The 115,343-nt window shown below is 44.7% G+C and carries 98 protein-coding genes, 3 tRNA genes, 1 pseudogene and 2 CRISPR repeat arrays (2 of these 104 only partly in view); of the genes and pseudogenes, 69 read left to right on the forward strand and 33 right to left on the reverse strand.

Annotated features, from left to right (window positions below):
- From DQN70_RS07530 to DQN70_RS07585, 12 genes are all read left to right on the forward strand, one after another.
- Positions 1 to 407 carry the final stretch of a phosphoribosylaminoimidazolesuccinocarboxamide synthase gene (locus tag DQN70_RS07530; RefSeq protein ID WP_023937636.1) on the forward strand. Its footprint begins 541 nt before the window's first position, so 407 of the gene's 948 nt are visible here — the last part of the coding sequence; the start codon falls outside the window, past its left edge; the stop codon is at positions 405 to 407.
- A gap of 111 nt (positions 408 to 518) precedes the next feature.
- Positions 519 to 1,241, forward strand: coding sequence for a bifunctional demethylmenaquinone methyltransferase/2-methoxy-6-polyprenyl-1,4-benzoquinol methylase UbiE (gene ubiE, locus DQN70_RS07535; protein WP_023937635.1), 723 nt, complete (start codon positions 519 to 521; stop codon positions 1,239 to 1,241).
- Positions 1,238 to 1,990 carry a shikimate dehydrogenase family protein gene (locus DQN70_RS07540; protein ID WP_023937634.1) on the forward strand — a complete coding sequence of 251 codons (753 nt, stop codon included), beginning with the start codon at positions 1,238 to 1,240 and terminating at the stop codon, positions 1,988 to 1,990. The genes ubiE and DQN70_RS07540 overlap by 4 nt, the downstream gene beginning before the upstream one ends.
- A 49-nt stretch (positions 1,991 to 2,039) precedes the next feature.
- Positions 2,040 to 2,951 (forward strand): TIGR01212 family radical SAM protein, encoded by a 912-nt coding sequence (locus DQN70_RS07545; protein WP_023940289.1) that lies wholly within the window; start codon positions 2,040 to 2,042, stop codon positions 2,949 to 2,951.
- A gap of 36 nt (positions 2,952 to 2,987) precedes the next feature.
- Positions 2,988 to 3,815, forward strand: coding sequence for a GIY-YIG nuclease family protein (locus tag DQN70_RS07550; RefSeq protein ID WP_023937632.1), 828 nt, complete (start codon positions 2,988 to 2,990; stop codon positions 3,813 to 3,815).
- 232 nt (positions 3,816 to 4,047) lie between these two features.
- Positions 4,048 to 5,190: a DNA polymerase III subunit beta gene (gene dnaN, locus DQN70_RS07555; RefSeq protein WP_023940286.1), complete on the forward strand. Its 1,143-nt coding sequence runs from the start codon at positions 4,048 to 4,050 to the stop codon at positions 5,188 to 5,190.
- Positions 5,187 to 5,957, forward strand: coding sequence for a 3'-5' exonuclease (locus DQN70_RS07560; protein WP_023937628.1), 771 nt, complete (start codon positions 5,187 to 5,189; stop codon positions 5,955 to 5,957). The genes dnaN and DQN70_RS07560 overlap by 4 nt, the downstream gene beginning before the upstream one ends.
- Positions 5,958 to 6,007: 50 nt before the next feature.
- A complete protein-coding gene (gene coaBC, locus DQN70_RS07565; protein WP_023937626.1) occupies positions 6,008 to 7,252 on the forward strand; it encodes a bifunctional phosphopantothenoylcysteine decarboxylase/phosphopantothenate--cysteine ligase CoaBC in 1,245 nt (414 codons plus the stop codon).
- A complete protein-coding gene (porD, locus tag DQN70_RS07570; RefSeq protein ID WP_023937624.1) occupies positions 7,249 to 8,163 on the forward strand; it encodes a type IX secretion system protein PorD in 915 nt (304 codons plus the stop codon). Before coaBC ends, porD begins: the two co-directional genes overlap by 4 nt.
- Positions 8,164 to 8,175: 12 nt before the next feature.
- Positions 8,176 to 9,858, forward strand: a complete 1,683-nt coding sequence (gene recN / locus DQN70_RS07575) for a DNA repair protein RecN (protein ID WP_023937622.1) — start codon at positions 8,176 to 8,178, stop codon at positions 9,856 to 9,858.
- A 17-nt stretch (positions 9,859 to 9,875) separates the two neighbouring features.
- Positions 9,876 to 10,616: a 23S rRNA (guanosine(2251)-2'-O)-methyltransferase RlmB gene (gene rlmB, locus DQN70_RS07580; RefSeq protein WP_023937620.1), complete on the forward strand. Its 741-nt coding sequence runs from the start codon at positions 9,876 to 9,878 to the stop codon at positions 10,614 to 10,616.
- Positions 10,617 to 10,664: 48 nt separating this feature from the next.
- Entirely contained in the window at positions 10,665 to 11,045 is a 381-nt protein-coding gene (locus DQN70_RS07585; RefSeq protein WP_023937619.1) for a RidA family protein, read from the forward strand.
- A gap of 59 nt (positions 11,046 to 11,104) precedes the next feature.
- On the opposite strand, the gene kdsA is transcribed toward DQN70_RS07585, so the two are convergent.
- Positions 11,105 to 11,962, reverse strand: coding sequence for a 3-deoxy-8-phosphooctulonate synthase (kdsA, locus tag DQN70_RS07590; RefSeq protein ID WP_078801697.1), 858 nt, complete (start codon positions 11,960 to 11,962; stop codon positions 11,105 to 11,107).
- A 496-nt stretch (positions 11,963 to 12,458) separates the two neighbouring features.
- Here kdsA and kal point away from each other — a divergent pair, with 496 nt between their 5' ends.
- The 15 genes from kal to DQN70_RS07665 all read left to right on the forward strand — a co-directional run bounded on the left by kal (position 12,459) and on the right by DQN70_RS07665 (position 26,692).
- Positions 12,459 to 12,851, forward strand: a complete 393-nt coding sequence (kal, locus tag DQN70_RS07595) for a 3-aminobutyryl-CoA ammonia lyase (RefSeq protein WP_036888699.1) — start codon at positions 12,459 to 12,461, stop codon at positions 12,849 to 12,851.
- A gap of 23 nt (positions 12,852 to 12,874) precedes the next feature.
- Positions 12,875 to 13,702 carry a 3-keto-5-aminohexanoate cleavage enzyme gene (gene kce / locus DQN70_RS07600; RefSeq protein ID WP_023937616.1) on the forward strand — a complete coding sequence of 276 codons (828 nt, stop codon included), beginning with the start codon at positions 12,875 to 12,877 and terminating at the stop codon, positions 13,700 to 13,702.
- 53 nt (positions 13,703 to 13,755) lie between these two features.
- Positions 13,756 to 14,796, forward strand: a complete 1,041-nt coding sequence (gene kdd / locus DQN70_RS07605; RefSeq protein ID WP_023937615.1) for an L-erythro-3,5-diaminohexanoate dehydrogenase — start codon at positions 13,756 to 13,758, stop codon at positions 14,794 to 14,796.
- A gap of 220 nt (positions 14,797 to 15,016) precedes the next feature.
- Entirely contained in the window at positions 15,017 to 16,255 is a 1,239-nt protein-coding gene (kamA, locus tag DQN70_RS07610) for a lysine 2,3-aminomutase (protein ID WP_023940281.1), read from the forward strand.
- 208 nt (positions 16,256 to 16,463) lie between these two features.
- On the forward strand, positions 16,464 to 18,314 hold the full coding sequence (locus DQN70_RS07615; RefSeq protein WP_036888846.1) for an AMP-dependent synthetase/ligase: 1,851 nt from the start codon (positions 16,464 to 16,466) through the stop codon (positions 18,312 to 18,314).
- Between the two features lie 186 nt (positions 18,315 to 18,500).
- On the forward strand, positions 18,501 to 19,175 hold the full coding sequence (locus tag DQN70_RS07620; RefSeq protein ID WP_023937608.1) for a phosphatidylserine decarboxylase family protein: 675 nt from the start codon (positions 18,501 to 18,503) through the stop codon (positions 19,173 to 19,175).
- A 34-nt stretch (positions 19,176 to 19,209) separates the two neighbouring features.
- Positions 19,210 to 19,983: a CDP-alcohol phosphatidyltransferase family protein gene (locus tag DQN70_RS07625; protein WP_023937606.1), complete on the forward strand. Its 774-nt coding sequence runs from the start codon at positions 19,210 to 19,212 to the stop codon at positions 19,981 to 19,983.
- A 10-nt stretch (positions 19,984 to 19,993) separates the two neighbouring features.
- Positions 19,994 to 20,257, forward strand: coding sequence for a DUF4834 family protein (locus DQN70_RS07630; RefSeq protein WP_036888695.1), 264 nt, complete (start codon positions 19,994 to 19,996; stop codon positions 20,255 to 20,257).
- Positions 20,258 to 20,429: 172 nt separating this feature from the next.
- Entirely contained in the window at positions 20,430 to 21,011 is a 582-nt protein-coding gene (locus tag DQN70_RS07635) for a M15 family metallopeptidase (RefSeq protein ID WP_052115635.1), read from the forward strand.
- A 101-nt stretch (positions 21,012 to 21,112) separates the two neighbouring features.
- The gene (locus DQN70_RS07640; protein ID WP_036888694.1) at positions 21,113 to 21,817 is read left to right on the forward strand and encodes a hypothetical protein; all 705 of its coding nucleotides are present in this window, start codon (positions 21,113 to 21,115) and stop codon (positions 21,815 to 21,817) included.
- 20 nt (positions 21,818 to 21,837) lie between these two features.
- Complete coding sequence (locus DQN70_RS07645; RefSeq protein WP_023940274.1) at positions 21,838 to 23,376, forward strand: YifB family Mg chelatase-like AAA ATPase; 1,539 nt, start codon at positions 21,838 to 21,840, stop codon at positions 23,374 to 23,376.
- Between the two features lie 790 nt (positions 23,377 to 24,166).
- Positions 24,167 to 24,667 carry an RNA polymerase sigma factor gene (locus DQN70_RS07650; protein WP_023937596.1) on the forward strand — a complete coding sequence of 167 codons (501 nt, stop codon included), beginning with the start codon at positions 24,167 to 24,169 and terminating at the stop codon, positions 24,665 to 24,667.
- A 20-nt stretch (positions 24,668 to 24,687) separates the two neighbouring features.
- Positions 24,688 to 25,194 (forward strand): hypothetical protein, encoded by a 507-nt coding sequence (locus DQN70_RS07655; protein ID WP_023937595.1) that lies wholly within the window; start codon positions 24,688 to 24,690, stop codon positions 25,192 to 25,194.
- 180 nt (positions 25,195 to 25,374) lie between these two features.
- The gene (locus DQN70_RS07660; RefSeq protein ID WP_143742817.1) at positions 25,375 to 25,734 is read left to right on the forward strand and encodes a hypothetical protein; all 360 of its coding nucleotides are present in this window, start codon (positions 25,375 to 25,377) and stop codon (positions 25,732 to 25,734) included.
- Positions 25,735 to 25,777: 43 nt separating this feature from the next.
- On the forward strand, positions 25,778 to 26,692 hold the full coding sequence (locus DQN70_RS07665; RefSeq protein WP_023940260.1) for an outer membrane beta-barrel protein: 915 nt from the start codon (positions 25,778 to 25,780) through the stop codon (positions 26,690 to 26,692).
- Positions 26,693 to 26,788: 96 nt separating this feature from the next.
- Here the strand turns inward: DQN70_RS07665 and mnmA are convergent, their stop codons facing one another.
- The 5 genes from mnmA to DQN70_RS07690 are packed head-to-tail and all read right to left on the reverse strand — an operon-like array spanning position 26,789 to position 31,766.
- Positions 26,789 to 27,952: a tRNA 2-thiouridine(34) synthase MnmA gene (mnmA, locus tag DQN70_RS07670; RefSeq protein WP_023937592.1), complete on the reverse strand. Its 1,164-nt coding sequence runs from the start codon at positions 27,950 to 27,952 to the stop codon at positions 26,789 to 26,791.
- A gap of 6 nt (positions 27,953 to 27,958) precedes the next feature.
- Positions 27,959 to 29,755 carry an arginine--tRNA ligase gene (gene argS / locus DQN70_RS07675; protein ID WP_394341831.1) on the reverse strand — a complete coding sequence of 599 codons (1,797 nt, stop codon included), beginning with the start codon at positions 29,753 to 29,755 and terminating at the stop codon, positions 27,959 to 27,961.
- Positions 29,756 to 29,769: 14 nt separating this feature from the next.
- The gene (locus DQN70_RS07680; RefSeq protein WP_036888690.1) at positions 29,770 to 30,327 is read right to left on the reverse strand and encodes an RsmD family RNA methyltransferase; all 558 of its coding nucleotides are present in this window, start codon (positions 30,325 to 30,327) and stop codon (positions 29,770 to 29,772) included.
- 3 nt (positions 30,328 to 30,330) lie between these two features.
- A complete protein-coding gene (locus tag DQN70_RS07685; RefSeq protein ID WP_023940256.1) occupies positions 30,331 to 31,128 on the reverse strand; it encodes a DUF3822 family protein in 798 nt (265 codons plus the stop codon).
- Positions 31,128 to 31,766: a hypothetical protein gene (locus tag DQN70_RS07690; RefSeq protein ID WP_023937588.1), complete on the reverse strand. Its 639-nt coding sequence runs from the start codon at positions 31,764 to 31,766 to the stop codon at positions 31,128 to 31,130. Before DQN70_RS07690 ends, DQN70_RS07685 begins: the two co-directional genes overlap by 1 nt.
- Before the next feature lie 94 nt (positions 31,767 to 31,860).
- On the opposite strand from DQN70_RS07690, the gene DQN70_RS07695 reads away from it, so the two are divergent.
- Together DQN70_RS07695 and DQN70_RS07700 are read left to right on the forward strand one after the other, a co-directional pair.
- A complete protein-coding gene (locus DQN70_RS07695) occupies positions 31,861 to 33,276 on the forward strand; it encodes an ATP-dependent DNA helicase (RefSeq protein ID WP_023940254.1) in 1,416 nt (471 codons plus the stop codon).
- Between the two features lie 153 nt (positions 33,277 to 33,429).
- A tRNA-Lys gene (locus DQN70_RS07700) sits at positions 33,430 to 33,502 on the forward strand.
- A 357-nt stretch (positions 33,503 to 33,859) separates the two neighbouring features.
- Here the strand turns inward: DQN70_RS07700 and ribD are convergent.
- Positions 33,860 to 34,888 carry a bifunctional diaminohydroxyphosphoribosylaminopyrimidine deaminase/5-amino-6-(5-phosphoribosylamino)uracil reductase RibD gene (ribD, locus tag DQN70_RS07705; RefSeq protein ID WP_023940252.1) on the reverse strand — a complete coding sequence of 343 codons (1,029 nt, stop codon included), beginning with the start codon at positions 34,886 to 34,888 and terminating at the stop codon, positions 33,860 to 33,862.
- A 20-nt stretch (positions 34,889 to 34,908) separates the two neighbouring features.
- Here ribD and prmC point away from each other — a divergent pair, with 20 nt between their 5' ends.
- The 4 genes from prmC (at position 34,909) to DQN70_RS07725 (ending at position 38,213) form a co-directional block, all read left to right on the forward strand.
- Complete coding sequence (gene prmC / locus DQN70_RS07710; protein WP_023937579.1) at positions 34,909 to 35,784, forward strand: peptide chain release factor N(5)-glutamine methyltransferase; 876 nt, start codon at positions 34,909 to 34,911, stop codon at positions 35,782 to 35,784.
- A gap of 22 nt (positions 35,785 to 35,806) precedes the next feature.
- Positions 35,807 to 36,319, forward strand: a complete 513-nt coding sequence (locus tag DQN70_RS07715) for a regulatory protein RecX (protein ID WP_023937577.1) — start codon at positions 35,807 to 35,809, stop codon at positions 36,317 to 36,319.
- Entirely contained in the window at positions 36,288 to 37,016 is a 729-nt protein-coding gene (locus DQN70_RS07720) for a ComF family protein (protein WP_036888683.1), read from the forward strand. Before DQN70_RS07715 ends, DQN70_RS07720 begins: the two co-directional genes overlap by 32 nt.
- 147 nt (positions 37,017 to 37,163) lie before the next feature.
- Complete coding sequence (locus tag DQN70_RS07725) at positions 37,164 to 38,213, forward strand: cation diffusion facilitator family transporter (RefSeq protein ID WP_231968817.1); 1,050 nt, start codon at positions 37,164 to 37,166, stop codon at positions 38,211 to 38,213.
- A gap of 166 nt (positions 38,214 to 38,379) precedes the next feature.
- Here the strand turns inward: DQN70_RS07725 and DQN70_RS07730 are convergent, their stop codons facing one another.
- Complete coding sequence (locus DQN70_RS07730) at positions 38,380 to 40,182, reverse strand: leucine-rich repeat domain-containing protein (RefSeq protein ID WP_023940248.1); 1,803 nt, start codon at positions 40,180 to 40,182, stop codon at positions 38,380 to 38,382.
- Positions 40,183 to 40,586: 404 nt separating this feature from the next.
- Here DQN70_RS07730 and DQN70_RS07735 point away from each other — a divergent pair, with 404 nt between their 5' ends.
- The gene (locus tag DQN70_RS07735; protein ID WP_023937567.1) at positions 40,587 to 41,672 is read left to right on the forward strand and encodes a glycosyltransferase family 2 protein; all 1,086 of its coding nucleotides are present in this window, start codon (positions 40,587 to 40,589) and stop codon (positions 41,670 to 41,672) included.
- 138 nt (positions 41,673 to 41,810) lie between these two features.
- Here DQN70_RS07735 and DQN70_RS09725 read toward each other — a convergent pair.
- A pseudogene (locus DQN70_RS09725) lies at positions 41,811 to 42,325 on the reverse strand (glycoside hydrolase family 108 protein).
- A gap of 1,096 nt (positions 42,326 to 43,421) precedes the next feature.
- Here DQN70_RS09725 and DQN70_RS07765 point away from each other — a divergent pair.
- The 8 genes from DQN70_RS07765 to DQN70_RS07805 all read left to right on the forward strand — a co-directional run bounded on the left by DQN70_RS07765 (position 43,422) and on the right by DQN70_RS07805 (position 56,740).
- Complete coding sequence (locus DQN70_RS07765) at positions 43,422 to 45,026, forward strand: CTP synthase (RefSeq protein ID WP_036888829.1); 1,605 nt, start codon at positions 43,422 to 43,424, stop codon at positions 45,024 to 45,026.
- 20 nt (positions 45,027 to 45,046) lie between these two features.
- Positions 45,047 to 46,936, forward strand: coding sequence for a membrane protein insertase YidC (gene yidC / locus DQN70_RS07770; RefSeq protein ID WP_023940239.1), 1,890 nt, complete (start codon positions 45,047 to 45,049; stop codon positions 46,934 to 46,936).
- Positions 46,937 to 47,016: 80 nt separating this feature from the next.
- Entirely contained in the window at positions 47,017 to 48,906 is a 1,890-nt protein-coding gene (locus DQN70_RS07775) for an amidophosphoribosyltransferase (RefSeq protein WP_036888828.1), read from the forward strand.
- A gap of 72 nt (positions 48,907 to 48,978) precedes the next feature.
- Positions 48,979 to 50,058 carry a glutamine-hydrolyzing carbamoyl-phosphate synthase small subunit gene (carA, locus tag DQN70_RS07780; RefSeq protein WP_023937559.1) on the forward strand — a complete coding sequence of 360 codons (1,080 nt, stop codon included), beginning with the start codon at positions 48,979 to 48,981 and terminating at the stop codon, positions 50,056 to 50,058.
- A 453-nt stretch (positions 50,059 to 50,511) separates the two neighbouring features.
- Complete coding sequence (gene carB / locus DQN70_RS07790; protein WP_023937557.1) at positions 50,512 to 53,739, forward strand: carbamoyl-phosphate synthase (glutamine-hydrolyzing) large subunit; 3,228 nt, start codon at positions 50,512 to 50,514, stop codon at positions 53,737 to 53,739.
- A gap of 27 nt (positions 53,740 to 53,766) precedes the next feature.
- On the forward strand, positions 53,767 to 55,263 hold the full coding sequence (locus DQN70_RS07795; RefSeq protein WP_023940238.1) for an IMP dehydrogenase: 1,497 nt from the start codon (positions 53,767 to 53,769) through the stop codon (positions 55,261 to 55,263).
- 11 nt (positions 55,264 to 55,274) lie between these two features.
- Positions 55,275 to 56,195, forward strand: a complete 921-nt coding sequence (miaA, locus tag DQN70_RS07800) for a tRNA (adenosine(37)-N6)-dimethylallyltransferase MiaA (protein WP_023937554.1) — start codon at positions 55,275 to 55,277, stop codon at positions 56,193 to 56,195.
- A gap of 473 nt (positions 56,196 to 56,668) precedes the next feature.
- Positions 56,669 to 56,740: transfer RNA gene (locus tag DQN70_RS07805), tRNA-Arg, on the forward strand.
- Between the two features lie 110 nt (positions 56,741 to 56,850).
- Here the strand turns inward: DQN70_RS07805 and DQN70_RS07810 are convergent.
- The 7 genes from DQN70_RS07810 to serC form a co-directional block, all read right to left on the reverse strand.
- On the reverse strand, positions 56,851 to 58,149 hold the full coding sequence (locus DQN70_RS07810; RefSeq protein WP_036888827.1) for a lytic transglycosylase domain-containing protein: 1,299 nt from the start codon (positions 58,147 to 58,149) through the stop codon (positions 56,851 to 56,853).
- A gap of 22 nt (positions 58,150 to 58,171) precedes the next feature.
- Positions 58,172 to 58,678, reverse strand: coding sequence for a DUF5683 domain-containing protein (locus DQN70_RS07815; protein ID WP_143742818.1), 507 nt, complete (start codon positions 58,676 to 58,678; stop codon positions 58,172 to 58,174).
- A 241-nt stretch (positions 58,679 to 58,919) separates the two neighbouring features.
- Entirely contained in the window at positions 58,920 to 59,804 is an 885-nt protein-coding gene (locus DQN70_RS07820) for a ParB/RepB/Spo0J family partition protein (RefSeq protein WP_023940236.1), read from the reverse strand.
- Positions 59,801 to 60,577, reverse strand: coding sequence for a ParA family protein (locus DQN70_RS07825; RefSeq protein WP_023937545.1), 777 nt, complete (start codon positions 60,575 to 60,577; stop codon positions 59,801 to 59,803). Before DQN70_RS07825 ends, DQN70_RS07820 begins: the two co-directional genes overlap by 4 nt.
- Positions 60,578 to 60,762: 185 nt before the next feature.
- Complete coding sequence (locus DQN70_RS07830; protein ID WP_023937834.1) at positions 60,763 to 62,010, reverse strand: DUF1015 domain-containing protein; 1,248 nt, start codon at positions 62,008 to 62,010, stop codon at positions 60,763 to 60,765.
- A gap of 27 nt (positions 62,011 to 62,037) precedes the next feature.
- Positions 62,038 to 62,958, reverse strand: coding sequence for an NAD(P)-dependent oxidoreductase (locus tag DQN70_RS07835; RefSeq protein ID WP_023940233.1), 921 nt, complete (start codon positions 62,956 to 62,958; stop codon positions 62,038 to 62,040).
- A 170-nt stretch (positions 62,959 to 63,128) separates the two neighbouring features.
- Positions 63,129 to 64,199 (reverse strand): 3-phosphoserine/phosphohydroxythreonine transaminase, encoded by a 1,071-nt coding sequence (gene serC, locus DQN70_RS07840; protein WP_023937830.1) that lies wholly within the window; start codon positions 64,197 to 64,199, stop codon positions 63,129 to 63,131.
- Positions 64,200 to 64,932: 733 nt separating this feature from the next.
- On the opposite strand from serC, the gene cas4 reads away from it, so the two are divergent.
- The 6 genes from cas4 to DQN70_RS07870 all read left to right on the forward strand — a co-directional run bounded on the left by cas4 (position 64,933) and on the right by DQN70_RS07870 (position 71,426).
- Positions 64,933 to 65,442 (forward strand): CRISPR-associated protein Cas4, encoded by a 510-nt coding sequence (cas4, locus tag DQN70_RS07845; RefSeq protein ID WP_042225885.1) that lies wholly within the window; start codon positions 64,933 to 64,935, stop codon positions 65,440 to 65,442.
- Positions 65,439 to 66,455, forward strand: a complete 1,017-nt coding sequence (cas1b, locus tag DQN70_RS07850) for a type I-B CRISPR-associated endonuclease Cas1b (protein ID WP_023937824.1) — start codon at positions 65,439 to 65,441, stop codon at positions 66,453 to 66,455. Before cas4 ends, cas1b begins: the two co-directional genes overlap by 4 nt.
- Positions 66,455 to 66,718, forward strand: a complete 264-nt coding sequence (gene cas2 / locus DQN70_RS07855) for a CRISPR-associated endonuclease Cas2 (protein WP_023940226.1) — start codon at positions 66,455 to 66,457, stop codon at positions 66,716 to 66,718. Before cas1b ends, cas2 begins: the two co-directional genes overlap by 1 nt.
- A gap of 223 nt (positions 66,719 to 66,941) precedes the next feature.
- Positions 66,942 to 69,348: direct repeats of the CRISPR family, unit length 30 nt; unit sequence CTCTCAATCGCACCATATTGGAATTGAAAC.
- Positions 69,349 to 69,371: 23 nt separating this feature from the next.
- Positions 69,372 to 70,232 carry a phage head morphogenesis protein gene (locus DQN70_RS07860; protein WP_262501304.1) on the forward strand — a complete coding sequence of 287 codons (861 nt, stop codon included), beginning with the start codon at positions 69,372 to 69,374 and terminating at the stop codon, positions 70,230 to 70,232.
- A 229-nt stretch (positions 70,233 to 70,461) separates the two neighbouring features.
- A complete protein-coding gene (locus tag DQN70_RS07865; RefSeq protein WP_023940208.1) occupies positions 70,462 to 70,986 on the forward strand; it encodes a phage virion morphogenesis protein in 525 nt (174 codons plus the stop codon).
- Between the two features lie 17 nt (positions 70,987 to 71,003).
- Positions 71,004 to 71,426, forward strand: a complete 423-nt coding sequence (locus DQN70_RS07870; RefSeq protein ID WP_023940206.1) for a hypothetical protein — start codon at positions 71,004 to 71,006, stop codon at positions 71,424 to 71,426.
- 74 nt (positions 71,427 to 71,500) lie between these two features.
- Here DQN70_RS07870 and DQN70_RS07875 read toward each other — a convergent pair whose 3' ends face one another.
- From DQN70_RS07875 to porV, 4 genes are all read right to left on the reverse strand, one after another.
- On the reverse strand, positions 71,501 to 71,743 hold the full coding sequence (locus DQN70_RS07875; protein WP_023940204.1) for a hypothetical protein: 243 nt from the start codon (positions 71,741 to 71,743) through the stop codon (positions 71,501 to 71,503).
- Positions 71,744 to 71,871: 128 nt separating this feature from the next.
- Positions 71,872 to 72,108 (reverse strand): hypothetical protein, encoded by a 237-nt coding sequence (locus DQN70_RS07880; RefSeq protein ID WP_023940202.1) that lies wholly within the window; start codon positions 72,106 to 72,108, stop codon positions 71,872 to 71,874.
- Between the two features lie 162 nt (positions 72,109 to 72,270).
- Positions 72,271 to 72,696: a CRISPR direct-repeat array (repeat unit 30 nt; unit sequence CTCTCAATCGCACCATATTGGAATTGAAAC).
- Between the two features lie 1,390 nt (positions 72,697 to 74,086).
- Positions 74,087 to 74,581, reverse strand: a complete 495-nt coding sequence (ispF, locus tag DQN70_RS07895; RefSeq protein ID WP_023940777.1) for a 2-C-methyl-D-erythritol 2,4-cyclodiphosphate synthase — start codon at positions 74,579 to 74,581, stop codon at positions 74,087 to 74,089.
- Positions 74,582 to 74,611: 30 nt separating this feature from the next.
- Entirely contained in the window at positions 74,612 to 75,772 is a 1,161-nt protein-coding gene (gene porV / locus DQN70_RS07900; protein ID WP_036888668.1) for a type IX secretion system outer membrane channel protein PorV, read from the reverse strand.
- A gap of 656 nt (positions 75,773 to 76,428) precedes the next feature.
- Between porV and glmS the strand changes: the two genes are divergently transcribed.
- From glmS to DQN70_RS07940, 8 genes are all read left to right on the forward strand, one after another.
- A complete protein-coding gene (glmS, locus tag DQN70_RS07905; protein WP_023937032.1) occupies positions 76,429 to 76,842 on the forward strand; it encodes a methylaspartate mutase subunit S in 414 nt (137 codons plus the stop codon).
- A gap of 19 nt (positions 76,843 to 76,861) precedes the next feature.
- Entirely contained in the window at positions 76,862 to 78,250 is a 1,389-nt protein-coding gene (gene glmL / locus DQN70_RS07910; protein WP_023937030.1) for a methylaspartate mutase accessory protein GlmL, read from the forward strand.
- Positions 78,251 to 78,275: 25 nt separating this feature from the next.
- Complete coding sequence (locus DQN70_RS07915; RefSeq protein WP_023937029.1) at positions 78,276 to 79,727, forward strand: methylaspartate mutase subunit E; 1,452 nt, start codon at positions 78,276 to 78,278, stop codon at positions 79,725 to 79,727.
- 43 nt (positions 79,728 to 79,770) lie between these two features.
- Entirely contained in the window at positions 79,771 to 81,015 is a 1,245-nt protein-coding gene (locus tag DQN70_RS07920) for a methylaspartate ammonia-lyase (protein ID WP_023937028.1), read from the forward strand.
- Positions 81,016 to 81,148: 133 nt separating this feature from the next.
- Positions 81,149 to 82,528, forward strand: coding sequence for an acyclic terpene utilization AtuA family protein (locus DQN70_RS07925; protein WP_023937027.1), 1,380 nt, complete (start codon positions 81,149 to 81,151; stop codon positions 82,526 to 82,528).
- 13 nt (positions 82,529 to 82,541) lie between these two features.
- The gene (locus DQN70_RS07930; RefSeq protein ID WP_023937026.1) at positions 82,542 to 82,862 is read left to right on the forward strand and encodes a DUF4387 domain-containing protein; all 321 of its coding nucleotides are present in this window, start codon (positions 82,542 to 82,544) and stop codon (positions 82,860 to 82,862) included.
- A gap of 100 nt (positions 82,863 to 82,962) precedes the next feature.
- Entirely contained in the window at positions 82,963 to 83,805 is an 843-nt protein-coding gene (locus DQN70_RS07935) for a fumarate hydratase (protein WP_042226064.1), read from the forward strand.
- Between the two features lie 12 nt (positions 83,806 to 83,817).
- Positions 83,818 to 84,378, forward strand: coding sequence for a Fe-S-containing hydro-lyase (locus DQN70_RS07940; RefSeq protein WP_023937024.1), 561 nt, complete (start codon positions 83,818 to 83,820; stop codon positions 84,376 to 84,378).
- 929 nt (positions 84,379 to 85,307) lie between these two features.
- Here the strand turns inward: DQN70_RS07940 and DQN70_RS07950 are convergent.
- Both DQN70_RS07950 and DQN70_RS07955 read right to left on the reverse strand, forming a co-directional pair.
- Entirely contained in the window at positions 85,308 to 86,057 is a 750-nt protein-coding gene (locus DQN70_RS07950) for a biotin--[acetyl-CoA-carboxylase] ligase (protein ID WP_023940787.1), read from the reverse strand.
- 2 nt (positions 86,058 to 86,059) lie between these two features.
- Complete coding sequence (locus DQN70_RS07955) at positions 86,060 to 86,446, reverse strand: MmcQ/YjbR family DNA-binding protein (protein ID WP_023940789.1); 387 nt, start codon at positions 86,444 to 86,446, stop codon at positions 86,060 to 86,062.
- 104 nt (positions 86,447 to 86,550) lie between these two features.
- Here DQN70_RS07955 and DQN70_RS07960 point away from each other — a divergent pair, with 104 nt between their 5' ends.
- From DQN70_RS07960 to DQN70_RS07970, 3 genes are all read left to right on the forward strand, one after another.
- A complete protein-coding gene (locus tag DQN70_RS07960) occupies positions 86,551 to 87,129 on the forward strand; it encodes a non-canonical purine NTP diphosphatase (RefSeq protein ID WP_023937015.1) in 579 nt (192 codons plus the stop codon).
- A complete protein-coding gene (gene porZ, locus DQN70_RS07965) occupies positions 87,126 to 89,453 on the forward strand; it encodes a type IX secretion system anionic LPS delivery protein PorZ (RefSeq protein WP_023937013.1) in 2,328 nt (775 codons plus the stop codon). Before DQN70_RS07960 ends, porZ begins: the two co-directional genes overlap by 4 nt.
- 62 nt (positions 89,454 to 89,515) lie before the next feature.
- Positions 89,516 to 90,919, forward strand: a complete 1,404-nt coding sequence (locus DQN70_RS07970; RefSeq protein ID WP_023940792.1) for a C1 family peptidase — start codon at positions 89,516 to 89,518, stop codon at positions 90,917 to 90,919.
- Positions 90,920 to 91,075: 156 nt separating this feature from the next.
- Here DQN70_RS07970 and lpxB read toward each other — a convergent pair whose 3' ends face one another.
- The 5 genes from lpxB to lpdA are packed head-to-tail and all read right to left on the reverse strand — an operon-like array spanning position 91,076 to position 96,481.
- Entirely contained in the window at positions 91,076 to 92,221 is a 1,146-nt protein-coding gene (gene lpxB, locus DQN70_RS07975) for a lipid-A-disaccharide synthase (protein WP_023940794.1), read from the reverse strand.
- Between the two features lie 14 nt (positions 92,222 to 92,235).
- Positions 92,236 to 93,012: a 5'/3'-nucleotidase SurE gene (surE, locus tag DQN70_RS07980; protein WP_023940796.1), complete on the reverse strand. Its 777-nt coding sequence runs from the start codon at positions 93,010 to 93,012 to the stop codon at positions 92,236 to 92,238.
- Positions 93,009 to 93,554 carry an FKBP-type peptidyl-prolyl cis-trans isomerase gene (locus tag DQN70_RS07985; protein WP_023937005.1) on the reverse strand — a complete coding sequence of 182 codons (546 nt, stop codon included), beginning with the start codon at positions 93,552 to 93,554 and terminating at the stop codon, positions 93,009 to 93,011. Before DQN70_RS07985 ends, surE begins: the two co-directional genes overlap by 4 nt.
- Positions 93,555 to 93,578: 24 nt before the next feature.
- Positions 93,579 to 95,129: a glycine--tRNA ligase gene (locus tag DQN70_RS07990; protein ID WP_023940798.1), complete on the reverse strand. Its 1,551-nt coding sequence runs from the start codon at positions 95,127 to 95,129 to the stop codon at positions 93,579 to 93,581.
- An 11-nt stretch (positions 95,130 to 95,140) separates the two neighbouring features.
- The gene (gene lpdA / locus DQN70_RS07995; RefSeq protein WP_023937001.1) at positions 95,141 to 96,481 is read right to left on the reverse strand and encodes a dihydrolipoyl dehydrogenase; all 1,341 of its coding nucleotides are present in this window, start codon (positions 96,479 to 96,481) and stop codon (positions 95,141 to 95,143) included.
- A gap of 584 nt (positions 96,482 to 97,065) precedes the next feature.
- Here lpdA and yedF point away from each other — a divergent pair.
- The 5 genes from yedF to nspC all read left to right on the forward strand — a co-directional run bounded on the left by yedF (position 97,066) and on the right by nspC (position 101,432).
- A complete protein-coding gene (gene yedF / locus DQN70_RS08000) occupies positions 97,066 to 97,686 on the forward strand; it encodes a sulfurtransferase-like selenium metabolism protein YedF (RefSeq protein ID WP_023940802.1) in 621 nt (206 codons plus the stop codon).
- Between the two features lie 20 nt (positions 97,687 to 97,706).
- Complete coding sequence (locus DQN70_RS08005; protein WP_023936995.1) at positions 97,707 to 98,855, forward strand: aminotransferase class V-fold PLP-dependent enzyme; 1,149 nt, start codon at positions 97,707 to 97,709, stop codon at positions 98,853 to 98,855.
- Positions 98,842 to 99,060 carry a putative Se/S carrier-like protein gene (locus DQN70_RS08010; protein WP_023940804.1) on the forward strand — a complete coding sequence of 73 codons (219 nt, stop codon included), beginning with the start codon at positions 98,842 to 98,844 and terminating at the stop codon, positions 99,058 to 99,060. The genes DQN70_RS08005 and DQN70_RS08010 overlap by 14 nt, the downstream gene beginning before the upstream one ends.
- Before the next feature lie 5 nt (positions 99,061 to 99,065).
- Positions 99,066 to 100,106, forward strand: coding sequence for a selenide, water dikinase SelD (gene selD / locus DQN70_RS08015; protein WP_023936991.1), 1,041 nt, complete (start codon positions 99,066 to 99,068; stop codon positions 100,104 to 100,106).
- A 156-nt stretch (positions 100,107 to 100,262) separates the two neighbouring features.
- Positions 100,263 to 101,432: a carboxynorspermidine decarboxylase gene (nspC, locus tag DQN70_RS08020; protein ID WP_023940808.1), complete on the forward strand. Its 1,170-nt coding sequence runs from the start codon at positions 100,263 to 100,265 to the stop codon at positions 101,430 to 101,432.
- A 28-nt stretch (positions 101,433 to 101,460) separates the two neighbouring features.
- Here nspC and DQN70_RS08025 read toward each other — a convergent pair whose 3' ends face one another.
- Together DQN70_RS08025 and DQN70_RS08030 are read right to left on the reverse strand one after the other, a co-directional pair.
- Positions 101,461 to 104,541, reverse strand: coding sequence for a PD-(D/E)XK nuclease family protein (locus tag DQN70_RS08025; RefSeq protein WP_023940810.1), 3,081 nt, complete (start codon positions 104,539 to 104,541; stop codon positions 101,461 to 101,463).
- Positions 104,542 to 104,543: 2 nt separating this feature from the next.
- Positions 104,544 to 105,410 (reverse strand): tetratricopeptide repeat protein, encoded by an 867-nt coding sequence (locus DQN70_RS08030; RefSeq protein WP_143742824.1) that lies wholly within the window; start codon positions 105,408 to 105,410, stop codon positions 104,544 to 104,546.
- 20 nt (positions 105,411 to 105,430) lie between these two features.
- Between DQN70_RS08030 and DQN70_RS08035 the strand changes: the two genes are divergently transcribed.
- The 3 genes from DQN70_RS08035 to folB all read left to right on the forward strand — a co-directional run bounded on the left by DQN70_RS08035 (position 105,431) and on the right by folB (position 107,783).
- Entirely contained in the window at positions 105,431 to 106,366 is a 936-nt protein-coding gene (locus tag DQN70_RS08035) for a mechanosensitive ion channel family protein (protein WP_023936985.1), read from the forward strand.
- Positions 106,367 to 106,449: 83 nt separating this feature from the next.
- Positions 106,450 to 107,397 carry a cation diffusion facilitator family transporter gene (locus tag DQN70_RS08040; RefSeq protein WP_023936984.1) on the forward strand — a complete coding sequence of 316 codons (948 nt, stop codon included), beginning with the start codon at positions 106,450 to 106,452 and terminating at the stop codon, positions 107,395 to 107,397.
- 8 nt (positions 107,398 to 107,405) lie between these two features.
- Positions 107,406 to 107,783 carry a dihydroneopterin aldolase gene (folB, locus tag DQN70_RS08045; RefSeq protein ID WP_023936983.1) on the forward strand — a complete coding sequence of 126 codons (378 nt, stop codon included), beginning with the start codon at positions 107,406 to 107,408 and terminating at the stop codon, positions 107,781 to 107,783.
- Between the two features lie 255 nt (positions 107,784 to 108,038).
- On the opposite strand, the gene DQN70_RS08050 is transcribed toward folB, so the two are convergent.
- The 4 genes from DQN70_RS08050 to DQN70_RS08065 all read right to left on the reverse strand — a co-directional run bounded on the left by DQN70_RS08050 (position 108,039) and on the right by DQN70_RS08065 (position 110,833).
- Positions 108,039 to 108,112, reverse strand: a tRNA-Arg gene (locus tag DQN70_RS08050).
- Positions 108,113 to 108,221: 109 nt separating this feature from the next.
- Positions 108,222 to 108,467: a hypothetical protein gene (locus DQN70_RS08055; protein ID WP_023940813.1), complete on the reverse strand. Its 246-nt coding sequence runs from the start codon at positions 108,465 to 108,467 to the stop codon at positions 108,222 to 108,224.
- 26 nt (positions 108,468 to 108,493) lie between these two features.
- Entirely contained in the window at positions 108,494 to 109,492 is a 999-nt protein-coding gene (locus DQN70_RS08060; protein WP_023936981.1) for an SPFH domain-containing protein, read from the reverse strand.
- Between the two features lie 36 nt (positions 109,493 to 109,528).
- Positions 109,529 to 110,833 carry a hypothetical protein gene (locus DQN70_RS08065; RefSeq protein WP_042120207.1) on the reverse strand — a complete coding sequence of 435 codons (1,305 nt, stop codon included), beginning with the start codon at positions 110,831 to 110,833 and terminating at the stop codon, positions 109,529 to 109,531.
- 1,018 nt (positions 110,834 to 111,851) lie between these two features.
- Between DQN70_RS08065 and DQN70_RS08070 the strand changes: the two genes are divergently transcribed.
- Together DQN70_RS08070 and DQN70_RS08075 are read left to right on the forward strand one after the other, a co-directional pair.
- Positions 111,852 to 114,353 carry an outer membrane beta-barrel family protein gene (locus DQN70_RS08070; protein WP_023940815.1) on the forward strand — a complete coding sequence of 834 codons (2,502 nt, stop codon included), beginning with the start codon at positions 111,852 to 111,854 and terminating at the stop codon, positions 114,351 to 114,353.
- Positions 114,354 to 114,435: 82 nt separating this feature from the next.
- Positions 114,436 to 115,343 carry the 5' portion of a M16 family metallopeptidase gene (locus DQN70_RS08075; RefSeq protein WP_023936974.1) on the forward strand. Its footprint extends 2,023 nt past the window's final position, so only the first 908 of its 2,931 coding nucleotides appear in the window; its start codon is at positions 114,436 to 114,438; its stop codon lies off the right edge, out of view.

Raw genomic sequence — 115,343 nt, forward strand, 5'->3', positions numbered from 1 at the left:
TCTTTGAGCGTGGGCAACGCATGGCAGCGGAGCGTGGTCTCATATTGGTAGACACCAAATACGAATTCGGAAAAAAAGACGGGAGAATATATCTCATAGACGAGATACATACACCTGACTCCAGCCGATATTTCTATGCCGATGGGTATGAAGAACGATTTGAAAAGGGAGAGGCTCAGAAACAACTCTCCAAAGAATTTGTAAGGCAATGGCTCATCGAAAACGGATTTGAGGGAAAAGCCGGACAAAAAATTCCAGAAATGACACCTGAATACTGCCGTTCCGTGTCAGACCGATACATAGAGCTGTACGAAAAAGTTACCGGAAAGACTTTTGAACGCTGCCCAAGCGAAAATATCACAGAGCGCATACACAGCAATATAGTGGAGGCTCTCAAGAACCTCTAAGAAAGTTTCACAGGACAATTCGATAGGTCCGGAGATATTATCTCCCATTCCTCTACCTCCGAATTGTCCTTTCTCTTTTTGTTTTACTCCTCCAACTCCTTAAAATCGCGTATGGTTACTCCCTACAACGACAAAGAAGAAAAAAGCGAGCAGGTACGCCGGATGTTCAATCATATAGCATCGGGATACGACCGTATCAACCACTTAATATCCTGGGGGATGGACAGATATTGGCGCAACAAAGCCATTGAATTGCTACAACCATACCATCCGGAGAGAATACTCGATATTGCGACCGGAACAGCCGACTTTGCCATCAACATAGCCACACAACTCCCCAACCTAAAACATATTGATGGGATAGATATTTCGGATGAAATGCTCCGAATAGCTGCCGAGAAAATACGGGTGGAAGGATTGGAACATTTGATTGAATTGAAGAAAGCAGATGCAACCGAACTCCCCTTCGAGGATAATGAATTCGATGCAGTCACAATAGCCTTCGGGCTACGAAATGTAGACCGGATAGATGTAGCATTGGCTGAAGCCTATCGAATTCTCAAACCCGGCGCACCCATGCTTATTTTAGAGCTATCGGAACCAACCAACGGTTTTTTGCGAGCCGGTTATAAATTTTATGCACATAAAATCCTCCCCTTATTGGGGCGGACTCTTTCTCTTGACAAGCAAGCGTACAAATATCTACCAGAGTCTATCGGAGCTGTTCCTCAACGCAAAGACTTGGTAAGCATAATGGAAAAGACAGGCTTTGTAGAGACTTTCTTTCGGTCTATTTCACCAGGAGTCGTTACCATATACTTAGGCATGAAATGACAGAGTATGGTCTCATAGGTTTTCCTCTGGAACATTCGGCTTCGGCATCCTATTTCAACGATAAATTTCATCGATTGGGTATAAAAGCCCATTATCGGCTATTCCCTCTACCAAACATATCGGAATTCCCATCGTTTTTGGCCTCTCATCCTTTCCTGTGTGGCCTTAATGTGACCAGTCCGCACAAAATAGCCGTAATCGACTACCTTGATGAGCTGGATCCTCTGGCTCATGATGTGGGAGCTGTCAATACAATACGGATAGAGCGCAGCACATCTTCGTACTCTCTCAAAGGATACAATACAGACGTCGTTGGTTTCCGGCAAAGCCTCATACCTCACCTCAAAAGGTTCGGGCATGGGGCAGCTCTCATTCTGGGAAATGGTGGAGCATCCAAAGCTGTCCGTAAAGCTCTGGATCAGCTACAAATAGAACACCTAACTCTCAGTCGTCATTGCTCCACAGAAAACATAGGTTTGCTTCCCTATCAAGACTTCGATTGGGAGAGACTTCAAGACTTCAGTATCGTGATCAATGCCACTCCTTTGGGGATGCCTCCTCATGAAGATGAATGTCCTCGGATAGACTATAGTAGGCTAAGCGACAGACATCTTTGCTACGATCTTATCTACAATCCTCCTAAGACTCTTTTTCTACAAAGAGCCGAAAGCCAAGGTGCTATGTATGTCAATGGGAGAGAAATGCTGGAAGCTCAGGCCGAGGCCGCCTATCATATCTGGTCCAGGTAACAGAAAATAATCGAAAGCAATCCTAAACTTCCATTTGTCAGTCTCAAGTATGCCAAGAAACAGTTACATAGACTTTGCCACTTTCCTTTCCCATTACTTTCCGGGCCAAAAAGTGCAAAAAATATCTGTCAATGCTTCCCAGAAATGCCCAACTAGAGATGGAAAATTGGGAAAAGGAGGCTGTACCTACTGCAATAACGCAAGTTTCAGTCCGGCCTACGCATCAGCAAACAAATCTATTAGCGAGCAGCTCTCTGAAGGGATCGCATTCTTCTCCCACAAATACCCCACAATGGTCTATCTGGCATACTTCCAGGCTTATACAGCGACCTATGGAGAGGAGCAAGATTTAATAAGTAAATATGAGGAGGCCGTGCACTATCCGGGGGTTGTGGGTTTGGTAATCGGCACCAGGCCGGACTGTATGTCCGACAGCCTGCTGAGCTATCTATCCGATCTGTCCAAACGGTGTTTCGTATTGATTGAATATGGAGTAGAATCGACCTTGGACAAAACATTGGCTCTCATACAACGTGGACATAATTTTGCCTGCAGTGCAGAAACAATTCACCGGACTCATCAAGCAGGCTTGCTCGTGGGAGCTCATCTGATATTAGGACTTCCCGATGAAACAAGGGAGGAAATGCTTTCTCATGCCGATCGGCTCTCAACTCTACCTATCGACACACTCAAATTGCACCAATTACAAATTATCAAAGGCAGCCTTATGGCGCATGACTATACCATTCATCCGGAGAAATACCATTTCATGACAGAGGATGAATATGTAGAACTATGTGTCGATTTTATACAACGCCTCAGACCGGATATTGTACTCGAACGCTTTGTCTCATCCTCTCCTCCTCAACTCATTTTGGCTCCACATTGGGGCAAAAAGAACTACCAGTTTGTAGAATTTATCCGTCGAAAACTCAATGAAAACAGGGGTCTCAACAATTGAAATAAAAACTCAAAACCAAATAGAATAGGAAATATTATGGGCAAGACTGTGACAACATTCTTAGTTGATGGAGATCCCAAGGGAACACAATATGCATTCGTCAGCAACAAGATTTGTCAGGTATTTGTAGTTCCTCGATCAAATCTATCTTACCTGAGCGAACAGCAGAAGTTACAAAAACCGGCTCTCTATATTCTCATTGGAGAGGACAACATGGAAAACCCACAGGCATATATAGGGGAAACAGAAAACTTCCGTGAGCGAGTAAGAGATCATGACAACAAAAAAGGATTCTGGCAGAAAGCTCTCATTTTCGTCTCCAAGGATGCTGACATGACTAAAGTCGATGTACAATATTTGGAGCATAGAGCTGTAGCAGAGGCCACTAAAGCGAACTCGTTCGAGCTAAAGGAAAACAAACAGATCCCCAAAGCACCTAACTTACCTGAATATCAACAAGATACAATGGATGAGTTTTTTGATGATGTCAAATTTCTTTCTTCATTCGTTGGGTGCAATATCTTTGAGACTCTTCAGCCCAGAGAGGAACACTTGTTTTATATCCGAGGAAAAGATTGTTGGGCGAAAGGGATCTATGGATCTTCCGGATTCACTGTATTGACAGACAGTTCTATCTCGAGGAAAACAGCCCCATCCTTCCAAAGGAAGGAGCTGAGAGAGAAAAAACTGAGAGAGAATGGTTTGGAAAAAGGAGATTCCTGCATCCTAACTTCAGACCTCACATTCTCCAGTCCAAGCTCTGCTGCATCTTTTTGCCTCGGCCGAAGTGCTAATGGTTGGGAACAGTGGAAAGATAAAGAAGGACGAACACTGGATGCCGTATACCGAAAGCAGCTGGAATAAAGGTTTGATTAAGAAAAGTCTTTTGAGAATCTTTTTGGCAGCTACTTTCGGACCTTATCGCATATCGGGCAAAGCTGTCTTACGAACTCCGAATTGCAGTGCCGCCTCAACTTTACAATCGCACTAAAGAGAGCTATTTTCCTCTGCAAAACAAGCTGTCTACAAGCTCCTCCCCCATTGTATGCTTATTTCTTATATTTGCTCATTGAAAGAATAACAAAAACACAATACAATGAAGTTTGAAGTTTCCAGCAGCAAGATGCAGCAACTCTTGCAGGCGGTTTCGCGTGTGATAACCCCACGGGTGAACATTCCAATACTGGAGTGTGTCCTCTTTGAACTCAAAGGCAACACTCTCCGACTGACAGGAGCAGATCCCGGCACCAGACTCGAAGGGGAATTGGAGGTCAACAACCTGACAGGGGAAGATGGTTCCTTCGCCATCTTGCAACGAGTACTACTTGACCCAATCAAGGAAATGCCTGAACAGCCGATAACTTTTGATGTGGATCTGAAAACTCTCAACGCCCAAATCAATTACAACAGTGGCCAATACACTTTTGTAGTAAAAGAGGCTGATACCTACCCTCGCCCTCTGGACGATGATGAGACCAAGCAAAGCCTGCACATCTCCGTGGGCAATCTGCTCAAGGGAATCAATGCGACCCTCTTTGCTACGAGCAATGATGACAGACGTCCCATCATGACGGGGGTGTACATGGATATTTTCCAAGATAAGATCGTCTTTGTAGGTTCAGATGGGAAAATGCTTGTTCGCCAGCAAAACTATGAAGTAAAGGCCACGGAAAAAATGGGTTTCTGCCTACCAAAAAAGGTTGCCACTCTTATCAGTCGTTCGCTACTGCAACACGAAGACAACGATGATATGATTGAAATGATTTATTCAGAAAAATTCATCCAACTACGTCTTCCATCATACACACTCTCAGGACGCTTATTGGAAGGACGATACCCAAACTATAATAGTGTCATTCCCACACAGTGGCCGTTAGAGGTGGTAGTAGACAGGCTCTTGCTCCTCTCTGCCGCCAAACGAGTATCGGTGTTCGCCAGCGAAAGTGCCAATATGCTACGCTTTGAGTTTTCTCCCGAGGGCATCAAACTATCTGCCAACGATTTCGATTTTTCTGTTTCAGCAGAGGAAATGGTCAAAGCAGACTGCCCAGCTGATATAGACCTCAAAATGGGTTTTGAGTCAACCGTTCTACAGGCAACTCTCCAAGCGATTAACAGCTCAGAAGTCAAACTCTGTCTCACAGATCAGGTGAGAGCTTGCGTGATCGTGCCGTGTGACAGTGAAGAAAGCATAGACCAAGCTAGCTTGATCCTTCCCATGAGACTGATAGGAGAATGAAATTAAATCTCAAAAAACCCATCGTTTTTTTCGACCTGGAAACGACGGGGGTAGATGTTTCGCGAGACAGGATAGTAGAGATCTCTCTACTCAAGATATCCCCTAATGGGGAGGAGTTCTGCCGTACACGCCGGATCAACCCCGAAATGCATATCCCGGAAGCATCCACTGCTTTGCATGGAATTAGCGATGAAGATGTCAAGGACTGTCCGACTTTTGGGCAGGTAGCCAAAAGCCTATTGGAAATCATTAAGGGTTGCGACATAGCCGGGTTCAATAGTAACCGCTTCGATGTTCCAATGCTTGTAGAGGAATTCCTACGTTGCGGTTTCAGTGAAGAATTTCACAACCGCCACTTTGTAGACGTGCAGACTATCTATCACAAATTGGAGCGTCGAACCCTCTCGGCTGCCTATAAATTCTATTGTGGCAAAGATCTGGAGAATGCTCATTCGGCAGAAGCAGACACAAGAGCGACCTACGAAGTACTTATGGCACAGCTGGATCGTTATCCAGAAGAATTGCAAAACGATATTCCGTTTTTGGCTGAATTTTCGGCACATAACCGAAATGTAGATTTCGCCGGTCGCATGGTGTACAACGATGCAGGAGAAGCAGTCATCAATTTCGGCAAGTACAAGGGATGTAAAGCAACCGAAGTCCTTGCCAAAGATCCCGGATACTATGGTTGGATCATGCAGTCCGATTTCCCTCTTGACACGAAAAATGCATTTACACGTATTCGTCTGGCAAGCAGTAACAACTGAAACCCGATAAACCACTCTTCCCCGTCACCCCATTTGCCATACTTACCCACATGACAGATCTCTCTTCTCTTGCCGGCAAACATATCATAGTAGGCATAACCGGCAGCATCGCTGCCTACAAATCCGTACAGCTCTGCCGGCTGCTCATAAAGGCCGGTGCTGAGGTGCAAGTTGTAATAACGCCATCGGGCAAGGAGTTTATCACACCCCTAACCCTCTCCACAATCACGTCCAAACCTGTCATAAGTGAGTTTTTCTCCCGCAAAGACGGCTCATGGCACAGCCATGTCGATTTAGGATTATGGGCCGATGCGATGTTAGTTGCCCCAGCTTCTGCTGCAACGATAGGAAAAATGGCAAATGGTGTAGCGGATAATATGCTTATCACGACCTATCTCTCCTGTAAGGCTCCCATATTCGTGGCCCCAGCCATGGATTTGGATATGTATAAGCATCCTTCTACCTGCGCCAACATAGAGCGACTCAAAAAATTTGGGAATAGGGTGATAGAAGCCAAGGAAGGAGAATTAGCCAGCCACTTGATTGGCAAGGGGCGCATGGAAGAACCAGAGATATTGGTTCAGGTGTTGGCTGAGTTTTTTGCCACACAATCGGACAATGCTCCGGCTCACCTACTACCCTATCGGAACAAACGAATCCTCATAACAGCCGGTCCCACACATGAAGCAATAGATCCGGTGCGCTTCATCGGAAACCACTCAACCGGTCGTATGGGGATCGCCTTGGCTGATACATTAGCTACGCAGGGAGCAGAGGTCAATCTTGTTTTAGGACCATCCGCCCTGCTACCATCCCACCACAGAGTCAATGTCCGGCACATCACCTCTGCAATAGAGATGCGGGACTGCTGTCTACAACTTTTCCCTTCGACGGACATTGCGATCATGACGGCAGCAGTGGCAGATTACAGACCGAAAGAGGTCGCTAAGCAAAAGATCAAAAGAGAAGACAAACAAAGTATGGAGATCAAATTGGTTGCCAATCCGGATATTGCTGCAACCCTCGGCGAACTCAAAAATCCTTCTCAACTGCTTGTTGGCTTTGCTCTCGAGACAGGAGAAGGAATAACTGAAGCCAAGAAAAAAATCCAAAACAAAAATCTGGATACTATTATCTTGAACAGTTTACAAGATAAGGGGGCCGGATTTGGAGGAGAAACGAATAAGGTAACGATCATAGATAGAGATGGCTCCATTCGATCATACCCTCTGAAGAGTAAAGAATCCGTAGCAAAAGATATTGCCGATTTCATTGCGTTAAAACTCAACCTATGAAAATATCCGTTTCAGGCTACTGGCTCTCCTTTATACTTTTCCTGCTCTTGCCTCTACAAGGGTTGTCACAGGAATTGAATGCTAAAGTCAGCATCAATACAGATGCTTTGGGGGGTAGTGTGGAGCGTAGTCAGTACGAAGAACTGGAGAGGAAACTCTCTGAATTGCTCAACAATACACGCTGGACACATGGCACTTTCTCCCCTGCAGAACGAATCGAGTGTAATTTCAGCTTAAATATCTTAACCCGAACAGACGAGACCAAATACACGGCCGACTTGTCCGTAACGGCCAGACGACCAGTTTTCAACGCATCGTATGTAAGCCCGCTTTTCGTATACCGAGACCGAGAACTAAACTTCCTCTATGATCCTTACACCCCGATAGAGTGGAATCCGGCTAACATAGAGAGTAATCTGCTTGCAACACTCATCTTCTACACCTATGCAATACTGACATACGACTTCGATAGTTTTGCTCCCTTAGGAGGAAATCCATACCGATCGGAAATGAGACAGTTGGTTGCTGCAGCCCAAACCAAGCAGGATTGGAATGGTTGGGATGCATTCAAAAGTGATAGAAATAGATATGCCTTGGCTGAAGCTCTTAATGATCCGGTACAAGAACCTGTACGAAAAGCCTGGTACATATTTCATCGCAAAGGTTTGGACGAAATGGTGGGGAATGCTAATCGAGGACGGAGCAACATTATTTCCACTATTGAGCTACTGGAAACAGTGCACAAGGAAAAACCGGTATCTCCCCTCTTGAACATCTTTGCGATGACAAAGCTCGAAGAGCTTGTCTCCATCCTCTCCAAGGCTTCTACTTCAGAAAAACAAGACTTGAGTAAACGCCTGCTCAAGCTCTTTCCTACAGAACAGAACAAGATAGATCGCCTAAAAAAATAACCCACCTCCACTATGTTGGCCTCGCTGCATATTACCAAATACGTCCTCATAGAAGAGCTACAGATAGACTTCTCGGAGGGTTTCTCTGTCATATCTGGCGAAACGGGAGCCGGCAAAAGTATTCTTTTGGGAGCTTTGTCTCTCCTTTTAGGCAAAAGAGCAGACTCCTCCGAAATTGCCCCCGGAGCAGACAAATGTGTGGTAGAAGGAGTATTTCAAAAACTATCAAAGCAAACAGAACAACTCCTACTCGGACAAGATCTGGATTTCGATCCCGAAGAATGCATCCTCAGGAGAGAAATATCCGTCAAGGGAAAGAGTCGGGCTTTCATCAACGACACCCCCGTTTCTCTTAGCACACTAAAGAGTGTTGCTGGCTCTCTGATTGACATACATTCGCAACACCAAAATCTTCTGTTGGGTGATCCCTTCTTTCAGCTTAGTTCTCTTGATGCCATAGCCGATATCGATTTGCTACTGGCACACTACCAAGAAAAGTATCGAACCTACATTGATCATCGGAAAACGCTTGAGGAGTTGCAAGCCACGATAGAAAGAGACACACAGGAGATCGACTTCTTGCGGTTTAGATACAGCGAGTTACAAGATGCCTCTCTCAAAGAAGGCGAGGAAAAGAAATTGGAAGAAGAACTTCGAACTCTCTCCCATGCCTCTGAAATAGCACAAGGGGTGGGAATAGCACTTTCGGCTCTTTCTGAAAATGACACTGCAGCCCTTTCTGCAATTCACTCTGCTATAGAATCCCTATCTCGCATCACAGCTTACTCTTCGACTTTTTCTTCCTACCGAGAACGATTGCAATCCTTGCGTATTGAATTGCAAGACATTGCCAATTCATTGTCACAAGAGGCAGAGCTTCTATCTACAGATCCCACGCGACTTGCACAGGTAGAGGACAGATGGGATTTGCTAAACACCCTCATGCACAAACACAAAGCCTCAACCATAGAGGGACTGCTTGACATTAGGGAAGAGCTGAAAAACAAACTGAATAGAATAGATCATTCGGAAGAAGATTTAAAGCAAGAACAAGAAGTCGTAGAGCGAATTTTATCGGAAACAAACAAATTGGCAGACGAACTCCATGGTAAACGTCTATCTGCTGCCGGTGTCTTTGAAAAAGAATTAAAGGGCAAACTGCCTCATCTTGGCATTCCTCAGGCAAAATTTGAAGTAGATATACGACCAGCCACCTTGTCCATACAGGGAAGAGATCGGGTTACTTTCCTCTTTTCGGCCAACGCACAGCAAAAACCTCAGGATGTATCCGAAGTCGCATCAGGGGGTGAAATTTCACGTTTAATGCTGATAATCAAATCAGTAATAGCAAAAAGGAGGGAACTTCCCTCTATCATTTTCGACGAAGTTGATACTGGGATCTCCGGTGATGTGGCAAGTCGCATGGCCGAAATGCTCAGACATATGGGACAGCATATGCAAGTGATCGCCATCACCCACCTACCTCAGATAGCAGCATACGGTAAAAATCACTATTTCGTCTACAAGCAGTCCGATGAGATAAGCTCAAAGACTTCTATCCGTCGCCTCAATAGAGAGGAGCGGATTCGGGAAATCGCTCGTATGCAAAGTGGAAACTTGTTTACTCAAATAGGATTAGCTGCAGCAGAAGAGCTGCTGCTCAATAGCACTGAAATAGGTATTCTACCGGATTAAAATCAAGACTCTGACATATGGCAAAAGACAAACTCGTATTCGGTATTCATCCTGTCCTCGAGGGATTATTGGCCGGAAATGAACTCGATCGAATATACATAAAGCGAGCTATGCGCAGCGAAGAAATCAACCGCATCAAAACTCTTGCTCACAAGCGCAGCATCCCCGTGCTCTCGGTGCCGGTAGAAAAACTCGATCGCATGACGAGCAAGAATCATCAGGGGATAGTGGCGATACTGTCGACAATAGAATACATGCCTCTATCAGAAGTGATCAGCATGAAATTTGAGCAAGGTCAATTACCTCTGATTTTGGTGTTGGATGGTATCACCGATGTGAGAAACTTCGGAGCTATAGCTCGTACAGCCGAATGTACTGGAGTTGATGCGATTGTAATACCAGCTCGAGGATCGGTATCTGTCAGTGGTGATGCAATCAAAGCATCAGCAGGGGCTCTTCATCGCATAACGGTCTGCCGAGAACCTTCTATTAGCCAAGCCCTTGACTTACTTCAATCCTCCGGTATACGCATAGTGACAGCGAGTGAAAAAGCCACATGCTCCTACACGGAAGAGAAACTTGAGTTACCGTTGGCAATTGTAATGGGAGCAGAAGATGTCGGTCCTTCCGAAGAAACGATCAAACGCTCTGACTCTATGATCAGCATTCCTCAAATTGGGGATATCGGTTCTCTCAATGTATCGGTAGCCGCCGGTGTCATCCTATATGAGGTCCTAAGACAACAATCAAAGTTCTAACTTACCAAGAGACTCCTCACGGAGTCTCGCAAATAAACAACAATTCCTATGAAAAAAGTAATCAGTACCCCCAATGCTCCAGCCGCCATCGGCCCCTATAGCCAAGCAGTATTAGTAAATAATATACTCTACGCTTCAGGACAACTTGGTTTGGATCCTCAAACCGGAGATTTCGTGGAGGGAGGAGTACCGGCTCAGACAGAGCAAGCCTTCAAAAACATTCGTGCTATCCTGTCCGAAGCAGGTATGGATATGAGCAACGTAGTGAAAACAACCTGCTTCCTTGCCGATATGGGAGATTTTACAGCAATGAACGAAGTTTATGCACGTCAGTTCGATGGAGCATTCCCTGCTCGCTCGGCCGTTGCAGTAAAAACTCTTCCCAAAAACGGTTTGGTAGAAATAGAAATTATCGCCATCAAGGACTAATACTGTCAGGAGATAGAAATCCCCCTATCTTTCCCAAGATCTACCTCCATCCGCCTGTTTCAAGCCTCTATCACGGCTTGACGCAGGCGGATAAGTTTTTCCAGCAAAGGTTTCATCATGTGTAGAGGAAGCATATTAGCTCCATCGCTAAGAGCCTTTGTCGGATCAGGATGAGTCTCAATGAAAATACCATCTGCCCCCACTGCTATCGCAGCCTTAGCTATTGTCTCTATTAGAGAAGGTAATCCTCCAGTCACACCGCTGCTTTGGTTAGGTTGCTGCAGAGAATGTGTCACATCCATCACGACCGGATAACCCAACCTACGCATCTGTGGAATTCCACGATAATCAACAATAAGGTCGGTATAACCAAAGCTATTTCCACGTTCGGTGAGTATGATCTTGGAATTGCCGGAGTCTTCGCACTTGGCTGCAGCAAAGGCCATTGCCTGCGGTGAAAGGAACTGACCTTTCTTAATGTTTACTATTTTCCCCGTCTGGGCAGCGGCTACAAGGAGATCCGTTTGGCGGCAAAGAAAAGCCGGTATTTGCAGTATATCAGCTACCTCTGCAGCCATATTGGCTTCGGAAGTTTCATGAATATCAGTCACTATTGGCAGACCCAATTGGGCCTTTACCTTAGATAAAATTTGTAGGGCAGCAACATCGCCTATTCCTCGAAAACTATCCAACCGAGAACGGTTTGCCTTGCGATACGAAGACTTGAAAATAAAAGGCACTCCCAAATGAGCTGTCAATTGAGACAAATAATCGGCTGTTTGCATTGTCGTTTGTTCATTTTCCACGGCACAGGGACCTGCCATCAAAAAGAAAGGTCCTTGTGGTAGATTATCTCTATCCTTTCGAGGAGAACTCAGGAGAGAAAAAAGCTCTTCAGAGTTACTGAGAGCCGTCATTCCGATTATAGCATTCATCGTTTGAAATTTTTTGTTTTGCCACAAAGTTAATGTGCAAACCCGAATCTATCTTCGCCTCAAGACTCTAAAAACTCGACTACCTTTCTTCTCACATCTACAATCAAGCTTATCCTTGGTCTAGAGCCATAACCAAATTAGTCAAGCGAGACTATTTGTAGCAGACCAATGAGAAAATCAGAAGTTAATCGCCCCAAGGAGAGGGGCTTTTCCACCCTTTTTGTGAAGTACAATCGGAGATTTCGTAGACCTAGCGATTTCACTTATTCGTTTTATCTTTGTGGGAGCGTTTGCCATCCCTCCCCTTTTCGGATGGCAATTGTGGGTGTGATTTTATAAAAAACAAAGCGATTATTGAGTGTTTCCTCTTAATTCCTGCTCCTAGTGACGTCTGGGAGGCCATTTCCTCTAATGAACCCATGACAGAGGGAGGTGAAAGAATTGAGATAGTTACCAAGTCAACAAATACATATTAAAGATGAACATGGAATCGATGATTAGACTGCGGATGTCTTCGCAGGATGCTCACTACGGTGGCAATTTGGTGGATGGTGCTCATATGCTCGCTCTTTTTGGAGACGTGGCAACAGAGTTATTGATTATGCATGATGGCGATGAGGGCCTGTTCTGTGCATACGACAACGTGGAGTTCTTAGCTCCGGTATATGCCGGTGACTATATCGAAGCAGTAGGTCGTATTACCTCTGTAGGCAATTCTTCACGTAAAATGGAATTTGAAGCCCGCAAAGTCATCAAGCCTCGTCCTGACATCTCTGACTCAGCTGCTGATGTATTGGCTGAACCAATCGTTGTTTGCCGGGCTTCCGGTACTTGTGTAGTACCCAAGAAATGCCAACGTATCGAGCACTAACAAAACCAAACACTTAATACAGTATGGAAAAACTAATTATCACCGCTGCCATCTGTGGAGCAGAGGTGACGAAGGAACAAAACCCTGCCGTACCCTATACGGTAGAGGAAATTGTGCGAGAGGCCAAATCCGCTTATGATGCCGGAGCTGCGGTAGTACATGTGCATGTACGCGAAGATGATGGGACTCCGACACAGAGTAGAGAGCGTTTCCGCGTCTGCTTGGATGCCATTCGCAAAGCTTGCCCGGATGTTATCCTGATTCCTTCCACCGGAGGAGCAGTAGGGATGACTGCTGAAGAACGTCTGCAACCGACAGAGTTGTTTCCGGAAATGGCAACATTGGACTGCGGTACCTGTAACTTCGGTGACGAAGTATTTGAAAATACAATGCCCATGATGCGTGCTTTCGGAAAACGCATGATCGAAAACAATATCAAGCCTGAGTATGAATGTTTCGAAATGGGACATCTCGACACCGTAGTACGTATGGCTTCTAAGGGAGAAGTACCAGGAGCTCCGATGCAATTCAATTTTGTACTAGGAGTCCCCGGCTGTACTCCAGCTACAGTAGAGAACCTTGTATGGCTTGTGAACAAAATACCGGCAGGATCAACTTGGACAGCTACTGGTATCGGTCGTCACGCCTTTACACTGGCAGCTCCGACAATTGTGATGGGTGGTCACGTGCGTGTAGGTTTCGAGGACAATCTGTACATATCGAAAGGCGTGCTTGCCAAATCCAATGGGGAATTGGTGGAAAAAGTAGTACGCTTGGCTAAAGAGTTGGGTCGCGAGGTCGCAACCCCCGCTGAAGCTCGAAAAATATTGGGTCTTAAACCTTTGGCATGACTCGGTAGATGTAAAAAGAAAAAATTGCAACTCAATTATTCCATAGATCAAAAATGAAAAAAGGAAACAAGTACGGTACACATCGTGTACTCGAACCAAAAGGCGTATTGCCTCAACCAGCAAATAAGATTGACAACAACATGGATGAGATCTACGACAACGAGATCCTCATCGATGTAAAAACACTCAATATCGACTCTGCCAGCTTTACTCAAATCGAAGAACAGGCCGGTGGCGACAAAGCCAAGATTGCCGAGATTATGCTGGACATCGTAGCTAAACAAGGCAAGCATCGTAATCCTGTAACTGGATCCGGAGGAATGCTACTGGGTGTGGTAGAAAAAATCGGTGATGCTCTCATTGGCAAAACAGACCTAAAAGTAGGAGACAAGATCGCTACTCTGGTTTCTCTCTCCTTGACCCCCCTACGTATTGATAAAATAAAGGACATACGTCCTGACATCGATCAAGTAGATATTGATGGCAAAGCAATCCTCTTTGAGAGTGGCATCTATGCCAAAATTCCTGAAGATTTGCCCGAAAACCTTGCTCTTTCTGCATTGGACGTAGCCGGAGCTCCTGCACAGACAGCCAAACTCGTAAAGCCTGGAGATACAGTGCTCGTGATCGGTGCCGGAGGAAAAAGTGGCATGCTCTGCTGCTATGAAGCTCAAAAGCGTGCTGGCGTTACCGGTAAGGTGATCGGTCTCTGCCATAGCGAACGCAGCACCAAGCGTCTGCAGGAACTGGGTTTTGCCGATGTTGTATTCTCTGCTGATGCTACCCAACCTGTACCTGTGATGGAGAAAATCTCTGAAATCACCAACGGAGAAATGTGTGACATCTGCATCAACAACGTGAACATTCCTGACACAGAGATGACCAGTATTCTTTGTACTAAGGATACCGGGCTCGTATACTTTTTCTCTATGGCTACGAGCTTTACCAAAGCTGCGCTTGGAGCCGAGGGTGTCGGTAGCGATGTGAAGATGCTTATCGGTAACGGTTACACTAAGGGACATGCAGAAATTACTCTGCAAGAACTTCGTGAGAGCGAAAAGCTGCGTAAAATATTTACTGACCTTTATGCTTGAGGCGTACCTCCAGTAAAGAAATTCAGAAAGAATATTTCAATCGAGAATTATGCTCAACTCTCTTTATATGAATAGCACGATGTATCCGACTGCAAGTCGGATACATCGTATGTTTGTGCAGAGAAGAGCCGGGCTCAAACGAAATATCTCGGCCGGGCTCTCACTGACTCTGCCTCCGGGATAACTCACTTGATTTATCATAAATAAAATCAACTTACTCATGACCGAAAGTAGAAAGCAGTACTATTTCCCCCACGTGTCAGAAGAAGACTGGAATGACTGGCACTGGCAAGTACGCAATCGTATAGAGACACTGGACGAACTGAAAAAGTATGTTTGTCTGACTCCTGAAGAAGAAGACGGTGTGCGTGAGTCCCTCAAGACTCTCCGCATGGCTATCACTCCATATTACCTCAGCCTCATCGACCCTGAAGATCCGCACGACCCTGTGCGAAAACAGGCCATTCCTACAGCACAAGAACTAATTCGCTCTGAGGCAGACCTTCTTGACCCCTTACATGAAGACGAAGACTCACCCGTACCAGGACTAACCCATCGTTACCCAGATAGAGTGCTCTTCTTGATCACGGACATGTGTTCGATGTACTGCCGTCACTGTACTCGCAGACGCTTTGCTGGACAAAAAGACGATGCTTCACCCACAGAACGCATAGATAAATGTATAGAGTACATCGCTCGCACTCCACAAGTGAGAGATGTCTTGCTCTCCGGTGGCGATGCATTGCTTGTGAGCGATAAAAGATTGGAGTACATCATTTCCAGACTTAGGGAAATTCCTCACGTAGAGATCATACGAATAGGTTCGCGTACTCCGGTGGTATTGCCTCAGCGTATCACCCCGGAATTGGTGCAAATGCTGTCTAAATACCACCCTATATGGCTCAACACGCACTTCAACCATCCCAACGAAGTTACTCCGGAGAGTAAAGCTGCCTGCGAAAGACTCGCCAACGCCGGTGTTCCATTGGGCAATCAGTCGGTGCTGCTTCGTGGCATCAATGACTGCACAACCGTAATGAAAAGGCTTGTTCACGAGCTGGTGAAAATACGTGTACGTCCCTACTACATTTATGTATGTGACCTTTCGCAAGGTATCGGACACTTCCGCACACCGGTGTCGAAAGGTATTGAGATCATTGAAAATCTCAGAGGACATACCTCCGGGTACGCAGTACCCACTTTTGTTGTAGATGCACCGGGAGGAGGAGGAAAGATCCCCGTAATGCCAAACTATGTTGTATCTCAAGGGCCACACAGAGTTGTACTGCGCAATTACGAAGGAGTGATCACCACCTACACTGAGCCAGAGGAGTACAAGGAAGAATGTCACTGCCCTGATTGTAAACAAAAGCAAAAAGAAGGGGTTGCAGCTTTACTTGCCGGTCAAAAATTGGCAATTGAACCCAAAGAACTTGCACGTCACGAACGAAACAAATAATCCCCTCTCTTTCCCTGAATGCAGGAGAAGAAAAGAAAACAGCCTCACAAGTCGATCAATACGATTTGTGAGGCATTTTCGTGAAAAGAACATCCAACCATCTACACACAGTATCTCTTTGCATCAATTCTTCATCGAAAAAAGAAACGGAGAAACGAATCCTCCAGCAAAGTGTTATCTTTATGCCCGATCGAAAAATAGCTTAACTATGGAGATATACCATTTAGCAGAACTACCCCTTCGCTTAGCTGAAAAAAATCCAACACGCACTGCCTTATTATATCACGATGCAGAATCTGATCAATGGCAAAAAGTGAATTGGCAAAAAATGAGTGATATGACACTCGGTGTTGCCAAAGCCTTAGCCGAAGTGGGAATAGAGGAACACGCCAGGGTTGGGATTTACTCCCAAAATATGCGTTACTACCTCTGGGCTGAGTTGGGTATCTTCATGATGCGTGCCATCAGTGTACCTCTTTATGCAACCTCCTCTCCAGAACAAATAGACTTTGTAGTGAGAGATGCTGGTATAGAACTCTTGTTTGTAGGCGAACAGTTTCAATACAACAACGCATTCAAAGTACAACAGTCTGGAGCCGGCATTCGTATGATTGTTATCTTCGACAGGAATGTGGCAAAGAATCCGGCAGACAGTAGCTCTTTGTACTTCGATGAATTTGTCAGACGAGGTGACTCGATGCCCAACGAAACAGTAGCTAAAGTACGCAGTGCCCAAGCTCTCGAATCGGACTTGGCGACAATTATATACACAAGTGGGACTACAGGCAATCCTAAGGGAGTGACAATAGCCCATTCGGCTATCATGTGGCAAGTTAGAGTACATCAAGAAATTTTCCCAACACTCGGACACAAGGATACGAGTATCAGCTTCCTTCCATTAAGCCATATATTCGAAAAGGCATGGACCTATTTCTGTCTCTCTATACAAGCCAGAGTCGCCATTCTTTCCGATCCCAAAAAGATACTTACAGCACTGCCTCAAATCCGACCAACACTGATGTGTAATGTTCCTCGTTTTTGGGAAAAGATTTATCAAGGAGTAAATGAGAAAATCGCTTCTTCACCAGTCATGATGCAGCGAATATTCCGGCACGCCATATTGATCGGGAAACGCTACAAGCTTGACTATACAACAAACCTCAAAAAGAAGCCACCAGTCCTTCTATCGTTGGCTTACCAATTCTACAGTCACACCCTCTACAAGCTGTTACGAACCAAAGTTGGACTGCAACGAATCCGTCTCTGCCCCACGGCCGGAGCACCTCTTTCATTGGAAGTAAATCGCTTTTTGCAGTCAGTAGGTTTCCCCATTATAGTGGGCTATGGCTTGAGTGAGAGTTGCGCCACCGTATCATGCTATCCAGAAAAAGGATTTGTTCTGGAATCCATTGGTGAGGTAATACCTGGCATGGATGTAAAAATAGACCCAGAAACAAGAGAAATACTTCTGAAAGGTCATGCCGTTACTAAAGGGTATTACAACAATCCAAAGGCTAATGCAGAAGCCTTTACAGAAGACGGTTGGTTTCGCACCGGGGATGCTGGAAGGCTGGAAGGTCGCACTCTCTTCTTCGAAGAACGTATCAAAGATCTATACAAAACAGCCAATGGAAAGTACATTGCACCACAAGCAATTGAAGGACTACTTGCTACTCACCCCATAGTAGAACAAGTCGCAATCATAGGAGACTGTTACAAATTTGTAAGTGCCCTCATTTACCCCAATTGGGATAAGTTGAGAGAAGAAGTGCGAAAGAGAGGAATGGAGGTAGATGGCAAGACTAATGCTGAACTTAAGGAGGAACATGAAGTGCAGCGTATTGTAATGTCTCACATAGAGAGTGTACAATCATCTCTGGCCCAATTTGAAAAAGTAAAACGAATTACCCTTCTTGAAGAACCATTCTCAATAGAACGGGGAGAATTGACCAACACGCTCAAGCTTAAGAGAAAAGTTGTGTTAGAACATTTTGCCAAAGAAATTGCGGCAATGTATGTAGATGCTCCCATTGTAGGACCAGATGGTCGCCCGTATTAGATTTGTATATGTAAGACAAAATCCTTTGTGATTTCTCTTACCTAATCAGGAGGGGCTTAGCAATGATTGCCAATAGGCTCCGGGTTAGCGATATATGTGGTATCGGACATCAGTAAAAAAGAAGTAATTTTGCGCTTGTATTAGGGTTTCAGATTTACCGAGTAACACGTGTTTGTGTACTGAATCATGAAAGTAAATAAGGAAGGAATTGGTCTGCTGTCAGCTCTCGGAGTCGTACTGTTGGCCATCAACATAAGTATGTACAGTTTCACTGGAGCGGGATGGCTCTTTGGGATCGTGCTTGTTTTTTGTGTATTGTTTTATCTACTGGTGCTGAACTTCTTCCGGCAACCTAAGCGAGTCTGCCCTTGTATTGCTGATCAGCATGCAATCATAGCTCCTGCAGATGGTCGCATCGTGGCCATAGAAGAAGTGGAAGAGGTAGAAATATTGGGAGAACGTCGTTTGCAGGTTTCCATATTCATGTCTGTTTTCAATGTGCATGCAAACTGGTTTCCTTGCCACGGCATCGTAGAGTACGTCTCTCACCACGAAGGTCGCTTTATGGCCGCCTATCTACCGAAAAGCAGTACTGAGAATGAACGTTCAAGTGTTGTAATCCGTACTCTTCATGGCAACTACCGCCTATTGGTACGGCAAATAGCTGGAGCATTGGCCAGACGTATTGTCACATATGGGGAACCAGGAGACAACTGCAATCCTGATCAACACTTAGGATTTATCAAATTCGGGTCTCGCGTAGACCTCTATCTGCCACTAGGCTCCCAAGTGAAGGTGCAAATGGATCAGCCAGTGGTAGGGAATCAGACTGTCATTGCTTATCTACCCCAAAATGCCTAATTAGATATTTCTTTGATATACATTTTCCGAGTTCATGAATATCATCAAGCATATCCCTAACAGCATTACTTGCTTAAATCTGCTATCAGGTTGTGCAGCCATCATAGCAGATTTGGTCTATGCCTCTCCCGGCTGGGCAGTGGTATTCATTGCACTAGCTGCTCTTTTTGATCTGCTGGACGGTATGGCAGCTCGGCTACTGCACGCAAGTTCTGCAATTGGAGCAGATTTGGACTCTCTGGCTGATGTGATTAGCTTCGGCTTAGCCCCTGCGGTACACGTCTTCGCGCACTTTTCGCTACACACAAGTGTGGATCTACAAGGCAAGGATCTAGGATTATTCGATATTGTGGCTCACCCCGCAATTGCTGTCGCATTAGCTTCTCCTGCTTTCTTGCTGGCTGTATTTGCAGCCATCAGGTTGGCTAAGTTCAACAATGACAAAAGGCAACACAGCTCTTTTATAGGGTTACCTGTACCAGCCAATGCCCTATTCTGGATTGGGTTTATTGCATTGGACAGCAATCAATATCACATCACCGCATTCCTTCCCGACCTAATGCCAGTCTTTCTTTATCTACTACTCATCCTTATGTCCTACCTAATGGTATCCAAAATACCAATGTTCTCATTCAAGGTTAAACATCTGAGATGGAAAGATAATGAGTATCGATACTCTCTCGTAATCATATCCCTTCTGCTGATCGGGATCCTTGGAATTGGAGGGCTTTCCCTTGCGATTATTTGCTATATCCTGCTCTCTTTGGCTTATCACAAGCTAAGCAAGAAAATGTCTTCTAACTGTTGATACCCTCAAAATGGAATTTCTTCTTGTTGCTATTGTCCTTTTTTTCCTCCTCTATCTACTGAGGCCCTTAATCTGGAGATGGCTCTCTGGGCGAGCCATAAAACATCTGAACAATATGTTTGGGCAACAACAAGCGCAACAAGAAAGGAAAGGAAAAAAACAGAGTGAAATGTCTGGATCTACGATTAAGAAGAAGGTAGATCTCAAAGAAATAGACAAAAAACGATTCGACAAAGGAGAAGGTGAGTATGTCGATTTCGAAGATGTCAAATAACCGAGACTCAATACAAGTCTCTTTCCATTTAAGAACTCTATTGACCGTACTTCTGGTACTATTGTTTTCTTTGTTCCCAGCTGTGCTGAGGGCGACCGAATCTCCTCAAAAAATTGCTAAAAAGGAGTCGGAGATCAGTATTGATGATAGCCTATCCATTCGGATGCAACAAATGGGCTTAATTGATGTCCAACAGCTAGATAGTAGGATATTAGTCGACTTAAAATATGCCAGCTGCGACAACTTTGCAAAAACCAATATGTATGGGTCAATAGGCAAAGCGTACCTTGAGCCTGGATTCGCACGACGAATTGCTAAAGCTCAAGCCCTACTTTCTCGATCAAAACCTGGATTTCACCTGCTCATCTACGATGCAGCTCGACCTCTTAGTGTCCAAAAGTATATGTACAGTCTGGTGGCAGACACTCCACTCAAGGTCTATGTGGCCAATGGTAAACGTGGAGGTCGGCACAACTATGGTGTAGCTGTAGATCTGACCATAGCCAACGCGCAAGGTCAGCCTATCGACATGGGTACCTCTTTTGATCACTTCGGAATAGAAGCCCATGTAGGACGGGAAGTTTTTCTAAGCAGGAAGGGGTTGATTTCAGCTGAAGCTGTCAGAAATAGGGCTCTACTCAAGCGAATAATGGAACAAGTAGGCTTACGCCCTTACAAAAGAGAATGGTGGCACTACGAAGAACGGATTTCAATGAAAGAAGTAAGAATGAGATATAGATTACTTGACTTCTAATCTTCCCAAATAGATTCCCCTCCAGATGCCTCCATCTACAAAAACAACTCAGCATAAAATCCATACAAGATCAATATCTTCCCGAATCAGAATCGTTTAGCATGATGAGAAAGACTTTATTGTCCTGGTGTTTGTCAGGCTTATTACTCTGTGTATTGCACATCTCTTGCCACCGTCACTCCAACTGTCTGCATCTCTCCATAGATCAACTCACTGATAGTTTGGTAGTTCTTCGTTGGCATGGGAATTCCACTACTCATACCGACAGTCTGTATGCCAAAGATGGCAAACTGGATTGGGAAACTAAACCTGATACTTCTATCTTTCGTTCTCTCGTAGTTTCCTATAACCACGGACGGCAATTTCGCCTATACAACTTCTATCCACAGACCTCTTGGCAAGAACAGACCATAACCAATGAAGCAGGTATCAATCATGATGTCCTTGAAATCGATTCCTTGGATCTGAGTGTACGGACATTAGGAGGACAATACATAAAAACAGACAGTTTGGCCCTAGAAATTCTTGTCAGTCTACCTGATCAGGTCTTTGACTCAATACAACTCAAACGGCTACAAGAAAAACAGGCTCTCTTGAAGAAACCAGATTATTTTCTCTCCTGTATCCTTACTCCCTCTGATAGTATTGCAAAAGCTTCGGTCAAAAAGTGGGCATTAGACAAAGGATCCGTTTGCTCCGACATTAAGGATCAAACAATGCGTATAATCCAACGTTTCGAGATCAGGCATTTACCGGCTTTAGTAAGTATCGACACCACAAATAAAGCTCGGCGTATATACTTGTAACAATCTATTTTCAGACTATTATGTTGATCAAAACCTATGCTGCTGCACTACAAAGTATACATGCTGCCACTGTCACAATAGAGGTTAATATTACCAGAGGATCATGGTTTCAACTCGTTGGGCTGCCTGATACAGCTGTGCGAGAGAGCCATGAGCGGATCAAAAGTGCAATAGAAACCTCCGGATACAGATTTACGGATGAAAATGTCATAGTCAACATGAGTCCGGCTGATCTTCGCAAAGAAGGAGCCGCCTACGATCTCCCTCTGGCAATAGGTATCCTTGCCGCTTCTGAGCAACTTCCCGGAGAAGGTTTATCACATATGATGTTGATGGGAGAATTAGGTTTGGATGGTACTCTCAAACCCATTAAAGGAGCTCTACCAATTGCCTTATTAGCACGTAAGGAGGGTTATCGATACCTGATTGTACCTCGAGCCAATGCACAAGAAGCAGCTGTTGTAAATAAGCTAAAAGTGTATGCAGCTGACAGCTTGAAAGACGTATGCCGTTTTGTCTCCGAAGGAGAAGGGCTGGAGTTAGTCGAAGTAGATACGAGAAAAGAATTCTACAAAGGACAAAGAAAATATGATATAGACTTCGCGGATGTTCGAGGACAAGCTCATGTAAAAAGAGCTCTGGAAGTCGCTGCAGCAGGCGGGCACAATGTACTTATGGTTGGCAGTCCTGGTAGTGGCAAGTCAATGATGGCCAAACGCATACCCAGTATACTCCCCCCTTTGAATTTGTCCGAGTCATTGGAGACAACGATGATCTACAGTGTATCAGGGAAATTGGAAGCCAACACTACACTAATGACTATGCGTCCGTTCAGAGCTCCGCACCATACTATTTCCCCTGTAGCACTCGTAGGTGGGGGGAGCAACCCGCAACCCGGAGAGATCAGTTTAGCACACAATGGGGTCCTTTTCCTCGATGAATTGGCAGAATATAATAGGGCCGTATTGGAAGTCATGCGCCAACCTTTGGAGGATCGTAATATCACCATTGCCAGAGCTAAATATACGGTGGAATACCCAGCCTCTTTCATGCTGGTCGCCGCAATGAATCCTTGCCCTTGTGGCTATTACAATCATCCCTCAAGAGAATGCTCCTGCTCGCCCCATGCTATCCAACGCTATTTGGGACGTATCTCAGGTCCATTGCTGGATAGGATCGATATACAAGTAGAAATCGTACCTGTGCCATTCGAAGAAATCTCCAATAACCAACCGGCAGAAACAAGTGAAAACATCCGAGATCGAGTATTAAATGCCCGCAAAAGACAAGAGGAACGTTTTGAGAAAATCCCCGACACTTATTGCAATGCCCAAATGAGTTCTTCTCAAGTACGCAAGTATGTTCAGCTAGACAGTGAAAGTCTACAGAAACTAAAGCTGGTAATGGAGCGCTTTGGTCTATCAGCCAGAGCCTATGATCGTATCTTACGAGTAGCCCGGACAATAGCCGACTTAGAAAATTCCAATGAAGTAAAATCTGCACATATTGCCGAGGCCATAGGATACAGAAATTTAGACCGTTCAAATTGGGGACAATAATTACACTTACTACTCACTCAACTCTCATCATCCTCTCTCTTTTTGAATTGATATAACCAAACACTTTTACTCTACCCATTATCCAATAGGTCAAAAGAAATCTTCTCATTGAAAAAGCCTTGTATAGCATTTGGATACTACGTACAAGGCTGGATATAAGTAAAATAGTTCTCTTATCTATTTACTCACCCCTTAAAGAGGCATTTAAGCAAGAAAGTATTGGCAAATGGTGCCTCGCTTATTATTTCGATAAGCACTCAATTCTCTCGATTACTCGGTATCTTTTTTGTCGATCGCTCGGCATCTTTTCCAGGAAGCATCTAATGAGCACATCGAAAGCAGCTAAGCTTTCTCCGAAAAGCAATAAAGCTTTCAGGTAAAAGCAGCTAAGCTTTCGGACAAAAGCAATTAAGCTTTCGGGCAAAAGCAATAAAGCTTTCTCAAAAAAGCAACTAAGCTTTCTCCGAAAAGCAATTAAGCTTTCGGGCAAAAGCAACTAAGCTTTCAGGCAAAAGCAACTAAGCTTTCAGGCAAAAGCAACTAAGCTTTCAGGCAAAAGCAACTAAGCTTTCGGCAAAAAGCAATAAAGCTTTTGATCGATTGCTCAATGGCTTTTGGAGTTTCTTTCGTCATGGACAGATCTTTCGTTATTGAAATAGGCTGATAGAGAATAGGTTACCTAAGAAAAAACAAGCCACACAACTCACGCTAAGGTAGAGTCTGAAGAGAATGCATCAAATAAAATCTTGAGAGATGATAGATTTGCGAGAAATAATCGTCTTATGAGTGTATGCAGAAGCAAGAATTCATAGACAAAGTGGTCTGTCTCTCCTCAAAACTGGAGCGTATAGCCCGGTCCATAGCTGGAGATGAAGACGAGGCCAAAGATCTGGTACAGGAGGTATTGCTTCGACTTTGGCTCAGCAAAGAAAGACTGGCACATTACAACAATATAGAAGCTTTGGCATCAGTCATGATCAAGAATAAAGCCATAGATAGCCTGCGTAAGCAACAGAGAATAAGCATCTGCGATGATATGTCAGACTTAGTAAGTCCAACTACAACAGAAACAGCTTTAGAACAAAATGAACTGGGGCAACAGCTTCGTCAGGCAATCGCAATGCTACCCAAACTGCAGCGAATGACCTTCTTTCTGAAAGAAGTACAAGGGTACGAAGCCGAAGAGATTGCCCAAATCATAGGATCTGGTGTAGAGACCGTCTACAACAATCTTTCCCGAGCCAGAAGGAAATTAAAGGAGAATTTATTGCGTGCAGGTGTAAACAATTAAAAGAAGATAAAGAAACTAGGATGCAAAAAAATATAGCTCATATCCAGTATTCGGAGATGCAACCCTTAATTGAGAAATATCTCGAGGGACGTACCAACAAGAAGGAAGAAGATCGATTGAGACTCTATTTCTCTTCTGATTCGGTAGATCCGAGGCATCAATATCTTAGTACTTTATTTACACTAGCTCCCACCTTGGTAGCTCAAGAAGTAGAAGCTACAGATCTGGCAGAATCTCTACCCTCTCCCCCCGAAAGTCGTAACTTGTTTTCTTTTAGAAGAATCGCCTCATGGACATCGGTGGCAGCGGTAGTAGCTTTCGCCCTTACATTAGGGATCACACAATATAAGAATCAACACTCTTTCAATGATTTTGGTCACAGTTATGTGATCGTAGCTGGAGAACACATAGACAACTCCATTTTGGCCGAACATATGGCTCTTGAAGCCCTTGACGCAACTCAAACCACTCAACATCAGGATATTGTGGACTTTCTTTTGCCTAACAAGCCAACCCAACCTAAATAAATCTATACAAGTACAATGCACACGATTCTTATAAAACCCTTATTCGACGGCTTATTGAGACATAAAAAGGCCGTGAATAGACAAGCCTTCTGCAGTTTGTTTCTTCTATTGACAGCTCTACTATTGGGGTCTGGACTCGCTTCTGCACAGCAAACGAGCCCACAAGCTTCTGAAGCAATAATGTGGAAATATCGTAAAAGCTCAAATGCCACTTTCGTACAAGTAGGAGAGACTGCTTTGAGCGAGTATGGAGCACGATATTGCCGCACATTGACTCTGCGTCCGGTGAAACTCTCACAACTGAAAAAGATTGAGAAGGCAGTTGCCACCGACAGAGAAGAAGCAAAAGTCGTGAAAGAAGTAATAGATAAGGGGCGATTGGTATCTGGCTACTATGAATACGAAATCGACCGCCAAGGCTTTAAGAGCTTTCTTATCTATGTCTTCCGTACAGATCAGTCTGTCTATCTCATCACCTTATCTGGCAAACAAGGAAGTGATGAATTGGCAGAGCAACTAAGATCTAGAGCCGAAGAATGAACTAAAGAAGACAAACCAAACACCAAAGAAAAATAATATCATCATGAAAACTAAACCAGTACTTTCATTGCTTTCCTTGAGCTTACTTCTGTCCGTCTCGGGTGTCTCGGCTGAAGCTCAATCTTCTGTCGATACGCTCCGGATGGGCAATCGTACTATTGTGGTCAAGGAGGACAAAAAAAATATCAACGTGCAAATGTTCTCGACAGATCCATCTGGAAAAAGTTTTGAGAACAAACAGATCTTCAAAGGAGTGTACCTGAACGGACGCAGTATGGAACAACACTATACCAGCTCCATACTGGGGACATTACGAATCTCTCTGGAAAAGCCGGTACGACATAAAAAAAGAAAAGAAAAACCTCGCTACATGAGCAAAGTTTTCTCGGCAGGAGGATTTGGTTTGGGAGCTGCCATCTTACTCGGAGACGGGAAAGAGCATTTGCTCAATGCCGCATCCTTGCGTTATACCATAGGTTTGGCTTCAATATCAATGCCTCTAAGCAAACACTGGGTATTCAAACCTGGGGCGAACATCGAGTTCAACTCAATCCACATGGACAAGGACTATGCCTACCATCAGCAACAAGATAAGACAGTCTTACTTCCTGCTCCTGAAGGAGAAAAATACAAAACTAGCCGCCTACATATCACCTATCTTACTTTCCCAATCATGATACGCTATCGTACCGGAGAATACCTGAATTTCGGTATTGATTTTGGTCCCGAACTAAAAATTCGCACAGCTTCCAGCTCCAAAGTTTGGCATAGAGGCCAGAACGGATACACCAAATTAGGATCAGACTTATTCCTAAACACGGTAGGCGTGGGTCTAAGAGCACAAGTTTCACACGGAAATATAGGCTTCTACGGCACCTATGATTTGACACCGACCTTCAGGAATGGGTATGGTCCCAGCAACAATATATTGTCAGTGGGAGCTTTCCTAAATCTATAAGAATAAAACTCCTTAATTTTCATAGCTTTCCGGCCAAGGGTTACTCGATTTGAGGGTAATTCTTGGCTTTTTTTGCAGGTCTACTTCCTATATCCCCTACCTGCCAGCCGTAATCATACCACTACCAAGACAGAGTCTGTGGTCCAAGTCATACACCACTCCGTATTGCCCGGGAGCTATGCCTTGCACAGGTTCATCGCTTTTAATGCGAAAGCCATGATCTCCCAAAGGGGATAGAGTCCCCCCGATAAACTCCGGTGTATGACGAATCTTAAAACTGATACACACTGGTGCCAACGAAGAAAAAATACCCTGTCTAAGTTGCTGTATAGAAAAATCCGGCCAGAGGTTTGCAGATCCGCTGATAAAATCGAACTGAGCCATATCAATCTCTCGCCCATACTGATCTGCTGGATCATATCCTCGACTCACCAAAATGATATTGCGCTTGGTATCCTTTTTTACGACAAACCAAGGGCCTCCACTCAGTCCCAACCCTTTACGCTGACCTATAGTATGAAACCAATAACCTCGGTGTGTGCCTATTGTCTTACCTGTCTCCCGATCAATAATACGCCCAGGTTTCTCTCCCAGATAGCGACGAATGAAATCATTGTAATTCACCTTCCCTAAAAAACAGATCCCTTGACTATCCCTTCGCTTGGCCGATGGAATGCGAGCTGCCTCAGCTATATCTCGTACTTCTGACTTCATCAAGTGGCCAATGGGAAAAAGTAGTTTGGAGACTTGGGCAAAGTTGATCTGAGCCAAAAAATCTGTTTGATCTTTAATGGGATCCTTAGCCGTGGAGAGATAGCAGCAATCATCTATATAGGTCGTGGTAGCATAGTGTCCGGTGGCAATATAATCAAAATGATGCCCCCATTTTTCCTCGAAACAACCAAATTTGATCAGTTTGTTGCACATGACGTCGGGGTTGGGGGTCAACCCTCTTTTGACTGTATCTATCGTATAGGAAACGACTTTCTCCCAGTACTCCTGATGCAGAGAAACAACATCCATAGGCAATCCATACTTGCGAGCAAGCAGAGTAGTTAGCTCAATATCCTCCTCCGCAGGACAATCGACAAAGCCATCTTCGTCCTGCATACCAATACGGATATAGAAGATATGGGGCTTGAAACCAGCCTCTACCAGTCGATGAACTACCACTGAGCTATCAACCCCTCCGCTGACCAAAGCAGCTACAGAGGGTACACGACCTTGGTGCCGTGCGAGTATTTCCTGCAAATCAGTCATAACTTCCTACATACGTTCTGGCATCTCAATACCAAGCAATCCCATTGCCTGCTTGAGGATAGAGGCAAATGAGCGACTTAACTCCAAGCGTAGGAAACGCAATTGAGAGTTTTCCTCCTTGAGTACCGGAGAGTCGTGATAGAACTGATTGTATTCTTTCACCAAATCGTAGCAATAATTCGCAATGAGAGCAGGGCTATAGTTCTTGGCTGCCTCAGACAAGACTTCTGGATATTCACTAAGCATTTGTATCAAACTCTCTTCCTTAGGCGAAAGAATAAGATCTGCAGGAAGGGGACCTTCTACAGCCAAGCCCTGTTCTTTGGCTTTGACTGTGAGTGAGCGGACACGTGCGTACGCATATTGGATAAACGAGGCTGTATTGCCGTTAAAGTCGATGCTTTCTTTAGGGTTAAAAGTCATATTCTTACGTGGGTCAACCTTGAGAATAAAATATTTCAAGGCCCCCAAACCAACACGACGTGCTACCTCGGTGGCTTCTTTGGGTTCCATCTCAGCCCCTTTGCCCATCTCTTGTGCAATAGAGGCTGCAGCTGCAACCATTTCATCCATAAGATCGTCAGCATCCACCACAGTACCCTCACGACTCTTCATCTTCCCTTCTGGAAGTTCTACCATACCATAGCTAAAATGCACTAGCCCCTTGCCAAAAGCAAAGCCCAATTTGTCCAGAAGGATACTCAAGACCTTGAAGTGATAGTCTTGTTCATTGCCCACCACATATATCATCTTGTCGATAGGGTAATCCGCAAAACGCATCTTGGCTGTACCTATATCCTGAGTCATGTAGACGGAGGTTCCATCTGCTCGCAACAAGATCTTTCGATCGAGACCATCACATGTGAGATCTGCCCAAACGGATCCATCAGGATCTTTCACAAAAAGATTCTCGGCCAAACCTCTCAATACTTCTTCTTTTCCTCGCAAGTAGGTATCACTCTCGTAATAAATCTTGTCGAAATCGACCCCTAATCTTTTATAAGTTTCATTGAAGCCCGTATACACCCAGTTGTTCATTTTCTCCCAAAGAGCTCTCACCTCGGTATTGCCAGCTTCCCACAAGCGCAACATTTGACGAGCCTCCTGCATCAGAGGGGATTCTACTTCGGCCTGTTCTTTGGTCAAACCTTGCTCCATCAATGTGGCAACCTCGGCCTTGTAATGCTTATCGAACAGCACATAGAAATCACCGACCAAATGATCCCCTTTGATACCGGAAGACTGCGGAGTACAACCCCCACCCCACTTCTGCCAAGCCAACATCGACTTACAAATATGTATGCCTCTATCATTCACTATATTGGTCTTAACAACGCGATAACCGGCTGCCTCAAGGATCCGAGATAAGCTATACCCAAGCAAGTTATTCCTTACATGACCCAGATGCAATGGTTTGTTTGTGTTGGGAGATGAGTATTCGATCATTACAAGAGGAGATTGGTCTGTAACCCGCTTATGACCGTATCTCTCCGAAGCTAAAATATCGGATAGGAGAGCTAACCAAAGTCGAGATGCAATAGTCAGATTTAGAAAGCCTTTCACCACCTCACAGGCAACAACTACATCCGAAGCATTCTTCAAAAGGTAACTGCCAATTTCTTCGGCTGTCAGCTGAGGATTCTTACGAGAAATCTTGAGAAGAGGGAAAGCAACCAAAGTGAGGTGACCAGTAAACTCTCGTCTTGTTTTTTGAAGCTGCAATAAATCAGCAGCCGGACGTACACCATAGAGAGCTTCTACGGCATCACTTATCTTGGAAATGAGAATATCATTGATCTTTATCATGGTTCGAATATTTAATCTGAAATAACTGAAGGAGAGAAGAAAGAAAAGTTGACTGATCCGTATTTACGATGAGCCGTAAACTGAGGCATTTCTCGAAAAGAATAGTTGCCAGGATGTTCTAAAACCAGCACCCCATCCGGCTTCAAGAGACCGGCCTCAAATATCTTGATCGGGATAGAAGGTAATTGCTCCAAAGCATAAGGAGGATCAGCAAATATCAAGTCGAAAACCTCTGAAAAGGATCGCTTAGAGATGTATCGCAAAGCATCACCCACAACCAATTTGAGTTGGTCCCGACAATTTAGTTTTTCGGCTACAGAAGCTATAAATCGGGCATGCTCTTTCCGTTCTTCAATCGCAACCACCCGATCTGCCCCACGAGAAATGAGTTCAAAAGCAATACTTCCCGTTCCGCTAAAAAGATCCAAAGCTGTTATACCCTCAAAATCAACGGTATTAGATAACACATTGAACAAATTCTCTTTGGCAAAATCAGTAGTCGGCCTAGCTTTAAATGTATTTGGCACATCAAACCGGCGATGTTTGTATAAACCCGAGATAATACGCATAAGTCAGCCCAAGTTAATCTTGCTGATAAACTTCTCCAATAATTGCTCCAAGCGGCAGGCTGTCGCCTGTAAAGCTTGCTCATCCGGATGAATGAACAATCGGTCCTCACTTTGACTGCAATTATAATTACGCCACAGCAACATCACATAATAAAGCAACTCTTCGGCCGATTCTGTCAAGCTCAAAGAGAGAGGGAATGAATTGGCAAAGATCAACTCTCCCTCTTCAAATAGAAGGCAGTCCAGAGCTGTCGGGCGCAAAATCATACTCAATAATTTTCGCCCATATTTGCGTGCCAAAAGTCCCTGTTCAGAGATAAAAGGAGAAAGAAAAGCCTCGGGCTCCACAACAAGCATGGAGCGACGAAGAAATTGCAATAGGGATTTATCGGCAGCAGAAACCAGCAATTTCTGCTTATCAGGGAGTTCACTGGTATACACTTCCCAATCCTCAGCCCTACCTACCGAATATTCATCAGCAATGGGCCGTAGCCACAGAGCAGCACTACCCTCCTGATAGAGGTCGGCCGGCACAAGGGTATAAACCAATGGCTCATACAAAACCCGAACTGAATGATAAGGATAGCTCAAGAAAGGATAACGAAAATACAGGTCCTCCACTGCCGATTTATAGCTTGGGAATCCTGACTGCAGAGAGTATTCATCGGAATAGACCAGCTCTCCGGTATCCCTGCTATATAACACAAAAGCGAGTCCACCCACTCTTAAGCGGATGGACACACTATATTGCTCTGCCGTCTCGGCTCTGAGCAGAGATGGGAAACGAGCAAGTAGGGACATTATTCCCAGTTACCCGTATTCTTGACTTCTTCGAGAGAACCTATAACCAATCCGGGAAAGCCTTTCACTCGCTCTTCCGAAGCGCGAATCTTCTGCTGGAGGATTACATGATCCATATCTCCCAAGTAATCTACAAACTTCACATAAGCTCTATATACAGGAACAGCGATTGTATCATTCCCTACTTCTTGATTGATACTACCGGTCTCAATAGTAATTTTCTTGTCCGAAGAACCCGGTACATCAAGCAAATTGTCAGGAGTAATGCCACTACCTACGAGCAACGTATCTATCACAGGTACCCAGACTGTATCACGGCGCAGCAGACCCTGCCGTGCAGCCTCACGCTCACTCAGACCTTTGTCTCGCATATCATCGGTGTACTCACCTTCGGCGTTGATATAGTAGATACGGCCTTCTTGGAAGAACCAACGCAAATGTGCAGCATCGGCATACTTTCCAAATATACCCTCATAAGCCTGTTGCAAAGTGGCAATACCCTTCAATTGCTTTTGGATAAGTACTTCACGCTCTTTCTGCTTCTTGTCAAATTGCACCGGGGTAAGGATGCTCATTACAGTGAGGTAAATCATTACCAAGGCTGCGATACCTACTAATACTTTGATCAGCTTGTTCATTGGTTATCTTTGATTGATTATTTCTGTCTATGGCTGGGGTAGCCCTATTCTTGAGATAAGACTAACTTAGCAACTGCAAATATATGATTTTAGTATGATAGCGCATTCTCTGTCCGAACAAATCGTTGGAAATATGCCTTTCACTCCCACGGTGTCGCAACTCTCCGCTATAGATATCTTTACTCACTTTCTTGCCGACCCATCTCCTTACTCGGTTTTCGTGCTTTCCGGCTATGCTGGTACGGGTAAGACAAGTTTGGTCTCCAGCATTGTACAGACCCTCTCTATATCCGGTATTGCTATTTGCTTAATGGCACCCACCGGTCGTGCGGCCAAGATCTTGAGCACAAGAGCAAAACGCGATGCTTATACGATTCATAGGATCATATACAAATCTTCTGCTGCCATGCTTGAGGAAGGAGGATCTTTCTCTCTAGTTAAAGAAGGGCGTTCCGGTAGCCTCTATGTGGTAGATGAAGCTTCCATGATAGGACAAGAAGGAAGTAACTCGGGGCTTTTTGGAAGTGGAGACTTATTGACTGATCTGCTGGCATACGTAATCGGAACTGATACAGCCAAACTGATTCTGGTGGGAGACACAGCACAGTTGCCTCCCGTTGGCTCCAATATATCACCGGCTCTTGACACAAACCTTCTGACAGATCTATACGGATTACACATCTACAGTGCCTCTCTCACCGATGTAATTCGGCAAAAGCAAGAGTCCGGGATCTTAGCCAATGCCACGTTACTGAGGGATCTACTAGATAATGGAGAACAAATACTGCTGCACAACTGCTATGCAGACACTCACTTCATCGGAGGAGCTGAGCTAATAGAGTCGATCGATTCGGCCTATCGGCGATACGGACGAGAAGACGTACTCGTTGTTTGTTATTCCAACAAACGAGCTTTAGCCTACAATCTGGGTATTCGTGCTCAGGTACTGGATCTTGAAGAAGAACTTGTGAGAGGAGATAGATTGGTTGTCGTGCGGAATAATTATGCATACGCTCAAAACCGAGACAAGACTGATTTTTTAGCGAATGGAGAAATCGTAGAAATCCGACGACTGGGGAAATATCACGAACTGTACGAAAAAAGATTTGTAGAAGCAGATATCTATCTGGAGGATAGAGACAGTGAACTGACTGTAATGCTACTACTCGATACCCTTGCTACCGAAAGTGCACATATGACACAGGGAGAGCGAGAAGCGTTCTACCAAAACGTCTTGGCCGACTATCAAGAAGAAGCCTCTGTGGTCAAATGCCGAGAGTTGGTACGCAAAAATCCTTACTGGCAAGCTCTTGAGGTGAAATATGCCTATGCACTCACCTGTCACAAAGCCCAAGGAGGACAATGGCCATGTATCTTTATTGATATGGGACTCGTAAGCTTAATGGAGAGAGACAACAGCCTGTTGCGCTGGCTATATACGGCATTGACAAGAGCTACACAAGAAGTTTTTTTCGTGAACACGCCGGAGTCTATGATTTCTCATTCTTAAAACACAATGACTTCTCCGAATCCCGTTTTTTCACTTGATACTGGAATGTGCAAAGTGCAAGATTTGCATATTCAAAATATTCACTTACCTTTGCACCGCTTGTGAGAGCAATATCGACCTGGGAAGGCACGTTATCTCACACGGCTTTTGGTTGAATCGCTAGCTCAGTAGGTAGAGCACATCCCTTTTAAGGATGGGGTCCTGGGTTCGAACCCCAGGCGGTTCACAGACAGAGTGAAGGGGCTTGTCGCCCCTTTTTTTGTTACTCAAATCCTCTCCCGACGCTATTACACAATCATTCCTCTTTTCTCTGCTCTCCTTTCTCTTTGGAGACTCGTCCAAATGAATCTATTTTGTGATGAGACAACAATCACTAATCACATCCTGAAACCTCTGCACAAGCTACAAAGAGACTGTTTCGGCAAACTTTGAGTCAAACCTGCAGAACCCCGTAATGACAAACATAGACAATGAACGGCAAAAGAAGTATGCCTTCGGGCATGCAACCAGACCCGAAGGCCAATTAACGACACAACAAGTATTGCTTTGTGCAATGATCTCTTTCTGAGAGAAGCGCACTACACTAAGGCAAATTCGGAGCTTTGATCCCTTCTTGACCGAGGTATTCCCTCCCTTTTTCTCTCTCAATTCGATCAAATAACCTTTCCTTAATAAATAGGTCAAGAACTTGGCGTCCTCCTTCTACCAAAAGGCTGTGAATGCCTCGCTCACATAACTGTCTCAAAATATCAGCCAGAGGTAAGTTTGAGTCTCCATACAGGATCAAGTCTACTCTATCTTTTTCAAGGGAAAGCAAATCCTGCTGATCTGCCTGAGCAGAGCAAATAGCTATGAGAGGCTTATGAGATGAAGTTGCCAGGCGAGACTGCTCCCTTAAAAAGCAGTCTATGGGGATACGAGCCGACCGAGACAATACGATAGCTTGTGGAGAAGGCCCCCACCAAAGACGGTTATTCAGTTTAGGATTATCCATCCTCAATGTATTCCCTCCTACCAAAATAGCATCATGCTGTGACCGCAACTTATGCACCATCCGTTGCCTCCACGGGCTACTGATTTGCAAGGCGGGTTCATCAGGTTGATAGCGCAACCGATCTATGTACCCATCAGCTGTCTCGGCCCACTTGAGAGTGATGTAAGGGCGCTGCTTGCATACAGCTGTTAGAAAAGCCCGATTGAGGCTCTCTGCTTCTTTTTGCATCAAACCAATCTCTACCTCGATCCCTGCCCGACGCAACTTTTCTATTCCTCGTCCGGAGACCTTTGGGAAAGGATCTTGCATGGCAATAATCACCCTCGGAATTCCCTGCTCAATAATCAAATCGGCACAAGGTGGAGTTTTTCCATAGTGCGAACATGGCTCCAGAGTAACATATAAAGTACTATGTGTCAAATCTTTTCCGGAAGCAGCACGAATTGCCAAAACCTCAGCATGCGGTTCTCCGGCTCGGTGATGGTACCCTTCACCTAATATCCGACCATCTCTCTCATCCACTACCACAGCTCCCACCATCGGATTGGGAGCAGTACAACTCTCAGCTAACCGAGCCAAATCCAGTGCTCGACGCATAAACTGCCGTTTTGTACTCATATTGCTACTTTTGTCTTTCGATGAATATTCGCACAGCTACTGATCTTTGTTACAATCGCCTTAGCATATTGTACGAGTCGGCCGAACTGACCGGACTTGTTCGCTTGTTATTGAGCGAAATATTAGGCTTGAGCTACACCGAAATGTTGCTCACCGACAAAGATAGAGTTTTGACCCTTGCCGAACATGAGCACCTGGTGACAGCTCTCCAACGCTTGGAAACCCATGAACCAATACAGTATGTTTTGGGTAAAGCCTATTTCCATGACTACGACTTCGAGGTAGCACCCGGAGTGCTCATCCCCCGGCCAGAGACGGAGTTACTCTGCGATGAAATTATTCGCAAAGAACACCGACAAACCGGGCTACGCATTCTGGATATCGGCTGTGGTAGCGGTTGCATTGCTATAACCTTAGCCAACAAGCTCCACAAAGCCGAAGTTTGGGGCTTAGAAATGTCTTCAGAAGCACTTATCATTGGTCAACGAAATGCAGGTCGATTGGTGGCGAACCAAAATATCCATCTACTTCAGGGAGACATCACCCAATCTCAACCCTCTCGGCAGCTTCTCGGTCTACAGTTCGACCTGATTGTGAGCAATCCTCCTTATATCCGTCCTGAAGAGTCTCAACATATGCGCCCCAATGTACTTCAATACGAACCACATCAAGCCCTATTTGCCCCCCCAAAAGATCCTTTGTACTTCTATCGCCATATAGCTCGGTTTTCTCAAAAACATTTGACAGCTCGAGGGAGAATATACTTGGAGGTAAACGAAGCTCTGGCACAAGAGGTAGCCCAACTAATGCAAGACGAGCTAAAACTTACAGCAGAAGTTCAGAGAGACTGGCGAGAAAAAGAGCGATTTGTATATGTAAACTGCATCAATTCTTAGTTAGCTCCGGTTCTCAACCACAATGAATCTCTACGAATCAACTCTAAAAAAACTGGCAAACTACTGCAGCAAAGCCGAACATTGCAGCTCCGAAATAAATCGCAAGCTTATGGCTACAACCTTGTCCCTCGAGGAGCAGCAAAGAATATTGAGCAAATTGAAAGATGAGGGATTTGTGGATGATCAGCGATATGCAGAATGCTTTTGCCGTGAAAAATACCGCTTCAACAACTGGGGACCAATTAAAATCGCACAAGCTCTCAGAGCAAAACAAATAAACAGTAGCATAATTGCCCAAGTTATAGCCGAGTTAGAAAGAGAGAGGACAAAGCAAAAAGCCAACGGAGAAAATAAATTGGTCAAGCTGCTGTATAAAAAACTCCAGTCCATACCGACCTCTCTCCCCACAGAAAAGCGATACGTGCGACTAATGCGTTGGGCGTTGAGCAAAGGATTCACATATGAAGAAACTGAGCAAATAGTAAGGAGAATAACCAAGACGAATGAAAGTGTTTTGGATGAATACCCGGAGTAAAATCAACACGACTTTCCACTGGCTGAAGAGTGCTGGGCATGCCTTTTCCGAACTGTTCTACCCCTCTGTCTGTGCTGTCTGTGGGCGCAAGCTCAGTTCTTCTGAGAGAGAAATATGTCCTCCTTGCTTTCTGGCACTTCCTCTGTGGTATACCTCTGAGGATTATCGCACAATTCGCATAGAGGGAAATGGCTACATAGTCTCTTTCCATGCGTTGTTTTCATTCAGCCAAGGCAATACAACCAGACAACTCATTCATTCGCTCAAATACAAAAAGCGTAGAAGGATCGGGCTTGAAATGGGACGAATTGCAGCCAGAAGATTTGGCTGGTCCAAGGAAAATATAGACCTCATCATCCCCGTTCCAATCAGTCCGGAACATAGAGCTATCCGAGGATACAACCAGTCGATGTCTATTGCATCGGGGATCAGCCAAGAGAGCGGCATACCAGCTACGGATCTGCTCATAAAGAGAAAAAGACATGGCCATAGCCAGACTTCTCGCTCCGCAGAGGAGCGTCAAGCAGCTATTTCAGATGCGTTCTATTGTGTCGAACCCGATCAATTACATTCAAAACGTGTTTTACTTGTAGACGATGTGCTTACAACAGGAGCTACTCTAAGTGAAGTTGCAGGTATATTGAGCAAAGCCGGCTGCTCTTATATTGAAGCTTTCACCATAGCCGTATCCCTGTAGGCCCTTAACCTTTTGTAGGTATTTTAGGGTCCCACAATGACATTCTTTACCTCAAAGTCCCTACCTTTGAGGTAGAGGCTTCGTAGTGTAGGGATTTTCTTTCCTCATTCTCCACACCGAAGCCAGCCAGTGATAGCTAAAATAAATATGAATCCTATGATAGATCATCACGAACACCATGAGCATTCTTGCTGCTCCGAGGGACACGAACAAAAGCATGAACATCACGAACACTCTTGCTGCTCTGCGGAGCACACCCATGAGCATTGTGAAAGCAAACACCACCACTCCCATCATCATGGGCATCACCATGGGCATCACCACCACCATGGAGAGGGTAACCTCTTGTTAGCCTTTGTTCTCAATCTTCTCTTTGCCATCATCGAACTAATAGGAGGCCTATGGACTAATTCTGTGGCCATCCTATCGGATGCCCTACATGATTTTGGGGATAGTATCTCCCTCGGTGTTGCCTGGAGACTGCAGCGTTTGTCTGAGAAAAAGCGGACGGCCTACTTTACTTACGGGTACAAACGCTTTTCTCTGTTGGGAGCTCTATTGATATCGGTTATTCTGCTTGTCGGGTCTTTCTTCGTTCTACATGCAGCAATAGAAAGGATTATCACCCCTACAGATCATGTTAATGAAACCGGGATGCTAATCCTGGCTATCCTCGGGTTAGTTATCAATGGCATTGCAGCTATTCGTTTGAGTAAAGGAGAAAGCTTGAATGAGAGAGCCGTAATGCTTCATATGCTGGAGGATGTATTGGGTTGGGCTGCCGTATTGGTGGTGAGTATCGTAATGCATTTCGTCTATCTGCCCATTCTGGACCCTCTACTCTCCATTGCCATTACGATATGGATATTATACAATGTCTATCGTAATCTGCGTTCTACACTCAGGGTACTGCTACAGGGCTCTCCGGAGGAGGTGGATATGAAAGCTCTGGAAAGCGAACTTACCGGCATCGATGGAGTTAGCTCTGTACACGACCTCCATGCTTGGACATTGGATGGTGAAAGGCATGTACTCACAGTCCATCTGGTATGTTCCAGCCAAGTCTCAACGTCGCATGTAGAGAGAGAATCAAAGCTCAAGGAGTCCGTCCGAGCATGTTGCAAACATTATGGAATAGATCATGCAACGATAGAGATAGACTACCCGGGCCACTCTTGTGGTTTGGAGAATTGCTAAATTCGAGTCAAACAAAAAGCTCAGAAAAAAAGAATTCTTGAACGAGGCTTCAGAAGAAAAGGGTGTGCCGAAGATGATTTCGGCACACCCTCTCTTCTTTGCGGATATTCCAAACAAAACTATTGCACACAATACAGCTCTTGCTGCAATGTTGAGCAATGCTCATCTACCTGATTTGGTGCTTAAGGCAGTTGATATTCTTCACTCCGTCAATACTGATCAAGTATTGACCCGGATTGCTTAGATACACAAAAGCATTGTCAGCACTCACTCTCTGCTTTGCCACACAAAGGCCGTTTATATCACAGACATACACCATATAGGATTTGCCTTCCAATCCACTAATCACAAATCCATCTGCTCGCTCAAATAGTGTAATAGAGACATTCTCCAGAGAGGAGATCGCCGTTTCTTTACATCCGCTGCCGTCACCTGCCACAGTCAGAACCCAGCCCTTATCTGTAGCGATAGAAGTTTTGCTCCCAGAAGCCGCATCCACAGCATTTTCCATCTGAGGATTCCCCGCATTGGTCTCATTTACTTCTCGGAGTGAGCGGTAGAGCTTATCGAGAGCACAGGCATCAAGCTGTGTAGCATTGATAGAGAGATAGGAAAGGTTCTTGGCTGCCTCCACGTTCAACTCCTTAATCGGGTTATTGGATAAATTCACGTTGAGCAGGGCAGGCAGTTTACTCAAATCAATAAGCTCTATAGCATTATTGTCCGCATTGAGAGCTGTTAGTTCTTCATGTTTACCAAAATCCAACTTTTTAATACCATTATTTGAGCAAGAGAGTGTTGCCAGGCCTTCAAGAGTCTTTATCTCCAAAACACTCAGTTTGCAGCCACTGCAATCCACCGAATAGAGAGTGGTCGGAAGATCTAGCTTGGTAAGTTCTTCATTCTGTGAGCAGTCGAGTTCCAATAGCTTTGGACAACCTTTCAGATCAAGTTCACTTAGCAAATTGACGAAACAAGTCAAATAGAGTAATTCGGAGTTATTCTTCAAACTGAGCCGAGAAATCTGATTATTGTTGCACTTGAGACTTTCCAACTTGCGATTGTTATCCGTATTCAATTCTCTAAGAGCACACCCTTCAGCCTCCAAGGATACAAGTTCCGGAGCGTTGGATATATCCAATTGGCTAAGCATAAAATTGTTGTCTACGGATAGAGCACGAAGCTTTGTACTATGAGTAAGATCAATCTGTTGCAGCCCTGCCATAGGGATCATGAGTGTATCGAGTTGGCTTTCTATGGGGAGTTTGAGTTCACTAATAGACTTCATACCCAGCCCCAGATGCAGGAAACGTAATTGACTCATCTTACTTAAGTCAAATTTGGATAGCTGAGTCTGTACTGCAATCAATCGTTCCAACTTATTGGCAGACTCTACGTTCATCTCTACCAAATGTCCATTGGACATGCAATTGAGATGGGTGAGTTCTGATTGCAAAGGCAGTTTAATTGATTTCAGTTTGTTGGATGGCACTATTAGACTGTCTATTTTGCTGTTCGCAGAGAGATCGATTGTACTAAGATTAGTATTCTCGATAATGACCAAACGCAACTCGGGATTTTGAGAGAAATCCACCTCTCCGATGCTTGTACGTCTCGTGATATACTCACGCAACGAAGGCATCTTATCTACACGTATGGCCATGACAGGTGCATTAGAGCACTCGATAATGGCCACCTTACCATAGATCTTCAACAGCTTTCCCTTGCTTTTACCCTTCAATAACGTACCACTCTTTTTCAGATCTAACACTTCCTGTTCGCTACCCCACTCGACAGTCATTTTTCCATCCTCAACGCCAAAAAGGCGAATGCCATAGTCAAAAGGCTTGTCGGATAGAAATTCCACTTCCAAAAAGGGATTCTCACCATCTCCTCCATCTTGTGCCCATATCGAAAAAGACAAGAAAAAGGCACAGATAAGTAGCAAATACCGATTGTTAATGTTCATAATGATTTTTATTTTTGGTGAATTATAAAAATATGCCAACACTTTTTTGCTCAAAAGTTCATACTGTCAAGTTCTATTACAGCTAAATTTAAGCAAATATTGTGATATACCCTTTCCTGTCGGCTCTCTCGCTTAGTAGGTATAGTACATATCCCCAAGAGATCGAAAAATCTTCCGAACAGAGCCCGCTACAAGGGACAACTGCTTTGCAGATTTATCGAAATATCAGCTTAGACCAGGCAAAATAGGTGTAGGGCAAGGCTTGAAGAAAGAGACCGATGTGAGTTTATTGAGCATAAACGGCTAAAGTTGGCAACATTTCCCTAATCATCGACCAAAAGCCATTGCATAGTCTCTACTGCATATACCTTATCTTTGCGAAGACCTCATTCGAGAACCTACATATGTTGCTATCCATTGTCATCGTAAACTACCGTGTGCCCCTGATGTTGGAGCAATGTCTGCATAGTGTAGACAAGGCTTTGACTAGATTAAATGCCGAAACAGAAGTTTTTGTAGTAGACAACGCCTCGGGAGATGGTTCACTGAACTTGAGTCGCAAAAATTTTCCCCACTTTCACTATCAAGAAAACAGTGAAAATCTGGGCTTTGCAAAGGCCAATAATCAAGCCATGAGATCGGCGCAAGGAAAATACATCCTGCTGCTCAACCCAGATACTGTGATAGGAGAGACTACTCTAATCGAAGTGATAGAAGCCATGGAGAAAGATCCTCGAATAGGAGGATTGGGAGTGAGAATGATAAATGCGCATGGGGATTTTTTACCCGAAAGCAAACGTGGATTTCCAACACCTTCGGCCTCTTTCTTCAAATTGAGCAAGCTCTACAAGATCAATCCAAGCTCAAAGAAAATGGGGCGTTACTATATGGGATGGTTACCCGACACTCAGGCTGCAGAAATTGAGGTTTTGGCAGGAGCCTTCATGTTAATGCGCAAAGAGGTCTTGGACAAAGTAGGGCTTTTGGACGAACGCTTCTTCATGTATGGCGAAGACATAGACCTCTCTCATCGTATCCGTTTGGGAGGATACAAATGCTACTACCTACCTGTGCCCATCCTCCACTATAAAGGAGAGAGTGCATCTGTCACAGATCTAAAGTATCTACAATCCTTTTACGGAGCGATGCAGCTTTTTTTCGACAAATACTACAGCCATATGAGCAGAGTCTCCCGTGGCTTTGTCTCACTGGCTATTTTTTTGCACACCTCTTTAGCCAAGATCATACGAATGTGTCGTCTCGCTGTGGGAAAGGGGGAAGAAAAAAAGAAGCCTCTTTGTGCCTATACAAGTTTTGACAGGAATAACATCGAGACATATTGTAGTAAATCGAACTTGGATCTACTGGTTGATACTACAGAAATCAGCTACGATGAACTTCTGGGGTATATGAAAAAATTGTCAGGTAGAGGACACACCTTCCACTTACAAAGAGGACGAGGTTCTTCCATCATATCTCCTTCTCGTTAGCAACTATTCCAGAGATATGATAGAAACACCTCACAACCACCTTTGTATTCCCAAGCTGTAGCCTCTTCAGAGAGACAAAGGAATGATCACGAAGAGACAACAAAGTGCCCATTCCCCCTCTCCCAATATGACACAAACTCAGAGTCCATTAATCCTGTTGAGCCATCCTTTTCGGAAAACCATCAAACGAGGATTACGAGCAATTATCCTATCGACAAACCGGACTCTCTCCAAAAGTAATTGATTGGCCAATTCTCTCTTATCCTCATCAATTAGCTTATTGAGTCTGGCAATGGTGACCGGGCCGACCTTCCCGTCAGGCGTTACCCCAATCAAACGCTGAGGAATTTTAATCCCATACAAACCACTGGCCCAGTCTCAATCGACCAGGATATTTGCGATACGCTGGTCTTTGATTTGATCAGCACGCCAACGATCCCAGTAAAGAGTTTTGAAAATATCATCCCAAGTACTTTCATCCATCTTTTTCAGCTGCTCGACCGTGGGTTTCGGATATTTTTTCAGTCTACAGTAATACTCGTAAGTTGCAAGTGTCACTCCCATATTCGTATGCCCCCGGGATCATTAGGATGATTCACATAGCCTCCTTCCCACTTAAGAATAAAAGGCTTCAGTTCTTTGTAATCTGCCATTTTCTTATTCCTTCCAAATAAAGTTCATAATTTTCTCCTCCCTCAATCTTTTGAATAACAGACACATCGTTATCCTCCCAAAAGGGTTCGGAGTAAGATTGCTTGTAGGCGAATATAGTTAATTCAACTCAAACATCCATCTAAATTCGTTTTACTATGTAAAATAAATAAGAAAGAAAACAACTGTGGAGTGTACACAGAAAAAGAGAGAAATCCTTCGGAAGAAACTACAAGCAAGAGCATTGCATAATTTGGAGAAGAAAATAATAGTGCAATAGATCGTAAACACAGTAATTAGGATCAGCAAGATCAAAAGGGTTATTCTGTATGCTTCGACATTTATCGAACCATAGAAAATGAGAGTCTCCACCAATACTCCCAAGACAATCCTCTCTTAATAGGCAACGCCAAAAAGTATATTTATATTTATCTATGTGTTTTTATGTTTTGTTTTTGAAGTATTTTTTGTACGCAGATCAAGAGCTGTTTGGGATGTATTTTCTCTCTTTTTTTGATCCTGATAGGAGACATTTTTTGCTAACACGGGAGAGAGCAAAAATTCTCTCCTGTGAGAGCAAACTTTTTCTCCCGTGTTAGCAAAATTTCTCACAGGAGAGAATTTTGACCCTCTCAGAATGCCCTATTCATCGGCATTCTGGGAGGTCACCATAAAGCCCACAAAAGGGGGTTGCGTCCACTTATTTTTGGAGACTCTTTTTCGTCTATTTTTCCGGTTTTTCCATGGGTATAAAATTTACAAAACACATCAGATTTGATAGAGAGAAACAAGGACTTTCAAGATTCTTATAAGCAGAATCCTTACTATCTTGTCTCCAATATTTGAGTTTGATTATCTGCTTTGATATACCTCTATCATATACACTTTCTACTCTGTAAAGCCTCCCAAAGACTTCTTTCACATCCCCTTTCTGAAACCTCCCACAACGGTCTCTCCATTATAGGGAGTATAGGTGTCGATCCGAGAGGAAATTCCTCTAAAAATCGGTGGATATTCATTACCTTTGCACCCAATCAGTGGATGTACAGTTCTCCTTTTGAATTTTCATCCAAACAGATAATCGAAAGAATAAAAGCCGTGGCAGAAACAAAGCACATATTCGTAACAGGTGGCGTCGTCTCGTCGCTTGGCAAAGGGATCATAGCTGCATCTTTGGGTAAACTGTTGCAATCCAGAGGATTTAAGGTGACTATCCAAAAATTCGATCCATACATCAATATCGATCCAGGAACCCTCAACCCTTACGAACACGGAGAGTGCTATGTAACTTGCGATGGGCATGAGGCGGATCTTGACTTGGGACACTATGAGAGATTTCTCAATGTCTCCATGACCCGCGCCAACAACATCACCACCGGTAGAATATATCAGAACGTTATCCGCAAGGAACGCAAAGGAGATTATTTGGGCAAAACAGTGCAAGTAGTGCCACATATTACGGATGAGATTAAACGCAACGTAAAACTTCTGGCACAAAAGCAACAAGTAGACTTTGTGATCACCGAGATCGGAGGCACAGTGGGGGACATCGAATCACTCCCCTTCTTGGAGAGTATGCGTCAGCTTAAATGGGAATTGGGCACAAATTGTCTTTGTGTACACTTGACCTATGTCCCTTTTATAGCTGCAGCAGGGGAAGTGAAGACCAAACCGACTCAGCACTCTGTAAAACAGCTGCAAGAGGTCGGTATCCAACCCGATATTCTGGTTTTACGAACAGAGCATGTGCTGGGGGAGGAAGTCCTGAAAAAAGTAGCTCTCTTCTGTAATGTATCGGAGGACTCCGTTGTTCAAAGTGTGGATGTTCCGACAATCTACGAAGTCCCCTTGATGCTGCAAAGACAGAAAATGGATGAGACCGTATTACGTAAAATGAAACTCAATGGAGGGACAACGTCGGACTTGAAACGCTGGAAAGACTTCTTGTCTTTGAGAAATGCGGCTACCAAGGTTGTCAATATTGCATTGGTTGGCAAGTATGTGGAATTGCAGGATGCCTATAAATCTATCGATGAAAGTCTTTTGCAGGCTGCCATATACAACAATCGCAAACTCAATTTGGTCTCTATACACAGCGAAAAAATCAACGATGATAATGCAGCTGAGTTGCTGCATGGCATGGATGGCGTACTCATTGCCCCGGGCTTCGGAGGAAGGGGCATCGAAGGGAAACTCTCCGCTCTCAAGTATACTCGCACCAACAAGATCCCAACTCTGGGGATTTGTCTGGGTATGCAATGTATGGTGATTGAGTTTGCCCACAATGTATTAGGCCTTACCGAAGCTCACAGCTCCGAGATGTCTCCCAACTGCAAGGACAAGGTAATTGACTTGATGGAGGAACAAAAGACGATTTCGGACTTAGGAGGCTCCATGAGACTGGGAGCTTATGACTGTGTCTTGCGTAAGGGATCCAAGATCGCTCAAGCTTATGGCAAGGATTTCATCAGTGAGCGTCATCGTCACCGCTTCGAGTTCAACAGCAAATACCGCAACCTCTTTGAGGAAAATGGAATGCCCTGTGTGGGGGAAAATCCGGAGACCAGTCTCGTAGAGGCAGTAGAGTTGGAAGATCATCCCTTTTATATAGGTGTGCAATTCCATCCGGAATACAATAGCACGGTGGTTAATCCCAATCCATTATTCCTGAGCTTCATAAAGGCAGCTATCAAAAGCAAATAAAAAACAAACAACCCCACTCGATGGATAAGAATACCCTTTGGGGAATGCTGCTGATCGGTGCTATCATCATCGGTTTCAGCATTCTGAACAAACCGGAAGAAACTTTCCCGGTAATAGACAACATTCCACAGAGCGATACCATTGCTCTTTCACAAAAAGCACAACAGACGCCAGCCACAACTCTGCCGATGGATAGCCTCTCGGCTGACTCCGTACTTCTGTCCTCCTCAACAATGCAAAAGTATGGAGTCCTATCCGGTGTTTCTGTTGGAGAATCTCGTCAGATAACTCTCAAAAATGAACTTTTGAGCATTGCCTTCGACACAAAGGGGGGATCCCCCGTACAGGCCGAACTGCTACAATATAAGGCACAGGAAGACAAACCTCTATACCTCTTTGCCAAGGAGGATATAAGAGTTAATCTTCCCCTTCTGACCATAGATAACAGATTGGTAAATACCGAGGATCTTTATTTCTCTGTGCTCAATGCCTCCGATACCAGTCTCACGATGCGTCTGCCAGTGGACAGTCTATCCCATATGGATATCACCTACACACTGCCTCGCAATGATTACAGATTGGGTATCTCTATCAGGGGAGAGGGGCTGAATAGGCTTCTGCCTGCAAATATGAGTTTCCAAGATCTTGAATGGACTCAAAAAATGCGCACCCAGGAGAAGTCATGGAAATTTGAAAACCAGTACACTTCCATATACTACAAGTACAGAGGAGGTGAAATGGAAAGTCTTTCGCCTACCAAAAATGAAGCCAAAGAAAATATCAAGGAGCCTATTCGATGGATTGCATTCAAGGATAAATACTTTAGTACAGTACTTATATCCGACAACGATGCTTTTGAGAACAATATATTTGAGATCAAAACATTTGCAGAGGACAGCGAATACACCAAGGAATGTAGTATGCGTACCTCGTTCCCCTTCAGTGTGAACGACAACTCTCAAGCAGAATTTACCCTCTTCCTTGGGCCTAATGACTACAACTTGCTGCGTGGCTACGATGCGGAACTCTCGGGAAACAAAGAGAGCTTGGAGTTGGATCAACTGGTATATTTGGGTGCGAGCGTATTCCGCTGGATCAACCAGTTCTTGATTATTCCGACTGTCAATTTCCTGAGTGGTTTTGTATCCAATTGGGGTATTATTATCCTTCTTCTCACAATCCTGATCAAACTTCTCTTGTCTCCTCTGACCTACAAAAGCTATATGTCTCAGGCCAAGATGAGAGTTCTAAAACCACAAGTGGAAGCCATCAATGCAAAATATCCGGGAAATGAACAAAGCATGATGCTCAAGCGAAATCAGGAAACGATGTCCCTCTACAGGGCTGCTGGAGCCAGCCCGATGAGCGGATGCTTGCCGATGCTACTCCAAATGCCTTTCCTCATCGCTTTATATATGTATTTCCCAACATCCATACTTCTCAGGGGGGAAAGTTTCTTATGGGCAAAAGACTTGTCTACCTACGACCCCATCCTGTCTTGGGATGTACACATACCGATTATCTCCACCTACTTTGGCAATCACATCAGTTTGTTTTGTTTGCTGTGGGCCATCACCAACGTCATCTACACCAAGTATACGATGAGCCAAAGCTCTACCGGTCAGGCTCAGATGCCAGGCTTTAAGTATATGCCCTACATCATGACTGTGATGTTCCTTGTATTCTTCAACAGCAATTCGTCCGGCCTATGCTACTACTACTTCATATCGACTCTCATCACGATATTGCAGTATATTTTCTTCCGATTCGGCATCAATGAAGAAAAGCTCTTGGCTAAGATGGAAGAAAACAAAAAGAGGCCACAGAAAAAAAGCAAATGGGTGGCTCGCATGGAACAACTCCAGAAGCAACAGCAAGAGCTTCAAAGACAACAACGAAAAAGGAAATAAGCCTCGACAAAACCGGGCTGCATCGAAACGCTTTTGTGCCGATGCAGCCCGGTATGCATAATGGCACAGATCATCATACAATGGAATCTCTCAAGCACGAATGCGGTGTAGCCATGATACGGCTACGGAAACCTCTGCCTTACTATCAAGAAAAGTACGGCTCTTGGCTCTATGGACTCAACAAGCTCTACCTCCTCATGGAAAAACAGCACAATAGAGGACAAGAAGGAGCGGGGCTGGCTGTGGTAAAACTACGTAGCAAACCGGGTGAAGAATACTTGTTCAGAGAACGGGCTGAGGGGAGCAATGCCATCACGGAAATATTTGACAGCGTGCATAAGCACTTTCGTGAGTTCGACAAGTCTTTGATGGAAGATGCCTGCTATGCCCAAGACTGCATCCCCTTTGCCGGGGAATGCTATATGGGGCATCTTCGCTACAGCACCACAGGTAAATCGGGCCTCACCTATGTACACCCCATGATCCGCAGATCCAACTGGAGGGCAAAATGCTTGGCTATTTGTGGGAACTTCAATTTGACAAATGTCAAAACCATATTTGACGAAATAACCTCCACAGGACAACACCCGAGGATCACAAGTGATACACATGTGTTACTGGAGCAATTGGGTCATCGTTTGGATCGAGAAGTAGAGAGATTGTTCCGCATCAGTAAAGACGAACATCACCACAGAGGTATGGAGATCACACATTTCATCGAGAAGAATATCGAGATGAAAAATGTTCTTTCCAGTGCAGCTCCTCTTTGGGACGGAGGGTATGTGATGTGCGGAATGACGGGCAGCGGAGAGCAATATGCCCTACGAGACCCCAGAGCAATACGCCCGGCTTTCTATTATATAGATGACGAAATCGTAGTTTTGGCCTCAGAACGACCTGTCATTCAAACCGTAATGAATGTGCAGACCGAAAACATTGTAGAGCTAAAGCCGGGAGAAGCCCTTCTGATCAATCAACAAGGCAACCCACGCATAGAGCAGATATTGCCAGCACTGGACAACAAGGCATGTTCTTTCGAGCGGATCTATTTTTCCAGAGGTAGCGACTCGAATATATACAAGGAGCGCAAAGCTCTCGGTCGAGCCCTGACCCCGGATATATTAACGGCTATCGGTTATGATTTGGATCACTCTGTCTTCTCGTTCATTCCTAATACAGCGGAAGTGGCCTATTATGGGATGTTGGAGGGGTTGACCGAATATCTTACTGAGGAAAAGATACAGAAGCTGCAAGCCTTGGAGACAAAAGACAAAGAAGCCATTCGAGCTATTATCGGCAGACAAATACGAACCGAGAAAGTCGCTATCAAGGACATCAAGCTACGAACCTTCATCACAGAAGGAAAATCAAGAGAAGATTTGGCTGCTCATGTCTACGACATCACCTACGGCAGCGTTACTCCATTTGTGGACAATCTGGTTGTGATAGATGACAGCATAGTGCGAGGGACAACGCTAAAGCAATCCATCCTGAAGATATTAGACAGGTTACATCCGAAGAAAATAGTTGTAGTATCCAGCTCTCCTCAAATTCGCTATCCGGACTATTATGGCATAGACATGAGGAAAATGAGCGAGTTTATCGCTTTCAAAGCGGCCGTAGCTCTCATTCAGGAGCGAAAGATGGAGAGTTTGCTCGGAAAAGCCTACCAAGAGGCTTTGGAGCTGCAAAAAAAGCCATTGGAAGAGTTCGTCCCGAATGTAGTCAAGTCTTTGTACAAACCGTTCTCTGCAAAAGAAATCTCAGACAAAATTGTTGATCTGCTACGTCCTTCAGAAGTACAGACTGAAATAGAAATCGTATACCAAAGTATCGAGGGCCTACACTCAGCAATCCCCGGGCATCCCGGGGACTGGTATTTCACCGGCGACTTTCCTACCCCCGGCGGAGCACATTTGGTAAACGAAGCATACATAAACTACTACGAAGAAAGTTTCCTCCGCAAGTAGGATATTTCCTCTCCTCTCCTCTTCTCCTCCCCCCAAAAAGCATAAAAAAACAAACCCACTCACAATACAGCAATGCAAGCAGTACGTAAAGCAAGCCTGATCTTACAAGACGGAAGTCGGTATGATGGTTACTCATTCGGCTACGAACAATCCACCTCAGGCGAGGTTGTATTCAACACGGCTATGAATGGCTACAATGAGAGTCTGACCGACCCAAGCTATAAAGGGCAAATAATGGTTATGACTTATCCTCTGGTCGGAAACTATGGTGTTCCCTCCAGAGAAAAGGATAGCTATGGACTCCCCTTGTACATGGAGAGTGACTGCATCCATATGAATGGGATTATCGTCTCGGACTATTCTCAAGAATACAGTCATTGGAATGCACAAGAAAGCCTATCCGACTACCTCAAAGAGGAGAAAGTTGTGGGGATCGCCGGGATAGACACAAGAGCTTTGGCCAAACATATCCGAGAGTATGGGACCATGAATGGCAAGATCATTTTCGATAATGAGAAAGAGGAAAGTATTCCCTTTGCAGAACCCTCTCGACAAAATTTGGTGGCAGAGGTATCAACAAAAGAAGTGATTACCTACGGACAGGGCAAAAAGCGCATCGTGCTTGTCGATTGTGGAGTAAAAGCAAACATCATACGCAAACTGATCACCTCGGAAACAACTGTTATAAGAGTTCCTTGGGATTATGATTTTCACCAGCTGGAATACGAAGGACTTTTTATAAGTAATGGACCCGGTAGTCCGGAAGTTTGTAATATTACTGTCGATAATATTCGCAAAGCCTACAAACAGGACAAACCTATTTGGGGTATTTGCATGGGACATCAACTAATGGCATTAGCTGCAGGAGGGAAGATATACAAGCTAAAGCATGGTCACCATAGCCATAATCAGCCCGTAAGACGCACAAGGAGCAACGAGTGCTTTATCACCAGCCAAAATCACAACTTTGCCGTAGACAGCTCTTCTCTCGGAACCGATTGGTATGAGCTCTACACAAACCTGAACGATGGATCGAATGAGGGAATTTCCCATAAAAGCAAGCCTTTCTTCTCCACTCAATTTCATCCCGAGGCTTGTGGGGGGCCGACAGATACGATGTTCATCTTTGACGAATTTCTGTGCTCTTTATAATTCTTACCTCATGATGAGATACTATCTAAAAGGGTACTCACCCAAAAGTAAAACGGTTATTCTCCTAAGAATTCTGATCATACTTCTTCCGGCCTGCGGGATAATTGGCTTGGGATCGAACATCCATTGGGATTCCATCGGTTTGAACCGGAACTTTTACCCTATTTGGATCAACTGTATCTTGCTACCATTTATATTTTCTTTCCATCGTTCCGAAATAATTATAGATGAAAAGCTGCAAACATATCGGTTTGCACATTTTTCATGGGGTACACGTTTCACCCAACCGTATGCATTAGATAAGTATCGAAATGTCGAAATCGTCAATGAGAAAAAAGGAGAGGTGAAACTAAATTTGAAAAACGGAAGCGCATCCTACTTCTATATGGATGCTCCTGAGGCATTTGCGGAAAAAGTAAACGGACTTTTACAGAAAAAACTTTAACAACGACCATGGTAGATAAAAGCAAAATAAAAAAAGTGCTTTTGCTCGGTAGCGGAGCTCTCAAGATAGGAGAAGCAGGAGAATTCGACTACTCCGGCTCACAAGCCCTCAAAGCTCTCAAAGAAGAGGGTATAGAAACGGTGCTTGTAAACCCGAACATCGCTACAGTACAGACTTCGGAAGGGGTAGCCGATCAAATCTATTTCTTGCCAGTCACCCCATTTTTTGTAGAGAAAGTAATAAGCAAAGAGAAACCGGATGGCATACTATTGGCATTCGGCGGACAAACGGCTCTCAATTGTGGTGTAGAACTCTACAAATCAGGCATTTTGGAGCGCTACAACGTTCAGGTATTAGGGACTCCCGTACAGGCCATCATTGACACAGAAGATAGGGAACTGTTTGTAGAAAAGCTCAACGAAATAGATGTCAAGACAATCCGTAGCGAAGCTGTGGAGAACATAGAGGATGCCCGCAGAGCAGCCCTTCGCTTGGGGTATCCTGTAATCATTCGTGCCGCTTACGCTTTGGGAGGATTAGGCAGCGGATTTTGCGATAATCAGGAAGAGCTTGACCAACTATGCGAAAAGGCCTTTAGCTTCAGCCCACAGGTATTGGTAGAAAAGAGCCTCAAGGGATGGAAGGAGATCGAATATGAAGTGGTGCGTGATGCCTATGACAACTGTATCACTGTCTGCAACATGGAAAACTTCGACCCTCTTGGTATTCATACCGGAGAGAGTATCGTGATCGCTCCTTCTCAAACACTCACCAACAGTGAATATCACAAACTGCGCGAGCTGTCTATCCGGATTATCAGACACATCGGGATCGTAGGTGAGTGCAATGTACAATATGCATTGGATCCGGAAAGCGAAGACTACAGAGTCATCGAAGTAAACGCTCGTCTCTCCCGCTCTTCAGCCTTGGCCTCCAAAGCTACGGGCTATCCACTGGCCTTTGTTGCAGCAAAATTGGGGTTGGGATATGGTCTTTTTGAGATAAAAAACAGCGTTACCCGCACCACTCCCGCCTTTTTTGAGCCTGCACTCGACTATGTCGTTTGCAAAATTCCTCGTTGGGACCTCGGCAAATTCCATGGAGTATCTCATCTGCTCGGTAGCAGCATGAAGTCTGTGGGTGAAGTAATGGCTATCGGACGCAACTTTGAGGAGGCTATCCAAAAAGGATTGCGCATGATTGGGCAGGGTATGCATGGATTTGTTGGAAACAAAGAACTTACCATTCCGGACATAGACCAAGCCCTAAGAGAACCCACCGACTCCCGAATCTTTGTCATTAGCAAGGCTTTCAGGCAGGGTTATTCTGTAGATAAAATACACGAACTGACAAAGATTGATTGCTGGTTTCTCCACAAATTGTACGGCATAGTCCAAACAGCAGAAGAGCTGGAATCTTCGAGCTGCTTAGAGGATGTATCCGATGACTTGATACGCAGAGCTAAACAAATGGGCTTCTCCGACTTTCAAATTGCAAGAGCAATCTACAAGAGCGAAGCTTCGGAGATGGAGCAAAAAACAAATGATGTACGGTGTCGACGCAAACAGTCGGGAATTCTGCCCGTTGTCAAACGTATCGACACATTAGCAGCCGAATTTCCTGCAGCAACAAATTATCTCTATCTCACCTACAATGGTACGACACACGATATTGAGTGCCAGCAGGATTTCAACTCTGTTGTAGTGCTTGGCTCCGGAGCCTACCGCATCGGTAGCTCTGTAGAGTTCGACTGGTGTGGGGTAAACGCTCTACAAACAATACGCAAAAATGGTTGGCGATCGGTGATGATTAACTACAATCCGGAAACGGTAAGTACGGACTACGATATTTCCGATCGGCTCTATTTTGACGAACTCACATTCGAGAGAGTAATGGATATTCTCGAATTGGAGAACCCACACGGAGTGATCGTCTCTACCGGAGGACAAATACCCAACACTCTGGCGATGCGCTTGGATGCTGAGCAAGTTCCCATTTTAGGAACAACAGCCCAAAGCATAGATAATGCAGAAGATCGGCACAAATTCTCGGCAATGCTGGATGGCCTGCACATAGACCAGCCTCGCTGGAAAGAGCTGAGCTCACTTGCCGATATAGACGAATTTATCAAAGAGGTAGGGTTCCCAGTTTTGGTACGCCCCAGCTATGTACTCTCCGGTGCAGCAATGAATGTCTGCTCCAATGAGGGAGAATTGCATCGCTTCTTGGAGCTTGCGGCTAATGTATCTAAGCAGCACCCGGTGGTAGTAAGCCAATTTATAGAAGGGGCCAAAGAAATAGAAATGGATGCTGTGGCCAAAAACGGAGAGATCATCGTGTATGCAATAAGCGAACATATAGAGTTCGCCGGAGTGCATTCTGGAGACGCTACAATCCAGTTCCCTGCACAAAAGTTGTATGTAGAAACCGTTAGGCGGATCAAACGTATCAGCAAACAAATTGCCACAGCACTGAAGATCAGTGGCCCATTCAATATCCAGTTCTTGGCCAAAGGAAATTCTATCAAGGTTATTGAATGTAATTTACGGGCTTCGCGTTCATTCCCCTTCGTGAGCAAAGTACTCAAAATCAACTTTATAGATCTGGCTACAAGAGTCATGTTGGGTCTCCCCGTGGAACGACCATCGAAGAATGAATTTGATCTCGACTATGTGGGAATCAAAGCTTCGCAGTTCTCTTTCACCAGATTGCAGAAGGCAGACCCAGTACTTGGTGTAGATATGACCTCTACCGGAGAAGTGGGCTGTATAGCCGATGATACGGATGAAGCAATATTAAAGTCTATGCTCTCTGTTGGCTACCGTCTGCCCCAGAAAAAGATTCTCCTCTCAACTGGAGGATACAAACAGAAAGTCGATTTGTTGGAGGCAACTCAGTTACTCATAGAGAAAGGATATGAGTTATACGCCACAGATGGTACCCATCGTTTTTTGGCAGAAAATAATATCCCTTCTACCAGAGTCTATTGGCCAAGCGAAGAAGGACAACCACAAGCACTTGACCTACTACACAAGAAAGAGATAGAGCTGGTGGTGAACATCAACAAAAATCTTACCGCCGGAGAACTAACCAATGGATACAAACTGAGGAGAGCTGCCATAGACCTAAATATCCCTCTCATCACAAATGCGCGTTTGGCTTCAGCCTTTATTCATGCTTTCTGCAAAATAGGATTGGACGATATACGCATCAAAAGCTGGAACGAATACAAATAAGAACCTCTTACCAACTATCCCTATCATATGGCTAAATTCATCAATGAGGTATCTCGGACCTTCGGCGAATACCTCTTTATACCAGGTCTTACGACAAGTGAATGCACTCCCGACAATATCTCTCTCGCAACTCCCTTGGTAAAATATGCCAAAGGACAAGAACCAAAAATCAAGCTCAATATCCCCTTCGTATCAGCCATTATGCAATCTGTGTCCAACGATACTTTGGCCATAGAATTAGCTCGGAATGGTGGTTTGTCCTTTATTTTCGGCTCACAGACGATCGAGTCTCAGTCAGAGATGGTGCGAAAAGTGAAGAAGTTCAAAGCCGGCTTTGTGACAAGCGATTCTAATCTGACTCCCCATGATACCTTAGCCGATGTGCTTCGGCTTGTGCAAAAAACCGGACACTCCACCATAGGGATTACTGCAGATGGAACACCCAATGGTAAGTTAATGGGAATAGTAACGAGTCGAGATTATCGCCTTAGTACAGACCCTCTCGACAAGAAGATCGAAGACTTCATGACTCCCTTTGAACGGCTCACTTACGGAAAATTAGGGATCTCGCTCAGTGAAGCTAATGACATCATATGGGAACACAAACTCAATACCCTACCCATCATAGATGAAGGAGGTCGACTGATTTACTTCGTTTTCCGAAAAGACTACGACAGTCACAAAGAAAATCCTCTGGAGCTATCCAACAAAGAAAACAAAACCTTATTGGTTGGGGCCGGTATCAATACTCGCGACTATCAAGAGAGAGTGCCTGCTCTGGTAGAAGCCGGAGTGGATATTGTGTGTATCGATTCCAGCGATGGCTATTCCGAATGGCAAAGAAATACTATCAAATGGGTAAAGGAACAGTATGGAGACCGCTTACCTATTGGAGCCGGTAATGTTGTAGATGGAGAGGGTTTCCGTTATTTGGTAGAAGCCGGGGCAGACTTTATCAAAGTTGGTATCGGTGGTGGTTCTATCTGTATCACCCGAGAACAGAAAGGAATAGGTCGTGGGCAAGCAACAGCAATCATCGAAGTTGCCAAAGAACGAAATCGCTACTACGAAGAAACCGGTATATATATTCCCATTTGTAGCGATGGTGGTATCGTGCATGATTATCATATGACCTTAGCTCTTGCCATGGGAGCAGATTTTCTGATGATGGGGCGTTATTTTGCTCGTTTCGATGAATCTCCCACAAAAAAAATGAAACTGGGAAATAACATTGTCAAAGAGTATTGGGGAGAAGGATCTTTCAGAGCTAGAAACTGGCAACGGTATGACAGTGGAGGACAAGAGAACCTCAAGTTTGAAGAAGGGGTAGATAGTTACGTCCCCTACGCAGGCAAAATGAAAGATAATTTGGCTACTACACTGGGAAAAATCAGAGCCACAATGTGTAGCTGTGGAACAACTACCTTAGCCGATTTGCAAGCCAATGCGAAAATAACACTCGTCTCCAGTACCAGCATCGTAGAGGGTGGAGCCCATGATGTGATATTAAAAGAAAGAGGTTAATAGAGCATCTGATGATCACCATACTCGGCCCGACAGCTTCAGGCAAAACTGCTTTAGCCTCCCGATTAGCACACCTTTTAGGAGCGGAGATTATTAGTGCAGACAGCAGGCAGGTATACCGAGGAATGGATCTGGGCACAGGCAAGGATTTAGCCGACTATGAGGTGGAGGGAACAAAAATTCCCTACCATCTCATAGACATACTGCCAGCTGGTGAGAAGTACAACCTACATTGCTATATGAGGGACTTCCACCATGCCTATCATCAAATTAAGGAGAAAGGGAAACCGATTATCCTATGCGGAGGTACAGGACTATACATAGAAGCAGTACTCAAGGGGTATCATCTGCCTGAAGTTCCTGTCAATCCTGGCTTGAGAGAAAAATTATCTGGCCTCAGTGCAAAAGAACTGAAAGATATACTTGCTTCCTACGGACCACTGCACAATACAACAGATCTGGACACCGAGAGACGTACCATACGAGCCATAGAAATAGCTGATTATATACACAGACAAAAGCAAATAGAAGAGAAAGTCTATCCTCCCATCCCTTCAGTCATTCTTGGTACTTCTGTGAGCCGAGAATTAAGACGTTCTCGCATATCTCAAAGGCTCACACAGCGACTAAACGAAGGCATGCTCGATGAGGTCCAAAAGTTACTTAACAGTGGTATTAACGCTGAAGATCTTATTTATTATGGTCTTGAATACAAATACTTAACTCTGCATCTCATCGGGCAACTCCCCTACTCTGATATGGTGAGCCAACTTGAAACAGCTATACACCAATTTGCTAAAAGGCAAATGACCTGGTTTCGAGGAATGGAAAGAAGAGGACTTCATATTCATTGGATAGATGCCTCTCTAAGTCTTGCCGAGCAATTGGAACAAGCAATAGAACTGATACAGAAAAACAGTAGAGACGCCTGAAGCTGTCTCATCCTAAAGGACGCCCGTCGTGCCGTCTGTTTTGACTTTATTCTTATTGATGTAGAATAGGATTTTGAATGTACTGCGCATAAGTTTTTCGTGTATTATGTGAATGGTTTGACGTGTGTTATGAGGTTATGAAAATATTCTCTCGATAGTCTCTCAAAATCTCTCGTCACTTTTGGAGGTAGATTGTATTACTTTCGGAAACACTGATTTGTACTGAAAAAGTTGACAGTGGGCGTGCTTGAATTTATTAGATGTTTATGCACTCTTTTCTTACTTCTGTTTCGGGTTTACACCTGTCGACTCAGACTTCTCAAAAGGTTTACACTGGCAGATTTAGCCCTTTGTCCGGAATTCATCTTAGCGTACAATTTGGGAGCGATTTCCAAATTGCAGGTTCAAAATGTCGAAAAGGACACACAGAGTCATTGCTTTTTTGTACTTTCGCAAAGCTGTTAAGGAAAGGCGCCTCTGTAGTTCAACGGATAGAACGTGGGTTTCCTAAACCTAAGATAAGGGTTCGATTCCCTTCGGAGGTACAAAAATGTCAGACGCCACCATCCCTTTCTCGGCCCTGTCCTTAGGATTGAAAGGAGCTCTTTCTCTCTTTTTATCTCATCTTTGATCTACTTCTGAAGCTTGGGGGCTTTTAGCGTACCCGTATTCTCATTCCCGGTTTCAACCGTCCAGCTCTTACTCCATTTAGTCGTCTTAACTTCTGAACAGAAGTTCCATAAGTACGAGCTATATGCCCCAAAGTATCCCCTTTACGTACCCTATGATATTTGCTCGCAGATCTGTCTCCCACTTCCACAATATGCTGCTCCAGACCTTCTCTCTTCATATTCAAATCAGGAGAACAGAGAGAATCCCTCTGCTTATCAAGGGCTGAAGCAGCTGACATAGGGAGCAAAATGGGATATGGTCGAATATGCCCGGGAACAATCCCTCTGCGATATTGTGGATTCAGAAGTTTGAGATCAGACTCCGGTACTCCGGAGAGTTGCTCAATACGCTTAAAATCTACTATCTGACGCAACATCAAAGTATCAGTAGCTAAGGGTACACCCATTTCACGAGGGCAAATATTGTGTTCACTATGATAATGCATAGCATAGTATGCCCCGATAAAAAGAGGTACATAACGTCGGGTCTCCTTAGGTAAATACGGGTAAATGGCCCAAAAGTTTGCTTTCCCACCTGCAGAGCGGATTGCCCTATTAACATTTCCAGGCCCACAGTTATATGAGGCAATAACGAGGAGCCAATCTCCATATATTTGGTACATATCCTTGAGATAGCGACAAGCAGCCTCAGTACTCTTTTTAGGGTCAAGTCTCTCATCGATCAAGCTATTTACCGTAAGTCCATATATCTTAGCCGTAGCCAACATAAATTGCCACAAGCCGGAAGCTCCAGCTGGCGAAACAGCAGTGGGATTGAGTGCACTCTCTACGATAGTAAGATATTTGAGCTCAGTAGGTAGGCCATGCTTATCCAAGGCCTCTTCTATCTGCGGGAAATAGAGATCACCCAAGGTAAGCATCGAACGTAGCAAAGATCTGCGTCGCTCGACATACAACTCAACACAATCCTTGACGACAGGATTGAAAGTTACGGGTATCACAGTTGGAAGTTTACTCAATCGATCAATATACACAGAGTCCGGAGTCGTAGGAATAACAGTACGCTCATCATCTTGACATGGTCTAAGAGACCTGCCGGATTGTGTGCGACGTGAGTAGCCTTTGAGCCACAACTCCAAGAGTTGCTCCAACTCCTCATCGAGGCTATTAGGCAGAGAAATATGTTCGCTCGGCAAATCTTGTCCCACATCCCGGATGGAATCGGAATCAGAAGCACGGGCTTCCTGTCGGGAGAAAAAAACAGCAAGAGCGGATATGATAAAAACAATAGTCAGGCGGACATGGTATTTAGAAGTAGGCACAAAAAAGGAAAAGATATGATTATTAAAAACTAAATCGACAAGCAAGACCACACCGAAAGCCTTCAAAAGAAGAACTTCCCAAACTCGGCTGTATCTGCATAGACAAGTCGGGGCTTATGTCAAAGCGGTATAGTTCAGCATCTACATAGGCATCCAATATGTTGAGCAAATAAATACCAAGGGCAGCTATTATGCTTAGGTCTCTCTGTCTCCGATAGGTATCCATACCTCTGCGCAAGCGATCTTTCAACTGCGGATTATTTAAATACTCTTCCGGCTTGGCATTGAATGGCAAATAGTCCTGCCATGAAGTATGGGCAAGAGGGTCGGGTCCGGTGTAATCTTTGAAAGCCTGCACATAATCCGTATATGTATCATTATTCCACAGAATAGCGTAGGCACAAGTGGCAGCGGCTCCCCAAACAATCGGGAGCTTCCAATATTTTCGGTTATAGATCTGGCCTCCACCCGGTAAGATGGCAGAACAGAGTATTGCAATTTTAGAGTTGGGATAACGTGATCGATTCACCGAAAAAGTAGGTCGGACAATTTCAGAAGAAAAGGAAGAAGCCAAAGAATCTCTTGTTCCGAAATTATACGAGAGAGGATCTAAATTTTTCGACTCAAACAGACCTATCTCAAAAGAAGAATGAGATACAGCATGGGAGGGAAAGCCAAAGAAACACAGCAATACAACCAAGCTGAACAGCAAAAGGAGTGGCTTGCGAAAGGGATTGTTTATGAAAGTCGAATAACTCATTAGAGATATACTATCTACTTATATTTTCCAGCAAGAGCATGATACGCTCCAGCTCCTCTTCATTGTCAAAAGCAATTGTCAATTTCCCTTTTCCTTTAGTTGTGGTTTGCACTTTCACATCTGTCTTGAACACAGAAGACAAATGATTGGCCAAATCAGCAAACGGAGAATGAGGGCGATTGGCAGGTCTCTCCTTAGGAGTTGTAGTAGAAGGTTGAGATGCTCCGGATTCTATCTCACGAGCCATTTCTTCCACCTGACGTACACTCAATCCTCGTTCCAATATCTGCGCATAGAGGGCTATCTGTAGCTCTGGATCCGATAAGTGCAGCAAGGCTCTGGCATGCCCCATATCGACTTTTCGCTGAGTAAGACCAAGTTGCACCTCTGCCGGCAACTTGAGCAATCTTAAATAATTGCTAATGGAAGCTCTTTTCTTTCCCAATCTATTGCCCAGTTCTTCATGAGTCATGTGGTAGCCTTCCAACAGGTTCTGGTAGGCTAAAGCAACTTCGATAGGATTGAGATCTTCTCTCTGGATATTTTCCACAAGAGCCATCTCCATTATCGTCTCATCCTCAGCCGTACGGATATAGGCAGGGATAGTAGAAAGGCCAGCCATTTGGGACGCACGCCAACGACGCTCTCCCGAAATGATCAAATACTCCATATTACCCACTTTTCTCAGGGTAATCGGTTGCACCAATCCTATTGCCTTGATTGAGGCTGCAAGTTCTTCCAAAGACTCTGTATCAAAAGTCCTACGAGGCTGATCAGGATTGGGTTTGATTCGACTTATTTCTATTTCTGAGATAGAGGAAGAACCTACAGGTTCGGATTGTAACAGTGAGTCCAACCCCCTGCCCAAAGCTTTTTGGGGGAACTTCTTGCTCATGCTTGTTTCTTCTTGTGTTTGTTTATCAATTCCACAGCCAGTTGCATATGGTTAATTGCACCTCGGCTATCAGCGTCGTACAATAAAGCAGGTAGACCGTGACTGGGAGCTTCACCCAGTTTGATATTACGCTGTATTACTGTATTGAAGACCAAAGAAGAGAAATGTCGTTTGACATCTTCATAGATCTGATTGTTTAGGCGAGTACGCGAATCGTACATGGTGAGTAAAAAGCCCTCCACCTCCAGATGAGGGTTAAGGCGTTCCCGGATAATCCCGATTGTCTTGAGCAACTTACCAATGCCTTCCAGTGCAAAATATTCGCACTGTACCGGAATAATAACGGAGTCCGAGGCAACCAGAGAATTTACTGTAATCAGACCCAACGAAGGCGAACAATCTATAAGGATATAATCATACTGATCTACGACAGGGGCCAGACATCGTTTCAAAACATACTCGCGTTCCTCTAATTCGAGCAATTCGATCTCAGCTCCTACCAAATCAATATGAGAGGGCAGAACCCACAGTCCTTCTACCGGACCGGGCAATATAGTATCGCTCACACAAGAACTTCCACTAAGACACTCATATATAGTAGGCTGACCGGCCGAAACATCAAGCCCCAATCCAGAAGTAGAATTGGCCTGAGGATCCATGTCTATCAACAAGACTTTTCTTTCCAAAGTCGCCAAAGAAGCAGCCAGATTGATCGAAGTAGTCGTCTTCCCGACTCCCCCTTTCTGATTAGCCAGAGAGATTATCTTACCCATTGTATCTTCTTTCTTTCAACATCCCCAAAGCTACTCAAAACCATACAAACAGACATCATGCAAACATCCAATAAATACCAACATATTGAGATGCAAACAACTATAATTTCGACTAAAAGCAGAAAGAGGGTGCGCTTTTTGAAGCACACCCTCTTTCCCTATTCGGTTAATTATTCAAACGTCGCTTAGCTCAACTTGTGTATCACAAGTCCTGAACGCAACTTCGGCTCAAACCAAGTCGTCTTCGGAGGCATGATATTGCCTGTGTCAGCAATGTCAATCAACTGTTTCATTGATACAGGATAAAGAGCAAGAGCTACACGCATTTCTCCGTTATCCACACGACGCTTAAGCTCTTCCAATCCACGAATACCACCTACAAAATCTATGCGCTTATCCGAACGCAAATCCTTGATTCCCAGTATTTCATCGAGAATATGATTAGAGCTGATAGTCACATCCAGCACCCCTATGGGGTCGTTGTCATCGTAAGTACCGGGCTTAGCTGTGAGAGAATACCACTTTCCGGAAAGATAAAGAGAGAAATTGTGCAAACCAGCAGGATGATAGATTGCTTCACCTTTGCACTCTACCGTGAAGTGAGATGTCAGCTTATCAAGAAACTCTTCGTCGCTCAAGCCATTGAGATCCTTTACAACACGGTTGTAGTCAATGATAGTAAGCTGATCGGCAGGGAAACAAACAGCCATAAAGTAGTTGTACTCTTCATCTCCCTTATGATTGGGATTCTGTTTGGCTTTCTCGGCTCCCACCAAGGCAGCAGCAGCCGATCGATGGTGGCCATCAGCTATATAGAGAGCTGGCATTTGGGCAAAAAGCTCTGTGATACGCTGTATGTCAGCCTCCTCATCTACCACCCAAAAATGGTGACCAAAGCCATCGAGTTGAGCAACAAAGTCGTATTCGGGTTCGCGAGCAGTGTACTTTCTTACTATTTTATCCAACTCTGTATTTTCGGGATATGCAAAAAATACCGGCTCGATATTGGCATTATTGACACGCACATGCTTCATGCGGTCCTCTTCCTTGTCTCTGCGCGTAAGCTCATGTTTCTTAATCACACCATTCATGTAATCTTCCACATAAGCACATACAACCAGACCATACTGTGTCTTTCCATTCATAGTCTGTGCATAGACGTAGTAGTTCTCCTTGCCATCCTGCACAAGCCAGCCCTTGTCCTGAAACATTTGGAAGTTCTCGGCTGCTTTTTCATACACCTTGGGCTCATGCTCATCTGTACCTACCGGGAAATCGATTTCAGGACGGATAATGTGGTAAAGAGACTTTTCATTGCCTTCTGCTTCTTTGCGAGCTTCATCACTGTTAAGCACATCGTATGGGCGAGATGCAACTTCCGTAACAAGCTCACGAGGCGGGCGTATCCCTTTGAAAGGTTTGATTATTGCCATTGTACAATCTTTTTTGCAAGGTTGATTTTAATTTACTCGGAAAGTTTCATCACCATTCTTGATGAACTTCACGATTTGCTCGGCAGCAGCTAACCCGGCATTGATATTAGCTTCAGCTGTCTGAGCTCCCATCTTCTTGGGAGTTGCATAGTAACGACCTTCAAAAAGTTCGCACATCTTATCATGACAAGCGGGCTGTATATCAGTCAGATACTTCATATCAGTACGTTCTTTCATGATACGTACCAAATCCTCTTCGTTAAAAACTTCCTTGCGAGCAGAATTCAAGATAATGGCTTTTGCTGGCATCTTACTCATACATTCATAGTTCACGCAACCTTTGTTTTCAGGGCGAGAAGGTGTATGCACTGATACAATCTGACATTTTTCAAAAAGCTCTTGTTGAGAATGTACAGGGATTACGCCATCGGCTTGGATCTGCTCATCTGTACGACGAGGATGATATGCGTATACTTCACAACCAAAGGCCTTGCAATACTCAGCCACCAACTTACCGATATGTCCGTAGGCCAAGATACCCACCTTTTTACCTTTCAGTTCATTGCCACTGGCTCCATTAAACATCCCGCGCAAGCCATATATCAGCATTCCAATACAGAGCTCAGCTACGGCATTCGAATTCTGCCCCGGTGTATTCATCACACAAACGTTGTGAGCAGTAGCAGCAGCACAGTCAACATTGTCATATCCGGCACCGGCACGCACCACGATTTTTAGATTTTTGGCGGCATCAAAAACTTCGTTGTCTACAATATCAGAACGAACAATAATAGCATCCACATCAGCCACGGCATTGAGGAGCTGCGATTTCTCCGTATACTTTTCGAGCAAAGTCAATTCAAAACCAGCCTTTTCGATGATCTCTCTGATACCATTTACGGCTACCGGAGCAAAAGGCTTTTCGGTAGCAATCAATATTTTTGCCATTTGAAGATAATTTAGTTGTGATGGTTTTTCTGTTATCAAGAAGATGACTTCAAATTCTTCTATGGTGTCTATCTATCACCAACACGCTTGAGAAGTTAAGTCATACACAAAAAAAGAATAGGGGAAGGACATATCAATGATATACCCTACCCCTACATTAAGAGAAAGAATTAGTGTTTCTTTTCAAATTCCTGCATAGCAGCCACGAGAGCTTCTACACTGCTCTTAGGCATAGCATTATACAAAGAAGCACGGAAACCACCTACAGAACGGTGTCCTTTGATACCCATCATGCCACGTTCTTTGATCGCAAAGTCAGCAAATGCAGCTTCCAGCTCTTTGTATTCTTCCTTCATCACAAAGCATACATTCATCAAAGAGCGATCTTCCTCTGCAGCTGTACCTACGAAGAGACGGTTGCGATCAATTTCGTTATAAAGAATAGCAGCCTTTTCCTCGTTTAGCTTTTGCATGGCTTTCACTCCTCCCATTTCCTTATACCATTTGAGGGTTTGCAATGCAGAGTAAATGGGAAGTACAGGAGGAGTGTTGAACATAGAATCCTTTTCTATGTGTGTACTATACTTCAACATTGTGGGGATGGGACGTTCAACCTTGCCCAATGCATCCTTACGTACAATAGCAAATGTAACACCGGCAGGAGCAAGATTCTTCTGTGCACCACCATAAATGATATCATACTTGCTGATATCGATAGGACGGCTAAAGATATCCGAAGACATATCGCAGATAAGACGAGCCTTTACATCCGGATCCTTACGAATTTCCGTACCATAAATGGTGTTATTGGATGTATAGTGGAAATAATCCACATCATCCGCTATAGTGTAGTTTTTGGGGATGTAGCTATAGTTTTTATCCTTGGAGGAAGCAACAACATCTACTTCACCGAACAATTTGGCTTCTTTGATTGCCTTGCTAGCCCAAGTACCTGTATCGAGGTAAGCAGCTTTTGTGCGGAGCATGTTGTACGGAACCATGCAGAACTGCATACTAGCACCGCCTCCAACAAACACGACTTCATACTCTGCTGGGATATCTAACAGCTCCTTGAAAAGCTGATTCGTCTCAGCCATCACAGCATCAAATTCTTTACCACGGTGAGATACCTCCAGCAAAGAAAGGCCAGTACCGGCAAAATCCAACACAGCATCAGCTGTAGCTTTGATCACTTTTTCATTCAGGATAGAAGGCCCTGCATAGAAATTGTGCTTCTTCATAATGAATTGCTTTGTTTTTGTTTGGTTATTATTTATTACTTACAAACTTATCTCTTGCAAATGCTCCCCTGGGGATTCCCCATTGAGCGCAACAAAGATACCAAAGAATAACCATATACCAGATGTTCATTAAGGAGGAAAATTTCATCCACTTCTAATAGCTTCCGAATTTGATGCCGTGGATCTTTCACACATCAGTCACGAACAAACAAAAGAAGAGAAATCTTTCACAAGATCGCACAATGCCTACTTCTTCCGTTGCTGGATAAAAAAGGAACATTTTTAAAACAATTAAAAAAGGCCTTCTCAGAACAAAAGAGTGGATATATTGACGATCTTTTTTAACTTCACCGCAGACGAGGAGTTAGAAACAAACTATTTTCCGAGGGAGACCCTATATGATCCTCCCAAAAGTTATTGAATTAAAGCTCCTCTATCAGGAAAAAAGAGTTCGCCATAGCAAAAAAACTACAAGAGAGATCGTAACAAAAAAAAGAAAATTCCAGTCACTCCCCCGCAATGTACAAGAGGCCATTCTCGTATAGGAGGTGTCAAAAATCACATCACGAATTCTATAACCTATCCTTTCGCCCTATGAATATCGACTATGATCCTCGTAAAGAAAGAGTAAGGAAAACATACGATTGGATGCTTCAATTGGACTTCGCTTGGAAAAGTTCGCAATAGAACCAAAGAAAAGGATTACAAGAAACATTTCTACAACACTACAGCTATGTTCATCACCGGGACACATTTTAACTACTACCAAGTTTGCCGTAGGAAACTATGGTTATTTTCAGGTGGAATCACCATGGAGCACACTTCTGATTTGGTCTATGAAGGGAAATTAATCCATGAAACGGCATACCCTCAGCGAGCAGAAAAATACGAAGAGCTACAGCTGGATGGAATCAAAATCGATTTTTATGATGCCAAAAACAAAGTTGTTCATGAAATCAAAAAATCCAACAAGATCTCACCAGCACATCGCCTTCAACTACTCTATTACTTGTATGTATTGGAACAGAATGGAATATTTGGAGCAATCGGAATATTGGAATATCCCTCTTTGAGAAAAAAAGAAGAGGTCTTACTCTCTGATGTAGATAGAGAGAAAATCAAGAAAATAGAGATTGAAATTCAACAACTCATCAATCAAGAACAATGCCCTCCTCCAATTGAGTCCTCGATTTGCAAAAGATGCAGCTACTATGAATTTTGTTTTTCTGGAGAAGAACTATGAAAAAGACATACTATTTATTTAATCCCGGAGAATTGTCAAGGAAAGACAATACTCTGCGCTTCGTGCCAACTGAAGAAAATGAAAATGGTAATGAGCAAATTGGACAAGCCCGTTACATCCCAGTTGAATCAGTGAGTGAATTCTACGTTTTTGGCTCTCTAAGGGCCAACAGTAGCCTATTCAATTTTCTTGGAAGCAATGACATTCCCATACACTTCTTTGACTACTACGAGAACTATACAGGTTCATTTATGCCCCGCGATTTCCTTCTATCTGGGAAAATGCTTTTAGCTCAAGTCTCAACTCACAAGAATAAAAAGAAACGGCTCCAGCTTGCTCAAAAATTTATCTCTGGAGCCGCTTTCAACATGCAGAAGAATCTAGCCTATTACAACAATCGAGGTAAAGATCTACTCCCCGTAATAGAACAGATCAACAAATATGTATCAGTACTGAAGGAGACGAAGACTATTGAAGAGTTAATGGGACTTGAGGGCAATATCAAACAGACCTATTACAGTGCTTTTAGCCTTATCATAAACGACTTTCAAATGGGAATAAGGAGCAAACAACCACCGCAAAACGAGGTAAATGCTCTCATCTCATTCGGAAATATGATATGCTACACGTTATGCTTAAAAGCAATTCATCAAACACAGCTGAATCCCACAATAAGTTTTCTGCATAGTCCAGGAGAAAGACGATACTCTCTATGTTTAGATATTTCGGAAGTGTTCAAACCTATCTTGGTTGATCGAACGATTTTCAAAGTCCTCAACAAACAAATATTACAAGAAAGACACTTCGACAAGCAATTGAATAAATGTATTCTGAACCCTTCTGGGAAAAAGTTATTCATACAAGCTTTTGAAGATAGACTAAATGAAACTATCCAACATAGAAAACTTGGTCGCTCAGTAAGTTATAGACATCTCGTCAAACTTGAGTGCTATAAAATTGTCAAGGATATACTTGATATAGAAGAATATAAACCCTTCAAAATGTATTGGTAATGTATATCATACTCGTATATGACATAGGAGAAAAGCGAGTTGGCAAAATGCTAAAGTTGTGTCGCAAATACCTAAACTGGATTCAGAACTCTATTTTTGAAGGTGAGATATCCGAAGTCAAACTTCTCGAGCTGAAAGGATTAGCCCAAAAGCTAATGGACAAAAGAGAGGATAGTCTCATTATCTTTGCATCAAGACAAGAACGTTGGTTAGAAAAAGAAATAATCGGTAAGGAACGATGCTCCACTGATGTTTTTCTCTGATTAAACTCGGTTGGCTTGTCGAAGTAAGGGAAAGAAAAAAACAGTTCTACAAAAGAACCTTAGGCGATCTTTGAAATATTTGATTGTTAAGCAGATAACTAAGTCGTCATAGTCTCGGTAGTACTCTACAAATGCACTTCGACAACTTTAAGACACAAAAAAACGAATTCTTCTGTAGCAAGAACCCTTTGTTAATAAGGGAAATAACTGGTATTTTTGACGGCTCTCAATCGCACCATATTGGAATTGAAACTTATTACCTCCAATTCCTTTTCCAGAGAAGAAGTTTACTCTCAATCGCACCATATTGGAATTGAAACTCGTCTTGCGCGTTCATAGCACTCGAGGATGAAATACTCTCAATCGCACCATATTGGAATTGAAACTTGCTTATTTAGATTCCAATACTCCGTACTCTTCTCTCTCTCAATCGCACCATATTGGAATTGAAACTCGTCTTTCCCGCATCAGCATTTTGCTTATTAGCAGCTCTCAATCGCACCATATTGGAATTGAAACCAAAATCAGGCATACCAAACAGAACAATATGATAGTGACTCTCAATCGCACCATATTGGAATTGAAACTGCTCACAGAAGGAACAGACGACGAGGGGGGCTGACTCTCAATCGCACCATATTGGAATTGAAACTTAATAGGAGCTGCCCTTGTGCAGGGCGGTGCTTCTCTCTCAATCGCACCATATTGGAATTGAAACAAGCCCTCTCTCGCTGGGTCAATCGGTATAGCTCTGCCTCTCAATCGCACCATATTGGAATTGAAACGTGATGATGAAGCAACTATTCCCGATTTTCCTGCTTCTCTCAATCGCACCATATTGGAATTGAAACCAGACATACCACCTAAAAATTCAGGACAATCATAAGCCTCTCAATCGCACCATATTGGAATTGAAACGTACTTTGTCAGGAGGTATTACCCGGAGATACATTCCTCTCAATCGCACCATATTGGAATTGAAACATCTTTTTGACGGCTTGAACTCTTCTTCCTTAGTCGCTCTCAATCGCACCATATTGGAATTGAAACTCGGGCGGTCGTCCAGTCCTTAATATCCTTGCGCACTCTCAATCGCACCATATTGGAATTGAAACCTTGTCGAGTTAGGGAAATTGAAACTCAAAGACCCCCTCTCAATCGCACCATATTGGAATTGAAACAATCTTTGTCAGAAAAAAGAGGAGATTTTTTTGCTGCTCTCAATCGCACCATATTGGAATTGAAACTTTCGCGAATTTATTCGATTCGGATCCCCTATTTGCTCTCAATCGCACCATATTGGAATTGAAACTGTTTACAGAAGGAACAGACGACGACGGGGGCTGAACTCTCAATCGCACCATATTGGAATTGAAACAATGATGGCTCTATAAATCTTAAATTCTCTGATTACTCTCAATCGCACCATATTGGAATTGAAACCGTGTGCTCCCTGTTCATCTGAGAGAATATCACGTACTCTCAATCGCACCATATTGGAATTGAAACAACGAAATCGATTCTGTTGAGATACAGAAATGTTCGCTCTCAATCGCACCATATTGGAATTGAAACGGGCAACAAAAATCAAAGCTTGATATATCGCACAGCTCTCAATCGCACCATATTGGAATTGAAACACGGAAAAGACTGCGTATAATCAGAGAACTTAAGACTCTCAATCGCACCATATTGGAATTGAAACCGATAAGCAGTATTTAGAAATAATCCGTGCGCACTACTCTCAATCGCACCATATTGGAATTGAAACAGCGACATATTTTCGCTTTCTGTCATGTTCGTAACTCTCTCAATCGCACCATATTGGAATTGAAACATAACAACCTTCATAATAATAGTAATTACTATCGCAACTCTCAATCGCACCATATTGGAATTGAAACACACAGTAGCGTTCACGATAGAAAACTGACGAGACAACTCTCAATCGCACCATATTGGAATTGAAACAAGCGCGAAGGAAATCGCCACGCTTCATATCCTCTCTCTCAATCGCACCATATTGGAATTGAAACGAGCCGAGCGCGGTCGAAATCAGCGCGACAATCATCCTCTCAATCGCACCATATTGGAATTGAAACTTGGTCGGCACGTTAAAATGCACGCGTGTACCGAGTCTCTCAATCGCACCATATTGGAATTGAAACCTCGGAGGAGAAGCAGAGCCCCTGGTTGGATTGAAACTCTCAATCGCACCATATTGGAATTGAAACAGATATGCAACGGTCGGAACACCTAAATAGTCATGCCTCTCAATCGCACCATATTGGAATTGAAACTTCGTTCGATGTTCGATAAATCTTGGTGTGAGATACTCTCAATCGCACCATATTGGAATTGAAACGTAACTAACATTTGGCGCAGGCTTTGTGCCTGTCACTCTCAATCGCACCATATTGGAATTGAAACCTGCTCATTTTGCGTTTCTTTGTGAGCTTTGACATTTACTCTCAATCGCACCATATTGGAATTGAAACGGGCAGGGGGAGCAGTTCTGTAGGGCTTTGATTTTGCTCTCAATCGCACCATATTGGAATTGAAACTGCTCTCGCAGTCAAGAAGAGAAAAGCGTTTGCCTTCTCTCAATCGCACCATATTGGAATTGAAACCTCTCAAAGAGGCAAGCACGCTGCTGCACGACGAAAGCGGACAAACAAAGAGCTTTGATCGCTTTTATCGAGACGTCGCAAAGCTCGACGCAACTTACAATCGCAACTACTTGCAAGCTGAGTATCTATACGCGACAGCAAGTGCCGAGAGCGCAGCACGCTGGACGGAGCAGATGCAAGACGCAGACGACTACGATCTCCAATATCGCACTGTCGGAGACAGCCGCGTGCGCGAAGAACACCGCGCACTCGACCTTGTGACTTTGCCCACTCGTCACGCCTTTTGGGAGACCTACTATCCCCCGAACGGCTGGAGGTGCCGCTGCACGGTTATACAAGTGAGGAAAGGCAAATACCCCACCACCGCGGACGCTGTTGCGCTGGAGGCAGGACAAGCAGCTATCAGCGACAAAAACAAGATTTTCAGAGGGAACCCCGGCCGGGAGGGCACTGTCTTTCCGGAAAATCATCCGTACTACGGAGAAGGCGGTTACGGTCACTGCACAGTCGCGTCGATCGATCTGAGCGCAACAGACGACAACGAGGTCTGCGACGTCTACAGACAGCTCGCTAAAGTACGCAAAGGAGAGTACAAAAAGCTACGTAAAGAGACCGACAAAACCTTGCGGCAATGGGCAAAAACACACTATGGGCAAAGCTCGATAAATGGCTTACAGCACGATATGCGTATAAACAACAAGGCGGTGCAAAATTTTCTTGGACACGCACGCACGATCGAGGAAAAAGAGGTGCTTGCTTGCCTCATTGACCCAAATCGAAAAAAAGAGTTTACACATATAGCTACTGAGCCGCTCGGGTTACACAAAAGAATGGATGTAAAAAAAGACGCAGACAATGTCGAAAAAAAAGGAAAAGGGGCGTAACAGCCTACAATGTCTATAAGCTAATAGACGACAACGGACGTAAATGGTGGATCGGCTTTGAAGTCTTCGGAAAGGACAACTGCGAACAACCATATTACATCCTCCCAGAACGAAAACAAAAGAAAACGACCTAATAATGCGCATTTATGAGATCAACTATCTCTCAAATTCGACACACCATAAGGCCGTTCTCGTGCAACAAAGATACAAACTATAATCAAATAAACAAATGCAGAGAACCCCAACACCCGACGATGTCGTGCGCAAAATAAGCAAAGACGTCTCTGTCGAGCTGCAAAGCCACGTCATGGACAACTTCCGTGCGCAGGCCTTCTACGACCAGCCGTGGACGCCTATACATCGCAAAGGGACGATTTTAGTACAGACCGCCGGGCTGCGCAACTCGATACGATATATTCCACAAGCCCGTGGCGTAACCATCACTTCATCAAAGCCTTACGCTCAAATACATAACGAAGGAAGCACCATCAGGCAAACAGTAACACAAAGGCAGCGAATTTGGGCCTGGAGACAATACTACGAAAGCGGAGAAAAAGAAACGAAATACAAAGCGATAGCCCTTCTACGAAAAAAGAAGCTGACAATTCGCATCCCGGCAAGGCCGTTTGTCGGGGCACATCCACGCCTCTACACTGCTATCTCAGAGATTTCTGACAGCCGCCTGCAGCAGTTCTCGAAAGCCCTCATGCATAAGACTTTCGACCAGCTGAAAAAAGGATTAAAACGACGATAAAACACTTATTAAAGACTATGATAGACGCGATTATCAAAGACATTATCAAGCAATTAAGGGCTGTAAAAGAACTTAAATACATAGCCGACGACTGGGGGCAGGTCGATAGAGACGAAGACAGCCCGGCGCGCTACCCACTGCGTTACCCGGCTGTGCTCATCACCCCCGAGTTGGGAGAAGTCAGCCTGCAGGCAAATAAGGACTTCATTCGTGAACGTGTCAGCTTCACGCTGCGACTCTTCGATGCTCCATCGACGTCTGCAACAGCCAGCGCACCCGGGCGACACGCAGACGCTTCCCTGCAAGTTTACTTTCTCAAGTCTGCAATAACTAAAGCAATGCAGCAAATAGGATTGAGCTATAAGGGGTTTCGTCGTGCTCCTCGCATTGACGGGCTGCGCGAAATAGACCTCTTATTCGAGTGCTCCATATCCGAATAAGAGAGAGGGGGAGACCACAACGGCCACCCCCTCTCAACGACACAAACAAAAACAAATTAAGAAAAGAAGAAATGTTAATCGAACAAAAGACGCTCATAATGCACTGACACAGCATTTTTCGCTCGCGTCATACGCTTGCTTGCACCCACTATATCTACAGACATATAGTTCTTGAACGTAGCGTAAGAGATAGGATATACAGGATAAACGTATCGCCTCCAGACTTCGCGATAACAACGATCGCGGCGGCCTTTCTCATAGTGCTGTGCGACAATCGCCTGCACAGCTGCAATACGTCTCAAGGTATTCTCGTGCATATCAAATTTAAGGTTGCTGCAAATTTAGCACTTTTATGCAAAAGAAGAGGGGCCGCGCATCCCTGCGAAGCCCCTCCGAACGTGAAAATTTGAGAAAATTTGATATGAATAAAAATTTGATAAAATAGCTACCTGTAAAGCAAGTCTATAATTCTACGCAAGCCGACAGCGAAGACAAACACCGCCATGCCAACAAGGCAGGCCGTCGGCGGCAAGAGAAGCCAATATACCGGCACCTGTTGCAGGCCTACCAGGCGACCTGCAACAAGCACAATCCATGCCAACACCCCTAAAAAGGCCAAGAAAACAAACAGGATTTTAACTCCTTCTTTTACTTTCGCCTTATTGATTTTTATGAATTTCATATTTGTATGTTTTTTATTATTCATCAAATGAAACATTGAGCAATCCGACAATTGCACTCTTTTTTACGCTTTCGATCTCGCAATCTCTTGCGTTGAAACAAAAGCGATCAAGCTCCTCTTTTGCCCTATCCAAGTCACTTGCTTGCACAAGAGCAAGCTCGCCTCTCAATCGCACCATATTGGAATTGAAACACTACTTTTCGCAACTCTTTGTTAGACTTGAGTGATCTCTCAATCGCACCATATTGGAATTGAAACACGCCACGATCAACGAAAAGCCCATACTCCACAAATCTCTCAATCGCACCATATTGGAATTGAAACGGATGGCCGTCCGCCTCATAGTTTTGCCGGAGGGGCTCTCAATCGCACCATATTGGAATTGAAACGCGGTAGGGGCAATGAAAGCGATGCAAGAGCTACACACTCTCAATCGCACCATATTGGAATTGAAACGAGGACAATCCTATTGTCGTTTTTCTTTTCTGTGTGCTCTCAATCGCACCATATTGGAATTGAAACAAGTGGACGGTGCCTGAATAGCTGACAACGGGTTGACTCTCAATCGCACCATATTGGAATTGAAAAATAGGAAACAGCTCAAGTGCTACACAACAGTTTTGAAATAGTAAATCTCCTTACTGTTGGATAGCTTTACCGGTCTCTTGGGGAATAGAAGAAAAAGGGTATAAAGCCCAACAAAACCCCGACCATAGCATATACGAATATCTTCAGGATGGAGTCAAAACTGACACTATTGAGCAATGATTGCAGAAGCATTTCATCTATTGGAGCGGTATCCATGTAAACAATAAGGCTATCGAAAATAGCAAATAATGCTCCTATCAACCCTCCCAAGAATGGCACTAATGTGACAATATTATTCCTCGAGAATTTCATTAGAAAAATAATCCTTATAAATGCCCCAAGTTAATAAACGCATGGTTAATTCTACATAAGATTCGTATCAATTGGGATTGTAACTAAAGAGTTGACATCGGTCTTTAATTAAGACGATTTTGGGTTATCACCTTCCCAAATTAGCTCTTTGTCTCAATGTAGGGCATCGGTACAGAGCGAGATAGATTTTTAGGGAGTTCTTTCTGGGGTATAGGTAAAGAATTCACTGTTTTTGGAAGAATCATCTACAAGGGGGTTGGAGTTCAAAAGCCTCTTTCTTCTCGCTATTAAACATGATATATTTTGTAAACTTTCGCTTGCAGTGAAAACCCAAAAAACAGAGGAGAAAAAGACTCTGAGAATAGGAGAACACATTCCTTTTTACACTCATCACAGCCACCTTCCAAAATACCGATGAATAGGGCATTTCAGGAGGGTCAAAATTCTCTCCTGAGAGAAATTTTGCTAACATAGGAGAGAGCAATTTTTTTCACAGGAGAGAATTTTTGTTCTCTCCTATGTTAGCAAAAGGTGACTCCTCTCAACCTCAAAAAAGGGAGAGAAAACAGGGTCAAAATATCCCTGATTCGAGCATTAAAAGCACCTTAGGAGAGAAACATAAAACACATATACAAATATAATAATACAGATCAGGCATTCATACAGAACTCAAATAAGCTCGAAGAAATCCAATAAGAAATGAATGTATGGGACTGCACAATCCGGAAAGAAAAGAATTGAGACTGTTGTACAATACGGTGCTCGATGTATTATTATCGGTGTTCAGATTTGGAGTATGATCTCTTTTTCCTTGATCTCAATGTCTTCATGATTGCCACGTTCTACAGGGTTCAGCAAAAAGGCTATTGAAATAGTCTTTCAGAGACTGTGCAACGGTCTCATAATTGAAAGTGAAAGTAAGAGAGAATCCATCGCTCTTACTTCAATCTTTTGCTTTCAATCCTCTCAAAATAAAGATGCCTGTCAAGAGCCATTATGGGCTCTTGACAGGCATCACAATTTATGAAAAAAGAGAAGGGAAAGGGCTGTTGAGGGGGACATAAGCCTTCTGAGAGGCTTATATCCGCGTTATCAAAGCCACAGCAGAAGCAGATATCCCTTCCTGTCGTCCTTCGAAGCCTAATTTCTCTGTTGTGGTTGCTTTGATAGACACAGCTGAAATCTCCAACCGGAGGATGGCTGCTAAAGTCTGACGCATAGCCGGAATATGAGGAGCTAATTTAGGACATTGAGCTGATATGGTAGCATCAACATTGATCACTGTATAGCCCTCCTCAAATAGCAGACTTACCACCTTTGACAATAAGATTTTGCTGTCAATACCTTTGTATGTGTCATCCGAAGGAGGAAAATGTATACCAATATCACCGAGAGCTGCAGCTCCCAACAGGGCGTCACAGATTGCATGACAAAGGACATCTGCATCACTGTGCCCTTGCAAACCGTGCGTGTGTGGCACTTCTATGCCACCCAGCCACAAAGGGAGTCCAGCCTCTAAACGATGCACATCATAGCCATAGCCGATTCGGAAAAGACAGTTATTTAAGGACATGAGATGTGAACTTTACTGGAAATAGATACATCAACGCAAAAGATTGCTAATGCCGTCCATGTCAAAAGCCAATGTAAAACGTAGGGTTTGGTCCAGAGGGTTGTTCTGTACTGTAGAAATCAGATAGGAAGCATCCACACGGAAAACATTCATCTTAAATCCGGCTCCAGCCGTGAAATAGGATAAGTTACCCTTGTCAGGATGTTGATAGTGGTAACCGGTACGAATGAAGAAGCGGTTGTCATAGCTATACTCCATCCCCAAAGACCAATTCACCTCCTGAAACTCCTCTTTGAAGCCACCGTGTGCATCGGAAAAACTTTTGAAAATACCGGCTATCGAACTGGTGTTTCTGTATTCGTCTCTTTGTTTTTGGTATTCCTCATCCGTCATGTCTCCTCTATGTGGAGGGGTGGGCACAAGAAGCTTATTTGCTTCCACATTGAACCCAATTGTGTTATACTCATCCAACGGATAGAGCAGACCAGTCCCCAAATTAAGAGACGTGGGGATGAAACTTGAGCGAGCGTTATCCCCAAAGCTGATTTTCGTCCCAATATTCTTGATGTTGAACCCGAAGGTATACAAGCTTTCTGCATCCCCCAACATAACATATTTGTGCAAAAACCCGGCAACATCGGCTGCAAAAGCAGTTCCTTTACTTGACCCATCCCGAAGACTTCTGTCTGCTTGGATGTATCGGAGTGCCACTCCCATAGAAAAGCTCTCGGAAAGCTGTCTGGAATAACCTAAGTCAATTGCAAATTCATTCGGCTGGGCATCTCCCAAAGAATTCCCCATATCATCGAAAGTGGTCAGCTTCCCCAAAGAGAAGTAACGCAAAGAAGCACTGATTGCCTGATTAGCATCTTGCCCGGGCATATAGTATCCTACCCCTTGCACAAGGTAGATATCATTGACCAACTTCGACAGCCACGGTGTGTATGAGATAGATACACCGGCTTTACTCTGCATGAAAGAGTACTTGGAGAGGTTCCAAAATTGTGAATAAGGATCCGGGGTTGTTGAGGTTCCCTGATCTCCCATACCAGCCGCTTTGGCATCAGGCGATATTTGCATGGAGGGAACTGCTGTGTATACTGTTCGTAAATTTTGCGCTTCAATGCTACCTATAGCTGCAACAGCCACAAGAAGCGAAAGGACTGATTTGAGAGAAAAGATTTTATTCATTGCCAATTTTAATAGTTGCTATATCTTATAATAGTAGGAAAATCACAATACGCTCTGGAAAAACCTTTGCTTGGAGCAGGACTCTTTCCGAGAGATAAACGCACAAAAGTACGCTTTATTGTCAATGTTCGGAGAGGGAGCTTTTGTACCACCAAAGATTGTTACCGTTTTGGATCCTTGGGTGTAAAAATATCATTATCCTGAGGGAGCCTCTTTTCTATATCGGTCTTTATCAAAAATGCGGGAGCAGAGATAAGGGAAATATCTATTTATAAGTCTAAAAAAACTCACACAGCTTATATTTTCAGAAAACAAGGGGAGAAAAATCCGGAGTTTATGCAAATGCAAAAAGCAAAATAAGTCGATGGAACAGCAAACAACAAGGTCGGTTGTATTTGCTTTTAAGTCCCTTTCTTAAGATAAAATGGAGGAAAAATATCTATTTGCATATCCGATTGAATAAATACCAACTTTATGTCCTTTTCGTCCTTTCTATCAAGCCTCTTTTTATGCTGTAAATAAGTTTTTCGACGCAAAAATAATACATACCTTTGTCGCCGGTGAAAATGAAAATTCGAGAGGCCACCATTCTTGCTCTTGGTGTGTCCCCGATCGGATTTGTCATTTGGGTGTGTTCTTTTTAGAAGAAGTAACTTATGAATGGAAAAACAGTGATCATTGGGGTCATTGGAGCTGATGCGCACGCTGTGGGCAACAAGATTATTGCGTTTGCACTCCAAGGTGCAGGGTACAATGTAGTGAATCTGGGCGTGATGGTATCTCAGGAAGAGTATATCGAAGCAGCCATAGAGACCAATGCCGATGCGATCTTGGTATCCTCGCTTTACGGTCACGGAGAAATTGACTGTAACGGACTGCGAGAAAAGTGTAATGAAGCGGGACTGAAAGATATCCCTCTTTTAGCCGGTGGAAATTTGGTGGTGGGAAAGCAGAACTTCGAAGAGGTAGAAGCTCGGTTCTTAGCCATGGGATTTAACAAGGTGTATCCTCCCGGAACGCCAATCGAACAGACAATAGGAGACCTCGATGCTATTTTGGGCGTAGCCTGATTGGGCAACCGTTGTTGCGATGAAATACCTTACAGTAGACTTCGGTAGCACCTATACCAAACTTACGGCTATAGATGCACAGAAGAGAGAAGTCGTAGCCACAGGGGCTTCTTTTACTACCATTGAGACACATGTGATGGATGGCTTCCGATCCGCTCTGGCTAAGCTGGAGCAGCAATTGGGAGCCCCTTTTGTTTATGACGAATTGCTTTGCTGCAGTTCGGCTGCAGGAGGTCTCAAGATGGTAGCTTTGGGCTTGGTGCCGGAGCTAACCAGCAAGGCTGCCCGTATGGCAGCCTCCAGTGCTGGAGCCAAGGTTGTCAAAACCTATGCTTTCGAGATTTCCAAAGCCGAGCAAGACGAGATTGGCCAAATAAACCCGGACTTGGTGCTGCTTTGTGGTGGCACTGATGGAGGGAATAAGGATGTTATATTGGCAAATGCTCGACGGCTGGTTGCTATAGACAGAGATTTTTCGATCATAGCTGCCGGCAACAAAGCAGCATCCTACGAACTTGAAGAGATATTCAGAGCTTCGGGTAAAAACTACGTCATAACCGAAAACGTGATGCCCTCTTTCAACCGACTCAACATTGAGCCAGCTAAGCAGTGCATCAAAGACTTGTTTATATCTCGTATCGTTCAGGCAAAAGGATTGAGTGAGGCTCAAGCCAATACTCGTTATGAAATTATCCCAACTCCTTTAGCTGTCCTCAATGGCTGTGAACTTTATAGCAAAGGCACCAAGCATACGCCTGGTGTAGGAGATATCGTAGCTGTGGATATGGGAGGAGCCACAACGGATATATACTCCATGTCTGACGGAGCTCCCACAGTGGAACCGGTGATGATCAAAGGTCTGAAAGAGCCCTACAGCAAACGGACAGTAGAAGGGGATCTCGGTATGAGATACAGCCTTTCTGCCCTCGGAGATGAAGTAGATGTGTATGCCATAGCTTGTGAGCTGGGCATAGAGGAATCTCTGGTCTTAGATTGGGTCGCTCGTTGTACCGAACATCCCGACACACTGGCACAGGAAGATACCGTGGAGCATCGTATAGAAGAGGCTCTTGCAAAAGCTGGTATCTCATTGGCTGTGGAGCGTCATACAGGCGAAATAGAAAGTGTGTATACCCCTATGGGTCAGGTATTTACCCTTACTGGTAAAGATTTATCTAATGTGCCTTATGTAATCGGTATCGGAGGTGTCTTGATCAATAGCCCAAGAGCTGCCTATATCCTTAGTGGAGCCAAATACGATCCGACTCGCATGAAGCATACAAAACCTAAGAATCCCAGTTATCTGCTTGACCGCAGATACATCTTTGCCTCCATGGGCTTGCTTTCAGCGATAGATCCGGAACTGGCCCTGGAAATAATGAAAAAAGAAATAGTACCCATCAACTAATAAGACGCAGGACTGCGTATTACGTATGGAAATCAAGAACAAAAAGCTATCAGATGATGTCTTCTTTGCCGAGCGCAAGGAAATCCTACAACATTGGCCTACAGGTGCCGGTGTCAACTTTGAGGAGGCCGTAGCATATCAGAAGTCTATTCCTGAGGAAAAACGCTTTGGAGACAAGCTGCAACAAGCAGACAAGGCTGGAGTTACACTTATCCAACCTCGAGCCGGTGTGGCTCTCTATACAGAGCATATCAAGCTACTTCAGTACCTTGAAACCGAAGGTGGGGCCGATTTGCTTCCCTCTACAGTAGATAGCTATACTCGTCTTAATCGATATACAGAGGCGGAAACTGGTATAGAAAAGAGCAAGGAGAGCGGACGTTCTATGCTCAACGGTTTCCCTATCGTGAATTATGGTGTGGATATCTGTCGCAGGGTTACCTCCAGCCTAAAAAATCCAGTGCAAGTACGTCATGGTACACCTGACGCCCGTCTTCTTACAGAAATATCCATTGCAGGAGGCTTCACTTCTTATGAAGGTGGTGGTATATCTTACAATATCCCATATTCCAAAAATCACTCTTTGGCTCATACTATTGCCTATTGGCAGTATGCAGACAGATTGGTAGGGATGTATGAGGAGGCCGGAGTATCGATCAATCGAGAACCCTTTGGCCCTCTTACCGGTACACTTATTCCTCCCTGCATTTCCAATGCCGTAGCAGTGATAGAAACCCTATTGGCTGCTGAACAGGGAGTTAAGGATATCACAGTTGGTTACGGACAGTGTGGAAACTTGATCCAAGACGTAGCTGCACTTCGCTCTTTGCGTCAGCTAACAGCTGAGTATCTCACTCGCTTCGGATACGAAGGGGTGAAAATCACAACTGTCTTCCACCAGTGGATGGGAGGTTTCCCTCAAGATGAAGCCAAGGCTTTCGGTGTTATCTCATGGGGTTCGGCAGCAGCTGCTTTGGCCAAAGCAACCAAAGTGATTGTAAAGACTCCTCACGAAGCGATGGGTGTGCCGACCAAAGAGGCCAACGCTTCGGGATTACGTGCTACCAAGCAGGTTATCTCTATGCTGCGTGACCAAGACTTTACCTCTATCCCTGCTGTAGTAGCCGAGGGAGATATCATTGTGGAAGAGACCAAGTGTATTTTGGAGAAAGTTCTCGAGCTTGGAGGTGGAGACATCGCCGTTGGCACGGTGCGTGCATTTGAGGCCGGTATCCTCGATATTCCATTTGCTCCCAGTCGTTATAATGCAGGCAAAGTGATGCCGGCACGCGACAACTTTGGAGCCGTACGAATCCTTGAAATGGGACATTTGCCTTTACACAAAGATTTGGTCGATTTCCATCGTGCTAAGCTGGAAGAAAGGGCTAAGAGCGAAAAACGAGATGTAAACTTCAACATGGTAATAGACGATGTTTATGCCATTGGCAAGGGCTTCCTGGTTGGAAGACCTAAATAAATCAGGTAATACAACATATACCACAATATAGTATCATTCTATCATGAAGATCAAGAAAGTTATTTGTGCGCCGGGGAAGACGGGGTTCTTCTTTGACGATCAGAAAGCAATCAAGTTGGGTGCGAAAAATGATGGTGCATTCTACACCGGCAGCCCTGTAACCGAAGGATTCAGCTCTGTACGTCAGGCCGGTGAATCTATCTCCGTAATCTTCCTGCTCGAAGATGGCAGCATAGCACATGGAGACTGTGCCGCTGTACAATATTCAGGAGCCGGAGGTCGAGATCCACTATTTCTTGCTGAGAACTTTATCCCCATCATAGAAAAAGAGATTGCTCCTCTATACGAGGGTCGTGAGATCACCAATTTCCGTGAAATGGCCAATATCGTGGACAAGCACGTAAGTCCATCCACTGGTAAGATTTATCATACAGCAATCCGTTATGGTGTGACACAGGCTTGTCTAGATGCCGTAGCCAAGAGCCAACACAAGCTTATGGCACAAGTCGTTGCCGATGAATATGGCACGACAGTCTCCGATAAGCTAATCCCCATCTTCTCTCAGTCTGGTGATGATCGTTACCAGAATGCAGACAAAATGATCATGAAAGGTGCCGAGGTACTGCCTCATGCTCTTTTCAACCATGTGGAAGAGAAAGTTGGTCTCAAGGGAGAAAAAATAGTTGCCTACCTCGAGTGGCTGCGTAACCGTATTCTGAATAACAAGCCTTTTGAAAGCTATAATCCTACCATCCACATTGATGTATATGGAACTTTGGGGCTTGTCTTTGACAACAACTTCGAAAATATTGCCAACTATATCGGAGAATTGGAGAAGGTGGCTGCTCCTTTCAAACTTCGAGTAGAAGGCCCCGTAGATATGGGAGAAAAACAAGCTCAGATAGAAGCTTTGGCCGAGATACGCCGACTAATGGAAAGCAAAGGAATCAAGGCCGAAATCGTTGCAGACGAGTGGTGTAATACCTTGGAAGATATCATCGACTTCACAGAGGCCAAAGCCGGACACATGGCTCAAATCAAGACCCCCGACCTTGGCGGTATCAATAATGCCATTGAAGCCGTTATCTACTGCAAGAATCACCAGATGGGAGCCTATCTGGGCGGTACTTGTAACGAAACAAATCGCTCGGCAGAAATATGCGCACATATTGCCATGGCTACACAGCCTGTACAGTATTTGGCCAAACCAGGCATGGGTGTAGATGAAGGCTATATGATCGTTTTCAACGAGATGAGTCGAGTACTTGCACTGAAGAATGTACTCTAAACACTAATCACATATTTGGCGAAGGGGAGTTCTGACCTGCCTGTTCGGAGCGTGCCAGCTTGATCCGAACGTTTTTCGGATCGGATAGTCGAGGCGGAAGTTCCCTTCCCAATGAAAAATATCACTTCTTACTATGGAAGAAATCAGAATCTTATCGCCTACAGCGATTTTGGGCTATGGCTTCCCGATAGAGTCTTTTAACGAGGGAATGAAACGCAAACCACATGTGATTGCTGTGGATGCCGGAAGTACAGATCCTGGTCCATATTATCTGGGAGCGGGTAAGTCCTTTACTGATCGCAATAGTGTAAAACGTGATTTGGAGATAATGATCCCCGCAGGGTTGGAAGCCGGTATACCGGTTATTATCGGTACTGCTGGCGGTTGTGGTGGACATCCACACGTGGCTTTTGCTGTGGATATCATAGAGGAAATTGCCAGAGAGAAAGCTCTCTCTTTCAAATTGGCAGTTATCGAGAGCGAGTTGGATAAGGAATTTGTCAAGAAGAATCTGCGAGAGGGCCGAATCGAACCTCTTAAGCCAGCTAAAGCAATTACAGAGTCTGACATCGACGAGAGTGTACGTATAGTATGCCAAATTGGAGAAGAACCATATATCAAGGCTTTGGAGGAAGGAGCACAGGTTATACTGGCAGGTCGCTCTTACGATCCGTCTGTTTTTGCATCTCTGCCAATCAAAGAAGGTTTCCCCAAAGGATTAGCTATCCATATTGGTAAAATCCTCGAATGTGCAGCTATTTGCGCCTTGCCTGGTAGTGGTAGTGACTGTATGTTCGGCTATCTGCGTCACGATAGTTTTACTCTGGAACCTTTGTCTCCGGCACGTAAATGTACCACCTTGTCTATCGCAGCCCATACTCTCTACGAAAAATCCAATCCTTACATCTTGCCCGGTCCCGGAGGTGCAATCAATTTGCATCAGACTACATTCGAGCAGGTCTCGGACAATATGGTGAAAGTCAGTGGATCTAAGTTCGAACCGACTTCTGAGTACTATGTAAAACTCGAAGGAGTACGCAAAGTGGGATACCGTACCATTTCTCCTGCTGCAACAAAAGATCCTATCATGATTTCAAAAATAGATGAGATCGTAGAGGCCGTGAAAGCAAGAGTGCGGAATAACTTCGAAACTTACGGTATCACGGACTTCCATTTGGATTTCAAGATCTATGGTAAGAATGGGGTCATGGCCATGTTCCCAGGACAGGAGAAAAAAGTAAGCTCGGATGAGTTACTCATCATTATTGAGGCTGTGGCTGCTACTCAAGCTCAAGCTGATACCATTTGTGGTTTTGCTCGATCTACGATGTTGCACTATGGCTATGAAGGTCGCATATCCACGGCAGGAAATCTGGCTTTCCCTTTCTCTCCGTCGGACTGCCATGTTGGGGAAGTGTTTGAGTTCAATGTTTACCACCTAATGAAGGTAGACGATCCTGCCAATCTTTTCCCTATAGAGTACAAGCAATTCGATAAAGGTCAGATAAAATAAGAGGAGGAATGCAATGAAAGAATACAAGTTGAGAGATCTTGCTTCTGTGATACGCAGCAAGAACTCGGGTCCATACGAATTGACCTTTGATATGATCTTCAAGGACTTCGACACCTACCATATGGTACGAGATGCCAAGGTGATCAATGCTACTATGTTTGCCAAACTATATAGCATACCGGAGTCGGATATTCTCAATGTCGTGTATTTTGATCCGGCTAAAGCCATCAAGGTGACTATCGTTCGTCCGATTCCTTCAGGAGCTCTTGGTGAGACTGATGTTTATGGTGCACAGCAACATGCTCCTCTGATGAACTTTTCATTCAGTCTTTAAGACTCTGTTTTTTATGCGTTTGCAAAAGCGGTGACGGAAATGCCGTTGCCGCTTTTATCTTTTTGCACAGGTTACAATTACAGTATTGAAAGATAATATGATACGTCATATCGAGGCCTCCGATATTACATCTTTAGTCGAAAGACTTTGCATAGAGGCAAATTGCGTTATATCGAAAGACATCGAACAGTGCTTTTTGAGAGCAAAACAAACCGAGAAGTCTCCTTTGGGGCGTGAAATTATCGGGACTCTTTTGCGTAATGCAGAGATTGCTCGCAGCACAATGGCTCCCATCTGTCAGGATACGGGTATGACAGTTGTCTTCGTCGAGATGGGACAAAATATCCATATCAATGGCGGATTTATGGAAGATGCTATCAACGAGGGTGTAAGACAAGGCTACCAAAAGGGGTATTTGCGCAAGTCTGTTGTCCGAGATGCTCTTTTGCGAGAAAATACAGGAGATAATACCCCGGCTATTATTCACTACGAGATAGTGCCGGGGGATGTGTTTCGTATTACCGTTTCACCGAAAGGCTTCGGAAGTGAAAACAAAAGTGATCTGCAAATGCTCACCCCAGCTCAAGGAATCCCCGGAATAAAGAAAGTTGTTTTGGACACAGTCAGCCACGCCGGTGCTAATCCCTGTCCCCCTATTATCGTGGGAGTAGGTATTGGCGGTACGATGGAGAAAGCTGCTTTAATGGCCAAGAAAGCCTTATTGAGACCAGTGGGGCAGCATAGTGAAAGGGAGGATATTGCGAAGCTGGAAGAAGAATTGTTGGACGAAATCAATAAGTTGGGCATAGGCCCAGCTGGATTCGGGGGATCTACAACAGCCATGGCTGTAAATATAATCACCGGACCTACTCATATAGCAGGCTTGCCTGTAGCTGTGAATATTGGTTGCCATGTGACCCGTCATGCTGAAGGTTCTATCTAAAATGTAATAGCTATGCAAGAGAAAATAATTATCACGCCTCCTTTCACTACCGATATTATACGATCCCTTCATGCAGGAAATATGGTCTATATCACAGGTACTATCTATACTGCACGAGATGCGGCACATTTGAGGCTGGTGGAGATGTTGGATAGAGGAGAATCTATGCCATTTGATTTTGAGGGACAGGCTGTGTACTATGCTGGTCCTTGTCCGGCCAAACCCGGTCAGGCTATTGGTTCGGTTGGACCGACTACGGCTGGACGTATGGATCCTTATTCACCTAGATTGATAGCCGAGGGACTAAGGGTAATGATCGGAAAGGGGTTACGATCTCCCGAAGTTGTAGAGAGTCTGAAAAAGTATACAGGGGTCTTTTTTGCTGCAATTGGAGGAGCAGCGGCATTGATGGGGCAATCTGTGAAAAAAGCAGAAGTAATAGCTTTCCCCGAACTTGGCACGGAGGCTATTCGCAAGCTGTATGTAGAAGAATTGCCTGTGATTGTTGCTGTGGATTGCTATGGACAGGATGCCTATGCTCAGGGTAGGAGTCTCTACGAAGAGAAGAGTTGAAAGCAGATCTTAGGTATTTAGTAGCTCGTAGAGCTGAGCTTCGAGACCTTGCTTGGAGAGGCTTACATTTAGAAAGAACCTAATCAATCCGCTCCTTAAAATGCCTATTGTACCTTCAAGGGGATGTGATTGATTCACTCAAACGAGGGTGTGTCGTAATTCTGTTTAGAGTTAAGAGTACTATCATTTGTATAGAAGAACCGCTACCAAAAGGATAAAATCCTATTTGATAGCGGTTTTCTTGTATGATTAAGATGTCATTTATCTCTTTTTTTGATAGCTGGAAAATCCATTTCAGAATCATGCCACATCCTCGTTTTTCATTTATACCAGTTTAATGTGCTGCAATTAAAGACACGAGGTATCGAATTTGTGCTATTCATCTAAAATATTTCTCTTTTTAGAATACTCCCCTTCCATCTTTAATAAGCGTATCGGGCAAAAGTTTCCCTTTGCAGAGTAGCTATTTTCCAACCGAGGAAAACGAACTTTCCAAAGGAGGAAAACAAACTTTCCAACTGTGGAAAATATACTTTCCAGCGGTGGGCAATTGAGAGGCGAGGGTTCAACACGCCGCTTGCCATCATTCATCTTGTTTCAATTCCAATATGATGCAATTGAGAGAGTACCCTTCTCTCACAAAATTTTCATACGGGAAAGCTCAGCCCTAATATAGCGAGCATCCCACCCTATATGCTGCGAACAGTCCTATTCTTGATAGGGAGGGTCACTTGCGAGAAACCTCATACTGCATACGCAAGAGTATTGCGTCTACTTAAGTAATGAGAAATGCTTAGCCAGCGTGAATGAACAAACAAGAAAACAACCAAAATAGTGATGTCAAACACAAAGACGAGAAATTTAGCTGACACTCTTTTTCGGACACTACCGAACACGAAAAACAACTAAGCCTTGGGAAGACTTAGTTACTATTCCAACACAAATTGCAATTCCTTAAAGGCAAACATCCGTCTCTGCCCTCCTTCTTCTTCCAAGCAAATCAACCCATTAGGTAATACACGTTCTATTCTGGCGAAAAATTGCGATCCTCCACCAACATAAGGATGATAGCCCTCCCGTCGATATAAATGACACAAATACTCCTGATGCAAGCAATCTAAGCCCTTCGCTGTCTCAAGCATTGCCACATAGAGATCCAACGTTTGGCAGTAATGCTCCACAAGAGTGGTTATATCATGGGAATAACCGGATATTTGGCGGATTGATATCGGATTAGGGAGATTAGTGGGGAAAGAGGTTTCATTTACATTGATCCCTACCCCTAAAAGAGAATAGTCAAGCCCATCTCCCGTAATGCTATGCTCTATCAAGATGCCACCCAGCTTGCGGTCTCCGTAATAAAGATCATTTGGCCACTTCAAACTTAATTTGTCCGACTCCGGCAAATAGGTTTTCACCGTCTCCAAAGCTACAAGGGCAACTAATTCGGAAATAAAAAACTGCTCTGTGGCTTTGAGATTTGTTTCTAAATAGGTCGTTAAGGTAATGTTCTCCCCCCTTGGAGTATACCAAGTGTTACCTTGCTGACCTCGCCCTCCCGGTTGTGCATCCACAACAATGGTTGTAGGTGAGGAATAACGAACACCCCGAGCCAATTCGTCACGGATATAAGTATTGGTACTGGGTAGGGAATCGAAGTGAAACAATCGATGTGTCATAATCACCATTCCTCTATCAATTCATCGCAAACAGATGCCAAAGGCTCTACCTTACGAACAGATGCAGGCAGCTTCTTTATGATCAGACAATAGCTATGGTGTATGAGCTTGCAAATCTGCTCGTCCGAAAGATCCGATTGCAGAGCTATTTGGTTCCAATGCTTCTTGTTCATGTGATAAGCAGGCTCTACAGCACGATATTTCTCTCTCAAACGGATTGCCAAATCCGGATCGCACTTGAGACTGATGCGCATAGGGCGAGCTGAGAGAGAAGTAAGGGCAAATATTTTGCCAGAAACACGAAAGACAAGAACATCTTCGTCAAAGGGCATATCTTCGGTGGCTAAAGGCAAAGAGAGGCAGTATTCTTCAGCTTGGAGCGTGTTCATAATAATATGTATTTTTGCTTTGGAAGCTTTCGGTAGCACAACTCTCCCGATGAATCCAGGGAAGAGCCGAGTTGTGACTACTACAGGCACAACAGACAAATGTAATGAATAAGCTAATCTTCGCTACAAACAATCCCCACAAATTGCAAGAGGTGCAGCAGATGCTCGCCGGTAAATATCGAATAGTTAGCCTGGAAGAGCTGGGTTGCCATGAAGAAATACCGGAGACGGCTGATTCCCTGCAAGGGAATGCCCTGATGAAAGCTCGCTACATTCACCAGAAATACGGGGTTTATTGCTTTGCCGACGATACGGGCTTGGAAGTCGAAGCCTTGGATGGCGCCCCAGGTGTGTATTCTGCCCGCTATGCAGGGGAACATTGCAGTCCGGCCGACAACAGACAAAAACTCTTGGCTGCACTGAAAGAAGTAGCATCTCCGAGGAAAGCTCGCTTTCGCACCGTAATAGCCCTGATAGACGAGAAAGGCGAACATTGCTTTGAGGGAGCCGTGGAAGGCGAAATCACTACAGCCGAATATGGAGACGCAGGTTTTGGATATGACCCAATTTTCAAACCCGATGGTTATCAACAGACATTTGCTCAAATGACCGGTGAACAGAAGGGAGAAATCAGTCATCGAGGCAAGGCAATCCAAAATCTGGCCGAATATCTAAACCAATGAAAATCAAAACATTTTTCTTTTGGCTGACTTTTTCTCTCTGTTGCATGAGCTTTTGGACAGAGGGGAAAGCACAACAGCAGAGCCAAAACAGATGGCGGACTTTACTTTCATACTACCGAACCGTTGCCATAGCAGACACTGACACTCGAGTTTTCGGTGTTTCTGAAGGAGGAGGACTCTACTCCGTCTCCAAATCTGATTCAGAAGACATTCGTTATTACGACAGAACAACCGGTCTCAGCGAATCGGACATACACCGCATCGGCTACGACAAAGCCTCTCAAACCCTTGTCATCTATTACAGAAGTGGAAATATAGATCTCCTAACTCCCAGTGGAGTAAGCAACTTGCCTGCCATTCGAGACAATACACGCCTGATGAACAAGACCTTAGCAAGGATGTGCTTTGGAAATGGAAGAATTTATCTGGCAGGTGGTTTCGGTATTATGGTTATAGACCCGGACAAGATGGTTGTACTGGGCACCTACCAACAAGGCAAAAATGTAATCGACCTTGCCTTGATCGGAGAGAATAAACTCTGGGCTTTCTGTGAAGGAAAACTAATAGAGGGTGTTGAGACCGATAATCTACAAGACCCCTACTATTGGAAAGAAATCAATCTACCCCTCAAATCCAAGGAGCAGGTACTGGGATTGGCAGTGGCAGCGGGCAACCCCATTCTCCACTTAGAAGGCGGACGGCTCGTGCGCTACATCCTCGAAACAAACAAAGCCGATACAATCGTATCGCCACTCTTACCCGAGAAACAATACATCCACAGCATCGCTTCTTCACCACATGGATACATAGCCAAAGGGGAAGGGCAGGCTTATATCTTCCGCCAAGACAAAGAGGACTACAAAATCCTTCAAACAGAATGGGCGGAAGACTTCGGTTGGTACAGCTCCGCCGAACAGATTTGGCTTGCCATGGGGATGGATGGCATTGCCAAGATAAGACCGACAGAAGAGACTCCCAAAGTGGAGAGATTGGGGATAAATATGAGCAACACTCCTTCGGATGACAAATATTTCTACTCCACATTCTCACAAGGGCGTTATTTTTCCGTGAGTGGAGGCCGAGGATCTTACCGCTTCGGCATTCCTTTCTCTTTGAAGATATATGATGGACACAAGTGGACCAACTTCTCTCAAAAAGAAGTAGAGGAGGTAAGTGACGCCACATCGGTAGCTGTTGATCCCAAGAATCCCGGGCACTACTTTGTATCTACCCACGGAGAGGGCCTGATCGAATTCAAAGACAATCAATACTACAAGACCCACGACGGAAGCAACAGTCCCATCCGCTCAGCAAAAAACCTCGGAGCTGGGTACTATCGGGTAGGCTCTCTCTGTTATGACCGCTATGGCAACCTTTGGATGACACAAAATGAAGTAGCAGAACAGGTTGTGCTGATGCTGGACGCCGACGGCAACTGGCAGACGCCTCAGTATACGCAAATACGTCCGGACAATGCCCATGGACATATGGTGGCGGTAGGTGGAGACATACATTGGCTGGCCATTTACCATGAAAATACAGGTGTGTATGTATTCGATGCCTCTCCCAAACTCGGGGGGAAAGGTGGTGAAGCTGTTTACTACTCCACTCTAAGCGACCGAAATGGCAAAGCAATCCCTGCCTCCTCTTTCCACTGCATGACTCTTGACCGGGGGGGAGTTCTTTGGTTAGGCTCCGATGCCGGTATCTGCTCTATACATTCTCCGTCCGGAGCCATCAAACGTCCACCGGTTGCTTCCAGACCAATTGCTGGTGAAGAACCCAACCTCTACTACGTGTTGGACAATGTGAGTGTAAGAGCTATAGTTGTAGACCGGCTCAATCATAAGTGGATAGGAACTTTGGGCAATGGACTCTTTTTGATGAATGAGGATTGCACGGAGATCTTACGCCAATACAAGACGACAAACAGCCCTATCTTATCAGACAACATCGCAACCCTCAGCCTCGATGAAAATAATGGAATTCTATATATCGGTACTGACAAGGGACTAATGTCACTCTCCACTGGAGGAGAGACCGCCTCGGATGAGGTACTGGAAAAAATATATGCTTGGCCCAATCCTTTGCGACCAGAACAGCCCGATATGATCACAATAGAGGGACTAAAAGCTGGCTGCAATGTAAAGATTATCAATACACAGGGGCGACTCCTCTTTGAAGAAAACACCATTGACGATAGACTGCTCTGGAATGCACGTAATGCAGACGGAAGTCGTGTAGATAGTGGGATATACCATATACTGGTATACGACCCAGAAACCAAGGCCAAGACCAAACTATCTGTGGCAGTAATCAAATAGCAAAGATTACTCCGGAAAGCCCCCATGAAGAGTGACATATAAATGACACAACAATACATCAAATGAAAAGACAAGTATTCCTACTGACAGCCCTGGCACTTGCCTTGCAAACCATGCCTTCGGCTGCACAAAAAGATGGAGGCATATCGTCCGATATGCTCCAAGAGATCAAGTCCGCTTTTCAGCACACTCCCTCCGACATTGCAATCCGCAATGCCGTCATGGCTAATGGGATGAAAGCCCTTGTTACAAATGCGGATCACATCAGCCATCTGGATGATCATTTCTCACACAGGGTCAAGAGCAAAGGTATTTCAGACCAAAAACAAAGTGGTCGTTGTTGGCTTTTTACAGGCTTGAATGTCATGCGTGCTCCTATCATTGAGCAATACGGCTTAGATGCATTCTTTTTCTCCCACAACTATAGTTTCTTCTATGACCAACTGGAGAAAGCCAACCTATTTCTTCAATCCGTAATTGACACAAAAAATCTGGATCGCAACGATCGGGAAGTGGAATGGCTCTTCCAGCATCCTATCGGAGATGGAGGGCAATTCACCGGAGTGTCGGATAATATACTCAAGTATGGTCTTGTACCACAGTCTGTGATGCCGGAGACCCTCAACAGCAACAATACACAGCAGTTGGGTTCTATGCTGGCACAGGTACTTCGGCAAGGAGGGATACGCATCCGGCAGTCGGCAGCGACCAAAGCCTCTCCCTCTAAACTCCAACAGCAGAAAGTGGAGATCCTCAAACAGGTCTACCGCCTGCTCGTATTGAACCTGGGTGAACCTCCTACGAAATTTGAATACACACTGAGAGATAAGGATGGCAAAATCCTCTCCACAGAGACTTATACGCCTCAATCTTTCTACCAAAAGTTCGTTGGGAAAGACTTGAAAAACGACTTTATCATGGTCATGAATGATCCTTCTCGTCCCTACCATCGTCTCTACAGCATAAAATATGACAGACACAGCTATGACGGGAAAAACTGGACTTACGTCAACCTCCCTATCGAAGAGCTGAAAGAATTGGCAATCGCCTCTATCAAAGACAACACTATGCTCTACTACAGTTGCGATGTGGGTAAAAGCCTTGACAAGAAGCGAGGCTTCCTCGACCTTGATCAATACGATTACGAGTCCTTGCTCGGTATCAAGTTCGATATGAACAAGCAAGAGCGTATCGAGTCTTACGACAGTGGATCTACCCACGCCATGACCTTGGTGGCCGTAGATCTGGACAAAAATGGGAAGCCAAAAAAATGGATGGTAGAGAACAGTTGGGGAGCCGAAGCCGGCATGTCCGGTTACTTGGTGATGACAGACGATTGGTTCGATGCCTACACTTTCCGCATAGTAGTAGACCGCAAATACGCTTCAGAAAAAGTATTGAAAATACTCGATACAAAACCCGTCTTGCTACCACCTTGGGATCCTATGTTTGCCCCTGAAAACTAATCCATAAATTACGATAGAGGACCACTGCATCCCTTGCAGTAGTCTCACAATAAGAACCACCCCTGGTACTGCCATAAGGTCAGTATCAGGGGTGTTTTTTTTGGCATTTTGGAGCCCAAGTAAAGAGGCTCATTTGGAAGTAATCAGTTGAGGTTGTCACACAACCTTGTATGCTTTCATATTTCTTATGATCTCAGCAGCTGCACGGTCGGAACAACCCGGAGCTCCTATCTTCTGCTTCAATTGGTCATACTCACCGAGCATACGATTACGCTCTGGTGTATCGGGCAACAACAAGTCCAATTCTCTGGCTACAGTCTCTGGAGTACAGTCGGCAGACAACAACTCACGAACCACCGGACGATCCATAATCAAATTGACCAGCGAAAAATAGCGAATAGGAAAGAGATAATCGAATATCCAATTAGCTGCCCTCAGACCCACAAAGCGATAACAGACCACTTGAGGACAACCAAGCAAAGCAGTCTCCAACGTAGCTGTCCCACTTGTCACCAAAGCGGCTCTGGCTACTCTCAACAGAGGATAGGTTTTGCCAAATATCAAGGATACGGAAGTCTCTCTCAAATAGGAGGCATAGTCCGAAGATGAAAGACCCGGAGCACCAGCCAATACAAAATGAATATGAGGATAACGCTCGGCTACCTTGAGCATTACAGGCAAATTCTCCTTCAGCTCCTGCTTACGGCTACCTGCCAACAAGGCAACAATAGGTCGCTCATCTGTGGGATCCAGCCCCAGATCCGACAAAGTCGGGCGAGGAGCTTCCAAGCAGGTAGAAAGGGCATCCATGCAAGGATTACCGACATAAGTAACGGACAAGTTGTGCGGAGTGAAAACTTTGGGCTCAAAGGGCAGTATACACAATCCCAAATCGGTATATCTGGCCAAAGACTTCAAGCGGTGCCGTCTCCAAGCCCAAACCTTCGGCACTATATAGTAAGCCACATAGAAGTGTTGGCTATGTGCAAAAGGCAAGATATACCGCAAATTAAATCCACCATAATCTACCGGAATCACGACATCAGGGGAGAAGGTCAACATAGCCTGCTGTACTTTGGTGGCAATGGCTCTAATCTGTGACATATGCAACAAGACCTGCACAAAGCCCATATAGGCCATCTCTCTATAATGCACCAAGGGAGCGGTGCCGGCAACTTCCGCCATGGCATCGCCCCCCGTATACATAAAAGAGGCCTGAGGATCCAACCGAAGAATAGCACGCATCAGGTTAGAGGCATGCAGATCTCCGGAGGCTTCTCCTGCTACAAGAAAATACTTCATCCTCTTAGTAGATCCTAAGCTTCAAAAGAAGCAAAATCCTCCCCGAGTGTTTGTAGATACTCGTATTTGGTCATATTGGTATGAATGGGAGTAAGAGTGGCATATCCATCATTAAGGTACTCCACATCACCCATTACAGAGGGTTCTTTGCTTTCTTGCCAGCCCGACATCCAATAGTAGGTACTTCCTTTGGGAGAGGTAACTGTATTGTATTCTTTCACGAAACGCCCATTGGTTTGGGGACAAACTTTCAATCCCTTGGGTTTGCCTTTAGGTAAATTCAGGCTCAAGAATGTATGTTCCGGCAACGAAGTTCCAAGGATGTAGCGAGCCACTTGCACTGCATACTCAGCTGCATATTGCATATCCGTGTGTGCCTCGAAATCATTGAGGGAAACAGCCAGAGAGGGAACCCCGGCTATCGAGCCTTCCATGGCAGCCCCTAATGTTCCTGAATAAATCACACATATACCATCATTACGACCATGGTTGATACCACTGACCACAAGATCTGGCTTCTTTTCCCTAAAAAGAGTATTCATCGCCAACTTCACGCAATCCACAGGCATACCAGAAGTGCTATACACCGCTACCCCATCTATCCAGTCCTTGCGCTCTTTGAGCGAAATAGGAGTGGAGGACGTAATGGCTCCGGAAGCTCCCGAACGCGACTCATCGGGAGCAAGGATCGTGACTTCACCTAGCTCACGGAGAGCCAATGACAACTCTCTGATCCCCTGGGCTCGGTAACCATCATCGTTGACGACCAAGATACGTATAGACTTGCTCATTCTTCCTCCTCCGGTACTATGCGATCCAACTTGACTACAAAACGCAATCCCGTATAAGGCTCTATACCACGAGCCCTATCTCCCATCTCCTTGTAAGCCAGATACCAAGGGGTTATAATCTCTGCTTCATCGCCTTCCAGCATGTTTTGCAGGCCAATGGCAAAGCCTTCCACAGAGGCTTTATCTCCACGATGGAGATAAAGCAGATCCGGTTTTTCCTTGGCATAGTTTCCATCCAATAAGCGTCCACTTACCAATTCATAAGCTTGATAGTGTACATAGACACGGCTTGTGGCGATGGGATTTGTTTTGCCATCTCCCTTGTGCAGCCATTTCATATACACGAAGGCTGTACTTCCGTCTACTTGGGCCTTGGTGTATTCTTTTTTGGAAGCATACTCCCTAAAAGCGGCCTCATTGTCGATTCGCCAACGCGTTACTCTGTCTTCTGTCTTATCGCAAGACACCCCACTCCACGCTACTACAGAGAGAAGCAGTAGGGAGTATATGAAAGACGTGATTCTATTTTGCTTGTGCGTCATTCGTGATTCTATTTTGCTTGTGCGTCATTCGTGATCTATTTTCTTCAACAGGGCTTTCATGCTAACATTTTCGCCCACGATATTTCTAATGGAGTCTATAGTAATGCGCTCCTGACTCATACTGTCTCGGTCTCTCAAAGTAACCGTACCGTCCTCCATCGTCTGATGGTCTATAGTGATACAGTAGGGAGTACCAATAGCGTCTTGTCTGCGGTATCGACGGCCGATAGAATCCTTCTCATCGTATTGGCAACTGAAATCGAAGCGCAGGTCCGTGAGGATCTCTCTGGCTTTATCGTCTAAGCCGTCTTTCTTGACCAAAGGCAAAACAGCCAGCTTCACAGGAGCCAAAGGAGCCGGTAATTTGAGTACAACACGAGTTTCGCCTTTATCGGTAGTTTCTTCTGTATAGGCAGCCGAAAGGATAGAAAGGAACATACGATCCAAGCCTATGGAAGTCTCAACTACATAAGGGATATAGTTTCGATTCAGCTCGGGATCGAAGTACTGCATCTTCTTGCCACTGAACTCTTCGTGTCGCTTGAGGTCGAAATCTGTCCGACTATGAATTCCTTCCACTTCTTTGAAGCCGAAAGGCATCTCAAACTCGATATCGGTAGCAGCATTGGCATAGTGAGCCAATTTGTCATGATCATGGAAACGATACTTCTGAGCACCGAAGCCAAGAGCCTGATGCCAGCTCATACGAGTGCGTTTCCACTTCTCGAACCAATCCAATTCCTCGCCCGGACGAACAAAGAACTGCATCTCCATCTGCTCGAACTCACGCATACGGAAAATAAACTGCCGTGCCACGATCTCATTTCGGAAAGCCTTCCCAATCTGGGCTATACCGAAGGGTAATTTCATGCGGCCAGTTTTCTGTACATTGAGAAAATTGACAAAGATACCCTGAGCTGTCTCCGGACGCAGATACACCTTCATTGCACCATCGGCCGTAGAGCCCATTTCGGTAGCAAACATGAGATTGAATTGCCGAACCTCGGTCCAGTTGCGAGTACCACTGATAGGACAAACGATCTCACAATCAAGAATAAGTTGTCTCAGGGCCTCCAGATCATTCTCATTCAGCGCAGTCGCGAAGCGACTATGTACCTCTTCTCGTTTGGCGGCATACTGCAGAATTCTCGGGTTCGTCTGACGAAACATTGCCTCATCGAACGTCTCCCCAAATCGTTTGGCCGCCTTGGCAACCTCTTTGTCTATCTTCTCATCTATCTTGGCCAGATAGTCTTCAATGAGGACATCCGCACGGTAGCGTTTTTTCGAGTCCTTGTTGTCTATCAACGGATCATTGAACGCATCGACGTGGCCAGATGCTTTCCAGATCTTCGGATGCATGAATATGGCAGAGTCTATCCCCACCACATTGGAGTGCAAAAGCGTCATGGCATCCCACCAATAACGCTTGATATTATTTTTGAGTTCAGAGCCGTACTGCCCGTAGTCATACACGGCCCCCAATCCATCGTAAATCTCGGAAGAAGGAAATACAAAGCCGTATTCCTTACAGTGAGACACTATTTTCTTGAATATATCTTCTTGCTGTGCCATAAAAAGTATTGTCAAATCAAAGTCTCGCGAATAATCTCCCCTACCGTGGGGTGAGGGAAGATCACCTTAAGTATGTCTTTTACTGTCATCTGCTGCTCGATAGCCATGGCAGCTATCACAACCATTTCTCCGGCTGGATTGCCAAGGAAATGAGCTCCCAGGAGTTTATTATCCTCAGACAACAGTAACTTGCAAACGCCATTTACGCCCTCATTCTCTGCGATGAAACGACCAGAAAATGCCATTGGTTTTTGCAGCACTCGATAAGGGATGCCCTCAGCCTGCAGCTTTTCCTCCGTAGCTCCTACTCCTGCTATCTCGGGATTGGTATAGACCACTGCTGGTACGGCTCGGTAAGACATCGTCTCCTTATTTCCTAGAATATTCTCCACCGCCACCTCGGCCTCTCGGATGGCAGTATGAGCCAACAGAGAAAATCCGGTCACATCTCCAATGGCGTAAACAGAGGGGATGGAGGTACGCATATATTCATCCACGGCAACACCCCTACCCCGCATCTTCAGGTTCAGAGCTTCGAGAGCAGCCGTCACCGGTCTGCGCCCAACACTCATCAGAATACGATCAGTGAGGATTTGGCTACATTCGCCTTGATACTCCACCTCCACGGCCGTATTGCTGACAGCGGTCACCTTATGACCGAGCAAGAACTTCACTCCCTTTTTCTCATAGATGGCTCTCAACTGGGCAGCCAATTCGGGATCCATTCCATTAATGATCTCTGGGAGCATTTCTATAACAGTCACCTCGGTACCTATACTATTAAAGAAGGAAGCAAACTCCATACCGATCACTCCTCCTCCGATGATAGCCAAACGCTTCGGAGCTTCCTTGGTCGAGAGGGCCTCACGGCTGGTCCAGAAATCTGTCTCATCGACACCCGGGATAGGAGGGACAAAAGTCTCGCTGCCAGTAGCTATGATCAAGTGCTTCCCTGCATAGGAATACTCCCCGGCCGTCAGTCTCACAGTACCATCGGGATCCACACAGCTCACTGCTGCTTCGGCATTGAGAACCTCCACACCGGCTTCTTTCATCTTGGCTTTCACTCCCGCCACAAGTTTGCGTACCACCTTCGTCTTTCGGGTGATCAGTTTAGGCAGATCTACAGCCGTAGCTGAGGCCTCAACCGCATATTTGTCAGCATGCAAAGCTGTATCCAACACTTTGGCGGAGTAGAGAAGAGTCTTTGTAGGAATACATCCCTCGTTGAGACAGACACCCCCCAATGAGGCTTTCTCTATAAGCAGAGTGGAGAGGCCACTTCGAGCAGCTTTCTCAGCTGCCGAATATCCACCGGGGCCACCCCCAAGTATGATCAGATCGTATAGCATCACTGTTTTTTGACGTTGTCGCAGGCCCGATCAGGCGAAGCCCACGCATTCTACATAATGCTCGCAAATATAGTCAAAAAGCGACTCATTTCCCCCTCTGCAAAGTACGACTCTTCCGGGTAAATTCCCTACGTACAATGAGGTCATAAGCCCGTCTTCAAATAAACATCTATTTACATAAATCGAGCCAGACAATTATATGATTTAGGAAGCTGTTTTTCGGCACTTTTCGGCATTTTCACGACCTCCTAAAACGCCCTATTAATGGGCATTTCGGAGGGGTCAAAATTATCTCCTGAGAGATTTTTTACTAACACAGGAGAAAAAGTTTGCTCTCACAGGAGAGAATTTTTACTCTCTCCTGTGAAAAAAATTCATGCCTCCAGAGCAAGGAATTTTTGATCCTCATATGAATGTTTTATTATCTTTTATTAAGACAGAAACCACACATGTTATGTAAACATAAAATCAGAAAAAAGTGAGGGAAAATAGACAGAGAAAAACCTCGTATTCATTCCTTGCTTTCGTTCGATAAATTTGCGCAATAATCCGTAACTTGGCTCGACCAAATAACAAAGATCAAAATGCCTATAGAAGTAGACACACGTGGCAAACTTTGTCCATTGCCATTGATTATGCTCCGTCGGGCTCTCAAGCAATATCCGCAAGAGACCCTCTTTGAGGTCTTGACCGACAATGAGACCTCTTGTGCCAACCTTACCGATTTTGTTTCGCAAAACGGATTTTCTGTTCACATCACTTCCGAAGATGGATTTACATTGCTCACGGTAGACACCGCAGGCTGCCCCATCGTGCCGGAATTATCCGATCAATCGGACGCTACGGATGGATTCTACACAGCACCGCAGCAAATCAATGTGGTGCAACTCCGCAGTGACAAAATGGGGCAAGGGAGTGACGAATTGGGTTCCATACTCATACAAGCCTACCTCAATGCCCTGTTGGAACTTGAGGAATTACCCACACATATTGTTTGCTACAACAGCGGAGTAATGCTGGCCACAACCGATTACAACACACACAAAACACTGCAAAATTTGGCCGAACGAGGAGTACAGGTCATCGTGTGTGGCACTTGTGCAGATTACTATGGAGTAAAAGAGCGATTGTCTGTAGGAAAAATATCTAATATGCTGGTGATAGCAGAGTTGCTTAGCCGGGCAGATCACATTGTGGCCCCTTGAGTCTGCAAACATCCACCCGAATGATTTATTTCGACAACGCATCCACTTCGTATCCCAAACCGGAGGCTCACTGTCGTCATATAGCTCACATTTATGACTTTCCACTCGGTTCGTACGGACGGAGCCGAGATAGTCATACTTTGGAATTATCCACTCAAGTGGAATCTCTCAGAGACCTATTGGCCTCCACAATAGGAGCCAAAGGACAGGGGGAGCAGATATGCTTCACGAAAAATGCCACGGAGGCCATCAATACCGTATTGAAAGGGCTACCTGGGCTACAAAAAAGAGAGATATTACTCTCTCCCATGGAACACAATGCCGTAGCCAGACCGGTCTATGGATTGGATAAAGGAGCCGATCCGACTTTGATGCCAGCCAAATCGGATGGCAGCGTAGATATAGCTGCCTTGTCGGAACTGTTGAGGTCTCAGACAACTGCTCCACGTCTCTGTGTTATCAATGGGATGAGCAATATAAATGGGTTGAAACAGGATATCGCAGCAATTGTCTCCGCTGTGCGAACTTGCTACCCTCACTGTGCCTTTCTGCTGGACGCAGCCCAAGCGCTACCCTATATGCATATCGATGTACAAGCTTGGGGTATTGATTATGTGGCCATCACCGGACACAAGGGACTGTTAGGTCCGGTCGGTACGGGAGCTCTGTATGTCCGGGATCCGTTAAGCATCACCCCTCTGATGCGAGGAGGTACAGGATTTCGCTCCGAAGAGCTTGCCGATACCACTCATATGCCGGAGCGATTTGAATCCGGAACAATGAATTTGATAGGGCTTTCTGCCTGGTATGTATCTCTTAAGCACTACCCTTGCGAACGGGAATTGATAGAGGGAGCTACGCTTTCCAACTTCATTCATCGTTTGGAACACGAATTGGGATACCGAACTTTTGCTGCTTCGGAAAGCTCCAAACAGGGCCCGCTGTTCTCCATCCTGCCACGGCAAGGTTCGGCAGCAACTCTGAGCGACAGACTGTATTACGATTTCGGTATTACTACTCGTTTTGGCATCCATTGCGCTCCTCTCGCTCATCGCACCCTTGGCACAATCAATACCGGCACGGTACGGATCTCCCTTTCCCCATACAACACAACGGACGAGTTGTCTGAACTGTACGAAGCACTGCGCATCTGTAATGGCGGGTTGTAATTCTTTTTACGTGATATTCGCTTCCACCAGAGCTTTCTTGCAAGCTCTGGAGCGTATCAGAAAAGCAGATATACCTCATCAGGTACGGACAGTTCCCGATTATCTTCACCCTGAGTGCGGTATGTGCTTATATATCCCTGCTGCTTACCGGAGCCAAAGCGAAGAAAAGATAGGCCAGCAACCCGATACTCTATTTATAGACTAATTACTATGCACCCGATAAAACTAATGGAAGACAGGCCCTATGGGGGATGCTCGGCCAAAATAGATCCACTTGCTTTGGGGAAACTGCTTAGCGGTATAGCTGTAACTTCTGATCCTAATGTAATGGTGGGACTCTCAACCTGTGATGATGCCGGAGTCTACAGATTGAATGACGAAACAGCCTTGATCGTAACGACTGATTTTTTCCCTCCTGTAGTGGATGACCCATTTACTTTTGGTCGTATTGCTGCCACCAATGCCCTAAGTGATGTATATGCAATGGGAGGGAAACCCCTCCTATCTCTCAACCTGACACATTATCCCTCCAAACGCCTCCCTCTGGAAGGATTGAGAGAGATATTGCGTGGCGGGCAGGAGGCTGTAGAAGAATCGGGGGCTATTACGATGGGTGGCCATACGATAGAGGACGAGACGACTCAGTACGGCTTGGCTGTGGTTGGCACTGTGCATCCGAAGAAACTAATCACCAATGCAGGAGCCTGTCCCGGACAAAAACTAATACTAACCAAACCTCTTGGGATAGGTGTACAGTTGGCTGGCAAACGACTTGACTTAACCCCAAAAGACTCCTATCAACTAACTGTAGAAACGATGTGCCGACTCAATAGATATGCAGCTGAAATAATGACAGAAGCAGGGGTACGGACAGCGACGGATGTGACCGGCTTTGGATTGATAGGTCACGCATGGGAAATGGCCCGAGCCTCTGCCGTAGGTGTAGAGATAGAGACCTCATCACTCCCCTGCATTGACGGATCTCTGGAACTGCTCGATGATGGTTGTATCCCTGGTGCAGCATTCAGAAATATCCGCTATGTGGGAGATGCACTACAAGTCCGTTGTTCGACCAACCAGCTCTACTTGTCGGCAGATCCACAAACTTCCGGAGGCCTGCTCATGGCCGTTGATTCGGAGCATGTCGATAGTACATTACAGCAATTGCACGCAGCCGGAGAGACGAGTGCAACCGTCATAGGCTCCATTGTACCGACCTCTGCTCATGGTGCAGGCGTTTGCCTTCTTTAGAGATCTCATAACTTTGCAATCAGCAATGAGGTCTCAGCAATAAAGTTCCTATGCTAGGGAAGAGAGAGCCGTTGCTCCTCCTAATGGAATTAGATACACGGAGACGGAGCCCAGGCGATATGGTCTCTCACTCAAAGAAAAACGGAAGAAAATACGATGAATACCCAACAGTTGCCATCAGGCATAGACAGCCCGGCTTATGTTCTGGAGCAAGATAAGTTTGAAAAAAATTTGGCCCTGATACGCTCTGTAGCCGAGCGAAGTGGAGCAAATATCATACTGGCTTTCAAAGCTTTCGCCATGTGGAAGACTTTTAACATTGTACGCAGCTATGTGAGAGAGAGTACTGCCAGCTCTCTTTGGGAAGCTCGTATGGCATACGAAGAAATGGGAGCTTTGGCGCATACCTACAGCCCGGTGTATAAGGAGGAAGAAATGGGAGAGTTGCTACGCCTGAGTAGCCATTTGACGTTCAATAGTCTATCTCAATATCATCGTTTTGTAGACTCTCGAGGGAATTGCCCTTTGCTGGAAAAGATCGATCACCCCGTAAGTTTCGGACTTCGGGTCAATCCGGGCTATTCGCCCGTAGAAACGGAGTTATACAACCCTTGCGGAGCTGGCACACGTTTTGGCGTACGGCGAGAAGAATTGGGTGATCATTTGCCTAAAGGAATAGAAGGTTTACATGTGCATGCCTTGTGTGAAGGTCGCAGTCAAGATCTGGCACATTTGCTTGAAGCAATAGAGACACAGTTCGACAACCTGCTATCCCAACTCAAATGGATCAATCTGGGTGGGGGGCACTTGATGACACACAAAGAATATGATGTCGAACATCTAATCGATACCTTACTTCGCTTTAGAGAGCGACGCCCTCACCTCAAAGTCATATTGGAACCGGGGTCTGCCTTCGCCTGGCAAACTGGATACTTATACAGCACTGTCGTAGACATAGTAGAAGACAAGGGGATCAAGACAGCTATACTCGATGTCTCTTTTACTTGCCATATGCCAGATTGTCTGGAAATGCCCTATAAACCAACCATACGAGCTGCCTACCAAGAAGCCCAGCCAGGGAAGCCGACCTATCGAATGGGGGGATGTAGCTGCCTGGCGGGGGACTATATAGGGGATTGGAGCTTTGACAACCCCCTGAAAGTAGGTGATCGGATTATTTTTGAAGATATGTGTCACTACACAACTGTCAAAACCACGATGTTCAATGGAGTGCGTCACCCGTCTCTCTATATCAAACGACCGGATGACTCCTACGAGTTACTCCGTTGCTACACATATGAGGACTACAAAAGTCGAATGGATTAACCTCTAAAACTGGGTCAGAGTCTGATTTTCACCGCCCACAAATGGAATTGAAAGGGCAATAGGCACATATAAAATCCGCCTCCGTTCTTTGTACAAACGGGCTGTCGGCATCAAAAATTTCTTCCAAGCACCTACACAAGGCCGGCCTGTACTTGACAGCTACTTGTTGGACGTAGTTATTGATTGGCAGGAGTTCGGCTTGGGCCTTTATTTTTTTGTCCTTTAGCTCTGCACTGCTGCACTGCCTTATCCTCAATATACCATCCGCCTTTTCGTCCTTCTCCTTTTTTCCTATGGATTGCACATGATAGAGAGTCGGCCAGATCGGGTAATCTACCAACCCCGGAAACAAAGAGGGATTTTGGGTCAGCAATTCTGAATAAAACAATGTCTGGTCGATAGCTTTTTGCTCATACCCCTTCTTGGGGTCTACTGTGTAATAGAGATCGTCGGCCTTGGCTGTAAGTTCGACCGGTCCACTCTTATAGTCTACCACTCGTATCGTACCGTCTATCATGTCCAGCCTATCAATCGTTCCCTTGATACGTATATGGACCGTTTTTCCTACTCCACCTTCCCAATCCCCTTTCAATTCAATAGGCACTTGCCCTGTAACTTTCTTTTCCGATCCTATGTAGTAGAGCTGTTTTTCCGCAGCCTGCTCTATGAGTTGTATATCATGCTGCAGAATACTACGGACATATTGCGATATGAGATCTACCGTTACAACAGACATTCCCCTCAACTTGGAGACTTGTGTATTATAATACTCTGCATGTGCTTCTTCTACAAAATGCATCACGGACGTATCTGTGTTCCTTTTGTCAAGCAAATATTCTATTGCTGAGGCCTTTATCGGATGCAGCTGAGGATCCGGGCTTTTCATCCGATCGGAAGTAAGGTGATCGTATATCCTCTCCATCGAAAGATGCAATATGCTCCCGAAGTCGTTTGGCTCGATTGTCTTGTTCGGCTCATCATGCAGCCGAATTTGCTCCACCACCTCGAAATAAAAACTCAGTGGACAGAGCAAATACTGCGATATACGACTGGGTGAGAGAGCCGGGAGCCTGCCTTCGGACTGGCATTGCTCTGCTGTGGAGCTGAAGTATTCGGACAACAAACTTTGCACACGGCTGTCTTTCTCAACAACGATGGGTCGCGTAGTCGGCAGATCTCCAGGAATATCCAAGTTGATGCGACGTATCGGATAGTCGTATATATAGGATAGTTGTTTGATATACCGGCTTTCTTCTCCTGCGGCCTTCCCTCCCGCACTGCGAGAGTCATAGACAAGAAGGACTTCTTTGGCTGTAGCTATAAGGCGGAAAAAGTGGTAGGAAAAGGTTGCCTGCTCCACGTTACCATGAGGAAGACCATAGCCTCGCCTGATAGTATAGGGAATCAGAGTGGAGGCAATGGAGCTACCGGGCAAGTTGTTGTCTGTTGCTCCAAGAATGATTTGCTTGTCGAACGCCAGACAACGGGTTTCCAATTGCCCCATCACTTGCAGCCCCACAAGAGGTTCTCCCTCAAAAGAGAAGGTTGTCTCACGAATTTGCCCGGAAAGCAAATCGATAGCCGTATGCAGATCAATCGTATCCCCAATCCTTAAACACAAGTTTTGCAGGTTAATCACAATCCGCTTGAGAGTAATGAGGTATTCAGCCTCGATACTTTCAGCTTTATGCATACCTGCATCTTCCTCCCTCGAAAAAAGAAGAGAACTCAAACTATGATCAAGCAAAGCAATTGCTCTCTCCAGAAAATCTCCAGTAGAACTGACTGGATGCAACAAAAGGTTCAGAAAAGGAATATCCGAGGGAATAAAATCGGAACCAATATAGTATAGTCGAGATTCACCTATCTTTTTGGCAATACCACTATCCTTGATACTCGGTTCATTGATGATCAGAGGGTTGGAAAGCAAATTGACGAGTTTGTCGTATGGCCATATCGTTTCTCTTGAAGAATTGACACCGGATTGATACAGATAGGCCTGCAAGTCGCACCAAAGCATCAGACAGGTGGAAGCTGAGGTAAGAGACAGGGGATAGCCCATCGTTACATTCAATCTATCGAAACTCTCCGGCACAGCAGCAAAAAGAGGGGTCAATAGTCGTTCCTCCATTGGGACAATGACAGCATCGGGTTCCTCTTGAGGGTTTATCCCGGCAATCTCCAGCAGTTGCGGAAGAGCTTTGGCTTGAGCATTGAAGGAAGGTACACTTAAGACAGTGATATGAGGCTTACGCTTAGGATTTCCTCTATACACTATTCCTCCCAGTTTCTCCTTATTGATTCTCAGTATTTCGTAGGCTTCTTGCCCCATGTCTTGAGCAACCTCTCCACTTTGATCCCAAAAGAATGTAAGCTTTCCGCTTTTCTGCATCCTCCGGAAAATCCTCATCTCAGAAGGCGACAAGTAAAAAAGGCCACAGATATAGTATTGCGAACTATTGGAGAGGCGTATAGCAAAGTCTTCCAGCTCGGAAACTTCTCTATATATCATCCCCTTGTAGGCTTGTCCTCGCTCCTGCAATCTTTGCCGAAAAAGCCGGTAGAGAGGGGCTAACGAACGATAAAAAGAAAGGAACTCACTTCGCCCATGCTTCTCACTGTCTTTGTCATAGGGCTCAAAATCCTTCCAAAAACTCCGTATAGCATCTACCTGTGTACTACTCAAATAACTGTGGTCTGCTCCGAGTTCCTTTAGATCTGCGACATTGGAGAATATCTCCTCGGCATCAATAAGAGAGCGGTCTATATCATCAAAGTCTTTGAGTATCATCTGCCCCCAATAGGCAAAGTCGGCAAAAGATTGAGCCTGGTCTTGCAACAACTCGGAGTAAGCCAGATACAACTCAAAGAGCAAAGACAAAGAATCCGTTGCCTGAAAGGCTGATTGCTGAGAAATAAAACTATCTACCGTCTCTATACGTGGAGCGAAAAAAGGCCTGTCCTCGACAAGTAAACTCAACTCACGAAGAAAGAATACTCCTGCTCGCCGGGATGGGAAAATAAAAGAGAGCTTATAGAGGTCTTTGATATCATGCTCCAGCAAGACTTCTTGTGCAATAAAGCGAAGTAAGGATTTTTCCTGTTCCATATCTATCGGTCTCCCCGAATTTGCGCAGAGGTCATCCGCTCTGCCATACTTCGGTCTGCATGGGCTGCCTTTTCATCCCCTATTATTTGGCATATGTCGGCTCGCAAACGATAAAGGGCTGCCGAAGGCTGATCAGTACACTCAAAGGCTTTATCTATATCCCTGAGAGCAAAGCCGGGTTTCCCACTAAGAAGAAAAAGCCTTGCCCTGCCTTCGTATCCAAGACTCTGCCCGGGCAATTTCTCTATCAAATCATTATATAGTCGCTCGGCTCTGTCGTATTGCCCTGTGAGCGTGTATACCAAAGCTAACCCTTCGGATGCTTTGAGTGAACCGGTATTATGCTCCAATATACTACACAAGTCTGCCTCGGCCTCCGCATATCTCTTCATGCTGACATAGACCATAGCTCGCTTATAGCGATATATCTCGTTCAGAGGGTAAAGTTGGCAGAGATAGCTGTAGTCCAACACAGCCTGCTGCATCTTACCAGTAGCAGCATAGATCATAGCTCTGCTGTCTCGAGTAGAAGCCAAATCTTCATTCAGAGCTAAGGCTGCGGAATAGGATAGAAGAGCTTGATCAAGTTGGGCCAGACGTTGGTAAACAGTCCCTAAATTGGTAAGCAGCATAGCCCTGGCGTTCTTGTCTCGAATAAGAGGTAGAGCCTGACGGAGTAGTTTTTCGGCCTCGGGATAATCTCCCCGATCAATTGCTTCCGATTGAGCTTGGACGAGCCGAGTCAAGCTATCTGCCACAATCTCGGTAGAATATTCTTGCGCATGAAGTCGGCCTCCCATCAAGCCACATAAGGCAAGTAACAAGGTCGTAAAACAGAGCGTTTTTAGTATATTTGTCTTCGGTATCACTTAGCAAAAGTACACAAAATATGCCCCAAGCTTTGTCCTTCCTATCCAGCATATCCGGTCTGGATTCCATTGCACAGCAACACTCCCTGCAAGACTTGAAAAACATAGACTACGAACAACTACTCTCCGGATGGTTGCAAAAGCTAATGAATTTCGGGATTAAGGTAGTAATCGCTCTGATTGTATTCTACCTTGGCAGGCTGCTGGCTTCTTTGTTGGTCAAGTGGTTGGATCATATACTAAGGAAACGTCACATCGACAAAGCTGTAATTACATTCGTCCATTCGTTTGCATCTATCTCTCTATTTATTTTCCTGATCGTACTGACTGCTTCTATCTTGGGAGTGCAGTCTGTTAGTTTCGCGGCATTACTGGCCTCGGCTGGTGTGGCCATAGGGATGGGCTTGAGTGGTCAGTTGCAAAATCTGGCAGGAGGGCTAATCATCCTGTTGAGCAAGCCGTTTCAGGTAAACGACCATATCATTACGGCAGCAGACTTTGAAGGTAAAGTAGAAGCTGTAGGGATCTTCCACACAGTGATACGTACGTTTGAAAACCGGATGGTATACATACCCAATGGCAAGTTGGCATCCAATGAAGTAACCAATGTAAGCAAGGAAACTTTCCTGCGAAACTCTTGGACGATCGGAATAGAATACAATCAAGATTTTGAAAAAGTAAAAGAGATCATAGGCCGGCTTATCGCTTCGGATGAGAGAATACTGGAGGATCCTGCTCCCTACGTGGTCCTACATGAGTTGGGAGACAGCTCCGTAAAAGTATTGGTTCGTGCATACAGCAAACCGGAAAATTATTGGGATGTCAATTGGGATTTCAACAGACGGGTTTATGCAGAGTTCAACCGTTTGGGCATCAGCTTCCCTTTCCCTCAGCTTACCATCCACCATGCAGCGAACAAAGACCAAACAGAAATTTCCACAAAAGAGAATGCTTAATAGGATTCAAGCCGTATCGGCTCTGTGTTTCAATTGTAACTATTCACCGTGTCCGCATTGGTAGCCTTAATGTATCCTGAGTTATGAGTCTGCAAAAAATCCCCCCGTCCGCCTCTGATAGTCCTCTTGGAGCAAGGAAGCGTTCGGCTCGGATATTTCAAATCACGGCAGTGGGAACAGTTGCCAATGCACTATTGATTGGACTCAAATTTTTGGCCGGGACATTAGGCAATTCGGCAGCCATGATTGCCGATGCTGTACACTCTCTTTCTGATTTTGTAACGGATCTGGTTGTCTTGTTTTTTGTTCGCATTGCCGGAAAACCCAAAGATCACAATCATGCCTATGGACATGGGAAGTTCGAACTCATGGCTACCAGTATTATTGCATTGGTGCTACTTCTTGTCGGAACCATGCTAATGATCAATGGAGGCAGGATGATCTACGAATACTATGTAGAGGGAAAACCCATTGCCGTGCCGGGACAGATTGCTTTGTGGATGGCCGTGGTGAGTATCCTCATCAAGGAGATTCTATTCCATGTGACCCTGAGAGTGGCCCATCAGGTAAAATCCGGCTCGGTAGAAGCCAATGCCTGGCACCACAGGTCTGATGCATACAGCTCTATCGCCACACTCATCGGTATAGGGGGTGCTATCATCTTGGGTCCTCAATGGACAGTGTTAGAGCCAATGGCAGCCATAGTTGTCAGTTTCTTTATAATCAGAGTGGGCACAAGTTTACTACGGCCAGCTCTCAACGGTCTGGTAGAAGCCAGTCTGCCTGAAAATATACGTAGAGACATCGTAGATCTCATCCGGACGACTCCCGGAGTACAAAATGTCTGCAACCTGCACACCAGAGATCTGGGAAACTGCTGGGCTATAGAATGCGACATACAAGTTGGAGCAGAATTGACGGTACTGCAGGCACATAAGATATCGGACCAGATAGAATTTGCCTTGAGAGACAAATATGGAAGCGATACACATATCATGATACATATAGAACCATATATTCAAAAGAAATAAACCGGGACATGAACAAAATTGAAGTCAAAGGATCCATTCGGCTGCATGAAATGAAGTTTTATGCCTACCACGGTGTATTACCACAAGAGCGAGAAGTCGGAAACACCTTCATTCTGGATCTAAACTTAGAAACAGACCTTACGAAGGCTTCCTTTTCAGACAATATAGAAGACACTATCAGCTATGCTGACATTTATATGCTTGTAAAAAGAGAAATGGATATTCCCTCACTACTCCTCGAACATGTAGCAGGACGTATCCTCAGATGCATTGCAGAAGAATACCCCAATGTAGAATCAGCTTGTATAACGATTGCCAAACAAAACCCTCCATTCGGAGGAGATGTAAAGTCCGCTTCGGTCTCCCTTTCCTACATTCGTTCATAAGAAAGTCTCTTGAGTCTGTTGCATAACACAGTACTCGCTACACTATTATCGACATTCGGGCCAGCTATAAAGACAAGGACATTTCCCTTGTACCCTCAGTCTCAAAGCTTTCGAGATTAGCGCATTCTGAAGAGTCGGTAAAACGGCAGGTTATAATTGCCATTTTGGAACTCGTATAAAAGTCCCCTCTTTTCAGAAAAAGAAATATCCCGAGAGTCGCTCTTTGGAACGAGTCTCGGGATAACCTAATTCGTGTGATTGGGCCGGGATTCGAACCCGGGACCGACTGCTTAGAAGGCAGTTGCTCTATCCAGCTGAGCTACCCAACCTCACTTTGAGCTTGACCAAAGCGTCGCAAAGATAGCAATAATTTCTCTTGGCAGACATATTCCTCTACCCTGAGAGAAAGCTTTGTATAGCAGAGGAAACTAATCTTATCTACTCCTTTTTGCGTTTTGCTACCCTGCCCTTGGTCCGGTCGTAGCCTTTTGCATTATTCTTGAAGAAAAAAGAAACAATGATCAGCCATAGCAGAGAAGCTCCTCCTACAACTATAGCCGTTTTGAATCCTTTTTGAAGTTGCTCCAATGTGATAGGACTCTCAATTCCCCAAAGATCCAACGTAAAATAAGCAGCGGCACAGAAAATCAGCACCGTCACAATCGTTCCAACAACATATCTCATTGCTCAACAATTGATTTATTACAACACTACCATTTGCTCAATATCTCCTGCTTCTTGGCCTCATAGTCTGCCTGCGAGATAATATCCTCATCCAACAAGAGTTTGAGTTTTCGCAGTTTTTCGTCTGTTGTAGTGTTAGGCGCAGATAAGTGGCTATCGGTCTGTTCATTAAACTTCTTCCCTATCTCCATCCCAACACCCAATTGCAATCCAGCTCCGGCCAAACCGCCTTCATTCCGAGCGGCATCACGCAAAGCACGCAACTTCTCCAGCTCCACATAGCTCAACCCAGCCTGTTCGGCTGCTTTGACATCGGCAGAGACATCTGCTACCCGACTGATCCGCTCCTGTGTTTGCTCATCGAACTGTGTACCCTCAACTCGAAAATCGGTGAGTTGCAATCCAAGCTGCGTATATTCCTCATTGATTTTTGCTGCAACCTCAAGAGACATATCATGGATGTGCCCATCAATCTCTATGAATGAATACTTCTTCTCGTGAATGACACTTGCGATAAGTTGCAAGATACGCTCTGTGATAGTCTCACTAATCTCCTCCGTCGGGACTCCGTCTCGAGTACCGATAATTTCCGTGAAAAAGAACTTGGGATTGGATATTCGATATGAGAAATTGCCATTTAAGCCCAATTCCACAGGGATCTTATACTCTCTATCAACAAACTTGATCGGAGAAGCAGTGCCCCAAGACTGATTAAGTACTTGAGCCCGGCGGTAGAAATAGATCGCTAACTTATGCTCACTCTCAAAGTTCTGTCTAAGTTTTGACAGGGTTGTAATAAAGGGGTGGTTATCCGTTTCGAGGTTGAAAATACCATCTTCCTCGATTATATCGGCAATCTGTCCCTCATACACCAAGACACAACCTTGCCCGGGAGCAACAATCAGTTTACTCGCATTTATAATCTCGTCGCGTTTGTGCGGGAATTTATACCAAAGTATTCCGGGCTCTCCTGCCCATTGGATGACTTTGGAAAGTTGATTGTTGAAGATGTTCAAAAGACTCATAGCTACTTCTCAGTTCTTATGGTATTCACTTTTGTGCTAAATCTGATCAAAATCCCATTTGAAATATTTGCACGTTTTATTTTTTGTATTGACCAGCCACGACTCCTTATGGGATGTAAAGAGGAAACCGTCTTTCACTTCGACAAAATGGCCATATTCCCAATAGGGTATATTGGACGGTATTGTCCACAAAACCTCTGCTGTTTTGCTGTCGAGCAACTGCACAATAGGGTCTCCCGAAAGAACCGTTCTGAATGAGATCAGCACATGATCATCATTACAGGCCATGACCCGTCCCCATAAATAATGCCGATCCGGAGTAAAATCCTGATATGAAATCAATCGAGCTTTCTTTTCCCCATAATCGCTCAAAAGCCCTTTCTGATAGGTTGTAAAGGTAGTCTTGTTGTAATTGTATAGCTTTTTCCATTCAAAGCAGGGCTTTTCGAATGGATACCCCATGCGATGCCAATAGTAATATTTGAGCAATTGTATCCTCTCATCCGGATACTCTCTGGAAGCCGTCGAGAATCGAAATCCCAGTCGTTTCTTTGCATCAGGAGGCACCTGTCTGAATACATCGCCAATGTTGTCTGTTGGGTAAACCTGATTGATAAGAGGATAATAACAGAACCTCTTGCCCAAATTATTTAACACATGCAAAGCATCACCATATCTATCATAAAAGTTGATTTCATGGACACCCACAGCCAGTTCGGGCAGATTCAGTTTTTCAAAAATAATCTCTTCGAGCTCGTACGTAGAGAGATTCAACTTGAAAAGCCTGCTTTCGTTTATGATGGCATAAACATCTCCGTTTTCAAATGATACAATCTCGGCATCAGACAAATCTTCTTTTTCCAACCCCTTTATCGGACGAATCAGGATTTCCTTCTTGTTATCAGCCCGATAAATACCAAAGCTCGGCTGACGTTCTCCCTCTGAGGTCCTATCGGCGACAAGCAAAATCATTCCTTCCCCTTGATCATTAGCAAACCCGCCAAATCCTTCGACAAGGCTCCAGAATGGACCAATCTTTTCAGATCTAAAGGAAGAATGAGAGTAGGATCCCCAAAAACCAGGTGAAAAGACGAAAACAGAAACGACCATTAGCATGACAATCAATGCGAAAAAAATAATTCTCTTTCTGAGCTTTACATCATCCAGAGAATTCAAAGGACCACTTAGAGGATGCTCATATTTATGGTGGATGACAATATCATCGGAGTCAATAAAAAACTCCGCACGACAACTCTCGCAGCGATAATAATCCTCACGCAGCTCTTTCGCCTTTGTACTGCCACATTGTGGGCATTTTATTGCTTTTATCTTCTTAGCCATCTTGCTGAAGTATTCCGTACAAACATACAAAAAACTCTATTCTCCAATATTTTACAAAACAATGCAGACACAAACAATATGAAATATATTTAACTCAGAAATCTGTACAAAATGAAAGCAAAGGATGTAGAATGTGTAGCACAGCACCTGACTTCGTTTACTGATGCCGTCATTTACTCCACCATCAAATTTGAGTCGATTTTTGACCAGAGCAGGTATCTCCTTGAAATAAATGGAGGATCTTCTCTAATCAAATATCGGATATAAACATCACTCAAGAATATGTTTATTTGTTTATTTTTGCTTCATTTCATTTCTCTTACAATGACCTTTTTAGGCTCAAAATGAGACTCCTTTTGCCATGTTTTTTATCCCATTTCTGATTCCCTCAGATTCTATTTTTCTATAACACGGGAGAGAACAAAAATTCTCTCCTGAGAAAAATTTTATTCTCTCCTGTGTTAGCAAAAATTCTCTCAGGAGAGAAATTCGACCCTCTCAGAATGCCGATGAATAGGGCATTCTGGAAAGCAGATTAGAAACGCCTCGAGGGGAGGAAATCTGCTCCAGATATTTGGGTCCTTTTTCGTCTATTTTTCTCACTTAGAACAGAGATGAAAATTTACAAAAGCACAACAATTCAGTCAATGGAAGGACAAAGGATGATATGCTCCCTTTGAAACCATTGCATGGAGCAATACCCATTGCATTATTATCGACATTTAGGTTTGTCCATGCACCCCAAATACACTTCTTTCGTTCTATGTATCAACATTTTACGGTTACTACACCCCACTAAGTTCGGACAAAAAACCGTTAAAATAGCCTTTAGAGAGCTTGTTCAATGCTCTACTTACTATTTTTCCCTCGCCTATTGCTTTTTTGATAAACATCTCTACCTTTGCTGTATCCCATAAATAACACAGTGGGTATACAACTTAGAATGAAAGGGTTTAATAGGTTCTCAACCAACAGAATATCAAACGCATAGTGCGATGCTAATAAATTCGTTTTTCTTATGAAGAAGATTTACTACCTAATCTGTGTTCTGACGGCTCTCATCCTGTCACACAGTACAGTTTCGTTTGCTCAGAGTACGGACAACTCTCAAGTCCGTATTAGTGGTACAATTACAGATAGTTTGGATCAAAAGCCAATTGCTTTTGCCACCGTGGCCATTTCTATTCGTATCGGAGAGATCGAGGAACAATACGGGCAGGTGGCGGACAATGAGGGATACTTCCGCATCGCCCTACCCTATGCGACAAACTACAAAATAGAATGCTCCTATGTAGGAAAGAAATTCAACCCGATAAATATCAGCCCCAAAGAGGGCGAAAAAGAGATCAAATTGGGGAAGCTGTTCATGACCGATGACGAGTCTACCCAATTAAATGAGTTGCAGGTGGTGAGTGCGCGCCCTTTGGTGAAAATGGAGATCGACCGACTGTCTTATGCAATGAAAGAAGACAGGGAAGCTCCGACAAAGAGTTTACTTGATATGCTGCGCAAGGTACCTCTGGTAACGGTGGATGGCCAAGGGAATATTCAAGTCAAAGGGTCAAGTAACTTCCGGATCTTCTTCAATGGCAAGCCTTCTCCCATGTTCGATCAGGATCCTAAAAATATATTACGCTCTATACCTGCTGCTACGATCAGAAAAGTAGAGGTCATAACGGAGCCGGGAGTAAAATATGAGGCGGAAGGGATCAATGCTATTATCAACATTGTAACTGACGAGGCTACCGGTGACGGCCTGATGGGTTCGGTTTCGGCTTACACCGGCTACCCTGCTTTCGGAGCCGCCACAGTATACTTGGCCATGAAAAAGGGGAAATGGGGTCTGTCAAGCAATTTTACACTGAACAAAGGGACTGCCGAATCAAGGAACAATCTTAGTCAGATCAACAAACGAAATGATACACGCAATGAAATACGCTATCGGACAGATGATATTGTATTCTCCTCTGTATATGGCAATGCACTGTTGTCTTTCGAGCTGGACTCTCTGAACCTACTGACTGCAAATTTGGCTCTTCGCCCAAACAAAACGACTTTCACTACCAATGGGGAAAACAGATTCTTACACAAGGAGAATTTGCTAAAAGAATACAAATTCCAAAATAGAGATGAGAGTTCCGGAGGGAACATACAAGCCGGATTGGACTACCAACACAGTACACTTATCCCCAACGAATTACTTACACTGAGCTATCGAGCATCCTACAGCCCAAGGTCCTCTTTCTCTCGAAACACATTTTACAAACAATCTGCGAGTGGTCTCGACTCCATAAAAAAGGGCAATACGGATGCAGGGCTATGGGAACATACGGCACAGATAGACTATGTACGTCCATTCTTGTCGAGACATATGGTAGAAGTAGGTGCAAAATTCATACACCGCTATGCCTTCTCCAACCCCACACATAAGTATTTCGACCAAGCTGCCGGAGAATGGCGTCCCTTGATGCCCAAACCCGGAGAAGAAATGAACTTCACAGATTTTCTCCACTACTACAACATCTGGGCAGGATATGCAGCCTATACCTACAAAAGAGATCGTTGGTCGGCAAAAGCCGGAGCCAGACTGGAGGGAGGTCAACTGCACATCGAATACAAAGATCTACCTCAAGCCAACTACAAGGACAATTTCTTTGACTGGATACCGGAAGTCAACTTCGACTATAAGCCCTCGGATAGCCAACAAATCAAGTTGGCTTACAACTTCCACATCAAACGCCCTCATATTACACAGCTCAATCCCTACGTAAAGGAGACAGCCTACGTACACGAGCAGGGCAATCCAAATCTCGACCCAGCCCGTAATCATACAGGGACATTGTCTTATTCCTACACACATCCTGTGATCACGGCGATGCTTTCGGCAAGTTATCTCTATACGGAGAATATAATAGAGGAGAGGTATGCTCCTCATCCTCATCTACCCGGAGTGCTATTGAAATCTTATGGGAATTTTGGACGATCCTATGGGCCCAGCTTTTCTTCTTATCTATTCTTTATGCCCTTCACTTTTATTCGCTTCTCCCTTGATGCCTCAGCGGCCTATACGACTTGGGATGCCAAACAACTCGATCTGAAAGCCTCGGATTGGTCTTATAACGGCTCTCTCTACACTCAAATCATGATGCCCAAAGATTGGAGTGCCAGCTACTACTTTGGACTGTATAACGCGGGTAGAAGTTTGCAATCCGTATCGAAAACGATGTTCTACGATGCTATTTCTATCACCAAAACCTTCCTATTGGGGCGACTCAATGTTTCTTTAGGAATATCCAATCCATGGACAAAAGAGTCGCTTTTCGAATCCATCACAGATACAAAGGATATGAAATTGATCTCCGAAAACTATAATGTTAATCGTTACATACACTTCAATATCTCTTATCGATTTGGCAGCCTTTCCTCTCAAGTGAAAAAGACTACCCGAAGCATAGTGAATGATGATTTGGGAATAGGCAAAGACAATCAAAACAAAGGAGGAATACAAGCCGGTATGTAAGCCACAAAAATTCCAATTCCTTTAAGCTTGCTTACCTTTGTGATAGCAATTATTTCATGTATCAATCAAAAAGAATCGCCGTATGAAGATCAAACAAATTCTGCTTATCGCAGTTTGCCTGTTCTCTGTCTCGGTACTGGCTCAAGCACAGCAATTCAAAACTGTGAAAAAGACAGATGCCCGGGGCTACATTTACGAGGAGGTGCAGGGAGACCCTACCCACTCTCGAATGTACACCTTGAAAAATGGGCTGAAAGTTTACTTGAGCAGGAATACCGAATCCCCTCGGATCCAAACTCTCATTCCTGTGCGCACCGGATCTAACAACGACCCGAGCGACAATACTGGCTTGGCCCACTATCTGGAACACATGATGTTTAAGGGTACTTCCAAAATGGGAGCTCTGAACTGGGAAAAAGAAAAAGTAGAGCTGGCCAAAATTTCAGACCTCTATGAGGCACACAAGGCCACAAAAGACCCGGAAAAGCGCAAGCATCTCTACCGCCAGATTGACTCTATCTCACAAATCGCAGCTCAATATGTAGCAGCCAACGAGTACGATCGTCTTACCACTTCATTGGGAGCCACGGGTACCAATGCCTACACTTGGGTGGAACAAACAGTATATGTAAACAACATCCCTTCCAACCAACTCGACCGCTGGTTGCAAATCGAAAGCGAACGATTCGGAGAGTTGGTACTGAGACTTTTCCACACCGAACTCGAGGCCGTGTACGAAGAGTTCAACATGGGTCAAGACAATATCAACAGACGTATCAACAAGACCCAGGGAGAAGCCCTCTTCCCCACACACCCATATGGACAGCAGACAACCATCGGCACCTCCGAACACCTCAAATCTCCATCCATGGTTGCCATACACAACTATTTCAATACTTACTATGTGCCAAACAACTATGCGGTGATATTGGTCGGAGATCTGGAGTACGATGAAACTATCGCCATGGTAGACAAGTACTTCGGCAACAA

Origin of the sequence: Porphyromonas crevioricanis (assembly GCF_900476255.1) — a bacterium.
Taxonomy (GTDB): Bacteria; Bacteroidota; Bacteroidia; order Bacteroidales; family Porphyromonadaceae; genus Porphyromonas; species Porphyromonas crevioricanis.

Coding starts and splice junctions, on each gene's coding strand:
- DQN70_RS08010 (WP_023940804.1), top strand. CDS start 98,842: ATGGCGGGTTGTAATTCTTTTTACGTGATATTCGCTTCCACCAGAGCT.
- DQN70_RS07870 (WP_023940206.1), top strand. CDS start 71,004: ATGATAGACGCGATTATCAAAGACATTATCAAGCAATTAAGGGCTGTA.
- DQN70_RS07655 (WP_023937595.1), top strand. CDS start 24,688: ATGCAAAAAAATATAGCTCATATCCAGTATTCGGAGATGCAACCCTTA.
- DQN70_RS07730 (WP_023940248.1), bottom strand. CDS start 40,182: ATGAACATTAACAATCGGTATTTGCTACTTATCTGTGCCTTTTTCTTG.
- DQN70_RS08065 (WP_042120207.1), bottom strand. CDS start 110,833: ATGGCTAAGAAGATAAAAGCAATAAAATGCCCACAATGTGGCAGTACA.
- DQN70_RS07660 (WP_143742817.1), top strand. CDS start 25,375: ATGTGGAAATATCGTAAAAGCTCAAATGCCACTTTCGTACAAGTAGGA.
- yedF (WP_023940802.1), top strand. CDS start 97,066: ATGCCTATAGAAGTAGACACACGTGGCAAACTTTGTCCATTGCCATTG.
- prmC (WP_023937579.1), top strand. CDS start 34,909: ATGAATATTCGCACAGCTACTGATCTTTGTTACAATCGCCTTAGCATA.
- ispF (WP_023940777.1), bottom strand. CDS start 74,581: ATGTCCTTAAATAACTGTCTTTTCCGAATCGGCTATGGCTATGATGTG.
- ubiE (WP_023937635.1), top strand. CDS start 519: ATGGTTACTCCCTACAACGACAAAGAAGAAAAAAGCGAGCAGGTACGC.
- DQN70_RS07685 (WP_023940256.1), bottom strand. CDS start 31,128: ATGTCCCTACTTGCTCGTTTCCCATCTCTGCTCAGAGCCGAGACGGCA.
- DQN70_RS07620 (WP_023937608.1), top strand. CDS start 18,501: ATGAAAGTAAATAAGGAAGGAATTGGTCTGCTGTCAGCTCTCGGAGTC.
- DQN70_RS07820 (WP_023940236.1), bottom strand. CDS start 59,804: ATGAGCAAGAAGTTCCCCCAAAAAGCTTTGGGCAGGGGGTTGGACTCA.
- DQN70_RS07865 (WP_023940208.1), top strand. CDS start 70,462: ATGCAGAGAACCCCAACACCCGACGATGTCGTGCGCAAAATAAGCAAA.
- DQN70_RS07720 (WP_036888683.1), top strand. CDS start 36,288: ATGAAAGTGTTTTGGATGAATACCCGGAGTAAAATCAACACGACTTTC.
- DQN70_RS08060 (WP_023936981.1), bottom strand. CDS start 109,492: ATGAGTCTTTTGAACATCTTCAACAATCAACTTTCCAAAGTCATCCAA.
- DQN70_RS07585 (WP_023937619.1), top strand. CDS start 10,665: ATGAAAAAAGTAATCAGTACCCCCAATGCTCCAGCCGCCATCGGCCCC.
- DQN70_RS07540 (WP_023937634.1), top strand. CDS start 1,238: ATGACAGAGTATGGTCTCATAGGTTTTCCTCTGGAACATTCGGCTTCG.
- DQN70_RS07880 (WP_023940202.1), bottom strand. CDS start 72,108: ATGAAATTCATAAAAATCAATAAGGCGAAAGTAAAAGAAGGAGTTAAA.
- cas1b (WP_023937824.1), top strand. CDS start 65,439: ATGAAAAAGACATACTATTTATTTAATCCCGGAGAATTGTCAAGGAAA.
- DQN70_RS08025 (WP_023940810.1), bottom strand. CDS start 104,541: ATGGAACAGGAAAAATCCTTACTTCGCTTTATTGCACAAGAAGTCTTG.
- DQN70_RS07635 (WP_052115635.1), top strand. CDS start 20,430: ATGGGCTTAATTGATGTCCAACAGCTAGATAGTAGGATATTAGTCGAC.
- DQN70_RS08040 (WP_023936984.1), top strand. CDS start 106,450: ATGAGTCTGCAAAAAATCCCCCCGTCCGCCTCTGATAGTCCTCTTGGA.
- DQN70_RS07970 (WP_023940792.1), top strand. CDS start 89,516: ATGAAAAGACAAGTATTCCTACTGACAGCCCTGGCACTTGCCTTGCAA.
- cas4 (WP_042225885.1), top strand. CDS start 64,933: ATGTTCATCACCGGGACACATTTTAACTACTACCAAGTTTGCCGTAGG.
- DQN70_RS07560 (WP_023937628.1), top strand. CDS start 5,187: ATGAAATTAAATCTCAAAAAACCCATCGTTTTTTTCGACCTGGAAACG.
- porZ (WP_023937013.1), top strand. CDS start 87,126: ATGAAAATCAAAACATTTTTCTTTTGGCTGACTTTTTCTCTCTGTTGC.
- surE (WP_023940796.1), bottom strand. CDS start 93,012: ATGAGCAAGTCTATACGTATCTTGGTCGTCAACGATGATGGTTACCGA.
- DQN70_RS07735 (WP_023937567.1), top strand. CDS start 40,587: ATGTTGCTATCCATTGTCATCGTAAACTACCGTGTGCCCCTGATGTTG.
- DQN70_RS07625 (WP_023937606.1), top strand. CDS start 19,210: ATGAATATCATCAAGCATATCCCTAACAGCATTACTTGCTTAAATCTG.
- mnmA (WP_023937592.1), bottom strand. CDS start 27,952: ATGACTGATTTGCAGGAAATACTCGCACGGCACCAAGGTCGTGTACCC.
- DQN70_RS07990 (WP_023940798.1), bottom strand. CDS start 95,129: ATGGCACAGCAAGAAGATATATTCAAGAAAATAGTGTCTCACTGTAAG.
- miaA (WP_023937554.1), top strand. CDS start 55,275: ATGATCACCATACTCGGCCCGACAGCTTCAGGCAAAACTGCTTTAGCC.
- DQN70_RS07545 (WP_023940289.1), top strand. CDS start 2,040: ATGCCAAGAAACAGTTACATAGACTTTGCCACTTTCCTTTCCCATTAC.
- DQN70_RS07715 (WP_023937577.1), top strand. CDS start 35,807: ATGAATCTCTACGAATCAACTCTAAAAAAACTGGCAAACTACTGCAGC.
- coaBC (WP_023937626.1), top strand. CDS start 6,008: ATGACAGATCTCTCTTCTCTTGCCGGCAAACATATCATAGTAGGCATA.
- serC (WP_023937830.1), bottom strand. CDS start 64,199: ATGAAGAAGCACAATTTCTATGCAGGGCCTTCTATCCTGAATGAAAAA.
- DQN70_RS07650 (WP_023937596.1), top strand. CDS start 24,167: ATGCAGAAGCAAGAATTCATAGACAAAGTGGTCTGTCTCTCCTCAAAA.
- lpxB (WP_023940794.1), bottom strand. CDS start 92,221: ATGAAGTATTTTCTTGTAGCAGGAGAAGCCTCCGGAGATCTGCATGCC.
- DQN70_RS08070 (WP_023940815.1), top strand. CDS start 111,852: ATGAAGAAGATTTACTACCTAATCTGTGTTCTGACGGCTCTCATCCTG.
- glmS (WP_023937032.1), top strand. CDS start 76,429: ATGAATGGAAAAACAGTGATCATTGGGGTCATTGGAGCTGATGCGCAC.
- selD (WP_023936991.1), top strand. CDS start 99,066: ATGCACCCGATAAAACTAATGGAAGACAGGCCCTATGGGGGATGCTCG.
- DQN70_RS07985 (WP_023937005.1), bottom strand. CDS start 93,554: ATGACGCACAAGCAAAATAGAATCACGTCTTTCATATACTCCCTACTG.
- DQN70_RS07725 (WP_231968817.1), top strand. CDS start 37,164: ATGAATCCTATGATAGATCATCACGAACACCATGAGCATTCTTGCTGC.
- dnaN (WP_023940286.1), top strand. CDS start 4,048: ATGAAGTTTGAAGTTTCCAGCAGCAAGATGCAGCAACTCTTGCAGGCG.
- DQN70_RS07695 (WP_023940254.1), top strand. CDS start 31,861: ATGATAGCGCATTCTCTGTCCGAACAAATCGTTGGAAATATGCCTTTC.
- nspC (WP_023940808.1), top strand. CDS start 100,263: ATGAATACCCAACAGTTGCCATCAGGCATAGACAGCCCGGCTTATGTT.
- porV (WP_036888668.1), bottom strand. CDS start 75,772: ATGAATAAAATCTTTTCTCTCAAATCAGTCCTTTCGCTTCTTGTGGCT.
- carB (WP_023937557.1), top strand. CDS start 50,512: ATGGTAGATAAAAGCAAAATAAAAAAAGTGCTTTTGCTCGGTAGCGGA.
- kce (WP_023937616.1), top strand. CDS start 12,875: ATGGAAAAACTAATTATCACCGCTGCCATCTGTGGAGCAGAGGTGACG.
- porD (WP_023937624.1), top strand. CDS start 7,249: ATGAAAATATCCGTTTCAGGCTACTGGCTCTCCTTTATACTTTTCCTG.
- DQN70_RS07940 (WP_023937024.1), top strand. CDS start 83,818: ATGCAAGAGAAAATAATTATCACGCCTCCTTTCACTACCGATATTATA.
- DQN70_RS07835 (WP_023940233.1), bottom strand. CDS start 62,958: ATGGCAAAAATATTGATTGCTACCGAAAAGCCTTTTGCTCCGGTAGCC.
- yidC (WP_023940239.1), top strand. CDS start 45,047: ATGGATAAGAATACCCTTTGGGGAATGCTGCTGATCGGTGCTATCATC.
- DQN70_RS07615 (WP_036888846.1), top strand. CDS start 16,464: ATGGAGATATACCATTTAGCAGAACTACCCCTTCGCTTAGCTGAAAAA.
- DQN70_RS07955 (WP_023940789.1), bottom strand. CDS start 86,446: ATGAACACGCTCCAAGCTGAAGAATACTGCCTCTCTTTGCCTTTAGCC.
- carA (WP_023937559.1), top strand. CDS start 48,979: ATGCAAGCAGTACGTAAAGCAAGCCTGATCTTACAAGACGGAAGTCGG.
- DQN70_RS07875 (WP_023940204.1), bottom strand. CDS start 71,743: ATGCACGAGAATACCTTGAGACGTATTGCAGCTGTGCAGGCGATTGTC.
- DQN70_RS07920 (WP_023937028.1), top strand. CDS start 79,771: ATGAAGATCAAGAAAGTTATTTGTGCGCCGGGGAAGACGGGGTTCTTC.
- DQN70_RS07775 (WP_036888828.1), top strand. CDS start 47,017: ATGGAATCTCTCAAGCACGAATGCGGTGTAGCCATGATACGGCTACGG.
- DQN70_RS07665 (WP_023940260.1), top strand. CDS start 25,778: ATGAAAACTAAACCAGTACTTTCATTGCTTTCCTTGAGCTTACTTCTG.
- DQN70_RS08055 (WP_023940813.1), bottom strand. CDS start 108,467: ATGAGATATGTTGTTGGAACGATTGTGACGGTGCTGATTTTCTGTGCC.
- DQN70_RS07830 (WP_023937834.1), bottom strand. CDS start 62,010: ATGGCAATAATCAAACCTTTCAAAGGGATACGCCCGCCTCGTGAGCTT.
- kdd (WP_023937615.1), top strand. CDS start 13,756: ATGAAAAAAGGAAACAAGTACGGTACACATCGTGTACTCGAACCAAAA.
- kdsA (WP_078801697.1), bottom strand. CDS start 11,962: ATGACGGCTCTCAGTAACTCTGAAGAGCTTTTTTCTCTCCTGAGTTCT.
- rlmB (WP_023937620.1), top strand. CDS start 9,876: ATGGCAAAAGACAAACTCGTATTCGGTATTCATCCTGTCCTCGAGGGA.
- recN (WP_023937622.1), top strand. CDS start 8,176: ATGTTGGCCTCGCTGCATATTACCAAATACGTCCTCATAGAAGAGCTA.
- DQN70_RS07795 (WP_023940238.1), top strand. CDS start 53,767: ATGGCTAAATTCATCAATGAGGTATCTCGGACCTTCGGCGAATACCTC.
- DQN70_RS07915 (WP_023937029.1), top strand. CDS start 78,276: ATGGAAATCAAGAACAAAAAGCTATCAGATGATGTCTTCTTTGCCGAG.
- DQN70_RS07925 (WP_023937027.1), top strand. CDS start 81,149: ATGGAAGAAATCAGAATCTTATCGCCTACAGCGATTTTGGGCTATGGC.
- DQN70_RS07690 (WP_023937588.1), bottom strand. CDS start 31,766: ATGAACAAGCTGATCAAAGTATTAGTAGGTATCGCAGCCTTGGTAATG.
- DQN70_RS08005 (WP_023936995.1), top strand. CDS start 97,707: ATGATTTATTTCGACAACGCATCCACTTCGTATCCCAAACCGGAGGCT.
- kal (WP_036888699.1), top strand. CDS start 12,459: ATGAACATGGAATCGATGATTAGACTGCGGATGTCTTCGCAGGATGCT.
- DQN70_RS08035 (WP_023936985.1), top strand. CDS start 105,431: ATGCCCCAAGCTTTGTCCTTCCTATCCAGCATATCCGGTCTGGATTCC.
- DQN70_RS07680 (WP_036888690.1), bottom strand. CDS start 30,327: ATGCGTATTATCTCGGGTTTATACAAACATCGCCGGTTTGATGTGCCA.
- folB (WP_023936983.1), top strand. CDS start 107,406: ATGAACAAAATTGAAGTCAAAGGATCCATTCGGCTGCATGAAATGAAG.
- glmL (WP_023937030.1), top strand. CDS start 76,862: ATGAAATACCTTACAGTAGACTTCGGTAGCACCTATACCAAACTTACG.
- DQN70_RS07960 (WP_023937015.1), top strand. CDS start 86,551: ATGAATAAGCTAATCTTCGCTACAAACAATCCCCACAAATTGCAAGAG.
- kamA (WP_023940281.1), top strand. CDS start 15,017: ATGACCGAAAGTAGAAAGCAGTACTATTTCCCCCACGTGTCAGAAGAA.
- ribD (WP_023940252.1), bottom strand. CDS start 34,888: ATGAGTACAAAACGGCAGTTTATGCGTCGAGCACTGGATTTGGCTCGG.
- DQN70_RS07630 (WP_036888695.1), top strand. CDS start 19,994: ATGGAATTTCTTCTTGTTGCTATTGTCCTTTTTTTCCTCCTCTATCTA.
- DQN70_RS07930 (WP_023937026.1), top strand. CDS start 82,542: ATGAAAGAATACAAGTTGAGAGATCTTGCTTCTGTGATACGCAGCAAG.
- DQN70_RS07825 (WP_023937545.1), bottom strand. CDS start 60,577: ATGGGTAAGATAATCTCTCTGGCTAATCAGAAAGGGGGAGTCGGGAAG.
- DQN70_RS07550 (WP_023937632.1), top strand. CDS start 2,988: ATGGGCAAGACTGTGACAACATTCTTAGTTGATGGAGATCCCAAGGGA.
- cas2 (WP_023940226.1), top strand. CDS start 66,455: ATGTATATCATACTCGTATATGACATAGGAGAAAAGCGAGTTGGCAAA.
- DQN70_RS07950 (WP_023940787.1), bottom strand. CDS start 86,057: ATGACACATCGATTGTTTCACTTCGATTCCCTACCCAGTACCAATACT.
- lpdA (WP_023937001.1), bottom strand. CDS start 96,481: ATGCTATACGATCTGATCATACTTGGGGGTGGCCCCGGTGGATATTCG.
- DQN70_RS07640 (WP_036888694.1), top strand. CDS start 21,113: ATGATGAGAAAGACTTTATTGTCCTGGTGTTTGTCAGGCTTATTACTC.
- DQN70_RS07645 (WP_023940274.1), top strand. CDS start 21,838: ATGTTGATCAAAACCTATGCTGCTGCACTACAAAGTATACATGCTGCC.